This window comes from Conyzicola lurida (genome assembly GCF_014204935.1).
GTDB classification, from domain to species: domain Bacteria; phylum Actinomycetota; class Actinomycetes; order Actinomycetales; family Microbacteriaceae; genus Conyzicola; species Conyzicola lurida.
In genome coordinates, this window is record NZ_JACHMJ010000001.1 from 2,669,319 (window position 1) to 2,779,691 (window position 110,373).

At 68.9% G+C, this 110,373-nt stretch carries 123 protein-coding genes and 1 riboswitch (2 of these 124 running past the window's edge); of the genes, 60 read left to right on the top strand and 63 right to left on the bottom strand.

What is annotated here, in order from left to right; translation table 11 throughout:
• From HD599_RS13015 to HD599_RS13050, 8 genes are all read right to left on the bottom strand, one after another.
• A protein-coding gene (locus HD599_RS13015; RefSeq protein WP_184238241.1) for a thymidine phosphorylase crosses the window boundary here: on the bottom strand, positions 1-337 show its beginning. The gene continues 959 nt to the left of window position 1, outside the view; 337 of the gene's 1,296 nt are visible here — the first part of the coding sequence; the start codon lies at positions 335-337; the stop codon falls past the left edge of the window.
• Between the two features lie 2 nt (positions 338-339).
• Positions 340-744, bottom strand: coding sequence for a cytidine deaminase (locus HD599_RS13020; protein ID WP_184238243.1), 405 nt, complete (start codon positions 742-744; stop codon positions 340-342).
• 10 nt (positions 745-754) lie between these two features.
• Positions 755-2,029 carry an ABC transporter permease gene (locus tag HD599_RS13025; RefSeq protein ID WP_343062061.1) on the bottom strand — a complete coding sequence of 425 codons (1,275 nt, stop codon included), beginning with the start codon at positions 2,027-2,029 and terminating at the stop codon, positions 755-757.
• A complete protein-coding gene (locus tag HD599_RS13030; RefSeq protein ID WP_184238245.1) occupies positions 2,026-3,294 on the bottom strand; it encodes an ABC transporter permease in 1,269 nt (422 codons plus the stop codon). Before HD599_RS13030 ends, HD599_RS13025 begins: the two co-directional genes overlap by 4 nt.
• Entirely contained in the window at positions 3,291-4,790 is a 1,500-nt protein-coding gene (locus tag HD599_RS13035; RefSeq protein WP_184238247.1) for an ABC transporter ATP-binding protein, read from the bottom strand. Before HD599_RS13035 ends, HD599_RS13030 begins: the two co-directional genes overlap by 4 nt.
• A gap of 111 nt (positions 4,791-4,901) precedes the next feature.
• Positions 4,902-5,975 carry a BMP family ABC transporter substrate-binding protein gene (locus HD599_RS13040; RefSeq protein WP_184238249.1) on the bottom strand — a complete coding sequence of 358 codons (1,074 nt, stop codon included), beginning with the start codon at positions 5,973-5,975 and terminating at the stop codon, positions 4,902-4,904.
• Between the two features lie 177 nt (positions 5,976-6,152).
• Positions 6,153-7,121 (bottom strand): nucleoside hydrolase, encoded by a 969-nt coding sequence (locus HD599_RS13045; RefSeq protein ID WP_184238251.1) that lies wholly within the window; start codon positions 7,119-7,121, stop codon positions 6,153-6,155.
• Positions 7,122-7,123: 2 nt separating this feature from the next.
• The gene (locus HD599_RS13050; protein ID WP_184238253.1) at positions 7,124-8,245 is read right to left on the bottom strand and encodes a mannose-1-phosphate guanylyltransferase; all 1,122 of its coding nucleotides are present in this window, start codon (positions 8,243-8,245) and stop codon (positions 7,124-7,126) included.
• A 118-nt stretch (positions 8,246-8,363) separates the two neighbouring features.
• Between HD599_RS13050 and HD599_RS13055 the strand changes: the two genes are divergently transcribed.
• The 12 genes from HD599_RS13055 to HD599_RS13110 all read left to right on the top strand — a co-directional run bounded on the left by HD599_RS13055 (position 8,364) and on the right by HD599_RS13110 (position 21,641).
• A complete protein-coding gene (locus HD599_RS13055) occupies positions 8,364-9,491 on the top strand; it encodes a glycosyltransferase family 4 protein (protein WP_184238255.1) in 1,128 nt (375 codons plus the stop codon).
• Positions 9,492-9,625: 134 nt separating this feature from the next.
• Positions 9,626-10,060 carry a succinate dehydrogenase, cytochrome b556 subunit gene (gene sdhC, locus HD599_RS13060; protein WP_184238257.1) on the top strand — a complete coding sequence of 145 codons (435 nt, stop codon included), beginning with the start codon at positions 9,626-9,628 and terminating at the stop codon, positions 10,058-10,060.
• 2 nt (positions 10,061-10,062) lie between these two features.
• Complete coding sequence (locus HD599_RS13065) at positions 10,063-10,506, top strand: succinate dehydrogenase hydrophobic membrane anchor subunit (protein ID WP_184238259.1); 444 nt, start codon at positions 10,063-10,065, stop codon at positions 10,504-10,506.
• Positions 10,507-10,545: 39 nt separating this feature from the next.
• Complete coding sequence (gene sdhA, locus HD599_RS13070; protein WP_184238261.1) at positions 10,546-12,360, top strand: succinate dehydrogenase flavoprotein subunit; 1,815 nt, start codon at positions 10,546-10,548, stop codon at positions 12,358-12,360.
• Entirely contained in the window at positions 12,360-13,121 is a 762-nt protein-coding gene (locus tag HD599_RS13075) for a succinate dehydrogenase iron-sulfur subunit (protein ID WP_184238263.1), read from the top strand. The genes sdhA and HD599_RS13075 overlap by 1 nt, the downstream gene beginning before the upstream one ends.
• 281 nt (positions 13,122-13,402) lie before the next feature.
• On the top strand, positions 13,403-15,805 hold the full coding sequence (locus HD599_RS13080; protein WP_184238265.1) for an ATP-binding cassette domain-containing protein: 2,403 nt from the start codon (positions 13,403-13,405) through the stop codon (positions 15,803-15,805).
• Between the two features lie 27 nt (positions 15,806-15,832).
• A complete protein-coding gene (locus HD599_RS13085) occupies positions 15,833-16,891 on the top strand; it encodes a YihY/virulence factor BrkB family protein (RefSeq protein WP_184238267.1) in 1,059 nt (352 codons plus the stop codon).
• Positions 16,892-16,900: 9 nt separating this feature from the next.
• Complete coding sequence (locus HD599_RS13090; protein ID WP_184238269.1) at positions 16,901-17,746, top strand: exodeoxyribonuclease III; 846 nt, start codon at positions 16,901-16,903, stop codon at positions 17,744-17,746.
• 106 nt (positions 17,747-17,852) lie between these two features.
• Positions 17,853-18,860, top strand: coding sequence for a tryptophan--tRNA ligase (gene trpS / locus HD599_RS13095; RefSeq protein ID WP_184238271.1), 1,008 nt, complete (start codon positions 17,853-17,855; stop codon positions 18,858-18,860).
• Entirely contained in the window at positions 18,857-19,420 is a 564-nt protein-coding gene (locus HD599_RS13100; RefSeq protein WP_184238273.1) for a GNAT family N-acetyltransferase, read from the top strand. The genes trpS and HD599_RS13100 overlap by 4 nt, the downstream gene beginning before the upstream one ends.
• Complete coding sequence (locus HD599_RS13105; protein ID WP_184238275.1) at positions 19,417-20,157, top strand: HAD-IA family hydrolase; 741 nt, start codon at positions 19,417-19,419, stop codon at positions 20,155-20,157. The genes HD599_RS13100 and HD599_RS13105 overlap by 4 nt, the downstream gene beginning before the upstream one ends.
• A gap of 95 nt (positions 20,158-20,252) precedes the next feature.
• Complete coding sequence (locus HD599_RS13110) at positions 20,253-21,641, top strand: MFS transporter (RefSeq protein ID WP_184238277.1); 1,389 nt, start codon at positions 20,253-20,255, stop codon at positions 21,639-21,641.
• A gap of 158 nt (positions 21,642-21,799) precedes the next feature.
• Here the strand turns inward: HD599_RS13110 and HD599_RS13115 are convergent, their stop codons facing one another.
• The 4 genes from HD599_RS13115 to HD599_RS13130 form a co-directional block, all read right to left on the bottom strand.
• Positions 21,800-22,681, bottom strand: a complete 882-nt coding sequence (locus HD599_RS13115) for an endonuclease domain-containing protein (protein ID WP_184238279.1) — start codon at positions 22,679-22,681, stop codon at positions 21,800-21,802.
• Positions 22,682-22,919: 238 nt separating this feature from the next.
• On the bottom strand, positions 22,920-24,434 hold the full coding sequence (gene glpK / locus HD599_RS13120) for a glycerol kinase GlpK (RefSeq protein WP_184238281.1): 1,515 nt from the start codon (positions 24,432-24,434) through the stop codon (positions 22,920-22,922).
• Between the two features lie 51 nt (positions 24,435-24,485).
• Positions 24,486-25,205, bottom strand: a complete 720-nt coding sequence (locus HD599_RS13125; protein ID WP_425489162.1) for an MIP/aquaporin family protein — start codon at positions 25,203-25,205, stop codon at positions 24,486-24,488.
• Positions 25,206-25,279: 74 nt separating this feature from the next.
• A complete protein-coding gene (locus tag HD599_RS13130; protein WP_425489163.1) occupies positions 25,280-27,016 on the bottom strand; it encodes a glycerol-3-phosphate dehydrogenase/oxidase in 1,737 nt (578 codons plus the stop codon).
• Positions 27,017-27,248: 232 nt separating this feature from the next.
• Here HD599_RS13130 and HD599_RS13135 point away from each other — a divergent pair, with 232 nt between their 5' ends.
• The 5 genes from HD599_RS13135 to ribH all read left to right on the top strand — a co-directional run bounded on the left by HD599_RS13135 (position 27,249) and on the right by ribH (position 31,832).
• A complete protein-coding gene (locus HD599_RS13135; RefSeq protein ID WP_184240615.1) occupies positions 27,249-28,166 on the top strand; it encodes a sugar-binding transcriptional regulator in 918 nt (305 codons plus the stop codon).
• Positions 28,167-28,209: 43 nt separating this feature from the next.
• Positions 28,210-28,364, top strand: a riboswitch (FMN riboswitch).
• A gap of 77 nt (positions 28,365-28,441) precedes the next feature.
• Positions 28,442-29,476, top strand: coding sequence for a bifunctional diaminohydroxyphosphoribosylaminopyrimidine deaminase/5-amino-6-(5-phosphoribosylamino)uracil reductase RibD (ribD, locus tag HD599_RS13140; protein WP_184238285.1), 1,035 nt, complete (start codon positions 28,442-28,444; stop codon positions 29,474-29,476).
• Positions 29,477-30,082 (top strand): riboflavin synthase, encoded by a 606-nt coding sequence (locus tag HD599_RS13145; protein ID WP_184238287.1) that lies wholly within the window; start codon positions 29,477-29,479, stop codon positions 30,080-30,082.
• Entirely contained in the window at positions 30,079-31,365 is a 1,287-nt protein-coding gene (gene ribA, locus HD599_RS13150) for a GTP cyclohydrolase II (protein WP_184238289.1), read from the top strand. Before HD599_RS13145 ends, ribA begins: the two co-directional genes overlap by 4 nt.
• Positions 31,362-31,832 (top strand): 6,7-dimethyl-8-ribityllumazine synthase, encoded by a 471-nt coding sequence (gene ribH, locus HD599_RS13155; protein WP_184238291.1) that lies wholly within the window; start codon positions 31,362-31,364, stop codon positions 31,830-31,832. The genes ribA and ribH overlap by 4 nt, the downstream gene beginning before the upstream one ends.
• A gap of 72 nt (positions 31,833-31,904) precedes the next feature.
• Here ribH and HD599_RS13160 read toward each other — a convergent pair whose 3' ends face one another.
• From HD599_RS13160 to HD599_RS13170, 3 genes are read right to left on the bottom strand one after another with little or no spacing between them, the layout of a single operon-like run.
• On the bottom strand, positions 31,905-32,738 hold the full coding sequence (locus HD599_RS13160) for an ABC transporter permease (protein WP_184238293.1): 834 nt from the start codon (positions 32,736-32,738) through the stop codon (positions 31,905-31,907).
• The gene (locus tag HD599_RS13165; RefSeq protein ID WP_184238295.1) at positions 32,735-33,601 is read right to left on the bottom strand and encodes an ABC transporter permease; all 867 of its coding nucleotides are present in this window, start codon (positions 33,599-33,601) and stop codon (positions 32,735-32,737) included. Before HD599_RS13165 ends, HD599_RS13160 begins: the two co-directional genes overlap by 4 nt.
• Entirely contained in the window at positions 33,598-34,524 is a 927-nt protein-coding gene (locus HD599_RS13170; RefSeq protein WP_184238297.1) for an ATP-binding cassette domain-containing protein, read from the bottom strand. Before HD599_RS13170 ends, HD599_RS13165 begins: the two co-directional genes overlap by 4 nt.
• Before the next feature lie 122 nt (positions 34,525-34,646).
• Between HD599_RS13170 and HD599_RS13175 the strand changes: the two genes are divergently transcribed.
• From HD599_RS13175 to HD599_RS13185, 3 genes are read left to right on the top strand one after another with little or no spacing between them, the layout of a single operon-like run.
• Entirely contained in the window at positions 34,647-35,276 is a 630-nt protein-coding gene (locus HD599_RS13175) for a TetR family transcriptional regulator (protein ID WP_184238299.1), read from the top strand.
• Positions 35,273-36,901, top strand: coding sequence for an MDR family MFS transporter (locus tag HD599_RS13180; RefSeq protein ID WP_184238301.1), 1,629 nt, complete (start codon positions 35,273-35,275; stop codon positions 36,899-36,901). The genes HD599_RS13175 and HD599_RS13180 overlap by 4 nt, the downstream gene beginning before the upstream one ends.
• A gap of 29 nt (positions 36,902-36,930) precedes the next feature.
• Positions 36,931-37,647 (top strand): DUF2071 domain-containing protein, encoded by a 717-nt coding sequence (locus HD599_RS13185; protein ID WP_184238303.1) that lies wholly within the window; start codon positions 36,931-36,933, stop codon positions 37,645-37,647.
• Here the strand turns inward: HD599_RS13185 and HD599_RS13190 are convergent.
• Complete coding sequence (locus tag HD599_RS13190; protein ID WP_184238305.1) at positions 37,644-38,669, bottom strand: NADPH:quinone reductase; 1,026 nt, start codon at positions 38,667-38,669, stop codon at positions 37,644-37,646. The two genes, HD599_RS13185 and HD599_RS13190, sit on opposite strands and share 4 nt — an antisense overlap.
• Positions 38,670-38,757: 88 nt before the next feature.
• Here HD599_RS13190 and HD599_RS13195 point away from each other — a divergent pair, with 88 nt between their 5' ends.
• Both HD599_RS13195 and HD599_RS13200 read left to right on the top strand, forming a co-directional pair.
• Entirely contained in the window at positions 38,758-38,973 is a 216-nt protein-coding gene (locus HD599_RS13195) for a hypothetical protein (protein WP_184238307.1), read from the top strand.
• 23 nt (positions 38,974-38,996) lie between these two features.
• The gene (locus tag HD599_RS13200) at positions 38,997-40,874 is read left to right on the top strand and encodes an ABC transporter ATP-binding protein (RefSeq protein WP_184238311.1); all 1,878 of its coding nucleotides are present in this window, start codon (positions 38,997-38,999) and stop codon (positions 40,872-40,874) included.
• A gap of 164 nt (positions 40,875-41,038) precedes the next feature.
• Here HD599_RS13200 and HD599_RS13205 read toward each other — a convergent pair whose 3' ends face one another.
• Genes HD599_RS13205 through HD599_RS13230 form a run of 6 tightly spaced genes read right to left on the bottom strand, consistent with a single transcriptional unit; the run spans position 41,039 to position 46,430 of the window.
• Positions 41,039-41,836 (bottom strand): TrmH family RNA methyltransferase, encoded by a 798-nt coding sequence (locus HD599_RS13205; protein WP_184238313.1) that lies wholly within the window; start codon positions 41,834-41,836, stop codon positions 41,039-41,041.
• Positions 41,836-42,324, bottom strand: coding sequence for a hypothetical protein (locus HD599_RS18075; RefSeq protein ID WP_184238315.1), 489 nt, complete (start codon positions 42,322-42,324; stop codon positions 41,836-41,838). The genes HD599_RS13205 and HD599_RS18075 overlap by 1 nt, the downstream gene beginning before the upstream one ends.
• Positions 42,325-42,358: 34 nt before the next feature.
• The gene (locus HD599_RS13215) at positions 42,359-42,871 is read right to left on the bottom strand and encodes a hypothetical protein (protein WP_184238317.1); all 513 of its coding nucleotides are present in this window, start codon (positions 42,869-42,871) and stop codon (positions 42,359-42,361) included.
• Between the two features lie 10 nt (positions 42,872-42,881).
• Positions 42,882-44,354, bottom strand: a complete 1,473-nt coding sequence (locus HD599_RS13220) for an NAD-dependent succinate-semialdehyde dehydrogenase (RefSeq protein WP_184238319.1) — start codon at positions 44,352-44,354, stop codon at positions 42,882-42,884.
• A complete protein-coding gene (locus HD599_RS13225; protein ID WP_184238321.1) occupies positions 44,351-44,932 on the bottom strand; it encodes an isochorismatase family protein in 582 nt (193 codons plus the stop codon). The genes HD599_RS13220 and HD599_RS13225 overlap by 4 nt, the downstream gene beginning before the upstream one ends.
• A gap of 37 nt (positions 44,933-44,969) precedes the next feature.
• Positions 44,970-46,430 (bottom strand): D-alanyl-D-alanine carboxypeptidase/D-alanyl-D-alanine-endopeptidase, encoded by a 1,461-nt coding sequence (locus tag HD599_RS13230; protein ID WP_343062063.1) that lies wholly within the window; start codon positions 46,428-46,430, stop codon positions 44,970-44,972.
• A 56-nt stretch (positions 46,431-46,486) separates the two neighbouring features.
• On the opposite strand from HD599_RS13230, the gene HD599_RS13235 reads away from it, so the two are divergent.
• From HD599_RS13235 to HD599_RS13250, 4 genes are all read left to right on the top strand, one after another.
• Positions 46,487-46,873, top strand: a complete 387-nt coding sequence (locus tag HD599_RS13235) for a VOC family protein (RefSeq protein ID WP_184238323.1) — start codon at positions 46,487-46,489, stop codon at positions 46,871-46,873.
• Between the two features lie 192 nt (positions 46,874-47,065).
• Complete coding sequence (locus HD599_RS13240; protein ID WP_184238326.1) at positions 47,066-47,566, top strand: hypothetical protein; 501 nt, start codon at positions 47,066-47,068, stop codon at positions 47,564-47,566.
• Entirely contained in the window at positions 47,563-47,961 is a 399-nt protein-coding gene (locus tag HD599_RS13245; RefSeq protein ID WP_184238328.1) for a RidA family protein, read from the top strand. The genes HD599_RS13240 and HD599_RS13245 overlap by 4 nt, the downstream gene beginning before the upstream one ends.
• The gene (locus tag HD599_RS13250; RefSeq protein ID WP_184238330.1) at positions 47,958-48,227 is read left to right on the top strand and encodes a hypothetical protein; all 270 of its coding nucleotides are present in this window, start codon (positions 47,958-47,960) and stop codon (positions 48,225-48,227) included. Before HD599_RS13245 ends, HD599_RS13250 begins: the two co-directional genes overlap by 4 nt.
• A gap of 122 nt (positions 48,228-48,349) precedes the next feature.
• On the opposite strand, the gene HD599_RS13255 is transcribed toward HD599_RS13250, so the two are convergent.
• The 8 genes from HD599_RS13255 to HD599_RS13290 all read right to left on the bottom strand — a co-directional run bounded on the left by HD599_RS13255 (position 48,350) and on the right by HD599_RS13290 (position 52,314).
• Positions 48,350-48,805, bottom strand: coding sequence for an SRPBCC domain-containing protein (locus tag HD599_RS13255; protein ID WP_184238339.1), 456 nt, complete (start codon positions 48,803-48,805; stop codon positions 48,350-48,352).
• A gap of 31 nt (positions 48,806-48,836) precedes the next feature.
• Entirely contained in the window at positions 48,837-49,820 is a 984-nt protein-coding gene (locus HD599_RS13260) for a Gfo/Idh/MocA family protein (RefSeq protein ID WP_184238341.1), read from the bottom strand.
• A 125-nt stretch (positions 49,821-49,945) separates the two neighbouring features.
• A complete protein-coding gene (locus tag HD599_RS13265; protein ID WP_184238343.1) occupies positions 49,946-50,119 on the bottom strand; it encodes a CsbD family protein in 174 nt (57 codons plus the stop codon).
• A gap of 27 nt (positions 50,120-50,146) precedes the next feature.
• Positions 50,147-50,755 carry a hypothetical protein gene (locus tag HD599_RS13270; protein WP_184238345.1) on the bottom strand — a complete coding sequence of 203 codons (609 nt, stop codon included), beginning with the start codon at positions 50,753-50,755 and terminating at the stop codon, positions 50,147-50,149.
• Positions 50,752-51,333: a DUF6286 domain-containing protein gene (locus HD599_RS13275; protein WP_184238347.1), complete on the bottom strand. Its 582-nt coding sequence runs from the start codon at positions 51,331-51,333 to the stop codon at positions 50,752-50,754. Before HD599_RS13275 ends, HD599_RS13270 begins: the two co-directional genes overlap by 4 nt.
• On the bottom strand, positions 51,330-51,665 hold the full coding sequence (locus HD599_RS13280; RefSeq protein ID WP_184238349.1) for a hypothetical protein: 336 nt from the start codon (positions 51,663-51,665) through the stop codon (positions 51,330-51,332). The genes HD599_RS13275 and HD599_RS13280 overlap by 4 nt, the downstream gene beginning before the upstream one ends.
• A complete protein-coding gene (locus tag HD599_RS13285) occupies positions 51,662-51,853 on the bottom strand; it encodes a DUF2273 domain-containing protein (protein WP_184238351.1) in 192 nt (63 codons plus the stop codon). Before HD599_RS13285 ends, HD599_RS13280 begins: the two co-directional genes overlap by 4 nt.
• Positions 51,850-52,314: an Asp23/Gls24 family envelope stress response protein gene (locus HD599_RS13290; RefSeq protein WP_184238353.1), complete on the bottom strand. Its 465-nt coding sequence runs from the start codon at positions 52,312-52,314 to the stop codon at positions 51,850-51,852. The genes HD599_RS13285 and HD599_RS13290 overlap by 4 nt, the downstream gene beginning before the upstream one ends.
• Before the next feature lie 140 nt (positions 52,315-52,454).
• Between HD599_RS13290 and HD599_RS13295 the strand changes: the two genes are divergently transcribed.
• The 4 genes from HD599_RS13295 to HD599_RS13310 are packed head-to-tail and all read left to right on the top strand — an operon-like array spanning position 52,455 to position 54,506.
• Positions 52,455-53,027, top strand: coding sequence for an RNA polymerase sigma factor (locus HD599_RS13295; RefSeq protein WP_343062066.1), 573 nt, complete (start codon positions 52,455-52,457; stop codon positions 53,025-53,027).
• Positions 53,024-53,623, top strand: coding sequence for an Asp23/Gls24 family envelope stress response protein (locus HD599_RS13300; RefSeq protein ID WP_184238355.1), 600 nt, complete (start codon positions 53,024-53,026; stop codon positions 53,621-53,623). Before HD599_RS13295 ends, HD599_RS13300 begins: the two co-directional genes overlap by 4 nt.
• Positions 53,620-53,916 carry a hypothetical protein gene (locus tag HD599_RS13305; RefSeq protein ID WP_184238357.1) on the top strand — a complete coding sequence of 99 codons (297 nt, stop codon included), beginning with the start codon at positions 53,620-53,622 and terminating at the stop codon, positions 53,914-53,916. Before HD599_RS13300 ends, HD599_RS13305 begins: the two co-directional genes overlap by 4 nt.
• A gap of 11 nt (positions 53,917-53,927) precedes the next feature.
• Complete coding sequence (locus HD599_RS13310; protein WP_184238359.1) at positions 53,928-54,506, top strand: YdeI/OmpD-associated family protein; 579 nt, start codon at positions 53,928-53,930, stop codon at positions 54,504-54,506.
• Here the strand turns inward: HD599_RS13310 and HD599_RS13315 are convergent.
• Entirely contained in the window at positions 54,503-55,060 is a 558-nt protein-coding gene (locus tag HD599_RS13315) for an NAD(P)H-dependent oxidoreductase (RefSeq protein WP_184238361.1), read from the bottom strand. The genes HD599_RS13310 and HD599_RS13315 overlap by 4 nt on opposite strands.
• A gap of 122 nt (positions 55,061-55,182) precedes the next feature.
• Here HD599_RS13315 and HD599_RS13320 point away from each other — a divergent pair, with 122 nt between their 5' ends.
• Positions 55,183-56,352, top strand: a complete 1,170-nt coding sequence (locus tag HD599_RS13320; protein WP_184238363.1) for an acetyl-CoA C-acyltransferase — start codon at positions 55,183-55,185, stop codon at positions 56,350-56,352.
• A 72-nt stretch (positions 56,353-56,424) separates the two neighbouring features.
• On the opposite strand, the gene HD599_RS13325 is transcribed toward HD599_RS13320, so the two are convergent.
• On the bottom strand, positions 56,425-56,850 hold the full coding sequence (locus tag HD599_RS13325; RefSeq protein WP_184238365.1) for an aa3-type cytochrome oxidase subunit IV: 426 nt from the start codon (positions 56,848-56,850) through the stop codon (positions 56,425-56,427).
• 109 nt (positions 56,851-56,959) lie between these two features.
• Here HD599_RS13325 and HD599_RS13330 point away from each other — a divergent pair, with 109 nt between their 5' ends.
• Together HD599_RS13330 and HD599_RS13335 are read left to right on the top strand one after the other, a co-directional pair.
• Complete coding sequence (locus HD599_RS13330; protein ID WP_184238367.1) at positions 56,960-57,358, top strand: PPOX class F420-dependent oxidoreductase; 399 nt, start codon at positions 56,960-56,962, stop codon at positions 57,356-57,358.
• 66 nt (positions 57,359-57,424) lie between these two features.
• Entirely contained in the window at positions 57,425-57,952 is a 528-nt protein-coding gene (locus tag HD599_RS13335) for an SRPBCC family protein (protein WP_184238369.1), read from the top strand.
• On the opposite strand, the gene aztA is transcribed toward HD599_RS13335, so the two are convergent.
• A complete protein-coding gene (gene aztA / locus HD599_RS13340; RefSeq protein WP_343062068.1) occupies positions 57,897-58,553 on the bottom strand; it encodes a zinc ABC transporter ATP-binding protein AztA in 657 nt (218 codons plus the stop codon). The two genes, HD599_RS13335 and aztA, sit on opposite strands and share 56 nt — an antisense overlap.
• 49 nt (positions 58,554-58,602) lie before the next feature.
• Between aztA and aztB the strand changes: the two genes are divergently transcribed.
• The 5 genes from aztB to HD599_RS13365 are packed head-to-tail and all read left to right on the top strand — an operon-like array spanning position 58,603 to position 62,983.
• Entirely contained in the window at positions 58,603-59,448 is an 846-nt protein-coding gene (gene aztB, locus HD599_RS13345; RefSeq protein ID WP_184238371.1) for a zinc ABC transporter permease AztB, read from the top strand.
• Entirely contained in the window at positions 59,432-60,634 is a 1,203-nt protein-coding gene (locus tag HD599_RS13350) for a hypothetical protein (RefSeq protein WP_184238373.1), read from the top strand. The genes aztB and HD599_RS13350 overlap by 17 nt, the downstream gene beginning before the upstream one ends.
• A gap of 1 nt (position 60,635) precedes the next feature.
• Complete coding sequence (gene aztC, locus HD599_RS13355; protein WP_184238376.1) at positions 60,636-61,538, top strand: zinc ABC transporter substrate-binding protein AztC; 903 nt, start codon at positions 60,636-60,638, stop codon at positions 61,536-61,538.
• 29 nt (positions 61,539-61,567) lie between these two features.
• On the top strand, positions 61,568-62,749 hold the full coding sequence (aztD, locus tag HD599_RS13360; protein ID WP_184238378.1) for a zinc metallochaperone AztD: 1,182 nt from the start codon (positions 61,568-61,570) through the stop codon (positions 62,747-62,749).
• A gap of 57 nt (positions 62,750-62,806) precedes the next feature.
• The gene (locus HD599_RS13365) at positions 62,807-62,983 is read left to right on the top strand and encodes a hypothetical protein (protein WP_184238380.1); all 177 of its coding nucleotides are present in this window, start codon (positions 62,807-62,809) and stop codon (positions 62,981-62,983) included.
• A 27-nt stretch (positions 62,984-63,010) separates the two neighbouring features.
• Here HD599_RS13365 and HD599_RS13370 read toward each other — a convergent pair whose 3' ends face one another.
• The 3 genes from HD599_RS13370 to HD599_RS13380 form a co-directional block, all read right to left on the bottom strand.
• On the bottom strand, positions 63,011-63,733 hold the full coding sequence (locus HD599_RS13370) for an SGNH/GDSL hydrolase family protein (protein ID WP_184238382.1): 723 nt from the start codon (positions 63,731-63,733) through the stop codon (positions 63,011-63,013).
• A 56-nt stretch (positions 63,734-63,789) separates the two neighbouring features.
• Entirely contained in the window at positions 63,790-65,139 is a 1,350-nt protein-coding gene (locus HD599_RS13375) for a D-alanyl-D-alanine carboxypeptidase family protein (protein WP_184238384.1), read from the bottom strand.
• A gap of 165 nt (positions 65,140-65,304) precedes the next feature.
• Positions 65,305-65,511: a three-helix bundle dimerization domain-containing protein gene (locus HD599_RS13380; protein WP_184238385.1), complete on the bottom strand. Its 207-nt coding sequence runs from the start codon at positions 65,509-65,511 to the stop codon at positions 65,305-65,307.
• 253 nt (positions 65,512-65,764) lie between these two features.
• Between HD599_RS13380 and HD599_RS13385 the strand changes: the two genes are divergently transcribed.
• Complete coding sequence (locus HD599_RS13385) at positions 65,765-66,040, top strand: hypothetical protein (protein WP_184238387.1); 276 nt, start codon at positions 65,765-65,767, stop codon at positions 66,038-66,040.
• Positions 66,041-66,071: 31 nt separating this feature from the next.
• Here HD599_RS13385 and HD599_RS13390 read toward each other — a convergent pair whose 3' ends face one another.
• Positions 66,072-67,010 carry a LysR family transcriptional regulator gene (locus HD599_RS13390; protein WP_184238389.1) on the bottom strand — a complete coding sequence of 313 codons (939 nt, stop codon included), beginning with the start codon at positions 67,008-67,010 and terminating at the stop codon, positions 66,072-66,074.
• Between the two features lie 81 nt (positions 67,011-67,091).
• Between HD599_RS13390 and HD599_RS13395 the strand changes: the two genes are divergently transcribed.
• Entirely contained in the window at positions 67,092-68,177 is a 1,086-nt protein-coding gene (locus HD599_RS13395; protein WP_184238391.1) for a PLP-dependent cysteine synthase family protein, read from the top strand.
• A gap of 233 nt (positions 68,178-68,410) precedes the next feature.
• Here the strand turns inward: HD599_RS13395 and HD599_RS13400 are convergent, their stop codons facing one another.
• Together HD599_RS13400 and HD599_RS13405 are read right to left on the bottom strand one after the other, a co-directional pair.
• Positions 68,411-68,959 carry a GNAT family N-acetyltransferase gene (locus tag HD599_RS13400; protein WP_184238393.1) on the bottom strand — a complete coding sequence of 183 codons (549 nt, stop codon included), beginning with the start codon at positions 68,957-68,959 and terminating at the stop codon, positions 68,411-68,413.
• A 107-nt stretch (positions 68,960-69,066) separates the two neighbouring features.
• On the bottom strand, positions 69,067-70,542 hold the full coding sequence (locus HD599_RS13405) for an MFS transporter (RefSeq protein WP_184238395.1): 1,476 nt from the start codon (positions 70,540-70,542) through the stop codon (positions 69,067-69,069).
• Positions 70,543-70,671: 129 nt separating this feature from the next.
• Here HD599_RS13405 and HD599_RS13410 point away from each other — a divergent pair, with 129 nt between their 5' ends.
• On the top strand, positions 70,672-71,310 hold the full coding sequence (locus HD599_RS13410) for a TetR/AcrR family transcriptional regulator (RefSeq protein ID WP_184238397.1): 639 nt from the start codon (positions 70,672-70,674) through the stop codon (positions 71,308-71,310).
• An 18-nt stretch (positions 71,311-71,328) separates the two neighbouring features.
• Here the strand turns inward: HD599_RS13410 and HD599_RS13415 are convergent, their stop codons facing one another.
• Genes HD599_RS13415 through HD599_RS13425 form a run of 3 tightly spaced genes read right to left on the bottom strand, consistent with a single transcriptional unit; the run spans position 71,329 to position 72,695 of the window.
• Positions 71,329-71,691, bottom strand: a complete 363-nt coding sequence (locus HD599_RS13415) for a VOC family protein (RefSeq protein ID WP_184238399.1) — start codon at positions 71,689-71,691, stop codon at positions 71,329-71,331.
• A 40-nt stretch (positions 71,692-71,731) separates the two neighbouring features.
• Positions 71,732-72,301: a GIY-YIG nuclease family protein gene (locus tag HD599_RS13420; RefSeq protein ID WP_343062071.1), complete on the bottom strand. Its 570-nt coding sequence runs from the start codon at positions 72,299-72,301 to the stop codon at positions 71,732-71,734.
• Between the two features lie 37 nt (positions 72,302-72,338).
• Entirely contained in the window at positions 72,339-72,695 is a 357-nt protein-coding gene (locus HD599_RS13425; RefSeq protein ID WP_184238401.1) for a PRC-barrel domain-containing protein, read from the bottom strand.
• A 153-nt stretch (positions 72,696-72,848) separates the two neighbouring features.
• On the opposite strand from HD599_RS13425, the gene HD599_RS13430 reads away from it, so the two are divergent.
• Entirely contained in the window at positions 72,849-73,049 is a 201-nt protein-coding gene (locus HD599_RS13430) for a hypothetical protein (RefSeq protein ID WP_184238403.1), read from the top strand.
• 55 nt (positions 73,050-73,104) lie between these two features.
• Here the strand turns inward: HD599_RS13430 and panD are convergent, their stop codons facing one another.
• Both panD and HD599_RS13440 read right to left on the bottom strand, forming a co-directional pair.
• Positions 73,105-73,551, bottom strand: coding sequence for an aspartate 1-decarboxylase (gene panD, locus HD599_RS13435; RefSeq protein ID WP_184238405.1), 447 nt, complete (start codon positions 73,549-73,551; stop codon positions 73,105-73,107).
• A gap of 9 nt (positions 73,552-73,560) precedes the next feature.
• Positions 73,561-74,529: a helix-turn-helix transcriptional regulator gene (locus HD599_RS13440; RefSeq protein WP_184238407.1), complete on the bottom strand. Its 969-nt coding sequence runs from the start codon at positions 74,527-74,529 to the stop codon at positions 73,561-73,563.
• A 101-nt stretch (positions 74,530-74,630) separates the two neighbouring features.
• Here HD599_RS13440 and HD599_RS13445 point away from each other — a divergent pair, with 101 nt between their 5' ends.
• The 4 genes from HD599_RS13445 to HD599_RS13460 all read left to right on the top strand — a co-directional run bounded on the left by HD599_RS13445 (position 74,631) and on the right by HD599_RS13460 (position 77,728).
• Positions 74,631-75,098 carry a VOC family protein gene (locus HD599_RS13445; protein WP_184238409.1) on the top strand — a complete coding sequence of 156 codons (468 nt, stop codon included), beginning with the start codon at positions 74,631-74,633 and terminating at the stop codon, positions 75,096-75,098.
• Positions 75,099-75,315: 217 nt separating this feature from the next.
• Positions 75,316-76,194 carry an EamA family transporter gene (locus HD599_RS13450; RefSeq protein ID WP_184238412.1) on the top strand — a complete coding sequence of 293 codons (879 nt, stop codon included), beginning with the start codon at positions 75,316-75,318 and terminating at the stop codon, positions 76,192-76,194.
• A 67-nt stretch (positions 76,195-76,261) separates the two neighbouring features.
• Positions 76,262-77,125, top strand: a complete 864-nt coding sequence (locus HD599_RS13455) for a hypothetical protein (RefSeq protein ID WP_184238414.1) — start codon at positions 76,262-76,264, stop codon at positions 77,123-77,125.
• A gap of 9 nt (positions 77,126-77,134) precedes the next feature.
• The gene (locus tag HD599_RS13460; RefSeq protein WP_184238416.1) at positions 77,135-77,728 is read left to right on the top strand and encodes a TetR family transcriptional regulator; all 594 of its coding nucleotides are present in this window, start codon (positions 77,135-77,137) and stop codon (positions 77,726-77,728) included.
• Here HD599_RS13460 and HD599_RS13465 read toward each other — a convergent pair.
• The 7 genes from HD599_RS13465 to HD599_RS13495 form a co-directional block, all read right to left on the bottom strand.
• The gene (locus HD599_RS13465; protein ID WP_184238418.1) at positions 77,725-79,245 is read right to left on the bottom strand and encodes a CYTH and CHAD domain-containing protein; all 1,521 of its coding nucleotides are present in this window, start codon (positions 79,243-79,245) and stop codon (positions 77,725-77,727) included. The genes HD599_RS13460 and HD599_RS13465 overlap by 4 nt on opposite strands.
• Before the next feature lie 40 nt (positions 79,246-79,285).
• Entirely contained in the window at positions 79,286-79,501 is a 216-nt protein-coding gene (locus HD599_RS13470) for a hypothetical protein (RefSeq protein WP_184238420.1), read from the bottom strand.
• Between the two features lie 92 nt (positions 79,502-79,593).
• Entirely contained in the window at positions 79,594-81,162 is a 1,569-nt protein-coding gene (locus HD599_RS13475) for an alpha-amylase family glycosyl hydrolase (RefSeq protein WP_184238422.1), read from the bottom strand.
• Positions 81,159-82,043: a carbohydrate ABC transporter permease gene (locus tag HD599_RS13480; RefSeq protein ID WP_221420507.1), complete on the bottom strand. Its 885-nt coding sequence runs from the start codon at positions 82,041-82,043 to the stop codon at positions 81,159-81,161. The genes HD599_RS13475 and HD599_RS13480 overlap by 4 nt, the downstream gene beginning before the upstream one ends.
• On the bottom strand, positions 82,040-83,053 hold the full coding sequence (locus tag HD599_RS13485) for a carbohydrate ABC transporter permease (protein ID WP_246376200.1): 1,014 nt from the start codon (positions 83,051-83,053) through the stop codon (positions 82,040-82,042). The genes HD599_RS13480 and HD599_RS13485 overlap by 4 nt, the downstream gene beginning before the upstream one ends.
• A 64-nt stretch (positions 83,054-83,117) precedes the next feature.
• Positions 83,118-84,431: an ABC transporter substrate-binding protein gene (locus HD599_RS13490; RefSeq protein ID WP_184238423.1), complete on the bottom strand. Its 1,314-nt coding sequence runs from the start codon at positions 84,429-84,431 to the stop codon at positions 83,118-83,120.
• A 29-nt stretch (positions 84,432-84,460) separates the two neighbouring features.
• A complete protein-coding gene (locus tag HD599_RS13495; protein ID WP_184238425.1) occupies positions 84,461-85,447 on the bottom strand; it encodes a LacI family DNA-binding transcriptional regulator in 987 nt (328 codons plus the stop codon).
• 165 nt (positions 85,448-85,612) lie between these two features.
• On the opposite strand from HD599_RS13495, the gene HD599_RS13500 reads away from it, so the two are divergent.
• A complete protein-coding gene (locus HD599_RS13500) occupies positions 85,613-86,365 on the top strand; it encodes an alpha/beta fold hydrolase (protein ID WP_184238427.1) in 753 nt (250 codons plus the stop codon).
• Here the strand turns inward: HD599_RS13500 and HD599_RS13505 are convergent.
• The gene (locus HD599_RS13505; protein WP_184238429.1) at positions 86,352-87,011 is read right to left on the bottom strand and encodes an esterase/lipase family protein; all 660 of its coding nucleotides are present in this window, start codon (positions 87,009-87,011) and stop codon (positions 86,352-86,354) included. The two genes, HD599_RS13500 and HD599_RS13505, sit on opposite strands and share 14 nt — an antisense overlap.
• Positions 87,012-87,246: 235 nt before the next feature.
• On the opposite strand from HD599_RS13505, the gene HD599_RS13510 reads away from it, so the two are divergent.
• A complete protein-coding gene (locus HD599_RS13510; protein ID WP_184238431.1) occupies positions 87,247-88,278 on the top strand; it encodes a manganese catalase family protein in 1,032 nt (343 codons plus the stop codon).
• Positions 88,279-88,462: 184 nt separating this feature from the next.
• Here HD599_RS13510 and HD599_RS13515 read toward each other — a convergent pair whose 3' ends face one another.
• A complete protein-coding gene (locus HD599_RS13515; RefSeq protein ID WP_184238433.1) occupies positions 88,463-88,654 on the bottom strand; it encodes a hypothetical protein in 192 nt (63 codons plus the stop codon).
• Positions 88,655-88,766: 112 nt separating this feature from the next.
• Here HD599_RS13515 and glgX point away from each other — a divergent pair, with 112 nt between their 5' ends.
• Both glgX and cls read left to right on the top strand, forming a co-directional pair.
• Positions 88,767-90,809 (top strand): glycogen debranching protein GlgX, encoded by a 2,043-nt coding sequence (gene glgX / locus HD599_RS13520; RefSeq protein WP_184238435.1) that lies wholly within the window; start codon positions 88,767-88,769, stop codon positions 90,807-90,809.
• A gap of 11 nt (positions 90,810-90,820) precedes the next feature.
• Positions 90,821-92,284, top strand: a complete 1,464-nt coding sequence (gene cls, locus HD599_RS13525) for a cardiolipin synthase (protein WP_184238437.1) — start codon at positions 90,821-90,823, stop codon at positions 92,282-92,284.
• 1 nt (position 92,285) lies between these two features.
• On the opposite strand, the gene HD599_RS13530 is transcribed toward cls, so the two are convergent.
• Positions 92,286-92,789 carry a MarR family winged helix-turn-helix transcriptional regulator gene (locus HD599_RS13530; protein ID WP_184238439.1) on the bottom strand — a complete coding sequence of 168 codons (504 nt, stop codon included), beginning with the start codon at positions 92,787-92,789 and terminating at the stop codon, positions 92,286-92,288.
• Between the two features lie 48 nt (positions 92,790-92,837).
• Positions 92,838-93,356 carry a MarR family winged helix-turn-helix transcriptional regulator gene (locus HD599_RS13535; protein WP_184238441.1) on the bottom strand — a complete coding sequence of 173 codons (519 nt, stop codon included), beginning with the start codon at positions 93,354-93,356 and terminating at the stop codon, positions 92,838-92,840.
• Between the two features lie 173 nt (positions 93,357-93,529).
• Between HD599_RS13535 and HD599_RS13540 the strand changes: the two genes are divergently transcribed.
• Together HD599_RS13540 and HD599_RS13545 are read left to right on the top strand one after the other, a co-directional pair.
• Positions 93,530-93,790: a GlsB/YeaQ/YmgE family stress response membrane protein gene (locus HD599_RS13540; RefSeq protein WP_184238443.1), complete on the top strand. Its 261-nt coding sequence runs from the start codon at positions 93,530-93,532 to the stop codon at positions 93,788-93,790.
• A 90-nt stretch (positions 93,791-93,880) separates the two neighbouring features.
• Positions 93,881-94,933, top strand: a complete 1,053-nt coding sequence (locus tag HD599_RS13545) for an AI-2E family transporter (protein ID WP_184238445.1) — start codon at positions 93,881-93,883, stop codon at positions 94,931-94,933.
• Here HD599_RS13545 and HD599_RS13550 read toward each other — a convergent pair whose 3' ends face one another.
• Together HD599_RS13550 and HD599_RS13555 are read right to left on the bottom strand one after the other, a co-directional pair.
• Complete coding sequence (locus HD599_RS13550; RefSeq protein WP_343062074.1) at positions 94,934-96,010, bottom strand: DNA glycosylase AlkZ-like family protein; 1,077 nt, start codon at positions 96,008-96,010, stop codon at positions 94,934-94,936.
• A gap of 163 nt (positions 96,011-96,173) precedes the next feature.
• Positions 96,174-96,800 carry a CG0192-related protein gene (locus HD599_RS13555; protein ID WP_184238449.1) on the bottom strand — a complete coding sequence of 209 codons (627 nt, stop codon included), beginning with the start codon at positions 96,798-96,800 and terminating at the stop codon, positions 96,174-96,176.
• A gap of 202 nt (positions 96,801-97,002) precedes the next feature.
• Here HD599_RS13555 and HD599_RS13560 point away from each other — a divergent pair, with 202 nt between their 5' ends.
• From HD599_RS13560 to opgC, 5 genes are read left to right on the top strand one after another with little or no spacing between them, the layout of a single operon-like run.
• Positions 97,003-98,205: a PP2C family protein-serine/threonine phosphatase gene (locus tag HD599_RS13560; RefSeq protein ID WP_184238451.1), complete on the top strand. Its 1,203-nt coding sequence runs from the start codon at positions 97,003-97,005 to the stop codon at positions 98,203-98,205.
• Between the two features lie 2 nt (positions 98,206-98,207).
• The gene (locus HD599_RS13565) at positions 98,208-100,196 is read left to right on the top strand and encodes a glycosyltransferase (RefSeq protein WP_184240622.1); all 1,989 of its coding nucleotides are present in this window, start codon (positions 98,208-98,210) and stop codon (positions 100,194-100,196) included.
• The gene (locus tag HD599_RS13570) at positions 100,193-100,525 is read left to right on the top strand and encodes an STAS domain-containing protein (protein WP_184238453.1); all 333 of its coding nucleotides are present in this window, start codon (positions 100,193-100,195) and stop codon (positions 100,523-100,525) included. Before HD599_RS13565 ends, HD599_RS13570 begins: the two co-directional genes overlap by 4 nt.
• Before the next feature lie 10 nt (positions 100,526-100,535).
• Entirely contained in the window at positions 100,536-100,952 is a 417-nt protein-coding gene (locus HD599_RS13575) for an ATP-binding protein (protein WP_184238455.1), read from the top strand.
• Positions 100,940-103,453 (top strand): OpgC domain-containing protein, encoded by a 2,514-nt coding sequence (gene opgC / locus HD599_RS13580; protein WP_343062075.1) that lies wholly within the window; start codon positions 100,940-100,942, stop codon positions 103,451-103,453. The genes HD599_RS13575 and opgC overlap by 13 nt, the downstream gene beginning before the upstream one ends.
• Positions 103,454-103,486: 33 nt before the next feature.
• On the opposite strand, the gene arr is transcribed toward opgC, so the two are convergent.
• Together arr and HD599_RS13590 are read right to left on the bottom strand one after the other, a co-directional pair.
• Complete coding sequence (gene arr / locus HD599_RS13585) at positions 103,487-103,885, bottom strand: NAD(+)--rifampin ADP-ribosyltransferase (protein ID WP_184238457.1); 399 nt, start codon at positions 103,883-103,885, stop codon at positions 103,487-103,489.
• A gap of 10 nt (positions 103,886-103,895) precedes the next feature.
• On the bottom strand, positions 103,896-104,558 hold the full coding sequence (locus HD599_RS13590) for a dihydrofolate reductase family protein (protein ID WP_184238459.1): 663 nt from the start codon (positions 104,556-104,558) through the stop codon (positions 103,896-103,898).
• A gap of 139 nt (positions 104,559-104,697) precedes the next feature.
• Between HD599_RS13590 and HD599_RS13595 the strand changes: the two genes are divergently transcribed.
• Both HD599_RS13595 and HD599_RS13600 read left to right on the top strand, forming a co-directional pair.
• Positions 104,698-105,066, top strand: a complete 369-nt coding sequence (locus HD599_RS13595; protein WP_184238461.1) for a DUF2256 and DUF3253 domain-containing protein — start codon at positions 104,698-104,700, stop codon at positions 105,064-105,066.
• A 97-nt stretch (positions 105,067-105,163) separates the two neighbouring features.
• Positions 105,164-105,556, top strand: a complete 393-nt coding sequence (locus HD599_RS13600; RefSeq protein ID WP_184238463.1) for a PPOX class F420-dependent oxidoreductase — start codon at positions 105,164-105,166, stop codon at positions 105,554-105,556.
• 32 nt (positions 105,557-105,588) lie between these two features.
• Here the strand turns inward: HD599_RS13600 and HD599_RS13605 are convergent, their stop codons facing one another.
• On the bottom strand, positions 105,589-106,494 hold the full coding sequence (locus HD599_RS13605; protein WP_184238465.1) for an SGNH/GDSL hydrolase family protein: 906 nt from the start codon (positions 106,492-106,494) through the stop codon (positions 105,589-105,591).
• A 442-nt stretch (positions 106,495-106,936) separates the two neighbouring features.
• Between HD599_RS13605 and HD599_RS13610 the strand changes: the two genes are divergently transcribed.
• Positions 106,937-107,950, top strand: a complete 1,014-nt coding sequence (locus HD599_RS13610; RefSeq protein WP_184238467.1) for an AraC family transcriptional regulator — start codon at positions 106,937-106,939, stop codon at positions 107,948-107,950.
• Positions 107,951-107,976: 26 nt separating this feature from the next.
• Here the strand turns inward: HD599_RS13610 and HD599_RS13615 are convergent, their stop codons facing one another.
• The 3 genes in view from HD599_RS13615 to trxA are tightly spaced (each overlapping or abutting the next) and all read right to left on the bottom strand, a layout consistent with a single transcriptional unit that may run on beyond the window.
• Entirely contained in the window at positions 107,977-109,638 is a 1,662-nt protein-coding gene (locus HD599_RS13615; protein ID WP_184238469.1) for an FAD-dependent oxidoreductase, read from the bottom strand.
• The gene (locus HD599_RS13620) at positions 109,616-109,894 is read right to left on the bottom strand and encodes a UBP-type zinc finger domain-containing protein (protein WP_184238471.1); all 279 of its coding nucleotides are present in this window, start codon (positions 109,892-109,894) and stop codon (positions 109,616-109,618) included. The genes HD599_RS13615 and HD599_RS13620 overlap by 23 nt, the downstream gene beginning before the upstream one ends.
• Positions 109,891-110,373: the 3' portion of a thioredoxin gene (gene trxA, locus HD599_RS13625; protein WP_184238473.1), read on the bottom strand. The gene runs 18 nt beyond the window's last position; 483 of the gene's 501 nt are visible here — the last part of the coding sequence; its start codon lies off the right edge, out of view — the gene reads right to left on this strand; its stop codon occupies positions 109,891-109,893. The genes HD599_RS13620 and trxA overlap by 4 nt, the downstream gene beginning before the upstream one ends.

A 110,373-nucleotide genomic window follows, 5' to 3' on the forward strand; every position in this document is an offset into this window, starting at 1 on the left:
GGGGCACGGCGACGCCGAACGACGCCACGAGCGGGGCGAGCGGCAGGGTGATCTTGTCGCCCACTCCCCCGGTGGAGTGCTTGTCGGTGGTCCGCTTTCCGAGCCCGTCGAACGACAGGGTCTCGCCGCTCGCGATCATGGCGAGGGTGAGGTCGCGGATCTCGTCGCGGTGCATGCCGTTGAGGAAGATCGCCATGGTCATGGCGGCCATCTGCTCGTCGGCGACGTAGCCGCGCGTGTAGGCGCCGACAAGCCAGTCGATCTGCGCCGTGGTCAGCACACCTCTGTCACGCTTGGTGTGGATGAGGTCGACGACGTCGAAGGGTTCGACCGCCATGATCAGCTCGCCGCGTACTCGGCGAGCTGGCGCGGGCCGAACGCGTCGGGCAGCACCTCGTCCATGGTCTTGATGCCCGACACGGTCTCGAGCAGCATGCCCTCGGCCGAGAACTCGTTGAGCAGCTGGCGGCAGCGGCCGCACGGCATCAGGATGTTGCCGTGGCCGTCGACGCAGGTGAAGGCGACGAGCTCGCCGCCGCCCGACATGTGCAGCGCCGAGACGAGGGCGCACTCGGCGCAGAGGCCGACGCCGTACGACGCGTTCTCCACGTTGCAGCCCGAGATGATGCGGCCGTCGGAGACGAGCGCCGCGGCACCCACCGGGAAGTTCGAGTACGGCGAGTACGACTTCTGCATCGCGTCGTTGGCGGCGGCGCGCAGGGCGTCCCAGTCGATCTCTGGCATGGGTGGGTCCTTACTGCTTGACGTACGGCTTGCCGGCGGCGGCGGGGCCGACGACACGTCCGACGAGGCCGGCGACGGCGACGAGGGTCACGAGGTAGGGCACCATGGCGATGAGGTCCGGCGGGATGTCGGCGCCGGTCTGACCGGCGAAGATACGGAAGTTCTTCGAGAAGCCGAAGAGCAGGGCTGCGAGGGCCGCGAGCCACGGGTTCCAACGGCCGAGGATCACGCAGGCGAGGGCGATGAAGCCCTGGCCGGCCGACATCTCGCGCACGAACGCTCCGACCGAGCCGAGCGTGAGCGCGGCGCCGCCGAGACCGGCGATGGTGCCGGCGATGGAGACGGTCCAGAAGCGGGTGCGGTTGACGTTGATACCGACCGTGTCGGCGGCGAGCGGGTGCTCGCCCACGGCGCGGATGCGCAGACCGATCTTCGTCTTGAACAGGATGAACCAGACGAGCGGCACGAGCACGAACATGATGTACGTCGTGATGCGCTGGTCGAAGAGCACGGCGCCGATGACCGGGATGTCGGAGAGCACGGGGATCGGGAGGAACGGCAGGGTTCCCGGGAAGTTCGTCTCGGTCGAGTTGTCGTTGAGCACCGCGGCGTAGAAGAAGTTCGTGATGCCGATGACGAGCGCGTTGAGCACGACACCCACGATGATCTGGTCGACGAGGTACTTGATCGAGAACGCGGCGAGCACCATCGAGACGAGGGCGCCGCCGACGAGGGCGGCGATCAGGCCGAGGGTGAGGCTGTCGGTGATGCTCGCGACCACCGCGGAGACGAAGGCGCCGGCGAGCAGCTGGCCCTCGATCGCGATGTTCACGACGCCGACGCGTTCGCCGATCACACCGGCGAGGGAACCGAAGATCACGGGGGTCGCGAGGGCGATCGAACCGCTGATCAGGAAGACCACGGGGATCTTGGAGCCGGCACCGGTGAAGGTGACGAGGCTGACCAGGAAGAGGATCGTGAACGCGATGATCAGCCACATCGGCACCGTACGGCGGCCGACGGTGTACCAGAACGAGACCGCCGCGAGGGCGAGCAGCAGGATGCCGACGACGATGCAGAGCACCTTCGAGGTGACGGGGACGTTGGGCAGCACGATCGCGTCGCTGGTCTCCGAGAAGACGATGAGCGCTTCGCGGGCGTCGCCGAGCAGTCCGAAGAGTACGAACGCGACGACCGAGAGCACGCCGAGCACGATCGAGACCTTCCACTTGCGCGGGATCTCGGTGACGGTGTGCACGACGGGGGTGGAGATGACGGCGGTCACTTCACGCCACCCTTCTTTGCCGAGCGGCGTTTGGCGCGGTCTCCGGCGGTTCGGGCCGAGGGGGACGGCAGTCGGAAGATGGCCCGCACGAGCGGCGGCGCGGCGATGAGGAGGACGATGATGCCCTGCACGACGCCGAGAAGCTCCGGCGGTACGTCGGCGATCTGCATCGACGGCCCGCCCGCCTTCATGGCGCCGAAGAGCAGGCCGGCGAGGAACACGCCGCCGGCGCTCGAGCCCCCGAGGAGGGCAACGGTGATGGCGTCGAATCCGATGCCCGCGTCGACCGTCGGGGTGAAGCCCGAGGTGCGGCCCAAGGCCTGGGTGACGCCGGCGATGCCGACGAAGCCCGCGGAGATCGCCATGGCGACCACGTAGATGCGGTTGACGTTGATGCCGGCGGTGAGGGCGGCGTTCGGGTTGAGTCCGACGGCGCGGAACCGGTAGCCGAGCGTCGAACGCTCCATCAGCCACCAGAAGAACACGGTGGCGGCGATCACGAGCACGAAGCCCCAGTTGAGCGCGAAGCTGTCGCCGAAGAGCAGCGGCAGCTGGGCCGAGACGTCGGGAGCCGGCGTCTTGGGCGTGCCGCCCGCGGTCGGGTCCTGCATCACGGGGGTGCGCATCAGGTAGGTGAGGAGGTAGAACGCGATGTAGTTGAGCATGATCGTGACGATCACCTCGTTGGCGCCGGTGCGGGCCTTGAGGAATCCGACGAGCGCGCCGTAGGCCGCCGCTCCGCCGATGCCGGCGATGACCGCGACGAGCAGGTGCAGCGGGAACGGCAGGTGCAGCTGGAAGCTGACGAACCCGGCGAATCCGGCACCGAAGAGCAGCTGGCCCTGGCCGCCGATGTTGAACATGCCGACGCGGAAGCTGAGGCCGATGCCGAGGCCGGCCACGATGAGCGGGGTGGCCAGTCGCAGGGTCTCGGTGAGCGGCCGCACGACCTGCGCGAAGGAGTTGCCCTCGAGGTTGAGGATCGAGCCGCGGAACAGCGCGCCGTAGCCCTCGGAGACCGCGGAGACCGCGGCCGAGATGGCGTCGGAGGGGCGGGAGAAGATGTAGCCCACCGACTCGAGGAAGTCCTCGTTGGTGAGCACGATCAGCACCGCGCCCACGACGAAGGCGAGGACGATGGCGAGGAAGGTGCGCAGCGGGCTGCCGGAGACGATGTCGCGCAGAGCGACGGTCCAGCGCGACGGCGCCTGGTCGTCGGGGTCGAGTGCCGGCTTCACCAGGGTGTCGGGCGTCGGGTCGGTCATGCGTGAATACCTGCCATCATCTCGCCGAGCTGGGCCCGGCTCGCGTCGGCATCCACGATGCCGACGATCTTGCCGCGGTACATGACCGCGATTCGGTCAGCGAGGCCGAGCACCTCGTCGAGTTCGGTCGAGACGATCAACACGGGGATTCCCGCGTCGCGCGTCGCGACGATGCGCTCGTGCACGAACTCGATCGATCCCACGTCGAGCCCGCGGGTGGGCTGCGACGCGATGAGCAGACGTAGTTCGCGCGACAGTTCGCGGGCGAGCACGACCTTCTGCTGGTTTCCGCCGGAGAGCCGGCCGGCGAGCGTGTCGCTGCCCTGCGTGCGGATATCGAATTCCTTGATCGACTTCTGCGCGAACTCCTCGAGGTAGTCGAACCGGATGTTCATGCCCTTGGCGAAGGGTTCCCCCACGCTGCGGTCGAGCATGAGGTTCTCGGCGACCGAGAACTCGGCGACGAGGCCGTCCTTCTTGCGGTCTTCGGGCACGAAGCCGATGCCCGCGTCGAGGCTGTCACGCACCGAGGCGCCGACGAGCTCTTTGCCGTCGAGGGTCACGGAGCCCTTGACCCCGGAACGCAGCCCGAGGATCGCCTCGGTGAGCTCTGTCTGGCCGTTGCCCTGCACACCGGCGATCGCGAGGATCTCGCCCTCGCGGATGGTGAAGGTGACGTCGTCGAGCAGGCGCTGGCCGGTCGAGTCGAGCACGGTGAGTCCGGCGACGACGAACGACTCGGCGCCGAGCGTCGGCGGGTTCTTGTCGACGGTGAGGTCGACGTCGCGGCCCACCATGAGAGAGGCCAGCTCGGTGGTGGACGAGGATGGCGAGGCCGTCGCGACGACCTTTCCCAGCCGCATGACGGTGATGCGGTCGGCGACTTCCTTGACCTCGCGGAGCTTGTGGGTGATGAAGACGATCGAGGTGCCGGCGGTGGCGAGCTGCTTCATGATGATCATGAGCTCGTCGGTCTCCTGCGGCGTGAGCACCGCGGTCGGCTCGTCGAGCACGAGCACCTTGGCGTCGCGGGCGAGGGCCTTGATGATCTCGACGCGCTGCTGGGCGCCGACCGGGAGGTCGCCGACGACGTCGTCGGGGTCGATGTCGAAGCCGAAGCGCTGGGAGATCTCGGCGACCAGTTGGCGCGCGGCGGGGAGGTCGAGCACGACTCCGCCCTTGGTGGGCTCGTGGCCGAGCATCACGTTCTCGGCGACCGTGAACACGGGGATCAGCATGAAGTGCTGGTGCACCATGCCGATGCCGGCGGCGAGCGCGTCGCCGGGACCGTGGAAGCGGACCGGCTCGTCGTCGAGCAGGATCTCGCCCTCGTCGGCCCGGTACAGGCCGTAGAGCACGTTCATCAGGGTGGACTTGCCAGCGCCGTTCTCACCGAGAAGACAGTGGATCTCGCCGGGTTCGACGGTCAGGTCGATGTGGTCGTTGGCCACGAGGGCGCCGAAGCGCTTGGTAATGCCGCGAAGTTCGAGTTTCATCGTGTCAAGATTCTGCCAGTAAATCGGCCGAGAGAGAGTATCGGAGAAGAGAACGCAGAACGCCGGGGCGGCATGGCTGCCACCCCGGCGTTCCGCAGTGCTACGAGCTGCTTAGCTCAGCGGGTCGATGCTTCCGTCGATGATGCCGGCGGTGAGCTCCTCGAGCTTCGCCTTGATCTCGTCGGACACCTTGTCGTCGAAGGTGCCGAAGTCGGCGAGGCCGGTTCCACCGTTCTCGAGCGTTCCCACGTAGGGGGTCGCGTCGAAGGTGGCGCCGCCGACCTGCTCCTCGATGACGTCGTACACGGCGTCGGTCATCTTCTTGAGCACCGAGGTCAGAACCTGGTCGGCGTACTCGGGGCTGGTGACTGCGACGTCCTGGTCGACGCCGAGGAAGACGACGTCCTTTCCGGACTCGTTGATCGCCTCGGAGGTGGCGCTGAACAGGCCGCCGGCGACCGGGTAGATGACGTCAGCGTCGCTGGCGATCTGGCCGGCGCTGATGTTCTTGGCGCCTTCGGAGTCGCCGAAGCCGTCGGTGAACTGTCCGGTCGCTGCCGTCGGGTCCCAGCCGAGAACGGTGACGGGGGTGCCCGTCTCGGTCTCGTAGGCCTTGGCACCGTAGTAGTAGCCGGTCATGAAGTCGGTGACGGCGTCGATCTGGAGTCCGCCGTAGGTGCCGATGACCTTGGTGGTCGAGTACGCGGCGGCCAGATAGCCGGCGAGGTAGCTGGACTCGTTCATCGAGTAGATGATCGGCTTGAGGTTCGTGGTCGACTCGTCGGCGACGTAGCCGTCGATCGTGACGAAGTGGTTGTCGGGGTTGGCAACCGCGGCGGCGTTGACCGCGTCGATGAGGTTGAAGCCGACGGCGAAGATGATGTCGCAGTTCGCGTCGATCATGTTGCTGAGGTTCGGCTCGAAGTCGTCGGCGGACGCGGACTCTGCGTCGGCGATCTCGACACCGAGCTCGTCTTCTGCCTTGGTCAGACCGGCGTAGGCGGCCTCGTTGAACGACTTGTCGTTCCAGCTGCCCTCGTCGGAGACGGCGCAGGCCTTGTAGTCGACGGACTCTGCGCCGGACTCGCCCTCTTCGGGTGCTGCTGCACAGCCGGCCAGGAGCATGGTTGCGGTGCCGACGAGTGCCAGGCCAGCGAGACCACGCTTGCGTGTGATTACGTTCACTAGATTTCCTCCAGATGCATGCCCTGGCGATACCAGAGCGGATGCCACCCAGATTACATATTGTGACAATCGGGTAACGCGAAAAACCGGCCGAGCACGGGAGTCGTTACAAAGCTGGGATGCTCCCGAAATGTCTTGGAAATCCTCAGGTTGAATTCGGCCCGTGCTGAACCGGATTCAGCGCAGTTCGCGGCTCGGCGTGATGTCCGCCGACAGAAGGGCGACGACGTAGTCGGCGAAACTCTCCGCGTCGACGGCCTCGACCACGGTGGCGTTAGGCGTGAGGCCGTGGACTCCCCACGACATCGCCGAGTAGCCGCGCGTGAGTTCGGAGCCGGTCTCGATCGCGACCGCGTACTCGGCGGTGGCCGTGACGAGGTCGGGGCGCACGATGATGGCGGCCGTGAGCGAGTCGGGATGCGTCGACCCGTTGATACCGACGCTCTCGTTGAACCCGAGCGTCGTCTCGACGATGCAGGTGAAAAAGCGCGAGAGCGGGGTGCCGATGGCCTCGATCTCGGCGAGTGTTCGCCGCGAGAACACGGCGTCGCGCCGGATCACCGGGGCCCACGGCACCACGGTGACGGAGGCGAACCCGGCCTCGAACACCGTCCTCGCCGCCTCGGGGTCGACGTAGAAGTTGTATTCGGCCGCGGCGGTGATGTTTCCCCGCGCGTTGTTCGATCCGCCCATGATGACGAGCGCCTTCACGTTGCGCACGAACTCGGGGTCTTTGATGGCCGCCATCGCGATGTTGGTGAGCGGCCCGATGCAGAGGATGGTGATCTCGCCGGGCGCGGCCGCCGTCTGCGCGATGAGGGCGTCGACGCCGTGCTCGGGCTGCGGCGCGAGGCCGTCGAAGTCCATCGTGAGCCCGCCGGCGCCGTCGCCGTGCGCGTATTCCGCCGACACCCACTCGCGAACCAGCGGCCTGCGGCATCCGAGGTAGACGGGCACTTCGCCGAGCCGGCCGGCGACGCTGAGGGTCATCTGGGCGTTGAGCACCTGGCGTTCGAACCCGACGTTGCCGGCGACCATGGTGATGGCGCGCAGATCGGCGGCCGGGTCGAGCAGCCCGACCAGCAGTGCGACGCAGTCGTCCTGCGCCGTGTCGGTGTCGATGATGAGCGGGATGCGGCCGGACATGGCTACAGCACGTCGTTTCGGCCCGAGAGCTTGAGCGCGTCCACCACCGACTTGACCCGCTGGGCGTTCGCGGTGGTCGTGACCAGCAGCGCGTCGGCCGTGTCGACCACGACGATGTCGGTCACGCCGATGAGCGAGATGAGGCGGCCGGTCTGGCTGATGACGACGCCGCTGGACGAGTCGGCGAGAACGCGGGCGTGCTCGCCGAGGATGGCGAGGTCCTTCTTGCGGCCGCCGGAGTGCAGCTTGCCGATCGAGGCGAAGTCGCCCACGTCGTCCCAGTCGAAGTCGCCGGGGATGACGGCGAGGCGGCCGGCCTTCGCTGCGGGCTCGGCGACCGTATAGTCGATCGCGATCTTCTCGAGCACGGGCCAGACCTTGTCGACGACGGCGCCGCGCTCGGGGGTGTCCCAGGCCGCGGCGAGTTCGAGCAGCCCCGCGAGCAGCTCGGGCTTGGCCTTGCCGATCTGCTCGAGCAGCACGTCGGCGCGGCTGATGAACATGCCCGCGTTCCACAGGTAGTCGCCGCTTTTGACGTACTTCTCCGCGGTCTTGAGGTCGGGCTTCTCGACGAATGAGTCGACGAAGAGCGCGTTCGGCGCACCGTCGACCTCGAGCTCGCCGCGGGTGTGGATGTAGCCGAAACCGACGGCCGGCTCGTTGGGCGTGATGCCGATCGTGGCGATGTAGCCCGCTTCGGCGACCGCGACGGCCTCGATGACCGAGCGACGGAAGCCGCGCTTGTCCTTGATCACGTGGTCGGCCGCGAACGAGCCGATCACCACGTCGGGCTCGCGGCGGACGAGGATCGCCGCGGCGAGGCCGATGGCGGCGGTGGAGTCTTTGGGCTCGCTCTCGAGCACGACGTTGGGGTCGGCGAGCTCGGGCAGCTGCTTCTCGACCGCGGCACGGTGGGCGCGACCGGTGACGACCATGATTCGCTGCTCGCCCGACAGCGGCACGAGCCGGTCCCAGGTGTCGCGGAGCAGGGTCTGGCCGCTGCCGGTCAGGTCGTGCAGGAACTTGGGGGCGTCGGCACGCGAGAGCGGCCACAGCCGCGATCCGATGCCGCCGGCGGGGATCACGCTGTAAAAACGCTCGAGGGGTTCAGTGTTGGCGCTCATCCGACCAACCTAGCGCCTGCGCTGCGGCACCCCGGGTCACCACCCTTCACCCGCCATTCATCCCCGCGTCATTCCGAGCATCTAGCGTGGGAGCAGCCAACGGAGCGGGGTATCTCGAATGCGCATTGCCGTCGTCACGGAAAGTTTCCTCCCTACTACTAACGGTGTCACCAACAGCGTCTGCAAGGTGCTCGACCACCTCCGCGCCGAGGGCCACGAGGCCATGGTCATCGCCCCGGCCGCGGGAAGCCCGCGCGAGTACGCCGGATTCCCCGTGCACGAGGTGCCTGCTCTCGCCTACCGTCAGTTCCCCGTGGGCCTGCCGAGCCCGACCGTGCAGCGCCTGCTCGCCGACTTCGCGCCCGACGTCGTGCACGCCGCGTCGCCATTCCTCCTCGGCGCGCAGGCCATCGCCTCGGCGAACCGGCTCGGTATTCCCGCTGTCGCGATTTTCCAGACGGATGTCGCCGGATACGCGCGCCGCAATCGACTGGGAGCGGCCACGGCCGTCGCCTGGCGAATCGTGCGCTGGATCCACGAGGGAGCCGAACTCACGCTCGTGCCGTCGAGCGCGTCGATGCACGACCTCGAGTCGGCCGGAATCCCCCGGCTCGCCCGCTGGGGACGCGGCGTCGACCTCGTGCGCTATCACCCGGCGAACCGCCTCGACCCCCTCACCGCCGACTTGCGCGCGCGGCTCGCCCCGAACGGCGAGGTGGTCGTCGGCTACGTCGGCCGCATCGCGCCCGAGAAACAGGTGGAGCGCTTTGCCGCCCTCCGCGGCATCCCGGGCGTGCGGTTCGCGATCGTCGGCGACGGGCCGTCCACTCCCGCGGCGAAGCGCGCCCTGGCCGGCATGCCGGTCACCTGGCTCGGCCGGCTCGGCGGGCCCGAACTCGCCGCCGCCTACGCGAGCTTCGACGTCTTCGTGCACACCGGTGCCGAGGAGACCTTCGGCCAGACGCTGCAGGAGGCGTTCGCGAGCGGGGTGCCCGTCGTCGCCCCGCGCTCCGGCGGACCGATCGACCTCGTGCAGCACGGGACCAACGGCTTCCTGTTCGAACCGTCCGACGACGAGGCCCTGCGCTCGTGGGTCAACCTGCTCGGCCGGGATGCCGCGCTGCGCGCCCGCATGGGCGAGGCCGGCCGACGCTCCGTGCTGGGCCGGTCGTGGCAGGCGGTCTGCGGCGAGCTCGTCGGGCACTACGAGCGGCTGTCGGCCGCGGCATCCGCCCGCCTGTCGTAGTCGACGGCTAATTAGGGTCACCTCAGAAGCGGGCACGCACCTCGCGGAATAGGATGGTGACGTTCGACGACCGAACATCCACCGGTCCCGCTGGCGTGTAGGCAGTGAGGCCAATCATCCGCAAGGAGGGTTACGTGCCACAGGAATCGGCGGGAACCCTGGCGAAAAAGCGCGCGGTCCCCACCATCAAGTCTCCGAGACGGCCGGCGGGCACTCTGTACCGCGGTCGCGAAGGCATGTGGTCGTGGGTGCTGCACCGCATCACCGGGGTCGCTATCTACTTCTTTCTTCTCGTGCACATTCTCGACACGAGTCTCGTGCGGGTGAGTCCCGAGGCGTACAACGCGGTGATCAACACCTACAAGACGCCCATCATGGGCCTCGGTGAGATCGCCCTCGTCGCCGCGATCGGTCTGCACGCCCTCAACGGGCTGCGCATCATCCTGATCGACTTCTGGGGTTGGGGAACCAAGCACCAGAAGCTGATGTTCTACATCGTAATCGGGCTCTGGGTCGTCCTGCTCATCGGGTTCATCCCCCGCCAGCTCATGCACGTCTTCGGAGGTTGACGATGACGACCATCGACGCGCCCCGCTCGGGTTCCGGCCGCCCGCGCCGCGGCATCAACTGGGAGAAGTACGGCTGGATCTACATGCGCGCCAGCGGCGTCGTGCTGCTCGTGCTGATCTTCGGCCACCTCTTCGTCAACCTCGTCGCCGGCGAGGGCGTCAAGGCCATCGACTTCGCCTTCGTGGCCGGCAAGCTCGCCGACCCGTTCTGGATTATCTGGGACACGCTGCTGCTCTGGCTCGCGTTGATCCACGGCGCGAACGGCATGCGCACGATCGTCAACGACTACGCGAACAACCCCACCGTGCGCCGCGTGCTGCTCGGGGCGATCTTCGCCTCGACCGCCGTGCTGCTCCTGCTGGGCACGCTCGTGATCTATACCTTCGACCCGTGCCCGGCGAACGCCACGGCCGACCTGCTCCCGAGCTTCTGCCCCGTCCCGTAACCGGACCGTCAGCGCAGTAGAAAGACGTATTCCCACAAGATGTCAGACGCAGCCTTCAACAAGTACGCCGACGGTGCCATCGTCGACGGTGTCCACTACCACCAGCACGACATCGTGATCGTGGGTGCCGGCGGTGCCGGCATGCGCGCCGCGATCGAGGCCGGCCCGCACGCGAACACCGCCGTCATCTCGAAGCTCTACCCCACGCGCTCCCACACGGGTGCGGCGCAGGGCGGCATGGCCGCCGCGCTCGCCAACGTGGAGGAGGACAACTGGGAGTGGCACACCTTCGACACCGTCAAGGGCGGCGACTACCTGGTCGACCAGGATGCCGCCGAGATCCTGGCGAAGGAAGCCATCGAGGCGGTCTTCGACCTCGAGAACATGGGACTGCCGTTCAACCGCACGCCCGACGGCAAGATCGACCAGCGCCGATTCGGCGGCCACACCGCCGACCACGGCAAGACCCCCGTGCGCCGCGCCTGCTACGCCGCCGACCGCACCGGCCACATGATCCTCCAGACGCTGTACCAGAACTGCGTGCGTCTCGGCATCAACTTCTTCAACGAGTTCTACGTGCTCGACCTCGTCATGACCAACGTCGACGGCGTCGACCAGCCGTCGGGCGTCGTCGCCTACGAGCTCTCGACCGGCGAGCTGCACGTCTTCCAGGGCAAGGCGATCATCTTCGCCACCGGCGGTTTCGGCAAGATCTACAAGACCACCTCGAACGCCCACACCCTCACGGGCGACGGCGTCGGCATCATCTGGCGCAAGGGCCTGCCGCTCGAGGACATGGAGTTCTTCCAGTTCCACCCGACCGGCCTCGCCGGGCTCGGCATCCTGCTCTCCGAAGCCGCCCGGGGCGAGGGCGCCATTCTGCGTAACAGCGAGGGCGAGCGCTTTATGGAGCGCTACGCCCCCACGATCAAGGACCTCGCGCCGCGCGACATCGTCGCCCGCTGCATGGCGACCGAGATCCGCGAGGGGCGCGGCGGCGGTCCGAACAAGGACTACGTCTACCTCGACATCACCCATCTCTCCAAAGAGGTGATCGACGCGAAGCTGCCCGACATCACCGAGTTCGCCCGCACCTACCTCGGTGTCGAGCCGTACACCGAGCCGGTGCCCGTGCTGCCGACCGCGCACTACGCGATGGGCGGCATCCCGACCAACGTCGCCGCCGAGGTGCTGCGCGACAACACCACGGTCGTTCCGGGTCTCTACGCCGCGGGCGAGTGCGCCTGCGTCTCGGTGCACGGCTCCAACCGCCTCGGGACCAACTCGCTGCTCGACATCAACGTGTTCGGCAAGCGGGCGGGCAACAACGCGGTGGCGTACGCCAAGACGGTCGAGTTCACTCCTCTTCCCGAGGACCCCGCGCGCGACATCCGGGTCATGCTCGAGACCCTGAGCAACTCGAACGGGACCGAGCGTATTGCCGCGATCCGCAAGGAGCTGCAGGACTCGATGGACCGGAACGCGCAGGTGTTCCGCACCGCCGAGACGCTCATCGAAGTCACCCACGTGATCGAGGGACTTCGTGAGCGCTACAAGAACATCGCCGTGCAGGACAAGGGCAAGCGGTTCAACACCGACCTGCTCGAAGCGGTCGAGCTCGGATTCCTGCTCGACCTGGCCGAGGTCGTCGTCTACTCGGCGCTGTCGCGCGAGGAGAGCCGCGGCGGCCACTTCCGCGAGGACTTCCCGACCCGCGACGACGCCAACTGGCTCGTGCACACCATGGCCTACCTGACCGGCGACGCGCACTCCGCGGACGCCGGCGACCACATCAAGCTCGACACCAAGCCCGTCGTCATCACGCGCTACCAGCCGATGGAGAGGAAGTACTAGTGAGTACTGCAGTTCTGGAGAACAAGCCGAACGTTCCGGAGGTCATCCCGACCTTCACGGCGACCCTCATCATCCGTCGGTTCGACCCGGACGTGGACGACGAGCCGCGCTGGCAGGACTTCGACGTCGAGGTGTACGGCACCGACCGTATCCTCGACGCGCTGCACAAGATCAAGTGGGAGCAGGACGGCTCGCTGACCTTCCGTCGCAGCTGCGCCCACGGCATCTGCGGCTCGGACGCCATGCGCATCAACGGCCGCAACCGACTCGCCTGCAAGACGCTGATCAAGGACCTCGACATCTCGAAGCCGATCTACGTCGAGGCGATCAAGGGCCTGCCGCTCGAGAAGGACCTCATCGTCGACATGGAGCCCTTCTTCGAGTCGTACCGCCAGATCAACCCGTTCCTCATGGCCTCCTCGGGCACGAAGGACGGCAAGGAGCGCAAGCAGAGCCCCGTGGAGCGCGCCCGCTTCGACGACACCACCAAGTGCATCCTCTGCGCCGCGTGCACGTCGAGCTGCCCCGTGTTCTGGACCGACGGCCAGTACTTCGGGCCGGCCGCCATCGTCAACGCCCACCGCTTCATCTTCGACTCGCGTGACGAAGGTGCCCAGGTTCGCCTCGACATCCTCAACGACAAGGAAGGCGTCTGGCGCTGCCGCACGACCTTCAACTGCTCCGAGGCGTGCCCCCGCGGCATTCAGGTCACGCAGGCGATCGCCGAGGTCAAGCAGGCGATCATGCGCGGCAAGCCGTAGCGCAGTGGTGGCTTGCCGCGCATGAACGCCCCGCACCGGCAACGCGCCAGCGTTGCTCGCGAGGGAGCGACCAGCAGAACGGCAAGCCGTCACCTCCGCCATCCGTGTGCGGCGCTCAGCGTCGTCTCGCGCGCTGAGGTTTGTCGCGGGTGCGCTGGGGTTTGTGGCGCACGCGGCTGTTCGTGCAGCCGCGAGCGTGACAAACCTCAGCCACGCCTGCCCGTTGTCAATGGCGGGCGCTCGATGCGGCTCATTCGGGCCCGCCGCATAGTGTTAGGCCAATGACGTCGAACCAGCCCTCCGGTTTTGTCCGTGTCCGAGGGGCACGGGAGAACAACCTTCGCGACGTCGACGTGGACGTGCCGCGCGACAGCATCGTCGCCTTCACCGGCGTTTCCGGGTCTGGCAAGTCGTCGCTCGCCTTCGGCACGATCTTCGCCGAGGCGCAGCGCCGGTTCTTCGAGTCGGTCGCGCCGTACGCCCGCCGGCTCATCGCGCAGGGCAACACCCCGCACGTGGACGAGATCACCGGGCTCCCGCCCGCCGTCGCCCTGCAGCAGCGGCGTGGTTCGCCCAGCTCGCGGTCGACCGTCGGCACGCTGACCACGCTGTCGAACTCGACGCGCATGCTCTACTCGCGCGCCGGCAGCTACCCCGCCGACGCCCCGAAGCGGCTCGAGTCCGACTCGTTCTCGCCGAACACCGCGGCGGGCGCCTGCCCACGCTGCCACGGGCTCGGCGTCGCCCACGAGGTGACCGAGAGCTCGGCGGTGCACGATCCGTCGCTGAGCATCCGGGACGGCGCGATCGCCGCCTGGCCCGGCGCTTGGCAGGGCAAGAACCTGCGCGACGTGACTGCCGGGCTCGGCTACGACATCGAGACGCCGTGGCGGGATCTTCCCCAGAAGGACCGCGACTGGATCCTGTTCACCGGCGAGCAGCCCGTCGTCGAGGTCACCCCGCAGCGCGACCGTGTGGCGAAGCCCTACAAGGGCCGTTTCTGGAGCGCGACCAGCTACATCATGCACACGCTCGCCGATTCGAAGAGCGAGAGCCAGCGCAACCGCGCGCTGCAGTTCGTCGAGACCGGCCCGTGCACGCTGTGCGGCGGCAGCGGTCTCACCCGCGCCGCCCTCGCGGTGACCTTCGCCGGGCTCACGATCGCCGAGCTGAACGCCCTGCCGCTCGAAGACCTCGCCGACGTGCTGCGCCCCACCACGCGGCTGACCGCCGCCGGTGCCGCCGTGTCGTCGAAGTCGTCGGGCGAGCGCACCGAGGTCGCTGTCACCATCACCACCGACCTCGTCGCACGCGTCGACGTGCTGGTCGGCCTGGGCCTCGGCTACCTCAGCCTCGGCCGCGCCACCCCCACCCTCTCCCCCGGCGAGATGCAGCGCCTGCGCATCGCGACCCAGCTGCGGTCGGGCCTCTTCGGCGTGATCTACGTGCTCGACGAGCCGTCGGCCGGCCTGCACCCCGCCGACGCCGAGCCGCTGATCGAGGTGCTGCAGCAGCTCAAGGATTCGGGCAACTCGGTCTTCGTGGTCGAGCACAACATGGACGTCGTGCGCCGCGCCGACTGGATCGTCGACGTCGGGCCCGGTGCCGGTACGGGCGGCGGATCGGTGCTCTACAGCGGCCCCGTCGACGGTCTGGCGTCGATCGACGAATCCGTCACCCGGCCCTATCTTTTCCCGGCGACGGATGCGCCAGAGCCCGCGCGGCCGACCCGCGACGCGAGCGGCTGGCTGCGCCTCCGCGACGTCACGAAGCACAACCTGCGGGGTGTCGACGTCGACGTGCCTCTCGGGGTGCTGACCGCCGTCACCGGGGTTTCCGGCTCTGGCAAGTCGACGCTGGTGGGCCACGTGCTCGCCGAGACCGTGAGCGATGCGGTCGACCGCATCGTGCAGGTCGACCAGAAGGCGATCGGCCGCACACCCCGATCGAACCTCGCCACCTACACCGGCCTGTTCGACGCAGTGCGCGCCGCGTTCGCCGCCACGCCCGGTGCCAAGGAGCGCGGCTTCGATGCCGGGCGCTTCTCGTTCAACGTCGCGGGCGGCCGCTGCGAGACCTGCCTCGGCGAAGGCTTCGTCTCGGTCGAGCTGCTCTTTCTGCCGGGCAGCTACGCGCCGTGCCCCGAGTGCGAGGGCACGCGCTACAACGCCGAGACACTCGAGGTGACCTACGACGGCAAGACCGTCGCCGAGGTTCTCGGGCTCACCGTGGACGCCGCCGCCGAGTTCCTCTCCGGCGTGCCCGCCGCCGCGCGCAGCCTCGAGACCCTGCGCCAGGTCGGCCTCGGCTACCTGCGCCTCGGCCAGCCCGCCACCGAGCTCTCGGGCGGCGAGGCCCAGCGCATCAAACTGGCGACCGAGCTGCAGCGCGCCCGCCGCGGACACACCCTCTACCTGCTCGACGAACCCACGACGGGACTGCATCCCGCCGACATCCGGCTGCTCGTCGAACAGCTGAACGGCCTCGTCGACGCGGGCAACACGGTGGTCGTGGTCGAACACGAGATGGACGTCGTCGCGGCGGCCGACTGGGTGATCGACATGGGCCCCGGTGGCGGCGATTCCGGCGGACGCCTCGTCGTCGCGGGCACTCCCGCCGAGGTCGCGGCCCACGCCAGCAGCCGCACCGCGCCGTATCTGTCCACCGCGATCGGCACGCTGTAAACCGTCGCATCACCGTAGGGTTGAACAATGGCCGATAACACGACCCAGCCTCCCGCCGCACCCACCGGCATCGCCGCGATCATCGCGAAGGTGATGAAGCTCAAGCCGGTACGCGTGTTCCAGCACTACTCGTCGTCCGGCGGCCCGCTGATGGCCTCGGGCCTCGCCAACCAAGGCCTGTTCGCGACTTTCGCCGGGCTCTGGGTCGGCTTCTCGATCATCGGGCTGGTGGTCGCGGGCAACCCCGAGCTGCGCGAGTCGCTCGTCGACACCATCGCGAATGCGGTGCCGGGGCTGATCAAATCGGGCGGCACGGACGGCGCCATCGACCCCGACGACCTGCTCTCGGCCGGCATCCTGAATTGGACGGGCGCCATCGCGCTCGTCGGATTGTTCTTCACCGCGGTCGGCTTCCTGGCGTCCGCGCGCGAGGCCGTGCGCCGCATCTTCGCGATCGCGCCGGACTCGACCAACTTCATCCTGCTGAAGCTCAAGGACCTCGGTCTCGCGGTCGGCTTCGGCGTCGCGCTCATCGTGTCGACCGTGCTCTCCACGGTGAGCACCTCGGCGCTCTCCTGGTTCCTCGCGGTCACCGGCATCGGAGCGGAGTCGACGGTCGGCACCATCGGCGGCCGCATCGTCGGTCTGCTCGTCGTGCTGGTAATCGACACCGCCGTGCTCGCGGCGCTCTACCGGGTGCTCGCCGGCATCCCAATCCCGTTCCGTCGGCTCGTGGGCGGCGCGCTCATCGGCGGCGTCGGCCTCGGCGTGCTCAAGCTGCTCGGCGGGCTGCTCCTCGGCGGCGCCAGCAACAACCCGCTCATCGCCTCGTTCGCGATCATCGCCGGACTCCTCATCTTCCTCAACCTGGTCTGCCAGGTGATCCTGGTCGCCGCCGCCTGGATCTCGGTCGGCATGGACGACGCCGGCATCGCCGCCGACCCCGTCGCCGCGGCGAAGGCGCAGGCGGAACGCGAGCGTATCGCCGAGCTCGAACGGGTCGCCGAGAAGGCCCGCGAACCGCACGGCCTCGCACGGCTGTTCCGACGCAAGCGTCGCGCCGACGATGACGGTGGCGACTCGTAAAGTAGAGGAATGGTCTCCCCCCTCCGCGTCGCATCCGTCAACGTCAACGGCATCCGTGCCTCGTACAAGAAGGGCATGGGCGACTGGCTCGCCGACCGCAACGTCGACATCCTGGCGATGCAGGAGGTGCGCGCGACCACCGAGATCCTCGAAGACCTGCTCGGCCCCGAGTGGGACATCCTGCACGACGCCGCGACCGCCAAGGGCCGCGCGGGCGTCGCACTCGCCAGCCGCAACAAAGCGAGCATCCACCGCGTCACCCTCGGCGACGACGAGTTCGACAGCGCCGGCCGCTGGCTCGAAGCCGACTACGAGGTCGACGGCAAGGTCGTCACCGTCGTCAGCACCTACGTGCACTCGGGCGTCGTCGACACCCCGAAGCAGGTCGAGAAGTACAAGTTCCTCGACGCGATGACCGCGCGTATGCCCGAGATCGCCGCGCACAGCGAGCTCGCCCTCATCGTCGGCGACCTCAACGTCGGCCACCGCGAACTCGACATCAAGAACTGGAAGGGCAACCGCAAGAGCGCCGGCTTCCTGCTCGAAGAGCGCGCCTACTTCGACCGCTTCTTCGGCGAGGCCGGCACGACGGTCACCGGCGTCGACGGCTCCACCGGACCGGGCCTCGGCTGGGTCGACGTCGGCCGCCAGTGGGCCGGCGAGGTCGAAGGCCCCTACACCTGGTGGTCCCAGCGCGGTCAGGCCTTCGATACGAACACCGGATGGCGCATCGACTACCACCTCGCGACCCCGGCACTCGCGGCCACGGTAAAGAACTACACGGTCGACCGCGCGTCGGCGTGGGACACCCGCTGGAGCGACCACGCGCCCGTGGTCGTGGATTACGCGATCTAGTGCGGCTCGCGGGTTGAGCCTGTCGAAACCCGTGCCGAGGCGGGTTTCGAGAGGCTCAACCCGCTGAGGGCAGGATCGGCCCGCTTTGTCTGAAAGACTGGACACCATGACCACCAAGCCCCGCCTCTTCTCCGGTATGCAGCCGTCCGCCGACTCCCTCCAGATCGGCAACTACATCGGCGCGCTGCTGCAGTGGAAGCAGATGCAGGTCAGCCACGACGCCATCTTCTGCGTCGTCGACCTGCACGCGATCACGGTGGCGCAGGACCCGGCCGAGCTGCGCGAGGCGACCCGCCGCACCGCCGCCCAGTACATCGCCGCGGGTATCGACCCCGAGCTGTCGACGCTGTTCGTGCAGTCGCACGTGCTCGCCCACCCGCAGCTCGCCTGGGTGCTCAACACGATCACCGGTTTCGGCGAGGCCGCGCGCATGACCCAGTTCAAAGACAAGTCGGCCAAGCAGGGCACCGACGCCACCACGGTCGGCCTGTTCGCCTACCCGATGCTCATGGCCGCCGACATCCTGCTCTACAACGCCGTCGACGTGCCCGTCGGCGAGGACCAGCGTCAACACGTCGAACTCACCCGCGATCTCGCCACCCGGTTCAACTCGCGCTTCGGCGAGACCTTCGTCATTCCCGAGGCGCAGATCCAGAAGGCCACCGCCAAGATCTACGACCTGCAGGAGCCCACCAACAAGATGAGCAAGTCGGCCTCGACCGACAAGGGCGTCATCTGGATGCTGGACGAGCCGAGCAAGAGCGCGAAGAAGATCAAGTCCGCGACCACCGACAGCGACGGCGAGGTGCGCTACGACGTGGCCGGCAAGCCGGGCATCTCGAACCTGCTGACGATCTACTCCGTGCTGGCCGACCGCTCCATCGAGTCCCTCGAGACCGAGTACGCGGGCCGCGGCTACGGCGACTTCAAGAAGGAGCTCGCCGAGGTCGTCGTCGAGACATTCGGACCCATCCGCGCGCGCACCCTCGAGCTGCTCGACGACCCGGCCGAACTCGACCGCATCCTCGCGAAGGGCGCCGACAAGGCCGCGGCGATCGCCGACGCCACTCTCGCCACCGTGTACGACCGAATCGGTCTGCTGCCCCGCGCATGATCCCGGCCGTCATCCGCTCCGAGCGTCTGACGCTCGACGCGCTGCTGCCCTCCGACGCCGACGCCATCTACCGGTACTGCCAGGACGTCGAGATCCAGCGCTGGGTGCACATTCCGTCGCCGTACTCGCGCGCCGACGCCGGCTACTTCGCGACGACCTATGCGGAGGATGCCGCGTCGTCCGACACGCTCACCCTCTGGGCTATCCGCTCGGCCGAGGGTGTTCTGCTCGGAGTGATCGAGCTGCGCTTCGAACCCGTCGGCTCGGCGACCGTCGGCTACTGGCTGGGCAGAGAGCACCGCGGCCAGTCGCTCATGACCGAGGCACTGCAGGCGCTCGTCGAGTACGCGCTCGACCCCCTGGGGCTCGACCTCGTGCGCATCCACTGGAACGCGTTCGTCGGCAACTTCTCGTCCGCGCACGTCGCCCGCGGCAACGGCTTCCACTTCGAGGGAACCCTGCGTCAGTCGATCGTGCACCGCGACCACCGCGTCGACGCCTGGGAAGCCTCCCTGCTGCGCAGCGACGACCGCGAACGACAGGACGGCTGGCCGCTGTGACCGCCCCGTCCGTCGTGCTGTTCGACCTCGACGACACGCTCTTCGCCCACTCGCGGGCCGTAGCGCGCGGGGTCGCCGCCTACCGCGCGGCGCACGGAGGCGCTCTCGCCGCCGCCGACGAGACCGTCGAACTCGAGCGCTGGACCGCGCTCGAGGAGCACCACTACCATCGCTATCTCGCCGGCGAGCTGGACTACCGCGAGCAGCGCCGCCACCGCGCCCGCGGCTTCGTCGAGCCCTACGGCATCGACCTCGCGGCCGACGCTGACGCCGACGAGTGGTTCGGCCGCTACCTCGTCGAGTACGAGCGGGCCTGGGTGCTGTACGACGACACCCTCCCCTGCCTCGACGCGCTCGAGGCAGGCATTCCCGGGGTGAGGTTCGGCGTGATCACGAACGGCGAACTGCCGTTCCAACAGGTGAAGCTGGATGCCACGGGGCTGGCCGCCAGAATCGAGCAGACTTTCGCGAGCGGCCAGCTGGGGTTCGCGAAGCCCGATGCGCGGATCTTCCACCACGCCTGCGCGGCACTGGGCGTCGACCCCGCCGATGCGGTCTACGTCGGGGACCGGTTCGAGACGGACGCGATGGGGGCCGCCTCCGCGGGACTGCGGGGTGTGTGGCTCGACCGGAAGAGCGCGGCGACGGCCGACGAGCTGGCCCGCGCCGCGGCATCCGGTGTTCTGGTTATTCACGATCTGGACACGCTGCCAACAGCACTTTTGATTCAGGCGTAGGGTAGTGGGGCTGCTACAAGCGGCATCCTCTTCTGCGCCACTCGCGCATCCCGTATTTCTCATGCCATTTTTATGCCATTCGGAGCAGTCCCTTCATGTCTCAAGTCGACGCCACTGTCGCGCCATCGGCCCCCGTTAATCCCCGTTCACGTGTCATCCTCGCGAGCCTCATCGGCACCTCGATCGAGTTCTACGACTTCTACGTGTACGCCACGGCGGCCGTGCTCGTCTTCCCGATCCTCTTCTTCCCCAGCGACAACGCGGTAGCGGCCCAGCTCGCCTCGTTCGCGGCCTTCGGTGTCGCGTTCATCGCGCGCCCCATCGGCTCGATCGTCTTCGGCCACTTCGGCGACCGCATCGGACGCAAGGGCACGCTCGTCGCCTCGCTGCTCACGATGGGTATCGCGACGTTCATCATCGGAATCCTGCCGACCGCGCTCACGCCCGGCTGGCAGGTGCTCGCCCCGGCGCTCCTCGTGCTGATGCGCTTCGCGCAGGGCATCGGCCTCGGCGGCGAATGGAGCGGCGCCGCGCTGCTCGCGACAGAGAACGCACCGAAGGGCAAGCGCGCCATCTACGGCACCTTCCCGCAGCTGGGCGCCCCGATCGGCTTCATCATCGCCAACGGTGTCTTCCTCATCCTGTCGCTCAACCTCGACCCCGAGGCGTTCCAGGCCTGGGGATGGCGCGTGCCGTTCATCGCCTCGGCAGTGCTCGTGATCGTCGGCCTGTACGTGCGCCTCAAGCTCGTCGAGACCCCCGCCTTCACCAAGGTCGTCGAGCGCGGAGAGGTCGCCAAGCTGCCCCTCGCCCGCGTGCTGAAGGGCAGCTGGCGCCCGCTGATCCTCGGCACGTTCATCATGCTCGCCACCTACGTGCTCTTCTACCTGATGACCGCGTTCACGCTGAGCTACGGCACCACGGCGAAGTCGGCCTCCGACGCGGCCGCCGCTGCCGAAGCCGCGGGCAAGCCGTTCAACGCGGAAGCATTCGTGCCCGGCCTCGGCTACACGCGTAACGAGTTCCTGATCATGCTGATCATCGGCTGCGTCTTTTTCGGTATCTTCACGCTCGTCTCCGGGCCGCTGGCCGAGAAGTACGGACGCCGCAAGACGCTGCTCCTCACGACCGCGGGCATCATCGTCTTCGGTGCGCTCTTCGTGCCGCTGTTCGGCGCAGGAACGGTCGGCGTCATGGCGCTGCTCATCATCGGCTTCGCGCTCATGGGTCTGACCTTCGGCCCGATGGGTTCCGTACTGCCCGAGCTGTTCCCGACCAACGTGCGCTACACCGGAAGCGCGATCAGCTACAACGTCGCGTCGATTCTCGGTGCGGCCCTCGCCCCGACCATCGCCCTGGCGCTGCTCGCGGCCGCGGACGGCAGCCCCGTGCTCGTCGGCCTCTACCTGAGCGCCGCCGCCGTCATCACCCTCGTCGCGCTGTTCATCAGCAAGGAGACGCGCGACATGGACTACGAGGTCTAGCCTCCGCGTCGGCGCCCGCACCCCTCGAGGGTGCGGGCGCTTCGTCGTTAACGCGCGCGCGTTCGTGATTCAGGCTGGTTCGCGCGGCCCGGCCGGGTGCGCCCGGGTCCGGGTCGGCGGATCGCCGGCCGCGGCATCCGGCCTGAATCATGAACACGTCAGGCAGCCGGTCCACGGCGGTGCGACCTCAATGCGCCCAGGATCGCGGCGATGGCGAGCTCGCGCTCGAACATGACCTGCCGGTAGTTGAGCCGAACGACGATGTAACCGCGCGCCGCGAGTTTGGCGTCCCGGTCGTAGTCCCGTGCGCTGTAGGTCTCGCCGTCGTGGTTGCCCCGCCCGTCGGTCTCGACGACGACGCAGCCCGCGACCACGAAGTCGACCACCCCGATGCCCGGGAATCTGACCTGCGTCTCGAACGGGATGCCGAGGGCGACGAGTTCGAGGCGGATGATCGTCTCGATACCGGACATGCAGCGCGCATCGATGCGCGACTCGAGCGGCGCGAAGTGCTTCGGCAAGCCGGAGAAGACTGAGTGCACCTCCGCCGGCGTCACGAGTTTTCCGTACAGTGCGCTGTCGAGTGCGGCGATGGCGAGTTCGGCGGGTTGACACCGCACCGCATGCGACAGGGCGTTGACGACGCTTGAGGTGTGGACCGACGCGTCGGCGCGCGGAGTGGGCGCCCAGTGGAGCTCGCAGCCGTCGCGATTCAGTCCTGCGAGCGGCAGGAGCCGGTTGCGAGGGCTGCGCATTCGCGACGCCCTGGATTCCATGGAGACGTGGGCGAACAGGTGTGGAATCACCCACACACCGTTCTGCTCCAGAGCTGAAATGCAACCGAGTCTGCCGCCTATGCGCACGGCCTGGAGCAGCTTCTCCTCGGCCACGGGCGACGCGTAGTAGCCCTCGCGGACCCTGACCAGCGAGCGGGACCGGACCGCCGCCGTGAGGTCGCGCGACGTCGCTCCGGCGCGGAGGAGTTGCGTCCGGGTTGCGACCGGCTCCCCCAGCGCGGCGAGAGTGCGAGCGGCATCCATTCGTCGAGTGTGGGCGACTGGGGCACCCACGATGCCAGGTTTCGCGTATCTGTGGAGAAGCCGCGTTCGTCATTCAGGCCCGATGGGTATCGCACGTCGAGGCACCCCGTGATCCCGCGGGGCAGTCGGCGGCGATGCGGCATCCCGCCTGAATCATGAACCTGGGCGGCCGCTCGGGCACACAAAAGGGGCGCCGCCGGACCACACCGGCGACGCCCCTGGCTTTGCGAGGGTAGAGCTACTTCACGTCTTCGTCGACCCAGTCGAAGGTCTTGGTGACGGCCTTCTTCCAGTTGCGCAGCTGGCGCTCGCGCTCGGCGGGCTCCATGTTCGGCTCCCAGCGCTTGTCTTCCTGCCAGTTCTGTCCCACGTCGGCGAGGTCCTTCCAGAACCCGACGGCGAGGCCGGCCGCGTAGGCGGCGCCGAGCGCGGTGGTCTCCGCGACGACGGGACGCACGACGGGCACGCCGAGGATGTCGGCCTGGAACTGCATGAGCGCGTCGTTCGCGACCATGCCGCCGTCGACCTTGAGCTCTTCGAGATCGACACCGGCATCGGCGTTGACCGCGTCGAGAACCTCGCGGGTCTGGAACGCGGTCGCCTCGAGGGCGGCACGGGCGATGTGGCCCTTGTTCACGTAGCGGGTGAGGCCCACCAGCGCCCCGCGGGCGTCCGAGCGCCAGTACGGCGCGAACAGTCCCGAGAAGGCGGGAACGAAGTAAGCTCCACCGTTGTCCTCGACCGTGGCGGCGAGCGTCTCGATCTCGGGCGCCGAGTTGATGATGCCGAGGTTGTCGCGCAGCCACTGCACGAGCGAACCGGTCACGGCGATCGATCCCTCGAGCGCGTAGTGCGGCTTGGCGTCGCCCAGCTTGTAGCCGAGCGTGGTGAGCAGCCCGTTCTTCGAGTGGACGATCTCTTCGCCCGTGTTGAAGATCAGGAAGTTACCGGTGCCGTACGTGTTCTTCGACTCGCCGGCCTCGAAGGCCGCCTGTCCGAACGTGGCCGCCTGCTGGTCGCCGAGGATGCCGGCAACCGGCACCTCGCGGAGCAGCGAGGAGGACTCCACGGTGCCGTAGACCTCGGAGGAGGAGCGGATCTCGGGCATCATCGACAGCGGTACGCCGAAGATGCCGAGGATTTCCTCGTCCCACTGCAGGGTCTCGAGGTCCATGAACAGGGTGCGCGACGCGTTGGTGACGTCGGTCGCGTGCACGCCGCCCTCGGTGCCGCCGGTGAGGTTCCAGAGGACCCAGCTGTCGGTTGTGCCGAACAGCAGGTCGCCGGCCTCGGCCTTCTCGCGGGCGCCTTCGACGTTCTCGAGGATCCAGACGATCTTGGTTCCGGAGAAGTAGGTGGCGAGCGGGAGACCGACGGTGGGCTTGAAGCGCTCGACGCCGCCGTCGGCCGCGAGGCGGTCGACGATGTCCTGGGTGCGCGTGTCCTGCCAGACGATCGCGTTGTAGACGGGCTTGCCCGTGTTCTTGTCCCAGACGACGGCGGTCTCGCGCTGGTTGGTGATGCCGACGGCTTCGACGTCGTGGCGGGTGATGTCTGCCTTCGACAGCGCCTGACCGATGACCTCACGCGTGTTGCGCCAGATCTGCTCGGGGTCGTGCTCGACCCAGCCGGCCTTGGGCAGGATCTGGTCGTGCTCCATCTGGCCGGACGAGACGATGCCGCCCTCGTGGTTGAACACGATGGCCCTCGTGCTGGTCGTGCCCTGGTCGATTGCGACTACATATTTGGTCATGTACTAATTCACTCCTTTGTGGGTGTGCAGAAAATGCGAAGTGCGTATGAGCTAAGCGGAGAGGAGGGGAAGGAGCGGGATCGACAGCAGGCCGGCGAGAACACCGCCGACGATGGGGCCGGCGATCGGCACCCAGCTGTAGGACCAGTCGCTGGTGCCCTTGCCCTTGATCGGGAGGACGGCGTGCGCGAGGCGCGGGCCGAGGTCACGGGCAGGGTTGATGGCGTAGCCCGTGGGGCCGCCGAGCGACGCACCGATGCCGACGACGAGCAGCGCGACGGGGAGTGCGCCGAGGGCTGCGAGGCCGGCGGGGGTGCTGGCGTCGGCGTCTCCGACGCGACCGAAGCCGATGACCACGAACACCAGCACGAAGGTACCGATGACCTCGGTGATGAAGTTCCAGCCGTAGCTACGGATGGCGGGGCCCGTGGCGAAGATACCGAGTTTGATACCGGCATCCGGCTCCTCGTCGAAGTGCTTCTTGTACGCCAGGTAGGCGAGAACGGCACCGAGGAATGCACCGATCAGCTGCGCGACGATGTAGATCACCACGTCGAGCGCCGACAGGTCGGCTCCGCTCGCCAGGAGGCCGAGGGTGACGGCCGGGTTGAGGTGGGCGCCGGAGGAGTACGACGCGGTCACTGCGGCGAAGACCGCGAGGCCCCAACCGAAGTTGATCATGAGCGTGCCGCCGCCGAGGCCCTTGGACTTGGTGAGCAGAACGTTCGCGACGACGCCGCAACCGAGCAGCGTCAGGAGAGCCGTGCCCACTGTTTCCGAGAGGAAGATTAAACCGAGATTGTCCACGTTGACCTTTCTGGTGAGTACCTACGCCGTGACTCCGCTTAGTTCGAGACGCTCACCGCGTGCGCGATGTGCACGTTGTGGGAATCTGCGAGCAGTGCCACCGTCTGACGGATTTCGTCAGCCTGGCGTTCTTGCGTCCAGCCGAGAACGCCGGCGGCGATCTCGACGAGTTCTTCGAGCAACTCCACCGTAATATCACCGGTGAATGCAAGGTTCGTACGACGCAGCAGAAGATCGCTCATGTGTACGACCGATTCCGTCGCGACGATGTGTTCGACCTCGAGGAGGCTGAACTCGGTGGAGTTACGAAGGGGAGCATCCTCCCCTGAATCGATCGCGTCAAGCACCTCGACAGCACGTGTTCCGTAGCGGTCGAACAGCTGGGCGGCGCGCGCCTTGCCGACGAAGCCGGAGTGGGCGGTGATCCAGTTGTCGCGGGCCTCGTCGGTGCGCGGGTAGCCGCGGCCTCCGCCGATCTCGAGGTTCTTGGTGTCGACGGTGCGCTTCGATCCGAGCAGCGCGAGCACGTCGGTGCTGATGTGCTCGGCGAGGGCGCGGAAAGTGGTCCACTTGCCGCCGACGAGGCTGAGCAGGTCGGCACGGCCGAGCTTTCCGGCGACGATGCGGTAGTCGCGCGACACGAAGCCGGGCTGCATGTCGTCGTGGCGGGGCAGCGGGCGCACGCCGGAGAAGCTGTAGACGATCTGGTCGCGGCTCACGGGGATGCTCGGGAAGACGTTCGCGACGAGGTCGAAGAAGTAGTCGATCTCTTCGTCAGTGCAGACGGCGGGCTCGCGGATGTCGGCCTCGAGGTCGGTGGTACCGACCATGACCTTGCCGTTGAGCGGGTAGATGAGCACGATGCGCCCGTCCTTGTGCTCGAAGAACATCTCGCGGCCGGCGCAGGCTTCGAGCAGCGCCGGGTTGTCGAGCACGATGTGCGAGCCCTTGGTGCCGCCCATGTACGCGGTCTCGTCGCCGAGAGCCTCGTTGGTGAGGTCGGTCCACGGCCCGGAGGCGTTGACGACCACGTCGGCGTCGATGGTGAACTCGCGGCCGGTGGTCATGTCGCGCAGCAGCACGCCCTCGGCGGTCGATCCGACCGCCTCGACGTAGTTGCTGCTGCGGGCGTTGTCGCCCGCAGCGAGGCCGTCGCGCAGCACGTCGAGCGCGAGGCGCTCGGGCTCGTGCACGGAGGCGTCGAAGTAGGTGGCCGTGTACTTGACGCCGGGGTTCAGCGACGGCAGCGCCTTCAGCGCCTTCTTACGACCGACGAAGGTGTGACGGGGAACAGAGCCGCCGTCGCGCGAGAAGGAGTCGTACAGCACGAGGCCGACCTTGATCAGCAGCGCACCGCGCTCCTTGGGGGCGCCCGACTTGTGGGTGAGGAACCGGAGAGGGGCAGAGAGGATGCCGCTGAAGGTCGAGTAGATCGGGATGGTGGTCTGCAGCGGCTTCACGTAGTGCGGCGCGATGCGCAGCAGGCCGTTGCGCTCCGTGACCGACTCGCGGACGAGGCGGAACTCGCCGTTCTCGAGGTAGCGCACGCCACCGTGGATCATGTGGGATGACGCGGCCGACGCACCCGAGCAGTAGTCGCTGCGCTCGACGAGCACGACGTCGACGCCCTGCAGGGCGAGGTCGCGGAAGGTCGCGATTCCGTTGATACCGCCGCCGATCACCAGGACCTGGGCCTTCGGTCGCTCGATAAGCGCGGCCACTTCGTGACGGAGATCGCCCGTCGGCATCGACTCTGAAGACTTCACTGGGTGCATCGCTTTCACGTTCTCGAGCGTTCTTAAGGCCGGACCGCGATGAACGTCGCAGTTCGGATCGGGGCACGAATGCGCCCGATGCATCCATACTGGGAGCGGAGCAACGGATCGACAAGGAGCGTGAACAAACGTGCAGGCTGCCGACTGGCAAACAAACGGTGAACCGGCGACGCCGGAGAAGTCCCGCGAAGCCCTGCGCGCTGCCCAGCTGTACTACCTCCAAGACCTCACGATGGATGCCATCGCGAGCGAGCTGCGCACCTCGCGATCCTCGGTATCCCGCCTGTTGAGCTACGCCCGGCAGCACGGGCTGGTGGAGATCCGGGTGGTCTCGCCACTCGACAAACTGTCGGTGCTGCAGCACGACATCGCCGAGCGGTTCCGGGTCAACGCACACGTCGTGCCGGTGCCCGAGGCGACCAGCGACATCGACCGGCTCGAACGCGTAGCGATCAGCGCTGCACGGATTCTCACCCCGTTCTTCGATTCCAACATGATTCTCGGGGTCGCATGGGGCGCCACGATCAACGCGGTCAGCCGCCACCTCCCCCGCAAAGAGACGCACAACTCGCGCATCGTGCAGCTCAACGGCGCCGGCAACACGTCGACGACCGGCATCGACTATGCGAGCGAGATCCTGCGCCGCTTCGGCAAGGCGTTCGACGCCCCCGTGCAGCAGTTCCCTGTGCCCGCGTTCTTCGACGACCCGCGCACCAAAGAAGCGATGTGGCGCGAACGCACCACCAAGCGCGTGCTCGCCATCCAACAGCGCATGGATATCGCCCTCTTCGGCGTGGGTTCCCCCTTCTCCGAGGTGCCCAGCCACGTCTACGCCGGCGGCTACCTCGACGAGGCCGACTACGCGATCCTCGACGCGAGCCACGTCGTCGGCGACATCGCCACCGTCTTCTACCGCATCGACGGAAGCTCGGACGGCATCCCGCTCAACGACCGTTCGACGGGCCCCGACCCCGCCGTGATGCACGCGGTCGCCCGCCGCATCTGCGTCGTTTCCGGTTCGTCGAAGATCACCGCGCTGCGGGGCGCCCTCGCCGCGGGCATGATCACCGACCTCGTCATCGACGAGCCCGCCGCCCGCGCGCTGCTCACCGCCGACACCGCCGAGCGTCTCAGAACGTCACGGGAATAACCCCCTCGGGACCCGAGTTGTACACTCGTAGCAACAAGCAGTAAACGTGCTCCGGGGTCGGTGAAAGTCCGAACCGGCGGTGATAGTCCGCGACCCGCACTCCCGATTCGCTCGGGTGGACGGTTGACCTGGTGGAATTCCGGGACCGACGGTAATGAGATCGAGAGGTCTCTCAGTCCGGATAGGAGGAAGCACGGGCGACGTGGGCAGCCACGCGCCGGTCGACTCGACCCATAACCCGGAGTCCGTCTTCTGACGAAGATTGAGGACACCGGATGACCCAGCCAGGCGAGTACGACGCGTCGATGCGTCACGCGCTCTCCCTCGCCGCCCACGGGCCCGTCACCGGCGGCAATCCCCAGGTGGGCTGTGTGCTGGTGGATGACGCGGGCCGCATCGTCGCGGAGGGCTGGCACCGCGGCGCGGGCACCCCGCACGCCGAGATCGACGCCCTCTCCAAGGTCGAGGATGCCACGGGGCTCACCGCCGTCGTCACCCTCGAGCCCTGCAACCACACGGGCCGGACGGGGCCGTGCTCCGTCGCCCTCCTCGAGGCGGGCGTGGCCCGTGTCGTCTACGCGGTCTCCGACCCCGGCGCACACTCCTCGGGCGGCGCCTCCACGCTCCGCGCCGCGGGCATCCCCGTCGAAGGCGGCGTGCTCGCCGCCGAGGTCGAGGAGTTCATCGAGCCATGGCTCACCGCCGCCCGTCTCGGCCGGCCGTGGGTCACCGTCAAGTGGGCGTCGAGCCTCGACGGCCGCGCGGCCGCGGCCGACGGCACAAGCCAGTGGATCACCGGCACCGCGGCACGTCAGCGCGTGCACGAACAGCGCGCGCAGAGCGACGCGATCCTCGTGGGCACCGGTACCGTGCTCGCCGACGACCCCTCGCTCACGGCGCGCGGCGACGGCGGCGAGCTGCTGGCGCACCAGCCCGTGCCCGTCGTGGTCGGCGAACGGGACGTGCCGGCGGGCGCGAAACTGCGCAGCCACCCGGCGGGTCTGATCGAGACGCACTCCCGGGACCTGTCGCTCGTGCTGGAGGGGCTGTTCGGCCGCGGCATCCGCCGTGTCTTCGTCGAAGGCGGCCCCGCACTGGCGAGCGCGGTCATCGAGGCCGGACTCGTCGACGAATACCTCGTCTACCTGGCGCCGACGCTGCTCGGCGGCGCGCGCACCGCCGTCGGCGACATCGGCGTCGGCACCATCGGCGACCAGCGCCGGCTGCGCATCACCGCCGTCGAGACGCTCGGCGAGGACATCCTCATTACCGCCCGGCCCCGCCGGGTTTCGACCCCCGAAGGGAACTAAGTGTTCACCGGAATCATCGAAGAGCTCGGCGCGGTCACCGCATGGGAGCCCACCGCCGACGCCGCGCGCATTACCGTGCGCGCCCCGCTCGCCGCCTCCGACGCGTCGCACGGCGACTCGATCAGCGTGAGCGGCGTCTGCCTCACCGTCGTCGACCAGGGTGCCGACTGGTTCACCGCCGACGTCATGGCCGAGACCATCGCGATGTCGACCCTCGGCGGCGTGGTCGTCGGCCAGCAGGTCAATCTCGAACGCGCCGCGCAGGTGGGCGACCGCCTCGGCGGCCACATCGTGCAGGGCCACATCGACGGTACGGCCACGGTGCTCTCGATCGAGAACGGCAGCGCCTGGCGCGTCGTGCGCTTTTCCCTGGCGCCGGATGTCGCGGCCCTCGTCGCCCGCAAGGGCTCGATCGCGGTCGACGGCGTCTCGCTCACCGTGAGCGCCGTCGGCGCCGACTGGTTCGAGGTGTCGCTGATCCCAGAGACCCTCACCGCCACCACCCTCGGCGCCCGCACCGTCGGCGAGAGCGTGAACATCGAGACCGACATCGTCGCCCGCCACGTCGAGCGCATGCTGCAGTTCAATGAAAGGACGCTCTCATGAGCCTCGCCGACATCCCCACCGCGCTCGACGCTCTGCGCGCCGGCCGCCCCATCATCGTCGTCGACAACGAGAGCCGCGAGAACGAGGGCGACGTCGTGCTCGCCGCCCAGTTCGCCAGCCAGGAGTGGCTCGCCTGGCTCGTGCGCAACTCGTCGGGGTTCATCTGCGCTCCGATGACCAACGAGATCGCCGACCGCCTCGAGCTGCCAGTGATGGTGCCCGAGAACGAAGACCCGCGCGGCACGAACTACACGGTCTCGGTCGACGCGGCCGACCGCCTCAGCACCGGCATCAGCGCCGCCGACCGCGCCCACACCCTGCGGGTGCTCGCCGACATCGAGTCGGTACCGTCGAGCCTGCACCGGCCGGGCCACATCCTCCCGCTGCGCGCGGTCGAGGGCGGCGTACGCGAGCGCGACGGCCACACCGAGGCGACGATCGACCTGCTCAAGCTCGCCGGGCTCGTACCCGTCGGCGCGATCTCCGAGATCGTGGCCGAGGACGGCGAGATGATGCGCCTGCCCGGCCTGATCGAACTCGGCGAGCGCGAGGGGGTGCCGGTGATCACGATCGAAGCACTCATCGCGTACCTCGACGAGACGCACCACGACGAGCCCGTGCCCGTCGCCGTGGCCATCCCCGAGACGTCGCGCGTGCTGTTCGAGGTGGAGACCACCGTGCCCACGACGCACGGGGCGTTCCGCTTCCGCGCCTACCGCGACCGCATGACCGGCTACGACCACCTCGCGATCATCGCCGGCGAACCGGAGAACGGAGCGCTCGTGCGCGTGCACTCCGAGTGCCTCACCGGCGAGGTCTTCGGCTCGCTCAAGTGCGAGTGCGGCCCACAACTCGACGCGGCGCTCGAGGCGATCCAGGCCAAGGGCGGCATCGTCATCTACATGCGCGGCCACGAGGGACGCGGCATCGGCCTGATCAACAAGCTCAAGGCCTACCGCCTGCAGGAGGACGGCCTCGACACCCTCGAGGCGAACCTCGCGCTCGGCTTCCCGGCCGACGGTCGCGACTACGGCGCTGCCGTGGCGATCCTCGAAGACCTCGGCATTTCCGAGGTGCGGGTCATCACCAACAACCCCGACAAGCTCAAGCAGCTGGGCGAACGCGGTATCACCGTGGTCGAGCAGGTGCCGCTCGTCGTGGGCGTCGGCAGTTACAACGAGGGCTACCTCAACGCAAAGCGTGACCGGATGGGTCACATCCTCCCCAGTACAGCGGTTCTCGACGAGGCAGTCCTCGCGGGCAAGAAAGGCATCACGATATGAGCGGCGACGGCTCCCCCGAGATCAGCACCGACGGAACCGGCCTCAAGGTCACGATCGTCTCCGGCCAGTGGCACACCCAGATCGCCGACGGCCTGCTCGCCGGCGCGCGCCGGGTGCTCGACGCCTCGGGCGCGGAGGTGACCGTGATCCGCGTGCCCGGCAGCTTCGAGCTGCCCGTCGTCACGCGTGCGGCGCTCGACGCGGGCGCCGACGCGGTGGTGGCCCTCGGCGTCATCATCCGTGGCGGTACCCCGCATTTCGAATACGTGTCGGATGCCGCGACCAGCGGCCTCACGCAGGCGTCGCTGTTGACCGGCAAGCCCGTGGGCTTCGGACTCCTCACCCTCGACGACGAGCAGCAGGGCATCGACCGTGCCGGGCTCGAGAACTCGAAGGAAGACAAGGGCGCCGAGGCAGCGGAGGCCGCGCTGGCGACGGCGGCGATCCTGCGCGACATCCGGGCCTGACCGATCGGTGGTCGAGCCTGTCGAAACCGGCCTCGCGAGACGGGTTGCGACGGGCTCAACCCGCCGGGGCGGTCAGTCGAGGAACAGCGCTCGCAGGCGCTTCGTCGTGAAGATCAGGCCGACGGCGATCATCACCACGTAGTACAGCACGTGCCCGAGCATCGCGACGCTGAGCGCCCCGGTCGTCAGACCGCGCACGAGTTCGACCCCGTGCCAGAGCGGCAGCGCCTGCACGACCCACTGCACCGGCTCGGGGTACACCGTGATCGGGTAGAACGTCGCCGAGAACAGGAACATCGGCAGCAGCACGAAGTTCACCCAGTCCATCTGCTGGAACGTCTTCATGTACGAGGTCACGGCCATGCCGAAGCTCGCGAAGCCGAAGGCGATGAGCAGCACGGCCGGCAGGGCGAGCAGCGCGGTCCACGACAGGTTGAGCCCGAGCACCTGCATGACGGCCATAAACCCCACCGCGTAGAGCGCCCCGCGCAGCAGCGCCAGGAAGATCTCGCCGAGCGCCACGTCGAGCGGGCCGAGCGACGTGCTCAGCATGCCCTCGTAGATCTTCGCGTAGTTCATCTTGAAGAAGACGTTCCAGGTCGAGTCGTACACGGCGCCGTTCATCGCCGAGACGGCGAGCAGGGCGGGCGCGATGAACGCCGCGTACGGCACCTCCTGCCCGGTCGTGGTGGAGACGGTGCCGACGAGGGCCCCGAGGCCGAGCCCCATCGACAGCAGGTAGAAGACCGGCTCGAAGAACCCGCTGAGCACCACCCAGTAGTTGGAACTCTTCGTCGCCAGAAAGCCGCGGCTGATGACGGCGCGTGAATTGCCGGCGTAGAGCGCGCGTAGCCGCGAGCCCGTGGCGGGCGCGACGAAGACGGGCGCGCTGGGAGTCGTCGTCATTTGTCGAGCCGCCTCGTGACGATGACCTGGCACACGCGCCATCCCGCCACCGTGATCAGCACGAGATACACGACGTGCACGGCGGTGAGCCAGAGTGGCTCCTCCAGACCGTAGGCCAGCACGCGCCCGAGTTCGGTGCCGTGCCAGAGCGGCGAGATCCAGCCGATCCACTGCAGGTAGAGCGGCAGCTGGGCGAGCGGGAAGAACGTGCCGGAGAACAGGAACATCGGCGTGATGATGAAGCGCATGATGATGGCCATCTGGCCTTTGTCTTCCTGCACGGTCGAGGTGTAGGCCATGATGAGCACCCCGACGGCGACGCCGGTGAGAGTTGCCGTGAGGATGCCGGCGGCCCCGAGTATCGACGGCACGGCCCCGAAGAGCACCATGACGCCGAAGTAGATGACACAGGTCACGACCATGCGGATGACCACGGCGATGATCGTGCCGTTGGCGATCTGCGCCGAGGAGACCGGTGCCGAGCGCATCGACGAGAAGACGGGGTTCCACTTGAACGACGCGAGCACCGGGTAGGTGAACTCCTCGGCCGAGACGGTGACGGCGGCAGTCGCCAGCAGGGCGGGCGCCACGAACGTGAGGTAGCCGACCTGCGCGCCGGCGCCGCTGTCGATGCTGGCGTCGACGAGACTCGCGAGCCCGACACCGAGGGCGAAGAGGTAGACGAGCGGGTTGCCGATGCTGGTGGCGACGATCGTCTGCGCGAAGGCGCGCATGCCGACCAGGCGGTGTTCGGCGACGTACCAGGAGCCGTAGCGTCGGGGGCGGATCGAACTTGTCGAAACCCTGCTGTTCGCACCCGGCGCTGTGGGCCGCGACAGGCTCGACCCGCTGGTGGTACTCATTCGACCAACGTCCGTCCGGTGAGCCGCAGGAAGACGTCTTCGAGACTCGACCGGCGGACGAGGCTGGTGATCGGGTCGAGACCGCGGCGCAGCAGTTCGGCCAGCACGGCCTCGCCGTCGGCACTGTAGACGAGGATGCGGTCGGGCAGCACCTCGACGCGGTCGCCGACCCCGGCGAGCTGCTCGGCCGCTGCCGCGTTGCGGTCGGACCCGAATCGCACCTCGAGCACCTCGCGACTGGAGTGGGCGCGGATCAGGTCGGCGGGCGACCCCTCGGCCATGATCGTTCCCTTGTCGACGACGACGAGGCGGTCGCAGAGCTGCTCGGCCTCGTCCATGTAGTGGGTGGTGAGCACGAGGGTCGTGCCCTGTTCCTTGAGCCGGAACAGCCGGTCCCAGAGGATGTGCCGCGCCTGCGGGTCGAGGCCCGTGGTCGGCTCGTCGAGCAGCAGGATCTTGGGATCGTTGACGAGGGCCCGCGCGATGGTGAGGCGGCGCTTCATGCCGCCGGAGAGATCGTCGACGCGCGCTTTCGCCCTGTCGGCCAACTGCGCGAACTCGAGCAGCTCGTCGGCGCGCTTCGCGACGACCGCGCGCGGAATACCGAAGTAGCGGCCGTAGACGAGCAGGTTCTCGCGCACCTTGAGCTCTTGGTCGAGGTTGTCGGCCTGCGGCACGACGCCGAGCTGGGAACGGATCTCGGGCCCGTACTGGTTCGGGTCGAGGCCGAGGATGCTCAGGTCGCCGCCCGTGCGGGTGGAGACGGCGCCGACCATGCGCATCGTCGTCGACTTGCCGGCGCCGTTCGGTCCGAGGAGCCCGAACGATTCGCCGGGGGCGACCTCGAACGAGATTCCGTCCACGGCGGCGACACCCTTGTACGTCTTGGTCAGGGAGGAGGCTGTGATGACGGGCGCTGGCACGGGGTCGATCTTAGGGGCGGAGCGGGGTGTCGGGGTACGGGTTTCACCGAACCCCGGTCGCAGGCTCCCTCGGCCATTAAATTCACAGTGCGAAACGCTTCACAGTGTGTAATGATTGCGCAATGACGATCGGACAACCCGGAATGCGCGAGCGCAAGAAGCTGCGCACCCGCGTCACGATCGAGGCGGCCGCCGTCGACCTCGTGCTCGAGCACGGCTTCGACGGAGTCACCATCGAGGCCATCGCCGAGCGGGCCGACGTCACGCCGCGCACCTTCTTCAACCACTTTGCCGACAAGGCGGACGCGGTGCTCGGTATCGCCCGCGAGCAGGAGATCGCCCCCGACATCGACGTGTCGACGATCGTGGCACACTCCCCGTTCGGCTTCGCGGCCGCCGTGGTGCGCGCGGGCATCGCCCAGCTCGACGACTCGTCGGTCGACATCGACAACCGTCGCCGCGAGGTGTTCGCGCGCACCCCCGCGCTGCTCGCCCGCGAGATGGAGAAGATCGCCCTCATCGAGGAATCGATCACCCGCCACGTCGACTCCTATCTGGCCGAATCCGGCGTTCCCGCCGGCCCCGACCGGGACGACCAGGCCCTCGCCATCACGGTGACGGTGACCGCCGCCGCGCGGCTCGCGTTCATCCGCTGGAGTCGGCAACCGACATCCGCCCACGATCTCGTCATTTTCTTCGACCACGCGGTCGACTCCATCACCGCCACACTCACTCTCGGAAAGACGGAATGACCACCACAGCGAAAGTCCCGGCAACCACTCCGGGCGCCAGCGCCGACAAGACGCGCATCATCCCGATCTTCATAGCCCTCATGGTGGCGATGCTGCTCTCGTCGCTCGACCAGACGATCCTCGGCACCGCTCTGCCCACCATCGTGGGCGAGCTCGACGGCGTGCAGCACATGCTGTGGGTTGCCACGGCCTACATCCTCGGCGCCACCGTCGTGATGCCGATGTACGGAAAGCTCGGCGACCTCATCGGCCGCAAGACGCTGTTCCTGGTGGCGCTCTCAATCTTCATCGTCGGCTCGATCATCGGCGGTTTCGCCACCAACATGGAGCTGCTCATCGCCGGCCGTGCCATCCAGGGCCTCGGCGGCGGCGGGCTAATGATCCTCAGCCAGGCCATCATCGCCGACGTCGTGCCGCCGCGTGACCGTGGCAAGTACGGCGGGTTCATCGGCGCCGTCTTCGCTTTCTCCGCCGTCGTCGGCCCGCTGCTCGGCGGACTGTTCACCGACTCGCTGACCTGGCGCTGGGCGTTCTGGATCAACATCCCCCTCGGCATCGCCGCGATCGCCACCGCCGCGATCTTCATCCGCCTGCCGAAGCGCGCCAACCGCGCCCGGCCGAAGATCGACTACCTGGGCACCGCCCTCATCGCGATCGCCACCACGAGCCTCGTGCTCGTCACCTCCTGGGGCGGAACCGAGTACGAGTGGGACTCGATCGTCATCATCGCGCTCATCGCGCTGACCGTCGTCGCCGCCGCCCTGTTCGTCTGGGCCGAGACCACGGCCGTCGAGCCGATCATCCCGCTCACGCTGTTCAAGGACCGCAACTTCACCATCACCACCGTCGCGGGTCTACTCACCGGTGTCGCCATGTTCGGCGCGATCGGCTACATGCCCACGTTCCTGCAGATCGCCAACGGCATCAACGCCACCGAGTCGGGCCTGCTCCTGCTGCCCATGCTCGTCGGCCTGCTGATCACCGCGGTCGGCAGCGGAATCCTGATGTCGAAGACCGGCCGGTACAAGTGGATGCCGATCACCGGCGCCGCGCTCATCGGCGTCGCCCTCGTGCTGTTCTCCACCCTCACCGCGACCACCAGCCCGTTCGTCACCGGCGTCTACCTGTTCGTGCTCGGCGCCGGCCTCGGCCTCACCATCCAGGTGCTCGTGCTCATCGTGCAGAACTCGGTGCCCCACAAGGTGCTCGGTACGGCGACCGCCGCCAACGCCTTCTTCCGCGAGATCGGTGCGACCGTCGGTTCCGCCGTCGTCGGCAGCGTCTTCTCGACCCGCCTCGTGGCCGAGCTCGCCGACACGTTCGGTTCGGGCGAGAGCGCCGGCGCCAACTCGCTGACGCCCGCCGCGATCAACGCGCTGCCGACCGAGCTGCACGACCTGATCAGCACGGCCTACGCGAACGCGCTCACGCCGATCTACCTGTTCCTCGTGCCGCTGATGGTCATCGCGGTCGTCATGCTGTTCTTCATCAAGGAGATCCCGCTGGCCAGCACCGTCCCGGTGATGGAGGGCATGGAAGACGACAGCGACGACGAGGCCGTTGCTGTGACCGCGACCCCGACGGCCGCCGGCACGGACGAGGTCGAACCGCCGAGCAAGGCCTGACGCGTCATCCGCCCGGCTAGTGTGGGCCCGTGACCCGCGAACCGATCTCTCCGACCGCTCCGGCGCTCGAGAGCAGGTCGGTGGCCAGCCAGCGCTGGTCGCACCTGGTCTTCCTGCACTGGCGGGCGGATGCCGCCGACGTCGCGCCCCTGCTGCCGGCCGGCCTCACCCCCGACGTCTTCGACGGGTCGGCATGGGTGGGGCTGATCCCGTTCGTGCTCGACCGCGCGACCGTGTTCGGCAGCCCGCCGGTGCCGTACTTCGGCGACTTCGTCGAGGTCAACGTGCGGCTCTACGCGGTCGACGCGCGGGGGCGCCGCGGCGTGGTCTTCGTCTCGCTCGAGGCATCGCGGCTGGCCGCGGTGCTCGCCGCGCGGGCGATCTTCGCCCTGCCCTACGTCTGGTCGCGCACGACGCTCGAGCGCGACGGCGACACCTTCGACTACCGGTCGAGAAGACACGGTGCCCCGGATGCCGCGTCCCGCATCGTCGCGACGGCGGGTGACGTCCCCGTGCTGGACGACCCGCTCGCCGACTTCCTCACCGCACGCTGGGCGTTGTTCACCCGGGTGCGCGGCCGCACGCTCTACCTGCGAAACCACCACGCGCCGTGGCCGCTGTTCGAGGCACGGCTCGACTCGCTCGACGACACCCTGCTCGCCAAAGCGGGGTTCCCGTCGCTCGCCGGCCGCGCGCCCGACTCGGTGCTCTACTCCCCCGGGGTCACGACGCGCTTCGGGCGTTAGACGCTCGCGACGTCGACCAGCACCTTGCCGACGGCCCCGTTCTCGACCGCGTCGTGCGCGGCGCCCGTCTCTTCCAGCGCGAACCGGGTGATCGGCAGTCCGTGTTCCTCGCCCACGGGCAGCGCACCGTCGGCGACGGCCGCGGAGACCGCCGCGACCGCGTCGCGCTTCTGCGCGTCGGTGACCGTGTAGGTCAGCACGAACTGGAAGCGCACGTTCTTGCGCATGCTCGGGCCGATCGGCACGGGAAGCGGCTCCGTGGAGTCGAAGTCAGAGGCGTAGATCGCGATGGTGCCGCCGAACGCGACCACGTCGAGGTCGGTCGCCAGGTTCGCGAGCACGTTGACGTCGACGATCGTGTCGACGCCGCGCTCGGAGACGGCGCGCACGGCGGCCGCGACATCCGTGGTTCTGTAGTTCACCACGTGGTGCGCCCCGGCACGGCGGGCGAGTTCGGCCTTCTCGTCGCCGCTGACGGTGGTGATCACGGTGGCGCCGGCCCAGCGCGCGAGCTGGATCGCCGCGTGGCCGACCGCGCCCGCGCCGCCGGTCACGAGCACGACCGTGCCGTCGAGAGCACCCGGCGCGAGGCGCGACGGCCCGTTCTCGTTCGCGGTGAGCGCGCGGTGAGCGGTGAGTGCGGGGATGCCGAGCGAGGCGCCGAGATCGAACGACGCGTCGTCGGGCAGCGGCACGACCTGCGCGGCCGGCACGATCGCGAACTCCTGCGCCGTGCCCTGGTCGCGCTCGAAGGCGGCGTCCCACACCCAGACGCGGTCGCCCACGCTCAGGCCCGTCACGTCGTCGCCGACGGCATCGACCAGGCCCGCGCCATCCTGATTCGGGGTCTTAGGCTTCTCGAAACGCTGCGGGGCCGCGGCCCGCGCCTTCCAGTCGGTGGGGTTCACGCCGGAGACGGCGATGCGCACGCGCACCTCGCCGGCAGCCGGTGCGACCACCGGCACGTCGCGCAGGGTGAGCACCGAGGATGCTCCGGTCTCGTCGTAGGCGATAGCTCTCATGCAGTGGTGCAACCGGGCAGGGGGCCGCCGGTATTCCACTGTCAACGTGAGTTGACACCCGTCGATGCGTCAACTACGGTTGACAACCATGGACCACGTCACCATTCACACCCTCGCCGCCGGCGCGGGCTCGGATGACCCGATCGAGGCCCTGAACGCGATAGCCCAACTGCGCAAAGAGCTCGACCGCGTCGAAGCCGTCACCGCCCGCCGCGCCCGTAACACCGGCGCGTCCTGGCAGCTCATCGCACTGGCCCTCGGCATCTCCCGCCAAGCCGTCCACAAGAAGTACGGGCGCTCGTAGCGCCACCCACGAGAAAAGACACCATGAGTTCCACTACCTCAGCGCGCCCCGGGCGCGGCAGCCGCGGCGGCCGCGCCGCGAAAGACGACGGCCCCCGCGCCAAGTTCAGCCAGCTGCTGCCCTACCTGCTCGAGCACAAGAAGGTGCTCGGCGTCGTCATCGTGCTCAGCCTGCTCGCGGCCGGCGCGTCCCTCGCGCAGCCGCTGCTGGTGCAGGAGGTCGTCAAGAAGGTGCAGGAGGGCGACGCGCTCGGCAACCTCGTCTGGGTTCTCGTCGCGCTCGTCGTGCTGTCGGCGCTGCTCAACGGTTTCCAGCACTACCTGCTGCAGCGCACGGGCACCAGCGTCGTGCTCTCCGCCCGCCGCCAGCTCGTGCAGCGCATCCTCCGTCTGCCGATCAGCGAGTTCGACACGCGCCGCACCGGCGACCTCGTCTCCCGTGTCGGCAGCGACACCACGCTGCTCTACGCCGTGATCACGCAGGGCCTCGTGGACGCGCTCGGCGGAGCGGTGCTGTTCGTCGGAGCGTTGATCGCCATGCTGATCATCGACCCCGTGCTCCTCGGCCTCACCGTCGCCGTCATCGCCGTGTCGATCGTCACGGTCGTGCTGCTCTCCGGCCGCATCCGCGTGGTCAGCCGCAAGCAGCAGGAGAAGGTCGGCGACCTCGCCGCCTCCGTCGAACGTGCCATCAGCGCCATCCGCACCGTCCGTGCCTCCAACGCCACCGAGCGGGAGATCGTCAAGATCGAAGAGGACGCGAAGGGTGCGTGGGCGATGGGGATCCAGGTCGCCAAGATCTCCGCCCTCGTGGTGCCGATCGCGGGCATCGCGCTGCAGGTCTCGCTGCTCGTCGTGCTCGGCGTCGGCGGTTTCCGGGTGGCGAGCGGGGCGATCGAGATCGCGAGCCTCGTCGCCTTCATCCTCTTCTTGTTCATGATGATCATGCCGCTCGGCCAGGCCTTCGGCGCCCTGAACTCGGTCAACCAGGCGCTCGGCGCCCTCGGCCGCATCCAGGAGATCATCGCCCTGCCGAACGAGAACACGTTCGACCCGACGCTGGCGGATGCCGCGGCGCCCGACATCGCGACCGACGCCGCCATCACGTTCGAGAACGTGGAATTCTCCTACCCCGAGGGCGCGAAGAAGGACGAGATCGCCAAGGCCGTCGCGGAGGTCGTCTCGACGTCGCCCGTCGCGTTGCCCGCCGAGCCGCACGACCTCACCGTGCTGCACGGCGTCTCGTTCTCGGCGGAACGCGGCAAGCGCACGGCGCTCGTGGGCCCGTCGGGTGCGGGAAAGAGCACGATCCTCGCCCTGATCGAGCGCTTCTACGACCCGTCGGCCGGGGCCGTGCGCCTCGGCGGCATCGACGTGCGCGCCATCGACCGCGAGACGCTGCGGTCGCAGATCGGATACGTGGAACAGGACGCCCCGGTGCTCGCCGGAACGATCCGCGAGAACCTGCTGCTCGGCGCTCCCGAGGCCACCGACGAGCAGTGCATCGAGGTGCTGCGCTCGGTCAACCTCATGGAGGTGCTGGAGCGCAACGAACTCGGGCTCGGCGCCGCGGTCGGCGAAGACGGCGTGATGCTCTCGGGCGGCGAACGCCAGCGCCTGGCGATCGCGCGCACGCTTCTCGCCGCTCCCCCGATCCTGCTGCTCGACGAGTCGACGTCGTCGCTCGACGGGCTCAACGAGCAGATGCTGCGCGAGGCGATCGACGCGGTCGCCGAGAACCGCACGCTCATCGTGATCGCGCACCGCCTGTCGACCGTGGTCGACTCCGACCAGATCGTGGTGCTCGACCACGGACGCGTCGTCGGAGTGGGCACGCACTCCGAACTCGTCGTCTCGACGCCGCTCTACAAGGAGCTCGCGAAGCACCAGTTGCTGGTGTGAGACGCGGTCGCTGAGCCTGTCGAAGCGTCGTCCGACAGGACGGATTGCGCCCGTCGCACGTTCGGCAGGACGAACTGGCCGAACCGCGGCCGCGCGTCCTGTCGGGCAGCTGGTGGCGTGTCGGGAATGGCCATTGAAGCGTCCCTTCGACAGACTCAGGGACCCTACAGCGCCAGCGCGTACATCGCCACCGCGGCCGTCGCGGCCACGTTGAGGCTGTCGATGCCGTGCGCCATCGGGATCTGCACGACCGTGTCGGCGGCGGCGATCGCCTCGTCCGTCAGCCCCTCGCCCTCGGTGCCGAGCACGAGCGCGACCCGTTCGGGGGCGTCCGCGGCGAACGACCGCAGCGAGACGGCGTCGTCGGTCAGCGCGAGCGCCGCGATGTGGAAGCCCGCCGCGGTCAGCAGCGACCGGGTCGACGCCCAGTCCCCCACGCGCGTCCACGGCACCTGCAGCACGGTGCCCATCGAGACGCGGATCGCCCGCCGGTAGAACGGGTCGGAGCAGCGCGGGGTGACCAGCACGGCGTCCGCGCCGATCGCCGCGACCGAGCGGAAGATCGCGCCGACGTTGGTCGGGTCGACCACGTTCTCGAGGATCACGATGCGGCGCGCGTCGGCGATCAGGTCGGACACGGGAGGCAGCGCCGGCCGGTGCATCGACGCGATGAGCCCGCGGTGCAGGATGTAGCCGGTCAGCTCGGCGAGCAGCTCGCCGGGGCCGGAGAACACGTCGACGTCGTCGCCGACGAGCGCCACCGCCTCGTCGACGGTGCCGCCGAGGGCGAGCACCGCCCGCGGCGAGTGCCCGGCCCGGAGCGCGCGTTCGAGCACGAGCGCCGACTCGGCGATGTACAGCCCGTGCTCGGTGCGGCTGCCGTTCTTGAGGGCGACGTCGGTGCGGTGGGCGAAGTCGGCGAGACGCGGGTCGTCGAGGTCCGTGACCCGGATGACCGGCACTATCTGACCGTGTACGGGGTGGTGCGCACGTCGATGTACAGCACGGTGGTGCCGCCGTCGTCGACGACGGCGACGCTGCCGACGCGGTCCTCGTTCTCGCCCGCGTAGAACTCGTCCGAGGCGGCGGAGCCCAGTTCGTCTTCCAGTTCGACGCTCGGCTCGTCGACCGGCGAGTAGCCCGCGCCGGCGAAGTCCGGGAGCTCGCCCGACGGCAGCTCGACCCGGGCGGTGAATACCTCGATGGTGCGGGTGTTCTCGAGGACGACCGCGTCCTCGGGCAGGTCGATGCCCGAGCTGTGCTCCACCTCGCCGACGGTCAACCGGGGCGTGTTGTCGGTGCCGACCTGCACGACGTGCGTGGTCATCCAGATCACGAACACGACGACCACGACGGCCAGCACGACAACGGCGATCAGCAGGCCGACGACGAGGCCGCGGGGCCGACGGGCAGCGACGCCCGTGGTGCCGGGCGTGGGTTCTGCGCTCATAGAGTCATCGTAATGGGGCCGGAAGCGGACGTTTTTACCCGACGGCGCGCACGTCGACGAACAGCACCGCCCGGCCGTCACGCTCCACGATCGCCGCGCTCGCCTCGAGCGTGGAGCTCGCGGCGGCCAGGTATTCGACCACGGTCTCGCCGGCGAGCGCCGGGGTCAGTTCCTCGCTCGCCGACTCGGCGGTGGCGTAGCCCGCGAGCGGGAAGTCGGGCAGCGTGTCGTCGGGCAGCAGCAGCTCGGCGCTGAACGCCCCGTCGGAGCGTTCTGCGGCCAGCACCTCGGTGTCGTCGGGCAGGTCGATGCCGATGTTCTGCTCCACCTCGCTCAGCCCCGGGACCGGCGACCCCTCGCTGCCGACCCGCAGCACGTGTGTCAGGGTGCCGACGGCGAAGACCACGACGAGCGTCGCGACGAGCGCGCCGACCACCAGCCAGGCGAGCACGATCGTGGTGCGCGGGCGGGAGGCGGTGACGTCGGTTTCGGGGAACACCGGTGCTTGAGCCTGTCGAAGGGTGTCGTCGGTCATGAGAGTCGGCACTTCGACAGGCTCAGTGACCGAAGGGGTCGGGGGTCAGCACGTACTTGGTCTCGAGGTACTCGTGGATCCCCTCGGACCCGCCCTCGCGCCCGATGCCCGACTGCTTGACGCCGCCGAACGGTGCGGCCGCGTTCGACACGACGCCGACGTTGAGGCCCATCATGCCGGTCTGCAGGCTCTCGACCAGCCGCTGTCCGCGGGCGAGGTCGCGCGTGAACACGTAGCCGACGAGACCGTACTCCGTCGCGTTGGCGAGGGCTACGGCATCCTCTTCGTCTGTGAAGGGAACGACCGTGACGACGGGCCCGAAGATTTCTTCACGCAGGATGTCGCTGCCGGCGACCACGCCCGAGAGCACCGTCGGGCGGTAGAAGCTGCCCTCGCGGTCGACGCGCGACCCGCCGGTGACGAGGGTCGCCCCGCGGGCGATCGCGTCCTGCACGAGCGCGTCGGCCTTGTCGACCGCGCCGTCGTTGATCAGCGGACCGATCGCGACGCCGTCCTCGGTGCCGCGCCCGATGACGAGCTCGTTCACGCGGGCGGTGATGCGCTTGGTGAACTCCTCGGCGACCGACTCGTGCACGATGAAGCGGTTCGCCGCCGTGCAGGCCTGCCCGATGTTGCGGAACTTGGCGAGCATCGCGCCGTCGACCGCTTTGTCGAGGTCCGCGTCGTCGAAGACCACGAACGGGGCGTTGCCGCCGAGTTCCATCGAGGTGCGCAGCACGTTGTCGGCGGCCTGCTTGAGCAGGGTGCGGCCGACCGGGGTCGAGCCGGTGAAGCTCAGTTTGCGCAGGCGCGGGTCGGCGATGATCGGCGCGGAGACCTCCCCCGAGGCCGAGGTGGTGAGCACGTTGAGCACGCCGGCCGGCAGCCCCACCTCCTGCAGCAGGCGCGCGAAGAAGAGCGTGGTGAGGGGGGTCAGCTCGGCGGGCTTCACGATGACCGTGCAGCCGGCGGCGAGGGCGGGCGCGATCTTGCGCGTCGCCATCGCCAGCGGGAAGTTCCACGGCGTGATCAGGTACGACGGCCCCACGGGAAGGTGCGTGACGATCATGCGCCCGGTGCCCTCGGGGTTCGAGCCGTAGCGGCCCGAGATACGCACCGCTTCCTCGCTGAACCAGCGCAGGAACTCGCCGCCGTAGGTCACTTCGCCGCGCGCCTCGGCGAGCGGCTTTCCCATCTCGAGCGTCATGAGCAGCGCGAACTCGTCCGCGCGCTCCTGCAGCAGGTCGAACGCGCTTCGCAGAATCTCGCCGCGGACCCGCGGAGCGGTGGCAGCCCACGATGCCTGGGCGTCGGCCGCGGCATCCATCGCCGCAGCGGCGTCGGCGACCGACGCGTCGGCGATCGACTTGAGCACGAGGCCCGTCGACGGGTCGAGCACGTCGAGGCTGCGGCCCGAGGTCGATTCGACCCAGTGGCCGCCGATGAACAGGCGGTCGGGCACCTTGGCGAGCAGGTCGCTCTCGGAGATGGTCATACTTCGTCCGCCTCGCTGATCGTGACGCCGGCGGCCTCGAGCTCGACGAGCGCCGCGGCGCTCGAGTCGGCCGCGACCCCCGCGGCGAGGTCGGCGAGCAGCGTGACGTTCCTGCCGGCCGCGAGCGCGTCGAGCGCGCTGGCCCGCACGCAGTAGTCGGTGGCGATTCCCGCGACGTCGATGTCGGTCACGCCCAACTCGTCCAGAGCCGCGGCGACGGTCGCGCCATCCGCCGTCACTCCTTCAAAAATCGAGTAGGCGGGCTTGCCCTGTCCCTTTTTGACGTGGATGTCGACCGCCGACGTATCGAGGGCCGGGTTGTACTCCGCTCCCGGCGTTCCGGCGACGCAGTGCGGCGGCCAGGTATCGACGTAGTCGGGGTGGTCGGAGATGTGCCCGCCGTTGTCGTTGTCGGCATCGTGCCAGTCGCGCGAGGCGAAGACGTGGTCGTAACGGCCGGGGTGCTCGGCGAGCAGGCGGGTGATTCCGGCCGCGACCGCGTTGCCGCCGTCGACGCCGAGCGAACCGCCCTCCGTGAAGTCGTTCTGCACATCGATGATGAAGAGGGCCCTGCTCATGGCGCTACCGTTCGCTCGTTGTCGTGTCGTGTCGTCGTCAGATGTTGGAGAGGTTGTCACCGCAGTTGTACACGCTCGCGGCGAGGGTGTCGATGGCCCCCTTGGCGTTGTCGCCGATGCCGTCGCCGATCGCGTAGAACGCGAAGGTCAGCGGGGTGCCGTCGGCCGCCTTGATGACGCCGCCGAGGGTGTACGCCGTGTCGATCCAGCCGGTCTTGGCGATGACGCTGCCGCGGGCGACCGCGTTCGCGCCGGTGAACCGGCTCGCGAGGCTGCCCGACTTGCCCGCCACGGGCAACGAGTTGTAGACGACGTTGAGGTTCTGGCCGCCGGCGAGGATCTTCACCATGAGCTTCGCGACGTACTCGGGCGGAACGCCGCTCGCCTCGCTCAGACCCGAGCCGTCCTTGATCGTCAGCTTGTCGACCGGCACCCCGTACCCGGCGAGCGCCGCGGGGATCGCCTGCTGCAGGGAGGCGGCGGACCCGCCGAAGCCCGACTTGACCGACACGACGCGGGCGAGGTTCTCCGCCAGGGTGTTGTCGCTGGTCAGCAGCATGAAGTTGATCAGCGAGCTGACCGGCTGCGACTGCACGCTCGCGAGCACGTTCGTCGTGCTCGCCGTGCCGATGCTGGTGGTCGCTCCCCCGCCGAGCGCGGAGACGAAGGCGGCGCCGGCACGGGCGATCGGGTCGGTGCTGCGCGGGCTGGTGTTGCGGGTCGGGTCGGCGCGGTCGCCGTCGACCATCAGCGCGGTGACCTCGGAGTGGTAGCCGATCGTCTGCTCGCTGCGCTCCCAGATCGGGTCCCACTTGTCGGCGGGGTTCCAGTAGCTGGCGTCGAGCACCACCTCGGTGATCGGCACGCCCGGGTACTTGGCGGCGTACGCGGCCTTGGCCTGCGAGGCGAGGTCGGCGATCTTGGGTGCGCCCGCGTAGACGCTCGAGCCGGCGGCGCTCAGCGTCGGGTCTCCCCCGCCGACGAGCACGATCTGCCCGGCCTTCGCGCCCTCGACCACGGTGGTGGTGAGTCGGTAGTCGGGGCCGAGCACGGCGAGTGCGGCCGAAGCAGTGAGCACCTTGAGCACGCTGCCCGTGCGGTTGGGCACGTCGCCCTCGCGCGAGAACAGCACCTCGCCCGTGCTGGCGTTCATCACATACCCCTTGAAAGCCATCAGGCGGGGGTCGGATGCCGCGGTCGCGACGGTGCACGTGCGCAGACGGGTCGCGGCGGGCAGCGAGTCGGGCAGCGAACGCTCCGGGTCGACCGTCGCCTCGGGGGTGGGCGTCTCGTCGACCACGACGGGCGCCGCAGTCGGGTCGTCGCTAGCCCGGCCGACCGCGGCGCCCGCGAACACCGCGCCGGTGCCGAGCAGCAGGAAGACGATACCGAGAGCCGACCCCAGCCACACGGCGGGATGCTTCTTGACGAGACCGGCTATCCCGGTGCGTCGGGGCGCAGCGGCATCCGGGGTCCCGGGGTTTTTCGGCTCAGTCACCCACTCAGGATAAAGGACGATGCTGCGAGCCCCTCCGGAGGTGCCAAGCTGGGTCGGTGAAACTACGACGGGTACACCACATCGCCATCATCGGCACCGACTACGAGGTGTCGAAGGATTTCTACACCCGGATCCTCGGCTTCGAGCTCATCGACGAGGTGTACCGCGAGGAGCGGGACTCGTGGATGGGCAACCTCGCGCTCGACGGGTCGTACATCGTGGAGCTGTTCTCGTTCCCGACCCCGGCGGTGCGCCCGACCTGGCCCGAGGCGACCGGTCTGCGCCACCTCGCGTTCGAGGTCGACGATGTCGAAGCGACCCTGGCCGAGCTCGACGACCTCGGTGTACGGCACGAACTCCTGCGGGTCGACCCGTACACGGGCAAGCGCATGGCTTTCTTCTTCGACCCCGACGGGCTGCCGCTGGAGTTGTACGAGGCGTAGGTGTCTTCGCGGCCGAGGTCGCGGCCGTGGTCGCCGTCGTTGTCGCGGTCGGTGTCGCCTTCGCCTTCGCCGTCATCGGCGGCAAACTGCTCTTCCCGCGGGTCGGGAAGAGCGTTTTGCCGCCGATGAGAGAGGGCGAAGTCATCCCGGCGGCCGACTCGGGGCGCTCACCCGGGTCGATAGCGTTCGGGGATGACAGCACTCGCGCGCATCGGTGGGCCGCTCGCGGTCGCCGGCTACGCCGTGACGATGGTGCTGCTCGTCGCGGTCTGGGATCCGAGCGCGGCGGTGCCGTGGCTGTCGTACGGCGAGATCCTCGCGGGGCTGAGGGACATGGGCATCGACCCGGTTGCCGCGTTCGTCGGGGTGGCACTGTGGGGCCTGCTGGGCGTGGCACTTTCCGTCGCCGTGAGCCTTCTCGACATGAGGGGCAGAGTGGATGCCGCGGCCGGCGCCGCACTCCAGCTGGGACTGGTCGCGGCGGGCGCTCCCGCCTACTTCGCGGGACGCTTCTCGTTCGGCGTGGACATCGCGGACACGTTCGCCGTCGGGGGCGGTGACCACACACCGGTCGGCGGGGTGCTGTATCTCGTGAGCGCGGCAGCCCTCGCGGCACTGGTAGCGCTCGCGCTCCTGCGGCGCCGGTGGGATGATCGGGGAAGTTCGCGAGTGTTCGAGAGGGAGGCTCCATGACCACCATTCCCACACCGGTCGACCCGCCCGGCCTGCACGGCAGCCCGGCCTTCGCCCAGGGCATGATCGCACCGGCCGGACCGACGCTGTACGTCGGCGGGCAGAACGGCACCGACTCGGAGGGCACGCTGCTCGACGGTCTGGGCCCGCAGACGGAGCAGGCGCTGCGGAACGTCTTGGCGGTGCTCGACGAGGCCGGCACCGACGCCGACCACGTCGCGAAGCTCACCATCTACCTCGACCCGTCGGTCGATCCGAACGAGGCCTACGCCGCGACCGGCGCGGTCTGGGGCGGCCGCCGCACGGCGGTCACCGTGATCGCCGTCGCACCCGCGCGCCCCGGCGCCCTGGTCGAGGTCGAAGCGGTCGCGACGCTCGCCGAGCAGCCCGAGTGACGCCGATCCAGCAGCGCATCGCGATCGACCGCGCGCGCACTCTCGCGCTGTGGATGCTGGGAGTGGGCGGAATAGCGACTGTTCTTACCGCGCTTCAAGCGGCGCTGTCGCCGCCCGACCCGCTGCGCTGGGCGATGTGCGCGCTCTGGGTGGTCCTCGGTGTGCTGGGTGTGATTCGGCTGCTCGCCGCGCGCCGACGTCGGGTCGCGTTCGAGGCCGAGCACGGGCGTGATGCGGGCCGGCAAGAGCCGATACGCCGGGCATAGCGAAGGGGTTCGCGTATTCGCGATGCCACGTCAGCGTGGCATACCGAAAACGAACATACGCGGGTTGAGTCTGTCGAAACCACACAGGGATTTCGACAGGCTCAATCCGCCGTCAGCGGGGGCTAGCCCTCAAGGTAGATCGCCAGCTCGTCGAGCTCGACGTCCCAGCCCTCGCGGTTCTGCTCGAGACGGTCGCGGCGGTAGCGGGTGCCGCCCGGGATGGTCTCGAAGCCGGTCTCGACGACCGTGACGTCCGTGGCATCCTCGCCGGCGTCGGCCAAGGTGAACCGCACGTGGGTCGAGTACTCGTCCAGCTGGTCGGCGGGGATGCCGGACCAGCGGAAGCCGAGCGCCTCGAGCGGCGTGATCTCGGTGAACTCGATCGGAAAGCTCCCGTAGTCGTCCCAGTCGATGCTTCCGGTGCCGCCGACCTCGAGGGCGGTAAAGCCCGCGCCGTCGCCGAACCACTCCGTGAGCTGGTCGGGGTCGGTGAGCGCCTCCCAGACGCGGGCGCGCGGGACCGCGATGCGGACGGTGCGGGCGATCTGGTGGCCGGTGATGCGGGCGCGGTCTGACAAGGTGTTCCTTCCGAAGGGGTGCTGCAACAGGTTACTCGCCCGGGTAGACGAGCCCGATCTGCCGGCGGACCTCGTCGAGCGTGCCCATGATGCCGACGGTCTCGGTCGGCGACAGCACGTCGCCAGCGATGACCCCCGCGCGGATGAGGCGCTCGGCCTCCCACGCCTGGAACTGCATGCCGCGCTCGGGCACGCTGCCGTCGAACTCCTCGACCACCTCGTGTGCCGAGTTGTAGACGGTGAAACTCGTGGGGGCGTAGAAGGTCTGCTTGATCGCGACCCAGCCCTCGGTACCGATCACCGAGGCGGTGTTCGGGCCGGCCGTGTCGAGGGCGGTGTGCAGAACGGCCTGCTGTCCGCCGGCGTAGCCGAGGAGGATCGCGGTCTGCCGGTCGACGCCGGTGACAGTCGGCGTGGAGATCGCGGTGACAGAGGTCGGTTCGCCGAGCACGTCCCACGCGAACGACACCGGGTAGATGCCGAGGTCGAGCAGAGCGCCGCCGCCGAGCGCCGGGTTGTTGAGACGGTGCTCGGGGTCGCTCGGCAGTTTCTGATTGTGGTCGGCGATGACGGTGCGCACGTCGCCGAGCGTGCCGGCGGCGATGATCTCGCGCAGGCGCACCATGTGCGGGAGCCAGCGAGCCCACATAGCCTCGAGAACGACGAGGTTCTTGGATGCCGCGAGCTCGACGAGCCGCTGCGCCTCGGGCTGGTTCAGCGTGAATGGCTTCTCGACCAGCACGTGCTTGCCGGCGTTCAGCGCCAGCTCCGTATTCGCGGCGTGCATCGGATGCGGGGTCGCGACATAGATGACGTCGACCTCCGGGTCGGCGGCGAGCGCCTCGTAGCTCGGGTGGGCGGTGGCGATGCCGTGCTTGGCGGCGAACGCGTCGGCGGATTCCTGGCTGCGCGAGCCGACGGCGGTCACGGTGAACCCCGTGGCCAGTAGGTCGGAGACGAACGCGTCGGCGATGTACCCGGAGCCGAGAATGCCCCAGCGAATTGTGTCAGTCATGCGATTCCCCGTCGTTGGAGGTGCTGGAAGGTGTCCCTCGATCCTCGCACGCCCGGAGCACCCCGCACCAATGACAGAACCCGGCCCCGCGCGCATGCGGGGCCGGGCTCTGGATCTGGTCGCGACTACTTCTTGAAGACGTCCTTGACGTCTTCGCCGACCTTCTTCGCGGAGGCCTTCGTCTGGTCGGCCTTGCCCTCGGCGACGAGTTCGTCGTTGTTGGTGACTCCGCCGACGGCTTCTTTCGCCTTGCCGACGAGGTTCTCAGCCGCGTTCGTGATCTTGTCTGATGCGCTCATGGTGAGCTCCTTTTCTATTGGGGTGGGTCAGGCGGTTTCGGTGAGGGCCGTCGTCGCGGCGAACCGCGCCGACAGCCCCGAGTTGATCGTGATGAGCACCGGCGTCTCCTGGCCGAGCAGGGAATCCCACTCGGTCACGAGACGGTCGATGTAGTCCCGGATGTCGGTGGGAGACGCTCCGCGCCGCACCGACACCGCGATCTTGAGTGCCGGCGTCGAGCGCACCCGGTAGGCGGAGACCGACGACGAGACGATGCCGGGGTTCGCGGCGAGACCGGTCTCGAGCACAGACTTCGCGACGTCCGCGTCGACGGTGACGACGCCGTTGTCGCGGCGCTCGGCGAGCAGCCGCGTGTGGCCACGGCCCTGCCGCACGACGAACACGACGAGCAGCACGGCGACGACGAGCGCGAGAGCGCCACCCGCGACGAGCAGCCAGCTGTGTCCGTCCGGCGTGATCGGGGTGGACGCCACGGCGTCGGCCAGCGCGTCGCCCGCGGTGGTCGAGGTGCTCGCCCACACCGACAGCACGGACGGCACGGCGGCCGCGACGGCCACGGCGGTGCCGAGCAGCAGGAGGAGGAGGCCGACCGCGATGATCAGCGTGCGGTTGAGGGCACGGTTGGTGTCGTTCATGCGCCGACCACTCCCCTTTTCTCGATGATGACGCGCGGGCGCAGTGCGGGCACCACGTCGAGCCGCGCGAGTTCGTCGGCGACCGCGGATTCGACGGCCGCGGCATCCACGGTCCAGCCCGAGCTGGGACGTACAGCGACCTCGGCGAGCTTGTGGCTCACGGTCACGACGACCTGGTCGGGGTCGACGTCGGCCGCGCGGGCGGCACGACGGGCTAGTGCCGAAGCGATGGCACGGTTGTCGATGACGAGCGCGGTGCGGCCGGTGGGGCCGACGTGGTTGGCCCGACGACCGGGCAGCACGCCCGCGATCAGCAGCAGCAGGCCGACGACGGCGACGATCGCACCGGCGGCGATCAGCAGCGGGCTCTCGACCGAGGTGGGCAGTGCGATGGCGGCATCGACCGCATCCCCCGGCACCACGAGCAGGGCCCGCTGGCCGAGCATAGCGAGCACGACCTCGGTCGCGAGCCAGGCGCCGACGATCACGATGAGCACGGCGAGCACGATTGCGAGCGCGGAGCGCGGCGAGTGCGTCTCCCGGCGCGAGATGCGGCGGTAGGCGGTGTCGTGGCTCATCGGGTTCTCCCTTCGGTGCTGGTTCTCGCGGCGGTGAGCCGCACGCTGACCGATCCCACCGACGAACCGGTGAGGTCGAGCATGCGGTCACGGATGACGTTCTGGGTGTCGGCGGCCCGGTCGAGCACCGACCGCTGGTCGCGGCCGAGCGGCCGGACGCGGATCGGAGTCGACGCCTTGACGCCGAGCAGGCCGTTGTCGTCGGCGAGGTCGACGGCCACGTCCTTGGCGGCGACGCCGAGGGAATCCGCCGTGATGGCGGAGACCACGCGGCTCAGGGCCTTGGCGCTCACCCGGTTGCGTCCGTGGAAGGACTCGGGCTCGGTGTTCACGAGGACGAGCGCTTGCCCCGGACGGCGTCGGCGACCGACCGGAGGTCGAGCTTGCCGTCGAGCACGCGCGCGACGAGTGCGCCCACCGCCATGGCGGCGGCGACGAACACGAACGCCCAGAAGCCGAATACGATCCAGGTCAGCGCGAGGACGGCGCCGATGAAGATTCCTGCGACGGTGTGGTTCACAGGACTCGTGCTCCGGCTGCGTCATCCGTCACGACCACGGCGTTGTCGTCGTCGGAGGGGATGTGCACGTCGTTGACGGTCACGTTGACCTCGGTGACCTGCATGCCGACGAGGTTCTCGATGGCGTTGTAGATGGCGGCGCGCACGTTGTCGGCGACGGTCTGCAGCGGCTCGGGGTAGAGCGCGACGATGGAGATGTCGACGGCGACCTGGGTCTCGCCGACCTCGACCGAGATGCCCTGCGTGAGGTCGGTGTTGTTGAGGGCGTCGCGGATAGCGCCGATGGCACGGGCGGCGCCGCCGCCGAGAGCGAAGACACCCGGCACCTCGCGGGCTGCGATGCCGGCGACCTTGGCGATGACGCTGTCGACGATCACCGTGGTGCCCGTGCTGGAGGCATCGACGGCGACGGCGGGAACGGTGGGGTCGGCGGGGACGGACTTGGTGGTGGCGGTGGCCATGGTGTTCTCCTTTGATGTCGAATCTTCGATGTCGAATCCGGTTCGTAGCCGAATCGGGATCGGATCGTTCGCTGTTATGCGATAGTCATGGGTAAGACGAGTCGACTTCGCAATTCGTCACGCGAAATGGAAAAGTTTTTGTGAACGCCGCCCCACCCGGCCCGCGGATCGCCCTCGCGGATGCCTCCGACAGCACCCTGACCGCCCGAATCGTCGACGGAGACGTGGCGGCCTTCGAGGTGCTGGCCCGGCGGCACGGCGGTCTGATGCGGGCCTACGCCCAGCGGCTGCTCGGGTCCAACGCCGAGTCGGACGACGTCGTGCAGGACGCCTTCGTACTGGCCTGGCAGAAGATCGGCGACCTCGCCGACGGCGCATCGGTGCGGTCGTGGCTGATGCGGATCGTGACCACCAAGTCGATCGACCGTATCCGGGCGCGCAAGCAGCACGCCGACATCGACGACTGGGACGCGCCGACCCCGTCGAACCAGTCGCCCGAACACCGGGTCGAGGTCTCTCTGCAAATGGATGCGCTATCGTCGGCGCTTGCCCGGTTGCCAGAAAACCAGCGCCGGTGTTGGATCATGAAAGAGGTCGGCGGGTCGTCGTACGACGAGATCGCCGCAGATCTGGACGTTCCGGTATCCACCGTCCGCGGCCAGCTGGCGCGGGCGAGACAGACTCTGATGAGCGAGATGGAGGCGTGGCGATGACCGATCTTCCCCCCTCCGAACCCCGCGAGGATCTCGACGGACACACGATCGACGAGCTCGGCGAATACCTCGACCGCGGCCGCCAGCCGCGTGACGAGAGCATCGAGTCGTCGCCCGGGTGCCTCATCGCCCTCGATTCGCTCGAACGCCTGCGCGGTGCCGCCTGGGCGATGCTCGAGGTGGAGGCCGCATCCGAGCCGGAACGCGATTCCGCGTGGCTCGGCCGTGTGCTGGGCAACATCTCCAGAGAGGCGCGCGCCGGACGCGACATCCCGATCAGCCATCCCGACCCCGCCGTGGCCTTGACCGTGACCGAGGGGTCGGTCCGCGGCCTCATCCGGGCGGCCGGCGACGCCGACGGCAGGGCCCTGATCGGCGCCTGCACGCTCGACGGAGACGTGACCGTGCCGGGCGAACCGATCACGGTCGACGTCACCGCGTCCGTGGCGTGGGGCCGCAATCTCGCCGACGTGGCCGACGGCCTGCGCGCGGCGATCGGCGACGCGCTCGCCCGCCACACCGAGCTGACCATCGCGGCGATCAACGTGACGATCAGCGACGTCGTGTCGTCGCACCCCCGGGAGGGCCGCCGATGAGCGACGACGAACTCGCCCACGAACTGACCGGCCTGGTCGAGGGTACCCCCGGGGTGGTCGAGGTCTACCCGGCCGGTCCCGTGCTCGCCGGGCTGCTCGGCGACCGCCCGCGCGTGGCGGTCACGCGCTCGGGCGAGGGGCTGCGGGTCGAGGCGCTCATCTGCGTCGCCGGCGAGTTCGCCGTGCCCGCGACGCTGCGGGCCGTCGGAGACGTGATCACCGCCCGTCTCGCGGCATCCGGCACGGCCCCGGCCGACGCCAGCGTCGCGGTCAGAGCCAGCCGGATCCACTAGGAGCGGCCACCATGGCAGACCCGACCGACCTCGCGATCGTGCGATTCGAGGGATACGACGACTTCCACGCCTGGCTCGACGAGCACGAGGACGATTCGCCGGGACTCTGGCTGCTGATGTCGAAGAAGGGGGCGGCAGTCACCTCGGTCAGTTACGCCGACGCGGTCGAGGTGGCACTGCGCCACGGCTGGATCGACGGCCAGCGCCGCGGCCGCGACGAGCACAGTTTCCTGCAGCGGTTCACACCGCGCCGGGCGCAGAGCATCTGGTCGACGAGGAACGTGCGGGCCGTCGAGACACTGATAGCCGAGGGCCGGATGTCGCGCCGCGGGCTCGCGGAAGTGGAGCGGGCTCGGCTCGACGGCCGCTGGGAGCGGGCGTACGACGGTCCGAAGGACGCCCAGCCGCTGCCCGAGTTTCTCGCCGCGCTCGAGGCCAACCCGGCCGCCGCCGAGTTCTATACGACCCTCTCCAGCCAGAACCGGTTCGCGATCTATTTCCGCATCCACTCCGCGAAGCGCGAGGAGACGAAGGCCAAGCGCATCGCCGACTTCGTGGCGATGCTCGAGCGCGGCGAGAAGTTCTACTAGGCCGCCTGGGCGGCCGCGGTGACGCCGGAGATGACGGCGCCGAGCTTCGTCATGATCTCCTCGTCGTCGCGCGGGTGCTGCGGGGTGAAGCGGCCCGCGGAGTCGGCGATCGAGAGGGTGAGGTCGCCGAGCACGCTCGCGCCGGCGATGCCGAGGGCCTTGCGGGCCTCGTCCTGCGCCCAGATTCCGCCGAACTGTCCGTAGGCGCCGCCGATGACGGCGACGGGCTTGGCGACGATCGAGCCGACGCCGAACGGGCGCGACGACCAGTCGATGGCGTTCTTCAACACGGCGGGGATCGTGCCGTTGTGCTCGGGCGTGATCAGCAGCACCGCGTCGGCGGCGGCGATCGCGTCGCGCAGCTTGACGGCGGCCGCGGGAACGTGACCCTCGATGTCGATGTCCTCGTTATAGAACGGGATCTCGGCGAGGCCCTCGAACACCGTGACGGTGACGTCGGATGCCGCTGCGTCGACGGCCGCTTCGGCGAGGAGACGGTTCGAGGAGGCCGCGCGCAGGCTGCCGAGGAGAACGAGGATGGAGGTGTCAGACATGGATTCCGCTTTCTTCAGGTTCGAGGGCCGCACAGGCGACACTCGTTGTTAAACCGGCGCGCTGGTGAAAACTTCCCGCTGTCGGAAAATCCCCAGCCAGGGGCGCCCGCTAGCATCGGCTGATGAGCACCTTGATCGTCGGATACGCCCGCACCCCCTTCTCCAAGTTCACCGGGGCGTTCGCGTCGATACCGGCGACGACACTCGGCGCACACGCGATCACCGCGGCGCTCGCCCGTGCCGGCGTCGCCCCTGACGAGGTACAGCAGGTACTCGGCGGGCACGTGCTGCAGGCCGGAACCGGTCAGAATCCGGCACGCCAGGCCGCCGTCGAAGCCGGGATCCCGTTCAGCACCCCCGGCATGACGCTCAACGCCGTCTGCCCGTCGAGCATGGAGGCGGTCGCCTGGGGCTCGCGTCTCATCGACGCCGGCGAGGCCGACATCGTCGTCGCGTTCGGGCAGGAGTCGATGTCGCTCGCCCCGCACGCCTATCTCGGATCCCGCGCGGGCACGAAGTACGGCGCCATCGAGATGATCGACACGATGCAGGTCGACGGCCTGACCGACGCCGCCGAGAAGCGCTCGATGGGTGCGTCCACCGACGCCCGCAACGACGCGCTCGGCATCGACCGTGAGTCGCAGGACGCCTGGGCCGCCGGTTCGCACGCGCGTCTCGCCGCGTCGCGCGAATTCCTCGCCGGCGAGATCGAGCCCCTCGCGATCACCGACCGCAAGGGTGTGCGCATCGTCGCCGACGACGACGGTTTGCGCGCCGACACGACCGTCGAGTCGCTCGCCGGCCTGCGTCCGGCATTCGGGGACGGCACGATCACCGCGGGCAATTCTTCCCAGCTGACGGATGGCGCGGCCGCGGTCGTGCTGATGAGCGAGCGTCTCGCCGCCGAACGGGGTGTGCGCGGCATCGCGCGCGTCGTCTCCCACGCGTTCGTCGCCGGGCCCGACGTGTCGTTGCACGCGCAGCCCTCCGACGCGATCGCCGCCGCCCTCGCGAAGGCGGGCCGCGCGACCGCCGAGCTCGGCGCGGTCGAGATCAACGAGGCGTTCGCCGCGGTCGCCGTGCACTCGGTGCGCCAGCTCGGGGTGACCGGAGACATCGTGAACGCGCACGGCGGGGCGATCGCCCTCGGCCACCCGCTCGGCGCGTCGGGAGCACGCATCGTCGGGCACCTCGCCCGCCGCCTCGAGGCCCTCGGCTCCGGATCACTGGGCGCGGCCGGCATCTGCGGCGGTGGCGGCCAGGGCGCGGCGATCCTGCTCGAGGCCGTCTGATCCCGTCGGGTTGAGCCTGTCGAAACCCCGTCTTTCGCGCGTGTACCTGGATTTCGACAGGCTCAATCCGCCCTAGCGGCTGAAGTTGCCGCGGTAGTACTCGTAGACCCAGCCGACCAGCGCGATCAGCAGGATCGGCCCGCCCACGAGCGACAGCCACGGGCCCACCGCGACTCCGAGGAAGATGATCGCGAGTCCGGCCGCGAGCGTCACCGGCCACCAGCTCCACGGCGAATAGAACCCCTGCTCGGGGTCGCCGTCGTCGATGTTCGCGTCGGTGAGATCCTGCGGCAGCTCGCCGCCCTGCGCCTTGTGGGTGCGGCCGATGTAGAACGCGATCAGCCCCGACGCCGCGGCGGCGAGTAGCAGCCCCACCGACCCCGCCGGTTCGATGCCGGTCCCTTGCGGGTTGTAGAAGATCGCCCAGACCGAGTACACGACCGTCAGCAGCGCGAAGTACGCGGTGAGAATCCAGAACAGTTTCGAATTAGCGCCCACAGAAACGCCCCTAGTCGACAGTGAAAAGGCCCTCGTTCGTCGAGGTTGAGGCCATTCAAGACCCGCCCGTGCGCCACCGCAAGGGCAACGCGCGGATAGATTGGCACCCATGACCGACCACACCGCCTTCGCCGCGCTCGGCGACGAGTCCTTCGTCTCCCTCACCACGTTCCGCAAGAGCGGCGTCGCCGTCTCCACTCCGGTGTGGGTCGCGCGCGACGGTGATGCGCTCGTCGTCACCACTCCGCAGGAGAGCGGCAAGGTGAAGCGGCTGCGGAACAGCGGCCGGGTCGAGCTGCGGCCGTGCAGCCGGATGGGCAAGGTCGCCGACGGCGCGGTGCCCGTGGCCGGGGTCGCCACCATCCACGCGGACGCTGCCACACGCGATCGTCTGACCGGCGTCATCCGCAGAAAATACGGACTGGAATACCGAGTCATGACCTTCGTGGAATCGGTCGTGGCGAAGCGCACCAAAGAGCGGGTCATCCTGCGGATCACCGCCGCCTGACCGGCACCAATCCCGGCGACGCGGCGCTCCGAATACCTGCTGACACGAGAGGCAGGAACACGGCGCATGGAGGCACACTCAGCGGGGTCGTCGGTCTACGGACTGGCGCGCGCGCACACCGGCATCAGCTGGGACGTCGCGTTGCAGACGCCGCCGCCCGCGTTCTACCCGTCGTTCGGGCCGCTGCCCGCCGTCGTCGGCGTGCAGAACCAGCCGAACACCTGGGACCGGGTGGGTTACTCCCGCACGCTGCTGCTCTCTGACGGCAGCAGCGTCGTCGAGACGATCACCGACTCCGAGCGCGGGGCGAGCTTCGGCTACGACCTCACTGACTTCACCAAACTCTTCGGCAACCTCGTCTCGGGTGCCCGCGCCGAGTGGACCTTCGTCTCCGAGCGGTCGGCGACGCTGATCACCTGGTCGTACGTGTTCCACGCCCGGCCCGGCCGCGGCTGGCTGGTGCGCGCCATCGTCGCGCTGTTCTGGGCCCGGTACATGCGCCGCGTCCTGCCGCGCATCATCGCCGAGATCGAGGCGGTCAACGCACGATCCGCCCACGATCCAGCCGAACGACACGATCCGCTCGCGTCATAACCTCGGGGTCGTGGGTGGCGTGTACGACACCGGCGCCGCGTCGCGCCTCGGCGTCGATCGCGCGGGCGATGAGCTCGTGCGCCTCGTCGTCGAGTCCGGCCGTCGGTTCGTCGAGCAACACGACGTCGGCGCGTTGGGCGAGCCCCTGCGCCACCAGGACCCGCTGCCTCTGACCGCCGGATAGCGCGTGGAACGGCCGGCGCTCGAGGCCCTCGAGGCCCAGCGCCGCGATGCTCTCGCGCACGATTTCGCGGTCGGCGCGACCGAGCGGGCGCCACAGCGGCCGGCCCGCCCAGCGCCCCATCGTCACCGCGTCCAGCACCGTGAGCGGCAGACCGTCGGGTGCGCTGCTGCGCTGCACGACGTAGGCCACCCGCGTCGCCGCGGCCCGCGCGACCGAGCCCGCGCTCGTGCGGTGGGTGCCGGCGAGCGCGCCGAGCAGGGTCGATTTGCCCGAGCCGTTCGCCCCGGCGAGCGCCACGATCTCGCCGCGGACCACCGCGAGCGAGACGTCGCACAGCGCCGTCGTCCCGTCGTGTTCGGCGGAGATCCCGTGGGCGTCGAGCAGCGGCAGGGCGGGGGTGGTCAGAGTCGTCGGCACACGATAACCGTACCTTAATGATTACGATTCTCATGTAGAGTCACCTGCCATGACCTGGCTCACCGATCCGTTCTCGACGGAATTCATGCTGCGCGCACTCGGCGGCGGCACCCTCGTCGCCGCGATCTGCGCGGTCGTCGGAACCTGGGTCGTCATCCGCGGCATGGCGTTCCTCGGCGAGGCCATGGCCCACGGGATGCTCCCCGGCGTCGCCGCCGCGAGCCTGCTGGGCCTGCCCGCGATCGTCGGCGCAACCGTGAGCGCCGCCGTGATGAGCGTCGGCGTCAGCCTGGTGACCCGCCGCGGGCGCCTCTCGAACGACACCGGCATCGGGCTGCTCTTCGTCGGCATGCTCGCCCTCGGCGTGATCATCGTGTCGCACTCGGACAGCTTCGCCGTCGACCTCACCGCCATCCTCTTCGGCGACATCCTCGCCATCGCCGGAGCCGACATCGCACTGCTCGCCGTGGCGCTCGGCGTCACGCTGCTGGTCGCCGCGCTCTTCCACCGTTCGTTCGTCGCGCTCGCCTTCGACTCCCGCGTCGCGGCGACCATGGGGCTCCGGCCCCGGCTCGCCGCGGCCCTGCTCACCGCCCTCGTCACCCTCGCGGTCGTGGCGTCGTACGGCGCGGTCGGCTCGCTGCTCGTCGTCGGCCTGCTTCTCGCCCCGGCCGTCGCCGCCCGGCACTGGGCCGCACGTATCCCCGGCATCATGCTCCTCGCCGCGGCGATCGGCAGCCTCGCGGTGGTGACCGGCCTGCTCGTCTCCTGGCACGCGGGAACCGCAGCCGGGGCGTCCATCGCCGCCGTCTCCATCGCCCTCGCGGGCCTCTCCGCCCTCGCCCGCCGTCTCCCCGTCCCGTTCCAGAAAGCCCCCCGTGCCACCACGCAGTAGACCCCTCGCCACCGCCGCCCTCGCCCTCGTGGGCCTGACCGCCTGCGCGGCAATTCCCGAACCCGTGGATGCCGCGGCCGACGCCCACGGCTACGTCGAGGGCGCGACCGAGGCCACCGAACCGCAGCTCACGCTCGCGACCATCGACGCCGCGGGCACGCTCGCGCTGCTCGACCTCCTCGACGAGACCACGACCCCCGTCGCCGTCATCGAGGGCGCGACGGCGGTCTCCACCGACGGCCGCTTCGTCTTCGCCTCCTCGGCCTCCGCCGCCGGCTCGGGCGACCTCACGATCGTCGACACCGGCGTCTGGACGGTCGACCACCAGGACCACTCCCACTACTACCGCGCCGAGCCGCGGGTGGTCGGCGCGCTCGAGGGGGCGGGTGCGGCCGTCGTGACCGGCGGCGGTTCGACCGTCGCCGTCACCTCCCCCGACGGCGGCGCGGTGCTGCTCGACCACGCGGCCCTGGGCACCGGCGAGATCGAGCGGGTCGGCGAGATCGCCGGCGCGACGGTCGCGGCCCCGGTCGGGTCGGCGGTGCTCGCGGGGATCGGCGACACCGCTGTGGTCGCGACGCCGACGGGCGAGACCACGGCCGAGGCGGCCTGCCCCGACCCGGCCGGCTCGATCGGCACCCGCGTCGGCACGGTGATCGGCTGCGCCGACGGCGCGGTGCTCGCGACGTCCGACGCCGACGGCACCGTCACGCTCGAACACACCCCCTACCCGCGGGCGGTCGCGACAGGTGACCGGGCGGTCGAGTTCCGCGGCCGCGCGGGGCGCCCGACCGTCGCCGCCGTCGCCGGCAGCACCGGCGCGTGGCTGCTCGACACCCGCGAGCGCAGCTGGACGCTGCTGCCCACCGAGGTGCCGCTGCTGCTCGTCGCGGCCGCGGACGACAGCGACGGCAGAATCGTGGCGCTGGCCGCCGACGGGCGCGTGCTCGTGCTCGACCCGACGACCGGCGCGACCGTCGCCGCCACCGCGCCCCTGCTCGCGGCGACGGTGGCCGACCCCGCACTGCTCGCCGGCGTCGAGCTCTCCGTCGACGCGAACCGCGCCTACGTCAACGCTCCGGCCGAGGGTGTCGTCTACGAGCTCGACTACGCCGACTCCGCGCGGGTCGCCCGAACCTTCCCGGTGCCCGGCTCCCCCGTGTTCGTCGCCGAAACGGGACGCTGACGTGAAGAGGATCGCCGCCGTCGCCCTCGCCGCCCTCCTGCTCGCCGGGTGCGCGCCCACCCAGCCCGCCCGACCCCTGGTCGTCGTGACCACGAACATCCTCGGCGACGTCGTCGGCGAGATCGTCGGCGACGAGGCCGAGGTCATGGTGCTGATGAAGCCGAACGCCGACCCGCACTCGTTCGAGATCTCCGCACGGCAGGCCGCCCGCATCCTCGACGCCGACCTCGTCGTCTCCAACGGGCTCGGGCTGGAAGAAGGGCTGCAGCAGCACCTCGACGCGGCCGCAACCGCGGGCGTGCCGTCGCTCGTCGCCGGCGACGTCATCGACACGCTCGCGTACACGGCGGGCGACGCCGAGGGCGCGGTCGACTCCCACTTCTGGACCGATCCGGGCCGGGTGATGGATGTCGCGGCCGCCGTTTCCCGGGCCGTCGACGAGAACGTGGCCGACGCGGATTCCGCCAGAATCGCCGCGAACACCGACGCCTACCTCGCCGAGCTGCGCGACCTGGACGCCGAGATGACCGCCGCGTTCGCCGTCATCCCGGCCGCGCAGCGCAACCTCGTGACGAACCACCACGTGTTCGGCTATCTCGCCGACCGCTACGGGTTCACCGTGGTCGGCGCGGTGATCCCGGGCGGCAGCACCCTCGCCGCCCCGAGCGCCTCCGATCTGCGCGACCTCGTCGACGCGATCACCGACGCTGGGGTCCCCACGATCTTCGCCGAGTCGTCGCAACCCGACCGGCTCGTGCGAGTGCTCGCCGACGAGGCGGGAATCGACGTGTCGGTCGTCGAACTGTTCACCGAGTCCCTCACCGAACCGGGCGAGGGCGCCGACACCTACCTGACCATGATGCGCACGAATACGGAGCGCATCGCCACCGGCCTCTCGCCCTGACCGGCGACGCCACCACACAGAGAGAAACAATGAACACCACGCACTACCGACGGATTTCCGTCGTGGCCCTAGCCGCGGCATCCGCCATCGCTCTCAGCTCCTGCGCCACGACGACGGCCACCGAGACCGTGGCCGAGTCGCCCGCGGCGTCATCGTCCCGGGTCGCGGTCACCTACGACGGCGGCATCCTCGTGCTCGACGGCACCAGCCTCGAAGTCGAGGGCGACCTGCCGCTCGACGGCTACAACCGGGTCAACCCCGGCGGCGACGGCAGCAGCGTCTACGTCTCGACCGAGGGCGGGTTCCGCGTGCTCGACACCGCGGCCGCCGAGCTGACCGACCTGGTCTTCCCGGCGCTGACCCCGGGCCACGCCGTCTTGCACGGCGACCAAACCATCCTGTTCGACGACGGCACCGGCGACATCACGGTGTTCGAGAGCGCGGCGCTGCTCGACGCGGGCGACGAACTGCCCGAGGTCGAGACGGTCGAGTCGGAGGCCGCCCACCACGGCGTCGCCATCGAACTCGAGGACGGCAGGCTGCTCTCGACCCTGGGCGATGCGGAAGGCCGCACCGGCGTGCGTGTGCTCGACGCGGCGCGCGAGGAGACCGACCGGGCGGAGGACTGCCCCGGCGTGCACGGCGAGGGCACCACGAAGAACGAGGTGGCCGTCTTCGGCTGCAACGACGGCGTTCTCGTCTACGACGGCGAATTCACCAAGGTGGCCTCGCCCGACGCCTACGGCCGCATCGGCAACCAGTTCACGACCGAGACCTCGACGGTCGCGCTCGGCGACTACAACTCGGATCCCGACGCCGAGGGCTACCTGCTCTCCGCCGTGTCGTTGATCGACACCGTGGCGAAGACCATCCAGGTGGTCGACCTGCCCGTGGGCGTCGAGTACACGTTCCGAGACCTCGCGCGCGGCCCCGGCGACGAGGGCGTGATCCTCGGCACCGACGGGTCGCTGCACGTCATCGACGTGGAGACCGGCGAGATCACCACGTCGTACCCGGTGATCGGCGCGTGGGAGGGACCGGCCGAGTGGCAGGACTCGCACCCCGCGCTCAAGGTGCTCGGCGACGTCGCGTACGTGACCGAGCCCGCGACCGATTCGGTCTTCGCCGTCGACCTGGGCTCGGGCGACGTGCTCGCCTCCGCGGAGCTGCCCGCGACGCCGAACGAACTGGCCGTCGTCGCGTCCGAGTAGCACGGTGACCGGGGGCGCGGCGTGGCCGTGCCCCCGGTTGCAGGCTAGCGTTGCAGCATGACCGCGAGCGCAAAGACCCCGGACGAGCGCCGCGAGCGCGCCGAAGAAGCGGTCAAGGCCGTCAACGCCGGTGCCAACCCGGGCGAGGAAGCGCTGACCCTCGCCAACGAGTACTCCGACGAGCTGACCGACCGTGCGAAAGCTTTTATCGGCCGGTTGCTGCGGCGGCGCTAGCCCCGGTCGGCAACTGATCCGCCGGCGCTATCCCAGGTCCGCGCGCAGGTCCTCGATCTCGGCCCGCACGGCGGCGCCCATCAGCTTCTGCCCGACCGGAGTGGGGTGCACGCCGTCCTTCGTCAGGCCGGCGATGAACGAGCCGCCGTCACGGAGCCCGGCAGCGGCGTCGAACCAGGTCCAGCCGTGGCGCTCGGCCAAGGCCTTGGCGTCGACGTTGAACTGGGTGGCGCGTTCGGGCGCGGCGTTGATCGGCGGGATGGCGAGCACGAGCACGTTCTCGGCACCGACGGTGTCCGCGATGGCGACCATGTTCTCGAGGGAACCCTGACGGTCCTCCTCGCGCAGCACGTCGTTGGTCCCGGCGAGCATCACGAGCAGGTCGGCGGAGACCGGAGCGACGCCGTTGCGCATGTCGAGGGTGCGCGCACCCGCCACCGCCCAGCCGCCCGCGAACACGATGTCGTCGTCGACCGTCGACGCGAGCCAGGAGTCCGCCGAATAGGTGCCCGTGGTGAAGCCCTCGTTGAAACCGGTCACCACCGCGGTGATCGAGTCGCCGACGACGGCGATGCTCACGGGGTCGTCGTCGGAGGCCGTGGCCGACGGTGCGGGCGACGCCGTGGCGGTCGGGGTCGGGGTCGCCGTCGAGCCGTCGCCGAGGATGCCCGCGCTGACCGAGCCGGCCGAACATCCGCCGAGGGTGAGCGCGGTGACACCCGCGAGAAGGAGACCACCGAGAAAACGCATTGGATCACCCTAAATGATCGAGATGACCGGGTCTCCCAGAATCGGAGGAACGCTCGTCACTTACCCAGCAAATCGAGCGGATGGGTCACCCGCCACCAGCCGCCCGGGCCCTCGATCGGCTCCTTCACCACGAGCGGCACCGTCGCCGTGCGGGCGCCCGCCACGTAGCTGATGGTGCCGGCCGCGGCATCCTCGTCACCGAGTTCGACCGGGGTGGTCGTCATCTCCATGGTGATGGGGGTGTCGGACCAGGTGAGCAGCGCGGCGGTGCCGGTCGCCTCGACGTAGCCGGCGGAATCCCACGGCGTTGCGAGGAGCCCGAGTTTGTCGCCCTCTTCGACCAGCGGAACGGTGTGGAAACCGGACTTGATGCTGGTGATCCAGTCGACGGCGCCCTCGCCCAAGCTGAAGCGGTCACGGCCGCCGAGAATGACGCCGACGATCGACAGCGGGTTCTCGAGCCCGGGGACCTCGACCGTCGCCGAGAAGAGCAGCGTCGCGCCGGACTCCTCGAGGTTGCCGGTCTTGAGGCCGGTGATGCCGCTGCGGCCGAGCACGGTGTTGGTGTTCGGCTCGGGGTTCATGCCGGGGACGACGAAGCTGCCCATCGCGACGATCTCCGCGATCACGGGGGTGGCGATGGCGAGCTTGCCGATCGCGACCAGGTCGGCGGCGGTGCTGGCGTTGCGGGGGTCGATGCCGGTGGGTTCCACGAACGTCGTGTCGGTCAGGCCGTTGGCGGCCAGCCAGGCGCGCGTCGCCGAGAGGAAGCGTGCCTGCGACCCGTACGCCCAGGTGGAGAGCAGCTCGGCGTAGTTGCTGGCGGACGCCACGAGCATCAGTTCGATGGCGTCGTGCTGGGTGAGGGACTGTCCGACTTTCATCCCCTGGACCGTCGCGCCGAGCAGGAAGTACTTGTCGTAGAGGTCCTCGTCGGTCGCGCTGAGGGTGAGGATCGGCCCGTCTTCGCCGGCGCCCAGCGGCTTCGCCTGCAGCACCACCAACGTCGTGATGATCTTGCTGATGCTCGCCATCGGCAGTTCGCCGAGGTCGCCGTTGACGGCGAGCAGGCCGTCGGTGCCGAGCGTGGCCGGGAACTCCTCGGCGCCGGTGACGCTGATCGCGCTCGCGAGACCCGGGGGAACGGAGAGGTCGACCGGGCCGGGCTGCTCGAACGCCGGCTCGCGCACCGCGCCGGTCGGACCGTCGACCGGGGCGAGGAGCACGAGTGGGAGGTAGGTCGAGATGGATGCCGCGACCACTACGAGCGCGATGACGCCGGCGACGATGCGCCGACGTCGCCGGCGGCGCCTCTCGGCGACGGCGTCGGGGTGCGACGGATCGCGTGGCGGTTCCTGTGCCCGCACGAGCATCTCGCGCAGATCGCTGAATTCGTCGGAGCTCATCGGGTGCGACGCGCGGTGCGACGCGGCGTGCTCAGTGAGGTGCGACGCGACGCGGGGCGCCCGCTCACGCGGCGCAGTTGAGCGATAGTCGAGAATTCCGGCATGTGCCCATGCTAGGCACGTGGCGTCCGCGCGTCCAGCATCAACCGGGGAGCGGCTGCCGCGTCATCCGGCCGAGCCCTTCTTGATGCGCTTTTTGACCGCCCGCTCGGTCAGCACCGAGAGGTAGTCGTGCACGGGGCGGCCGGCCAGACCGGCGAACTCCTCGCGCACGAGAGCCTCGATCTCAGGCTGGGCGACGGTCGGATTCTTCTCGACCAGGCGCCCGGTGACCTGTTGGATGATGTCTTCGTCGCTCACATCGGTCGTCATACCCCGAGCATGGCTCCGGTTCTGCTCGCGGTCAACGTCGGCCTGCGATTCACAGCCACTGTTAACCGGCCTGCTCGAAAACAAACATGATGAATCTTTTTCTGGTCTAGCGACTTGTCAACATGTAGCTTGGCCCCAGACGCGTCGAACTCACCCGACGATCGGCGCGCGAATGACGGAACAGTACGAACGACATCGGGACCCGAGATCCACCCACCCGACCAGTTCACCACCCTTGCTGACTGGATGTGCAATGACGACTACCGCGTACCTGGCGACCCTGGAAGAAACCACGGTCTGGGACACTCTCGACGACACCCTAGTGTTGTTCCTCACGCGCGGGATGATCCCGCCCGCCTGCCTGACGGACCCCGAGGTCATCGGCCTCGCGCCCGCATCGGGCAGCTGGTGCCTGACGCTCTGGGACGAGGCCGCCCAACGGGCGTTCTACAGCCGCTCCACCTCGAGCTCGTCGATCATGTGCGAGTCCGACGCGGCGCGGTATCTCGAGGACGGGTTCCCCTTCTAGACCCGCCGCACCGGGCTTGCGGCACCGGGCCTCACGCTTGCGGCACCAGCGCCGAGACCTCGGCGGCCGCCGCCTGGAGCGCGTCGATCGTCTGGCGCACCCCCGGCACGGCGAGCAGCGACCCGGTCGACACCGCCGAGACCACGCGGTGCGACCGCGGCGCGAGGTCTTTCAGGAACAGCCCGGGATCGGGCCGCGCCGCCGTGAGCATCAGGTCGGTGACGAGCGCCACCCCGAGCCCCGCCGAGGCGAGGCCCTGCAGCGCGATGTAGTCGTCGGTCTCGAACGCCACGTCGGGCCGGAAGCCCGAGCGCTCGCACGCGTCGAGCAGGTTGCCGCGGCACTCGGGGCAGCCCGCGATCCAGCGGGATTCGCGCAGGTTCTCGAGCGTCACCCATGGCTCGCCGGCCGCGGGGTGGTCGGCGGGCATCGCCACGCGCACGCGCTCGTCGAGCAGTCCCGTCACGACCTCGTCGGGCTGCAGGGGGAAACGGGGCCCGTCGACGGTGCCGTCGGTGGCGTACTCGAAGATCACGGCGATGTCGCTCTCGCCACTACGCAACAACTCGAGCGCCTTGGGCGGCTCGGCCTCGATCAGCGTGAAGGACACCCCGGGGTGTGCCCGGCCGACGCTGCCGAGAGCGCGCGGAAGGATCGTCGCCGCCGCGCTCGGGAAGCAGGAGATGCGCACGCGCCCCGACCGCAGCCCGGCGACGGCGTCGACCTCGGCCTCGGCGAGCGCGACCGACGCGAGTACGCTCGCCCCGTGCCGCACCAGCACTTCGCCCGCGGCCGTGAGACGCACGCCGGAGCGGGTGCGCACGAGCAGCGGGGTCTCGAGCTGCCGCTCGAGCAACTGGATCTGCTGCGTGACCGCGGACTGTGAGTAACCGAGCTCGCGCGCCGCCGCCGACATGGAGCCGTGCACGTTGAGGGCCTGCAGCAGGCGGAGGTGCTTGATCTCGATCATCCTCGAACTATAAGCCCAGCTTCTATCTCACTTCTACATTTGGCCATTGTGTGATCACCTCGCCGCTGGGAGCGTTGACGCATGCCCGCTGCCATCGCCACCCCGTCGCCCGCCTGGCGTCGTCTCGCGCTGCGGACCCTGGCGGACGACGAACACGCGACGCCGGAGTCGCCGCTCGTGCGGTTCCCGCTGCCGTCGGCGTGGGGCATCGACCTCTATCTCAAGGACGAGTCCGCCCTGCCGAGCGGGTCGCTCAAACACCGGCTCGCCCGGTCCTTGCTGGTCCACGGCCTCGTCAACGGGCAGATCACCGGGCACACGACTCTCGTCGACGCCTCGAGCGGCTCCACCGCCGTTTCCGAAGCGTGGTTCGCCCGCCTGCTCGGCCTGCCGTTCGTCGCCGTCGTGCCCGCGGGCGTCTCGGTCGAGAAGGTGCGGCTGATCGAGTCGTTCGGCGGCACCGTGCGTTTCGCCGCCGACCCGTGCGCCGTCTCGGCACTGGCCGCAGAGCTCGGCGCTCAGCGCGGCTGGTACTTCCTCGACCAGTTCTCCCTCGCCTCGACCGCGACCGACTGGCGCCGCGGCAACGTCGCGGAGGCCCTCTTTACGCAGCTCGCCGGCGAGCGCCACCCCGAACCGCGCTGGATCGTCGTCGGCGCGGGCACCGGCGGCACGAGCGCGACCGTCGGACGCTACTGCCGCTACACCGCGCGCGAGACCCGGCTGGCCGTGGTCGACCCCGAGAATTCCGCCTACTTCGAGGCGTGGCGTACAGGGCGGGCGGATGTCGCGGCCGGCGGATCCCGCATCGAGGGCATCGGGCGGCCGACGGTGGAGAAGTCGTTCGTCGCCGACACCATCGACGAGATGATCCCCGTGGATGACGCGCACTCCGTCGCGGCGATGCAACTGCTCGCCGCGACCACCGGTATCGCCGCCGGGCCGTCGACCGGCACGAACCTGGCCGGGGCGCTGCTGGTCATCGAGCGGATGCTCCGCGCCGGCGAGACCGGCAGCGTGGTGACGCTGATCTGCGACTCGGGCGACCGCTACGCCGGAACGTTCTACAGCGAGCCCTGGCTGCGGGAGGCCCGCATCGATCCGGGCGAGGCCGGCCGCGGCATCCGGAGTTTTCTCGCCGGCAGCGCGCTGCACCACGTCGCCTGAGCGACCGGCGGCTTGAGCCTGCCGCCGCCCACAGATCCCCGTTTTCGGTGCCACGCTGAGGCGGCATACCGAAATCGCACCTATCGCCGGGGTGGGTGTGCGGCGCTCAGCGTCGTCGCGCACGCGGAGGTTTGTCGCGGGTCCGCGGAGGTTTGTCGCGCACGCGGGTGTTCGTACCCGCGCGTGCGCCACACAGCACCGCGCGATGCGAGCGCGATGGGATTTCGACCCGCTCAGGCCACGTCGATGACGAAGGTCAGCAGCGTCAGCTCGCGTCCGCCGCTCACGAAGGTCGTCTCGCGCTCGGTCGCGCGGCTGAAGCCGAGCTTGTAGTACAGGGCGTGCGCGCCGAGCATGTCGGGGCCGCTGTTCATCACCACGCGCGCCAGGCCGCGCTGCCGGGCGAGGTCGATGACGAAGGTCGTGAGCGCGGCGCCGATGCCGCGCCCCCTGGCCGTCGGGGCCGTGGCGAGCAGGCGGAAGTACAGCTCCTCCCCCGGCCCGATCCGGCCCTCCTGGTCGAAGCCGTCGCGCAGCACCGCGACGGTGCCGACGAAGTCGCCCGCGGCGTCGACGGCCACGTAGACCTCGAATTCGCCGATCAGGTGCTCGGGATGCCGCAGCTGTGCCGCGTAGTCCGGGGGCAGATCGTCGTAGTCGTGCGAATACGCGGCGTAGGTGAGTTCGCCGACGCGCGCCAACTCGTCGGGCGACGCGAGACGGATCTGCAGAGCGGGTGTCGCGGAGGCGGCATCCGGAGTCTCATCGATACCCACGCTCATGATGCTGCCGCTCCGATTCCCGGCCACCGACCGGGTGCCGAATCCGAGGTTATCGCGGAAGGCGTCGCCCGCGCATGACCGCGCAGCGACGCCTTCCGGTGCGACCGCTACGCCTTCTCGTCCGGCAGGTCGTCGATGCCGAGCGCAACCGCGTTGGCACGCAGCTGGCGCATCGACGGCGCGATGATCGCGGCCAGGATCGCGAGCACGGCGACGCCGGCGCAGTCCCAGAATCCGATGGTGAAGGCGTCGTCCGTCGGCAGGCCCTGCGGGGTGCTGTGGGAGGTGATCAGGGCCGCGATCACGGCGGTTCCGATGCTGCTGCCGATGGTGCGGGCGATGGTGTTGACGCTGATCGCCTCACCGGTCTGCGTGATCGGCACGCTCTCGATGATGGCGTTCGAGGTGGCCGCGAGGGCGAGTCCGATGCCGGCACCGGTGAGCACACCCGAGAGCAGTACCTGCCAGATCTCGCCGTGGCCGATGGCCGGCAGCACGAACGCCGCCGTGACGAAGGCACCGCCGAGCAGCATCGGCAGCTTCGGGCCGAACTTGCGCACGAGCATGCCCGACAGCGGTCCGAAGACGACCATCATCACGACGGTCGGCAGCAGGAACAGGCCGGCCTCCGAGACGGACTTGCCGAAGCCGTAGCCGGTCGCAGCGGGGAGCTGCAGCAGGGTCGGAACGAGCACGAACGTGCCGAACATCGCGAAACCGAAGACGAGGGCGACGACGTGCGCGGTCCACACGCCGCGGAGCTTCATCAGACGCATGTCGATCAGCGGCGAGGCGACGCGCAGCTCGACGAGAACGAAGACCACGAGCGTGACGGCGCCGAGTGCCAGCAGTCCGATGGTCTCGACCGAGCCCCAGCCCCAGTTCTCGCCCTCGCTGATGGCGAGGAGGATCGAGACGAGCGAGACGGCGAGGATGACGGCACCGAGAACGTCGAGGCGTCCGGGGGTCTTCACCGACGACTCCGGCATGCCGAAGATCACGCCGACGAGGGCCACGACCACGAGCACCGCGGGCAGCCAGAACAGCCAGTGCCACGACAGGTTCTCGACGATCGGGCCGGCCGCGACGATACCGACGCCGGCGCCGACACCGAAGATGGCGGAGAGCAGGCCGATGGTCACGCCGACCTTCTCGCGCGGAAGCTCGTCACGCACGACGCCGATCGACAGCGGCATGATCGCGCCGGCCGCACCCTGCAGGGCGCGGGCGATGATCAGCACGCCGAGGTTCGGGGCGAGGGCGGCGAGCACGGTGCCGACGAGCAGCAGCGAGAGCACCACGATGAGCATGCGGCGCTTGCCGACCATGTCGCCGAGGCGTCCGAGCACGGGAGTGAGCACCGCGGCGGACAGCAGGTACGCGGTCAGCACCCAGGAGGCGTCGCTGGTCGAGACGCCGAGGTCCTGGCCGATGGTCGCGAGCGCGGGGGCGACGAGCGACTGGAGTACGGCGAACGACAGTCCGCCCAGCGACAGGTAGAGCACGATGAGCGTGCTGTTGGGACGACGGCCGTCGGCCGTGTGGATGGAACCCGTCTGGGGTTCCACGATCGTTCGTGACATGACTCTCCGCTGGCTTGTAAACATCTGTTGACTTATGAATAGTAGCCATTGGTTGCCATAAGTCAATGATTGTTTACATAGCGGATGACGCGGGGTACCGTGACGGGAGGACAAACACGAAGGATGCCAATGACGACACCCGTTCCCACGGCTGCGCAGTCGGCCGGTTCCCCCGCCGCACCGGCCGGCCCGCCCAAGTCCCGCGACGCCGACAACACCCGCCGCCTCCTGCTCGCCGCCGCGCGCCGTCGGTTCGCCCACGACGGGTACACCGCCACGACGGTGCGCACCATCGCGACGGACGCGGGAGTGAACACGGCGCTGATCAACCGCTACTTCGACTCGAAGGAGGGACTGTTCGAGGCCTGCATCCGCAACGTCGGCGAGCAGCTCGAGCGGCCGGCGGGCGGGCGCACCGTCGAGCAGACCGTGGCCAGGATGATCGAACAGCTGACCGGCCCCGACACCGGCGAGCGCTCGCTACAGCTGATGCTCCTCATGCGGTCGTCGGGCGACGAGCACGCCGACCTGATCCGGCAGAACATCCTCCGCTCGTTCGCGGAGGGCATCGCGCGCATCGCCGGCTGGAGCCCCGACCGCCCCGACGACGGCCAGCTGCTGCTGCGCGCCCAGCTCGCGGTGGCGACCGCGCTCGGCATCACGATGCTGCGCAACTCGTCGGGGTTCGAGCCGCTCGCGGGCGCGACCACCGAAGACCTCGCGGCCGCGCTGGCCCCGAGCCTGACGACGCTGATCGGTGGCGAATAGGAGAGGAACCCCGAGAACTCAGTCGACCGGGCTCACCAGGCAGAACGGGTGCCCCGCGGGGTCGAGGTAGACGCGGAACGTCTCCTTCTCCGAACCGGTGCGCGTGGCACCCAGCGAGAGAACGCCGGCTTCTGCGGCATCCAGATCATCGACCTTGATGTCGAGGTGCAGCTGCTGGGGCACGAGCTGCCCCGGCCACTGCGGCGGGGTGTAGTTCTCGACGCCCTGGAACGCGAGCAGCGGGCGGCCGCCGGGTCCGATGATCTCGACCCAGCCCGGGTCGTCGGAGGCGATGCGCATGCCCAGCACTTCGCCGTAGAACTCGGCGAGGGCGCGGGGATCGGGGCAGTCGAGGACGATGGATTCGAGGGTTCCGATCATCGCTGCAGTGTACGGCCGGACCGCCCGACGGCGACAGGGGTCAGGACGCCCCGAGCGCCAACCGCTGGCTGCGCCAGAGCGCGTAGAGCGACCACGGGTCGTCGACACCCGACCGCAGGACCTCGATGTGGGCGAGCAGCGCGTCGTGGCTGCCGAACCACTCGGACCGCGGAGACAGCCGGTGCGCCGCGAACTGCGCGTGCCGCCGCTGCTCGAGCGTGCGGTCGCCGCGCTCGAAGGCGAGCACCTCGTCGTAGCGCAGAGCCGCGAACCGCTGCCGCGGGTTGCTGGACGTACCGATCTTGATGCGGTCGCCGAAGCGCAGGTAGTAGACGACGTCGACCCGGGCCGCGAGGGCGTCGTCGGGGTCGGGAACTTCGCCGACCTTCCACTCGCAGACCGCGCACAGCCAGCCGGAGGGGTAGTGCAGCCCGAGCCGGGAACCGCAGGCGAGACAGGGCGAGGGCAGGATGTCGGTGACCCCCACGTCGCCGGCGACCCAGTCGTGGGCCTCCAAGAGGTGGGCGGCGCAGAGGTCGAGCGGAGCACCGGGAGCCACGCTGGCGGCGCAGCACTGCCCGGCGTCGTCGACGATCAGACACCTGTTCACGGCGGTCAGGCTACGCCCGACCGCCGACAGCGGGTGGTTAGCGGCGGCCCAGACGGCGTTCGCCGTTGGCGCCCGTGGCGTACGGCAGCTCGAAGTGCGTGTACAGCTCGGGCTCGAGGCCGGCCTCGAGTTCGCCGTCGGTGCCGATGAACGGCGACTCCTTGACCTGCTTCTTGGAGTACAGCACCTTGAGGTGCTTGGGAGCGACGACGGCGCCCTTCAGCGGCGCGAAGACGAGCTTCTGCCCGCCGAGCATTCCGATGTGCACGGCCGCGAAGGCGGCCTCGTCGGTCGCGGTGTCGAAGTAGATACTCTCGAGCGTGCCGATCTTGACCCCCGAGAAGTCCACGACGGGCAGACCGATCCAGTCGCGCACGTTTTCCGCTTCGAACATGAGATGCCTTCCTCGGCCGGAAGTCTTCCGTCCCCTATGGGGGCAACGTTAGCGGGTGGATGCCGCGGCAACCTGAGCACGGACGACCAGGGCCGCACGGAACGACGCCGCCGTCAAGGCCGAGTGCAGAAATAGTTTTCAGGTTGGTCGTGGATGATCATGGGTGCCGGGCGCGACTCAGCGCTCAACCCGACGAAAGCGACAGACCCGATGTTCCGCCTGCTCAAGTACGCCCCCGCCGCCATTGCCCTCGTGTCGAAGTTCGTCAAGAGCCCGAGCGGCCAGCGCGCGATCGCCAAGGTGCGCGCGCAGGTCGCTGCCCGCCGCGGCCGCGGCACCACCCCCGCGAACTGACCCCGGCGCTCACCCGCGAGCTGACCCGAACCCGGTTGCCGCAAATCGACCGGTTTCAGGCGTCGATGGGTCGATTCGCGGCATCCCGCGACGCGTGCAGCGCGAACGGCGGCGCCTCCGCGCCCTCGACCGGCGCGGCCGGGTCCTGACCGATGTCGACGATGCGGTTGCCCGCGTCGACGTGCACGACGACCGGCGAGAACTCCAGCGCCTCATCCCGCGTCATCTGCGCGTAGGTGATGAGGATCACGGTGTCGCCGATCAGCGCCTTGTGAGCGGCCGCCCCGTTCACGCCGATCACCCCCGATCCCCGTTCGCCGGCGATCAGGTAGGTCTCGAACCGCTCCCCGTTGTCGACGTCGACGACGCTCACCTGTTGCCCGGGCAGCATCTCCGCGGCGTCGAGCAGGTCGAGGTCGACGGTGAGCGATCCGACGTAGTGCAGGTCGGAGTGGGTCACGGTGGCACGGTGGATCTTCGAGGCGAACATTGTCAGGAGCACCCGTCCACGTTAGCCGCGAGTGGCGGTCGCCGTGTTGCGTGCGGCGAGCCGCGCGAACGCCGCGGCAAGCTCCGGCGGGCCGACGACCTCGATGTCGGTGTCGAACCGGTTCAGCGACGCGGCGAGCGCCACCCACGACCACGACCCGGCGGTGTACCGGGTGCGGTCGGCGCCGTCAGCCTCGACCGAGCCGTCTCCGGCGAACGGCAGGACGGCGTCGACGGGGAGGTCGAGCACGACGGTGCCGCTGCACGGCCAGGCGTCGGCCGTCGCGGAACCCTTGAACCGCGCCGAGACGAAGTCGCGCGCGTCGCCTCCAGGGATCTCGCGGGGGACGAACCGGGGGCCGGTCGGCGCACGCGGGGCGATGCGGTCGGCGCGGAAGATGCGCCAGTCGTCGCGGTCGAGGTCCCACGCGACGAGGTACCAGCGCCCCTGCGAAGTGACGAGGTGGTGGGGTTCGACCCGCCGCGGCGGCGCCTCCTCGGACCCGCCCGCGTAGTCGAACCGCAGCACCTCGCTCGCCCGCACGGCGGCGGAGAGCGCGAGCAGCAGGTCGGGCGCCACCGCCGACACGGGGCCGTCGCCGGGACGAGGAACGGAATGGAACTCGACCGCGTCCAACCGGTGTCGCAGGCGCGAGGGTAGTACCTGCCGCACGGTGGTGAGCGCGCGGAGCGCCGCTTCCCCGATGCCCGCGCCGGTGGCCGTCGCCGCCTGCAGTGCCACGGTCAGCGCGACAACCTGGTCGTCGTCGAAGAGCAGCGGGGGCAGCTCGCTTCCGGCGTCCAGTCGGTATCCGCCATCCGGCCCCATCGTGGCCCCGATGCTGTAGCCCATCTCGCGGAGGCGGTCGACGTCGCGGCGCACCGTGCGGTGGCTTACCCCCAACCGCTCGGCGAGTACGGTACCCGGCCAGTCGCGCCGGGCCTGCAGCAGCGAGAGCAGGTTGAGCAGCCGGGAGGTGGTCGTCGTCATGCCGAAACAATAATCGGAATGTAGGACGATACCTGACCTACACGGTTGCGAGAGTGGATGTCGTCGGGAGAAGCCCGGCACCGTTGCCACTAGGAGCAGACATGAGCATCGCAACCACACCCCACCTCAACTTCCGCGGCGACGCCCACGCCGCCCTCGAGTTCTACCAGTCGGTCTTCGGCGGCGCGGTCACCGTCGCGACCTACGGCGACTTCGGTATGCCCGCGGGTGTGCCCGGTGCCGACAAGGTCGTCTTCGGCCAGGTCGAGACCACCGAGGGCTTCCGGGTCATGGCGTACGACATCCCCGGCCAGTCGGGCGGATCGGCGGCCTCGGCCGGTTCGACCCGGCGCGAGAACGGCACCACCGTCACCGACCAGCCGTTCTTCGTCGCCGTGCGCGGCGAGACGCTCGCCGAGGTCGAGGCCTACTGGTCCGCGCTCTCCGTGGGTGCGACAATCGTCGAGCCGCTCGCGGCATCCGCGTGGAGCCCCGGCTTCGGCATGCTCACCGACGCGTTCGGCGTGACCTGGGTGCTCGACGTCGCCGCGGCGTACAGCGCGGAGTAGGCGGCGCGTGGCCGACGGCGAACCCGCCGTCGGCCACGACACCCTCCGTTAACCCGCGCCCGTTACCCTCGCACCGATAGCGCCTAGGGTTCCGGGATTCACGTCCGGCTGGTTCGAGCGGCGCCACGGTCGACCGCAATCGGGCGGCCGTCATCTCAAGGGATAGAAGCCTGGAGGACTCCTGCGTCGCGCCCTCGCGCGGCCGGAAGGGTCCGTCGTGTCGCTGTTCGCCCTGTTCCTCGTTCTGTCCGCCGCCGTCTGCCACGCCGCCTGGAACGTGGTCGCCCACGGCGTCAGCCGCAGCGGCGTGCCGTTCCTGTGGTGGGCCGCGCTCGTCAGCACCGTGCTCTGGGCGCCGCTGATCCCGCTGGCCGGCGGTCTCGGTGAGAGCGGCGCGGGCCTGTTCCTCGGGTTCGCGATCGGCGCCGGCGTCTCCGCGGTGCTGCACTTCGGCTACATGCTCGTGCTGCAGCAGGGGTACGCGCGCGGGCGGCTCTCGACGGTCTACGCCACCGCGCGCGGCACCGGACCGGCGCTCAGCGCCTTCCTCGCCGTCATCCTGCTCGGCGAACACATCGCGCCGCTCGCCATGCTCGGCATCGCGGTGATCGTCACGGGCGTGGTCGCCACCGGGCTCATCGACCGCACCCCGAGCGTGCCGGGCATCCGCCGCCGCATCGACCCGAGCATCCTCTTCGGCGTGCTGACGGGCATCGCGATCGCGGCGTACACGATCTGGGACGCGCACGCCCTGCGCACCTGGGGCCTCTCGCCCGTGGCGTTTATGGTCGGCTGCACCGCCGTCGAGGTGCTGCTCTATGCGCCGTGGGCGCACCGCCGCCGCGGCGAACTGCTCGGCGTCGTGCGGGCACACTGGCCGCGCATCCTCGCGTTCGGCGTGCTCTCCCCGCTCTCCTACATCCTCGTGCTCACCGCGGTGACGATGGCGCCGGTCGCCCTGGTCGCCCCCGTGCGCGAGGTGAGCGTCGTGCTGGTGTCCCTGTTCGGCGCGGTCGTCCTGCGCGAGGGCTCGGCCGCGAAACGCATCACCGCCTCGGTCCTCGTGGTCGGCGGCGTGCTGATGCTGACACTCTGACCGGGCCCACGTCGACCGGAGGACAACCGCCGGCCCGGCCTTGACGCGGCAGTCCGCACTCTCCACTATGAGCAGCGTGAGCACCTCGTTGCAGCGCACCTACCGCAACCTCCGCATCGGCATCGCGGGAACCGTGGTGTTGATCGTCGTGTCGGTGGGTGTGACGGCGGCGAGCACCGGCCTTCTCCCCTCCATCAGCGCCTACTACTACACACCCGCGCGCAACGTCTTCGTCGGGGCGCTGATCGCGGCGGCGGTCGCGATCCTCGCCATTTCGGGCCGCGGCGTGCAGCGCGCGCTGCTCGATGCCGCGGGGTTGTTCGCACCGCTGATCGCCCTCGTTCCGGCACCGGTGCGGGAGGGCACGATCCCCGGCTACGACCTCGCGTGCGACGCGGGCGAGAGCTGTGTGCCACCCTCCGTCATCCCGGACATCGACGTCGGAGTGGCGACCTATCTGATCGCGGGGGCGGCGGCCGTCGTGGTCAGCATCGCGCTGTTCGCACGCGACGGGTCGCTGCCGCGGAGGATCCTGTCGATCGCGGTCGCCGTCGTCGTGTTCGCGGCGGTGCTGGTCGCCTGGCTGGGCGCCCGCGAGGCCTTCATCGGCAGTGCGCACTTCGTCGCGGCCGCACTGTTCTTCGGCCTCGTCGCCGCCGCCGCGGTCGCGAACGTCGTCGCCCCGGTGCAGCTCGAGCGCCCGCCGCTCTGGCACCGCGTGCTCTACTCGGTCGTCGCGGTCGGGATGGTCGTGGACATCGTGGTGATCGCGGTCGCCATCCGCGCCGGAGACACGGGCAGGGGCCCGTTGCCGCCGGTGCTCGTCGGCGAGTTCGTCGCGCTCGCGCTCTTCGTGGTGTTCTGGGTGTTGCAGTCGGCGGAGAAGTGGGCGGATGAGGACCCGGCGGTCGCCGCGCAGCGGGCACTGTAGATTCTCGGTGTGGCCGAATCCCCTGCACGCGCGACCGACTCGCGCACCCTGCGTACCGTGCAGGCGATCGAGGACGCCGTGCGCGACGCCCTGCGGGAGGTGCCGCTCGACCACCTCACCGTCGCCGAGGTCTGCCGCCGCGCCGGTGTCGGCCGCCCCAGCTTCTACACCCACTTCGACTCGATCCCCCGGCTCGTCGCGCAGCTGCTGACCGCCGACGTCGACAACGCGCTACCGATCCCCGACGTCGAGCGGGTGCCGACGGAGCTGCTCGAGCCCGCGATCACCGAGAACCTCGCCGACTCCCTCGCGACGGTGGCGCGTCACCGCGAGCTGTACCGGTCGGTCTTCACGTCGGCATCGTCGGGCGTGCTGCGCAGCGAACTCGACCGCGCCATCGGCAACCGCGTGCGCAACATCGTCGCGATCTGGCAGGACCGCGGCATCGTCGGCGAGATCGACCTCGTCGTCGCGGTGCCGTTCGCGACCGGCGGCATCACCCGCGCGCTGGAGGCGTGGGCGTTCGACGACTCGACGGATTCCGCGGGTCGCGCCCGCGCCATCCGCGACCAGATGCCCCGCTGGTGGCCGTTCCCCGACTAGCTACGCAGCGCCTTCAGCTCGGCGAGCGCGGCGGGATAGTCGGCGAGGCAGAGGGCGGCGCCGTGACGCTCCACCTCGTGCAGCACGCCGTAGTCGAAAGCGTGCGCGCCCGACCCGGCCGTCTGGCGCAGGTGGTTCTGCATCAGCACGCTGTCGCGGTGTTCGCCGAGCAGGTCGTGCACAGCCTCGGCGGCCGCGGCGAGCTTGCGGGTGCGCTTGCCGAACACCGCCGCGTCGCCCTGGCTCACCGCTTCGGCCGCGTAGCGCAGCCGCTTCGCCGCCTTGCGCACCTCGTGCAGCAGCGCGAGCTCGTCGGCGCCGTCCCCGGCAGCCGCCGCCTTCGCCCGCTTCAGCACCCGGTCGAGGTCGGCGCGCAGGGCGGGCGGTACCACCTCGGACGCGGGCTGGTCGGCCTGCGCCGCGAGGGCGGGCGCGGCCACGAACGCGTCGAGGTCGTCGAGCAGCGAGAACCACTCGTCTCCCGAGAGCCCGGCCACCGCGCCGTCATGGGCCGAGGCATAGACCCGGTCCCACCAGCCGTGCAGCCGCTCGTCGACCTCGTCGGACTGCGGCCAGTAGCCGTCGAGCAGCGTGCGCGCACGCTCGCCCATCACCTCGGCGTCGCGCGCGTCTCCGAGCACGGTGCCGACCGCCTGCAGCCGGTCGCGTAGCGGGCCGGTCACCGCCGGGTCGAACACGGTGCGGTAGCTCGCGAACAGGCTGCGCAGCCGGCGGATGCGGGTGCGCAGCTGGTGCACCGCATCGGGTTCGTCGGCGCGCACGAGCGGGTCGATCCGCGCGAGGTCGTCGACGAGGGCGGCGATAGAGACGAGAAGAACGGATGACGCGGGGCTCGACTTCGTGAGCGCGACGGTGTCATCGGGCCGGGCGCCGGCCGCGGCATCCAGCTCGGTTCGCCCCAACGCCGTCGCGAGCTTGGAGCGGCTTGCCGACGGCACCGCCCCGGCGGCGGTCAGACGCTCGCCGACCCGGTCGAGCAACGCAGTGCGCTCGCTCTCGGTGTCGGGCGCGCCGTCGAGCAGCTCGACCTCCCACTCGCGCCAGAGGCGCAAGATGCCGGTGCTGACGTCGGTGGCCGACACGGTGTCGTCGGCGACCTCGACGAGCGCTGCGCCCGCCTCGTCGACGAGGTGGGCGAGCACCCGGTGCGTGCGCAGCCGGGCGATCACGGCGAGCTCGCGGCCACGCACCCGGGAGCGCACGCGGTCGACGATCTCGGCGGGCGGGGCGTCGTCGTCGGTGAGCGGCCAGTGCAACTCGGTACGGCCCTCCGCGGCGGGCAATTTGATGTGCCAGCCCTCGTCGGCACCTCCCCGACGCCGGCGGAGCACGATGCGGTGGGCGGCGAGGTCGCCGCGCTCGGTGTCGAAGTACTCCGCCTCGAGGTCGGCTTCCCCCGCCGGCTCGACCCGGGCGATGCTGCCGAGGTCGGGCAGCACCGCCGTCTCGTCGACGTCGTACTTGCGTTCGATCTCGCTCTGGGTCGTCATCGTCATGCCCCCAGTCTGACCTCTCCGGGACGGCGCGACGAGTGCGTCAACCCTCGGGGTGGTAGTCGGCGGGGTCGAGCTCGATGTCTCCCCCGTCGTCGGGTCCGCCGGTGCCGGGCGTCACGGAGATCGACTTCTCGTCGATCTCGGTGTCCTGCTTCACGCCCTCGGAATCGCTCACCGTCTCGGTCTGCTTGATCTCGACATCGCGTTCGTTGCCGTCGTGGTACTCGTCGGCCGCGGTGTGTTCTCTGTCGGTCATGGCTGCTCCCAGCGTCTCGTCGTCTTATCCACGCTACGGGGGCGGGGCAATCGAGGTCGGATGCCGCCGTGCCATTGACAACGCGGGTGCGATCAGGCCGCGATCCACGCGGCGGCATCGGGCGGGAGCATCCCGTCGACCACGGGTTCCGACGCCAACAGCACGGTTCCCTCGGGAAGCCGTACGGCCGTGTCGCCCATCGCGAGCACGACACGCAGTCCGCCGGACCGCTCGGCGACGAGTCGTCCGTCGGCCTCGAGGCTCCACGCGATTCCCTCCGCGTCGCCGCCCGCCGTCGTGCCGAGCAGCCGCCCGCGGAGGGCGGCTGCTTCACGGAAGAGGGACAGGGCAGACGCGGCATCCTGCTCTTGGCTGTCGACGGAGAACTGTCCCCAGTACTCCGGCGCGGGAAGCCACGGCTTCGCCCCGGCCGCGACCGAGAAACCGTGCGTGCCGCCGGTCGCCGCTGTCCACGGCATGGGGATGCGGGCCCCGTCGCGGCTGACTCCGCCGTGGAACCACATCGGGTCGACCCGCTCGCCGACCGGCACGTCGACCTCCGGCAACCCGAGTTCTTGACCCTGGTAGACGTAGACGGCGCCCGGCAGTCCGAGAAGAGCGAGCATGGCTGCCCGTGCGCGACGACGTCCGCGGTCGCCCCCGCCGAAGCGGGTGACGGTGCGTACGATGTCGTGGTTTTCGAGCGCCCAGCTGGGCGCGGTGCCGAGTTCACGACGCACTTCGTCGAGCTGCGTACCGACGGCCAGCCAGCCCGCGGCATCCCAGCCGAGCTTGGCGAATGCGAAGGCGAAGGTCTGATGCAGCTCGTCGGGCCGGGTGTAGCGCGACGACCGCTCGGGCTCCAGATTCACCTCGCCCACGAGCAACCGTCCGGGCGAATACTCGTCGGCGATCCGACGCCAGTGCCGGTAGACGTCGTGCACCGGTTCCTGGTCCATGGCGAGCGGGTTCGAACGCAGACCGTCGATGACGGTGGGTACGGTCGGCGAGTCAGGCAGTCCCTCGGCTTTGAACAGACCGTGGGCGACGTCGACACGGATACCGTCCACGCTCCGGTCGAGCCAGAAACGGATGACGCGCTCGAAGTACGCGCCGACGGCCGGGTTCTCCCAGTTCCAGTCCGGTTGCGCCGGCGAAAAGAGGTGCAGGTACCAGTCGGTGTCGACGGACGAGGTCGGCGCCGCCCGATGCCATGCCGGTCCGCCGAAGACGCTGATCCAGTTGTTCGGCGGCTCCTCGGCGGAACGGCCCTTGCGGAAGAGGAACATCTCGCGTTCGACCGATCCGGGGCCGGCGGCCAGAGCGGCCTGAAACAGCTCGTTGTCGACCGACGTGTGGTTGGGCACGATGTCGACGAGCACCCGCAAGCCGACACCGTGGGCAGCCGCGAGCAGTTCGTCGAAGTCGGCGAGCGTACCGAAAAGCGGGTCGACGTCGCAGTAGTCGCTGATGTCGTACCCCTGGTCGACCTGCGGGGAGCGCTGGAAGGGTGTGAGCCACAGCCCGTCGACGCCGAGCGAGGCCAGATACGGCATCCGGTCGATGATGCCGCGCAGGTCGCCGATGCCGTCGGCGTCGGCGTCCGCGAACGACCGCGGGTAGACCTCGTAGATGACGGCGTTATCCCACCAGCCGCTCACTTGGTCGCCCCCGACGTCAGGCCCTCGACGATGCGGCGCTGGAACACGAGCACCACGATCATCAGCGGGATGGTGACCACGACACCGGCCGCCATCTGCGCGCCGAACGGCGCTTGGAAGTCGCTCGCCCCGGTGAACTTGGAAATAGCGACGGTCGCGGTCTGGATGGCCGGGTCGTTCGCCATCGACAGCGCGATGATGAACTCGTTCCAGCTGTGGATGAAGGTCAGGATGGCGGTCGTGAAGACGCCCGGCGCTGCCAACGGCAGCAGGATCTTCGTGAATGCCTGCCACTTGGTGCAGCCGTCGATCATCGCGGCCTGCTCGAGGTCGTGCGGCAGTTGCTTCATGAACGTGGTGAGGTTCCACACGGCCAGCGGGATCGCGAACGACAGGCTGGGCACGATCATCGCCTGATAGGTGTTGATCCACCCGATGTCCGTGAACAGGCGCAGCAACGGCACAACGACGGCGATGCCCGGGAACATCGATGTGGCGATGATCACGGCGAGGATCGCCGACTTGAATCGGAAGTTCAGACGGGCGATCGCATAGGCGGCGAAGATGCCGAGCACCAGGGCGAGAACCGTCGTGATTCCAGCGACGATCAGGCTGTTCAGCAGAGAGCGGCCGAAATCGTTCGACGAGTCGAAGACCTGCGCGTAACTCTCCAACGACCACGTCGTCGGCAACAGCGAGGTGTCGAAGATGTCGTTCGTCGTGCGGAAGCTCGAGACGACCATCCAGTAGAACGGCGCGAGGCAGTACACGGCGACGATGGCGATGCCGACCCAGCGGGTCACGGCTCCACCGATGCCACGCGGACGCTTGCGGGCGGCACCAGTACTCACGATCGGTGCCCGGTCGGTGATAGCGGTCATCGTCCCGCCTCCTTTGCGAATTTGGCGGCCTGTTTCTTGGCCTGCTTGGCGGCCTGCTTGTCGGCGTCGCCGACCACGTCCGCACCGAGGATGCGAATGAACACGAAGGCGATCACCGCGACGTAGACGAGCAGGATGATCGCGAACGCCGAAGCCGACCCGTACTGCAGTTGGTTCGACTGGTCCCAGGCGAGGATCGACAGCGTCTCGACGGAACTCTTGCGCGGCCCGATCAGCACGAATGGCAGGTCGAACATCCGGAGCGAGTCGAGCAGACGGAATAGCACGGCGACGAGAAGCGCGGGGCGGACCAGCGGGAGTGTGATCGACAGGAACTGCTTCCAGGCGTTGGCGCCGTCGAGCTTGGCTGCCTCGTACACCTCTTCGGGGATCAGCTGCATGCCGGCGAGCACGAGCAAGCCGATGAACGGCGCGGTCTTCCACACCTCGGCGACGATGACGGCGACCTGCGCGGCGAACCCTTCCGCGGTCCAGAGGATCTGCGTATTGAGCAGGTCGTTGGCGATGCCGTTGGACTGGAAGATCCAGCGCCAGAGCAGACCCGACACCGCGGTGGGAATGGCCCAGGGGATCAGGATGGCGGCGCGCAAGAAGGCGCGCCCTTTGAATGCCCGGTTCATCGCGACGGCGAACGAGACACCGATCACGGTTTCGAGCGCGACCGTCACGAACGTGAAGAACGTGGTGTTCCAGAGCGCGTTGTAGAACCGGCCGGATTCGCCGCCGGCGAAGATCTCGAGGTAGTTGCCGATGCCGACGAACGACTCGCCCTCGACGACGAAGCCATTGGCGTCGAGCCCCGACTCAGCGCTGAACAGCGACTGGTACAGCGCCGACAACAGCGGGTACATGATCACGAGCACGAGCACGATGAAGGTGGGCGAGAGCAGCAGCGCGGCCATGCCTCCCTCGCGGGGCGCGCGGTCCTCCTTGCGGCGGCGTGGCGGCTGCGGCTTCGCAGCCGGCGGCGCGGTGGTCGATGAGGTCATGTCTGAGCTTTCTCTGAGGAGTCGGAGGGGTGGCCGCCGCGGACGACGGCCACCCGGAGAGCGGTCAGCCCGCGGTGATCTCGGCGAGCTTGTCCTGGAGGTCCGCAAGCGCCGACTCCGGGTCCTTGTCGCCGGTGAGTGCCGCGTAGATCTCGTCCTGGATCGCCGCGGTGGTGGCGCCGTACTGCACGACCTTCGGTCGCGGCTGGGCGTTGTCAAGCGAGGTCAGCAGCGTCGGCAGGTAGGGGTAGTTCGCGGTCACTGCCTCGTCTTCGAAGAATTCGGAGAAGACCGGGGCGCGCGAGCTCAGCGCCAGGCGAGCCTCCTCCTGCTCGCGGCTCGTGAAGAACGCGATGAAGTCGAGCGCGGTCGCCTTGTTCTCGGCGAAGCTCGAGATGGCGATGTTGCGGCCGCCGAGGGTCGAGACGCCGGGGCCGTCTTCGCCGGGGATCGCGCTCACGCCGAACTTCCCCTGCACGCTCGACGATCCGTCAGTCGCCGACAGGGACTTGTAGATGTACGGCCAGTTGCGCAGGAAGACGAGCTTGCCCTCCTGGAAGGCCTGGCGTCCCTGCTCCTCCTGGTAGGTGATGGCCTCGCGCGGGATCATTCCCGACTCGAAGCCGTCGACCAGGAACTCGAGAGCGGTCAGCGCCTCCGGGGTGTCGACCGTGGGCTCGCCGTCGGCGTCGAAGAGCGACCCGCCGGCCGAGTTCACCGCCTCGCTGAAGTTCACGGTGAGGCCCTCGTTCTTGTCGAACTGTCCCGCGTAGCAGGAGACGCCGGCCGCTTCGGGCAGAGCGAGCACGGCGTCGCATGCCTCCTGCATCTCCGCCCAGGTCTCGGGCGCCTCGGTCACTCCGGCCGCGCTGAGCAGGTCGGTACGCGAGTAGAGCAGCGCTCCGTCGGTGTAGTACGGGGCGCCGTAGACGGTGTCCCGGTAGCTCGCGGCTTCGACCGTGGCGGGGATCTCCTCGTCGAGGGGAAGCGCGTCCTCGGGCAGCGGCGTGATCCAGCGGTTGGCGGCGAACTCGCTCGTCCACACGACGTCGAGGTTGAGCACCGAGTAGCTCGATCCCTCGACCTGGGCGTTCTGCACCATCTGCTGGCGCTGCTGGTCGGCGTCGAGCGGGAGCTCCACCCAGGTCACCTGCTCGTCCGGGTTGTCGGCGTTCCAGGCGTCGATGGTCTCCTGGGCCGCACCGGACGCGTCGGGGCTGCTGACGTACTGGATCGGCCCGCGGCCTTCCAGTTCGGCCTCGCTGGCGGGTGCACTCTCCGTGGTGCTCGGTGCCGAGCAGCCGGTGAGGGCGATGGCCGCGGTCGCGGCGAACGCAAGGCCGACGAGGATTCGTCGATCACGGCGTCGTTGCATCATGATTTCTCCTTCTTGGTGGGATTGTTCGATCAGGTGGTCAGGGAGGTCGTGGAGCCGCGCTCGATCAGGCGGTGGGGCAGGATGCGCGGGACGGGTCCGACGGAGTCCTCGGTCGCGAGGAGCCGTTCGACCGCGAGTTCGCCCATGCGCTCGAGCGGCTGGGCGATCGTGCTCAGAGCGGGGAACACGTGCTGCGAGGTACGCGTGTTGTCGAAACCGAGCACGGAGATGTCGTCGGGCACGCGACGCCCCATCCGCTGGAGCTCGTTGACCACGGCCGCTCCCATCTCGTCGCTCAGCGCGAAGACCGCTGTCAGTCCGGCATCCTGGGCCAGCAGCCTGGCCAGTGCCGGCGGCGCGGAGTCGTAGAGCGAGTTGCCGTCTTCGAGCACGGGCGAGAGCCGGGCTTCGGCCATGGCGCGCAGGTACCCGCGCTTGCGCACGGTATTCACCAGCACCGACGCCGGGTCGCCGGCCAGCAGGCCGATGCGCCGGTGGCCGAGGCCGATGAGGTAGCGGGTGCCGTCGTAGGCGGCGACCTCGTCGTCGATGGCGAGACTCGGGAAACGCTGGCCGTCCCGGATCGCGACGGACATCAGCGGGATGCCGGAGCCGAGCGCGCGCCGCATGTCGGGCGTCACCGCGGCGGAGATGAGGATGACACCCGCGGCCCGGTAGGTACGGAGGGTACGCAGGTAGCTGGCGGCGAAGGTCGAGTTCGGTCCGGTACGCCCGAGCATGACCGAATACCCGCGCAGGCGGGCGGCCGATTCGACACCGCTCATGATCTCCGAGGCCAGCGCGTCCGAGACGAGCGGAGCGAGCACCCCGATCACGGCGGTCTGCTTCGTCTTGAGGCCGCGAGCCAACGAGTCGGGTTCGTATCCGAGCGATTCCACGGCCTCTTCGACCCGGCGCTGGGTCTCCGCCGAGTAGCCGACGAGTCCGTTTACGACCCGCGAGACAGTCGCCGGCGAGACTCCCGCGACACGTGCGACGTCTCTGATCGTCGTCATGGTGCCCTCCTTTGGGTACGCTGCGTCTCGCCACGCAATCGTTTGCGTTCGTGGCCGATGACGAGGTTAGGCAATCCGTCTGAGGCTACGCAAACGTTTACTAAACGTCGCGGTCACCTACCATTACGCAATGAGCACATCTCGAAACACCGCCACAATCGAAGCGTGAGCCATCGACGGGCGGGCACCACAGCCGCACCTGCGATCCGTACGCTCTCCGTCCCCTCGGCCGCCGTCCACCCCGGCCCGACCTATGTGCTGCTGCACGGCGTCGGGCTGTCGCACCGCTCGTTCACCCGGTTGGCGAGAATTCTGTCGCTTTCGGGTCGCGTGGTCTCGTTCGACCTGCCCGGCTTCGGCCCGACTCCGAAACCCGACCGGCCGTGGTCGGTCGAGGACTACGCCGCGGTGGTCCGCGCCGAGCTCGCCCGCCTGCAGACCGGGCCGGCGGTGGTCGTCGGCCACTCGATGGGCGCCCAGTTCGCGATCGAGCTCGCGCGCCACGACCCCGACGCGGTGAGCCACCTCGTGCTGGTCGGCCCCGTGGTCAACGCCGCGAAACGTACCCTGCGCGAGCAGACGGTCGGCCTGCTGCGCGATTCCGCGCTCGAGCCGCCGGACACCCAGGCCATGGTCGCAATCGACTACCTGCGCTGCGGCATGCCGTGGTTCCTCACCGAGGCGGCTGCCATGCGCGACTACCCGACCGAGAGCGCTATCGCCGGCGTGCGGCATCCCGTTCTCGTCGTCCGGGGCGAGAACGACCCCATCGCCGACGCGGACTGGTGCGCGTCGCTCGCCCGGCGAGCGCCGGACGGTCGGGTCGCGACGATACCGGGCTCCCGGCACAACGTGGTGCATTCGAATGCGGCGGCGGTGGCCGACGCCATCCGCGCGTTCGTGGTCACTCCGCGCTGAGCACGACCTCGGCGATCACCCGCGGGTTCGCCAACACCCGGAAGTGGCCGCCCGTCTCGAGCCGGACGTTCTTGGCCCCCGCGAGCTCGCTGCCGCCGGGAATGTGCGGGTCGAACCGGCCGAACACCGAGACGATGCGGTCGTTGAGTGCGAGCTCTCTGGTGAGCCCCAGGATCACGGCGTTCTTCGGCGAGAAGACCCGCAGGCTGGGCAGCACCAGGAACGGCGCGTAGGCCGAGCCGGCGAACGGCGCCGCCACCGCGACCATCCCCCGGATCCGCATGGCCGAGGAACCGTTGACCATGACGTACTTGCCGATCAGCCCGCCCTTGCTGTGCGTCACGAGCAGAACGTCGTCGAGTCCGGCCTCGTCGATGTACGCGTCGACGTGAGCCGCGGCATCCGCCACCGGTCTGCCGTTGAAGCGCAGCAGCGGCACGACGTGGACCGGGTGGCCGCGCTCGTGCATGCTGGTAATCAGCGGCTGCATGAACGTCCACGATTCCCAGATGCCCGGGATCACGACGATGGGCGTGCGATCGCCCGAATGAAAAGTGGCCGGGTCTGTCGTGTTCAGGATGCCGCGGGCCTGCCACACCGCGGCGTAGACGTAGTCCGCGACCCACCAGCCGAGTTCGCGCAACATCGGTCCCCGCAATCCTCCGGCGACACGGTGCCCCCGGCTCACAGCGTAGGCGGGAACGCTGACAACGGCCGGGGCTGGACACGCAGCCGGACCGCCGTGTAGCCCCCTACGGGCCCCTCCGTAGAGCACCGACCGGACATGTGCAAGGGGACGGCGACAATACGCTGCACACCGATCGAAGGCGCACAGTGGGGCAGGACGGCAGATTACCGCCAGGAAATTCACGGAGGCAACGATGTACTTCCACGTACAGAACCTGATCCACGACATCGCGCAGGACGAGCCGGACCCGGCTGCGGCGAACGCCCTGCAGGAGGGCCTCGGCGGCCAGTTCGGCGAGATGCGCACGATGATGCAGTACCTGTTCCAGAGCATGAACTTCCGCGGACCGGCCGCGAAGCCGTACCGCGACCTCATTCAGGGAATCGGCACCGAGGAGATCAGCCACGTCGAGCTGATCGGCACCACGATCTCGCGCCTTCTCGACGGGTCGCCGCGCTACAACGGCAAGCCCACCGACCCGCTGGACACCCCGGGCGCCGGCGGAGCGACGCCGCTCAACATCGCGCTCGACACGAGCAACATCCACCACTACCTGGTCGGAGCGCAGGGCGCGCTACCGGTGGACGCGGTGGGAAACCCGTGGAGCGGCAGCTACGTGTACAACTCGGGCAACCTCGTGCTCGACCTGCTCTACAACCTCATGCTCGAGTCGACCGGCCGCCTACAGAAGTGCCGCATCTACGAGATGACCGACAACAAGACGGCCCGCAGCACTCTTTCGTACCTGATCGTCCGCGACCAGGCCCACGAGAACGCCTACGCCAAGGCTCTCGAGACCCTCGGCGTCGACTGGAACAAGCTCCTGCCGATCCCGAAGACCAACGCGGAGAAGTTCCCCGAGGTCAAGAAGCTCGTCGACCTCGGCCTGCAGAGCAAGCAGTACACGTTCGACCTCACCGGCCTCTCCGAGGCGGGCAAGATCTTCCGCGGGATGTCGCCGTCGAAGGACGGCACGACGCTCGACGCGTCGGAGCAGGCGCCGGAAGGCGTGCCGATCGTCATCGCCGAGGAGCGCTTCGAGGAGTTCGCTCCCGGCCTCGACCCGGAGCTGCTCAAGCTGATCCAGGCCACCGCCGACATCGAGCTGAACGAGATCGACAACATGTTCGGTCCGGTCGCCGACACGAAGCCGTCGGCCGCCGAGAAGCCCGCCGACACCAAGAAGCCCGCGGCGCCCAAGAAGGCCGCGGCCTCGAAGAAGTAGCACCCCACCGCCGAGGGTCCGGCCACCATCGGACCCCTCGGCACAACCGATCACCCACGAAGGAGCACCAGATGACCGACGCAGACAAGCCCACCGACTCGACGACCAAGCCCGAAGAGGTCGACGTGGAGTCTGGCACCGACCCCGAGGGCAAGCCGGTCGAGAACCCCTCCGGCTGAAACCGCTAGGCCGCGAGAACCAGCGCGCCGACCGCGTCGTCGAAGTCGAGGGCCTGCCCCACCTCGACGGCGCGGTCGTAGCGGCCGCCCGCCAGTGCCACGAATACGGTGTCGGCGATCTCGACGTACCCGACGATCTCACCGCCTGCCACGACCTCGATCAGGTGCGGAGCGATGCGGGTGACAGCTGGTGACAAGTGAAACTTCCCTCGATATAGACCGGGTGGCTAACTACTAGACAGACTAATGATAAGTTTTGTGAACGGTCAAGTGGCCGCAGAAGTTCCGCGCAAGCCCGGAGGACCACCCATGAGCCCCACGACCATCAGCCGCCCCTACCCGCTCGGAGTCACCGTGGGCGAGAGCGCGACCAACGTCGCGATCTACTCGGAAACCGCCGACTCCATCGAGGTCTGCGTGTTCGTCGACGGCGAGGAGCACCGCACCACGCTCGACCAGCGCACCGGACACGTCTTCCACGGACACGTGCCCGGACTCACGATCGGATCCCGCTACGCGCTCCGCGTGCACGGCGAGTGGGCCCCCGAGCGCGGTCTGCGTCACAACCCGCACAAGCTGCTGCTCGACCCTCACGCCACCGCCATCGAGGGCGGCTACACCTGGGGCCAGGCCGTATTCGGCCACGACATGAACGACCCCGAGACGATGGACGAGACGGATGGCGCGGGCTCCACTCCCCTCTGCGTCGTGACCGACCCCGCCTACGACTGGGCCGACGACGAGGCGCCCCGCACGCCGATGGACTGCACCGTGATCTACGAAACCCACGTGAAGGGTTTCACCCAGTTGCACCCCGACGTGCCCGAGGAGATCCGCGGCACCTACGCGGGCCTCGCGCACCCCGCGGCCATCAAGCACCTCACCGACCTCGGCGTGACCGCGGTCGAGTTGATCCCGGTGCAGCAGTTCGTCCAGGACAGCCACCTCGAGGAAAAGGGGCTGCGCAACTACTGGGGCTACAACACCATCGGCTTCTTCGCCCCGCACGGCGACTACAGCTCGGTCGGCGACGGCGGCGACCAGGTCGTCGAGTTCAAGAACATGGTGAAGGCCATGCACGCGGCCGGCCTCGAGGTCATCCTCGACGTCGTCTACAACCACACCGCCGAGGGCAACCACATGGGCCCGACCCTGTCGTTCAAGGGCATCGACAACGAGTCGTACTACCGCCTGGTCGAGGGCGAAGAGGCCTCCTACTTCGACACCACCGGCACGGGCAACAGCGTCAACGTCGGCCACCCGGCGGCGCTCGGCCTCATCATGGACAGCCTCCGCTACTGGGTCACCGAGATGCACGTCGACGGCTTCCGCTTCGACCTCGCCACCACGCTGACCCGCCAGGACGGCTCGGCCGAGATCCACAGCGCCTTCCTCACCCTCATCGCGCAGGACCCGACCCTCGCCCCGGTCAAGATGATCGCGGAGCCGTGGGACACCGCGGGCTACCAGGTCGGCGGCTTCCCGGCCGACTGGTCGGAGTGGAACGGCAAGTTCCGCGACGACGTACGCGACTTCTGGAACGGCACCGACGCCGTGCTCGGCACCCTGTCGCAGCGCGTGCTCGGCAGCCCCGACATCTACGAGAGCGACCGCCGCTCGCCGCTCGCCAGCATCAACTTCGTCACGGCGCACGACGGGTTCCCGCTGCACGACCTCACCTCGTACAACTCCAAGCACAACGCCGCCAACGGCGAGGACAACAACGACGGCGAGAGCGACAACAAGTCGTCGAACAACGGCGCAGAGGGTCCGACCGACAACGAGGCCGTCAACGAGCGCCGCGAGCGCCAGCGCCGTAACCTGCTCGCCACGCTGCTGCTCTCGGCCGGCGTGCCGATGCTGCTCGGCGGCGACGAGATCGGCCGCACGCAGGGCGGCAACAACAACGCCTACGCGCAGGACAACGAGATCTCCTGGTACGACTGGGCGAACGTCGACGCCGACCTGCTGGCGTTCACCACCTCGCTGATCGAGCTGCGCGCGGAGCACCCGGCGCTGCGGCCGGTCTGGTTCCGTCAGGCGCCCGAGCAGGAGGACGAGACCGACACGGTCGAGGTCGCCCGCTCCGACGCCGAGGAGTTCGACGACCACGACTGGACGAACCCCGATGCCCGGTCGATCATGTTCGTGCTCGCGCACGAAGGAGCGGACACCTTCGCGCTGCTCTTCAACGCGGCGGAGAACGGGGTCGAGTTCGCTGTTCCCGAGGCGCCCGGCGCCGAGTGGGAGCTCGCGGCATCCAGCGACCCCGGTCAGCAGGTCGTCGCCCCGGTCACGACGCTGATCGTGCGCGACTGCTCGTTCACGCTGCTGCGCTCCCGCGCGGTCTGACGGCGCGCGGCATGAACTGGCGCGCCGTCCTCAAGACCCTGCCCACCGTCCTCGCGGTCGTCAACATCATCATCCGGGTGGCAGCGCTCGTCACGATTCCGCGCGACCGCCGTCCCACCTCGGCGATGGCCTGGCTGGTGACGGTGTTCGCGCTGCCGATCCCGGGCGCGCTCGCGTTCCTGCTCTTCGGCAGCACCAAGCTCCCCCAGGAGCGCCGCGACAAGCAGAGCGAGATCAACAGCTTCATCGTCGACACGACCGACGGACTCGACCTCGTGCGCAAGGACGAGTCCTGGCCGAAGTGGTTCGAGTCGGTCGTCGAGCTGAACAAGACCCTGGGTGCGATGCCGCTGGTCGGCGGCAACGCGGCCGAGCTGCTGCCCGACTACGCCCCCTCGATCGCCGCCATGACGCGTGCGGTCGAGAAGGCGGAGCGGTACGTGCACGTCGAGTTCTACATCTTCACGCGGGACGATACGACGCGCGCGTTCTTCGACGCCTTGAAAGCAGCGCACGACCGCGGCGTGACCGTGCGGGTGCTATACGACCACTGGGCGACCATCCTCAATCCGCAGGGCCGCCCCACACGCGCGTGGCTCCGCGAGAGCGGCATCCCGTTCAAAGAAATGCTGCCGTTCAAGCCGTTCCGCAGCGCCTGGCGCCGGCCCGACCTGCGCAACCACCGCAAGGTGCTCGTGATCGACGGCACCGTCGGCTTTATGGGTTCCCAGAACATGATCGACCCGAGCTACAACAAGAGGGGCAACATCAAGCGCGGACTGCAGTGGAAAGACCTCATGGTGCGGCTGCAGGGCCCGATCGTCGCCGGCGTCAACGCCATCTTCATCACCGACTGGTACGCCGAGACCGGCGAACTGCTCACTCGCGAGACCGACCCGATCCACGAGCTCCCCGTCGACAGCGCGCTCGACTGCCAGGTCGTGCCGAGCGGCCCCGGGTTCGACAAAGAGAACAACCTGCGCCTGTTCAACGCGTTGGTCTACAGCGCCCAGCGCCGGCTCGTCGTCGTGAGCCCGTACTTCGTGCCGGACGACTCGATGCTCTACGCGATCACGACCGCCGCCGAACGCGGCGTCGAGGTCCAGCTGTTCGCCTGCGAAGTCGCCGACCAGGTCATGGTCTACCACGCGCAGCGCTCGTACTACGAGACGCTGCTCGACGCGGGCGTACGCATCTTCCTCTACGAGCGGCCGGTCGTGCTGCACGCGAAGCACTTCACCGTCGACGAGGAAGTCGCCGTCGTCGGCTCGAGCAACATGGACATGCGCTCGTTCAGCCTCAATTTCGAGGTGTCGCTGATGGTGCGCGGCCGTGCGTTCGTCGACAGGCTGCGCGCGGTGGAGGACGACTACCGGTCGCACTCGCGCGAGCTCACCCTTGAGGAATGGCGCGCCCGCCCGGTGCAGTCGCAAGTGCTGGACAACGCAGCGCGCCTCACGGCGACCGTGCAGTGACCTAGGCGGCCGCCGGGTCGCGGTCGACCGCGTCGACGGCGGCGGTCATCGACGTGAGGAAGGACGCGACCAGGGCGGCATCTTCGGGCTTCAGGGAGCGGGTCACCTCGATCATCCGCGCGTGCATCGCGCCGAGGGTCTGACGCACCTCGTCGTCGGATCCGGCCGTCGCCGTCACCAGGTTGCTCCGGCGGTTGGCCGGGTCGGGAGTCCGAGCGACGTGTCCGCTCGCGGTGAGCCGGTCGAGCAAGCTGGTGACGGAGGCCGAGGTCATGCCGAGGTAGTCGCCCAGCTCGCGGCCGGAGACGCTGATCCCCTGCCCCTGGCGCTTGAGCAGGAAGCGGATCGCCTGCAGGTCGGTCGCGCCCATGTGCATGGAATCGCCGGTACGACGACGCATCGCTTCTTCCGCGGAGCGGTAGGCGACCAGCTCGAGGAGCACGTCGGCTCCGAGCGGAGAATTCGTGCCGCCCGAGCCGTCAGGGTCCGGATGGCGGTTGGTCATCTACTGACCGTAGCCTGTCCCGCTCCCGCGGGGGTCCGTCGCGGGAAGTTACTTGGTATCCGACTCGTGGGTGTCGATCTCGTCGACCGCGGCCTGCATCTTGCGCAGAAACTCGATGACGACCCGGGCCTCGTCGGAATCGAGGGTGTTCGCGACCTCGACCATGCGCTCGGGAACGTCGCCCAACGCCGCCTGGATTTCGTCCGCGGTGGTCGCCGTCGGAACGAGGATGAGCGCGCGGCGGTCGAACGGGCTGTTCTCACGACGCATCTCGCCGCTGCGCTCGAGGCGGTCGAGCAGCACCGTCGTCGAGGCGCTGGAGATGCCGAGGTAGTGGGTGAGTTCCTTCGGGCCGATGGTCCGGCCTCCCTCGCGCGCGGTAATCACGTAGCGCAGAGCGAGGAGATCGTTTTCCCCCATGCCCATCGCGATCTGGGTCCGGCGCTGCATCGCGGACTCTGCCGCACGGTATGTGCGCATCGCTTCGAGAACGGCGACGCTACGTTCCCGGGCGGCATCGTCGGAGAACCAATAGTCCGTTGCCGTCTCCTGCTCCGAGGGTTCCATGCCGTAAGACTAGTTCACCTAACAAGTGGTATGTGTTCTTAACCAGATTCGCTCAGGGAGGTCGGAGGCCCGGATTTGTGCGGAAGGCAATAGTTCACGTAAGGTACTACTAGATAAGCGAACTAAATGTTCGGCTAGCAAACGTAGTGCACCACCACAGAAAGTAGACACTCATGGGCTTCTTCGGTTTCCTTCTTCTCGGCCTCATCGCCGGCGCCATCGCCAAGCTGATCCTCCCCGGCCGTAACGGCGGCGGATGGCTCATCACGCTCGTCCTCGGCGTCGTCGGCGCCCTCCTCGGAGGCTTCATCGGCAGCGCCGTCTTCGGCGTCGGCCTCGAGAACTTCTTCGACCTCTCCACCTGGGCGCTCGCCATCGGCGGCTCGATCATCGTCCTCGTCATCTACGGCGCGCTCACCGGACGCAAGCGCTAACAACAAGCTCCACCAGCCAAGAGGCATCACCCGACGGGTGGTGCCTCTTCGCATCCCACCACCACCCGCGAGTCAGAACGGCACACCACGATGAAGATCCAGAACCCCTTCCGCCTCGGCCTGCTCGCGGGCCTCGGCGTGCTCGTCGCGATCCTCATCGGCAGCGCCGTCGCCGATCTCGCGACGATCCTCACCTACATCGGTGCCGCGGTCTTCCTCGCGCTGGGCCTCGACCCGCTCGTGACCTGGCTCGAGAAGCACCACGTCAAGCGTCCGATCGCCATCATGATCACCCTCGTCGGCGTGCTCGGCATCTTCGCCGGACTCGTGTTCGCCCTCATCCCGGTCATCGCCGAGCAGGTCGCCAACCTGACCGCCCTCGTCACCAAGTCGCTCATCCCGAGCATCCAGGACAACTCCCTCGTCAACGACCTCTCCGAGGCGCTGCCCTGGTTGCAGGTCGACACCCTGCTGAAGCAGGCCGGCGACTTCCTGGGCGACCCGACCAACATCGGCTCCATCGGCGGCGGCGTCCTCGCCGCCGGAATCAGCGTCGCGACCGGGCTCTTCGGCGGCATCATCATCCTGATCCTGATGGTCTACTTCATCGCGTCGCTCGGCGGCCTCAAGCGTGCCCTGTACCAGCTGGTCCCCGCGTCGAAGCGCCACGGATTCATCTCGCTCGCCGAACAGATCAGCCAGTCCGTCGGCCGCTACGTCATGGGCCAGGTCACCCTGGCGCTGGTGAACGGCGTGCTCTCGTTTATCCTGCTCTCCATCCTCGGCGTGAAGTACAGCGCACTGCTCGCCTTCGTCGCCTTCCTCGGCTCCCTCATCCCGCTCGTCGGGACGATCTCCGCGTCCGTCGTGATCACGCTCGGCGTGCTCCTGTTCAACGGGCCCGGCTGGGAGGTCATCGTCGCGGGCGTCTACTACGTCGTCTACATGCAGGTCGAGGCGTACGTGCTCAGCCCCCGCATCATGGCGCGCGCGGTCAAGGTGCCGGGCGTCGTCGTGGTCATCGCGGCCCTCACCGGCGGAACCCTGTTGGGTATCCTCGGCGCGCTCATCGCGATCCCGGTGGCCGCCGCCATCCAGCTCATCCTCAAAGAGGTCATCGTGCCTCGGCAGAACGCGCTGTAGTCACCACTCCCGCAACCCGACGCCGAGCCATTCGGCGAGGTCGGCGACCTCCGCCCGCACCATCTCGTCCTCTTCGGGGTCGAACGGCAGCAGCTCGTGCACGGCGTTCACCACGAGTTCCTCGCGTTCCCGGTCGACCTCGGCGTCGAGCATGCCCACGAAGCGGTCGCCCATGAGGACCGGGTGGGCGAAGAACCCGTACCGGCGCTGCGGCTTCGGCTTGAACTGCTCGAGCACGTACTCGAACTCGAACAGGTCGCGCAGCCGCGGGCGGTCGAACAGCATCGGGTCGTAGGGGTTGAGAAACGCGACGCGGCCGCCGTCGTCCTCCTCCAGCGCCGCGACCTCCTCGGGGTCGACGCGCCACTTCAGCCGCGAACCCTCGACCACGGCCGGCTCTCCCGCCTCCCCCACGGGCGTCCACGGCGAACGTTGCTTCGCGATGCCCGCGGCCTGCAGCCGGCGCTCGTCCAGCAGCCGCGCGGCCTCGTCGTACCCGTACTCCGGCAGGTCGGCCGGGTACACCCGCTCGGCGAGGTCCCAGCGGCGGTGCCGTCCCTCGCGCCCGGCGACCGCGACCTCGCCCTGCTGCTGCAACACGTCGAGCATGTGGACCACCTGGTTCGGCCCGTACCAGCCGTCCGACCTGCGGGCGACCGCGGCGGAATCGGGGATCTCGCTCGCGAGCAGCGGCCCCTCCCCGCGCAACCGGGCGAGCACCTCGCTGCGGAACCCGTCGTTGGCCTCGACCCACTCGCGCGTCCGTGGGTGGGTCGGGTAGCGCCGCATGCCCGGGAGCATCAGCGGCAGCAGGCTGATCGGCCGGAAAGCCCCGTCGAACTCGAACAGCAGCCGGTCGTGCTCGACCGCCTTCGACAGTTGCGCCCGGTCATAGCCCGCCCCGATGCGCGACCAGAGGATGGTGTGTTCGGCGGGGGCGATGGTCGCCGTCGGGTCGATCTTGATGGCGCCGAGCTCCTCGGCGATACCGACCACGTCGCTCGGCCTGTCGGCGTCGAGCCGTTGCGCGCGCACGGCGATGCGCCGGGCCTGGTCGCGCGTGAGCTGGTGCGTCACGCCTCGACGATACAACGCGGGCCGCGGGCGGCGCGATGGTGGCGGCCGCGGCATCCGCCCCGCCCCTCTGGGCATCGAGTTGCCGGCAACTGGGCTATCCCGCGGAGTGCCCCGGTTAGTGACAACGGGAACGGTTCACGCGGCGGAGTGCGGGTGAACTGGGCTACTTGCCGAGGCGGACCAGGACGGTTTCGGCCTGCCCGGCCCAGCGGCCCGTCAACACGTCGCCGTCGGTGGACTCCCCGCTGCCCGGGTACCGCAGCACCGTCACGCGTAGCCCGTCTGCCATCGCCACCGTCGCGCCACCCTCGTGCACGGTCGTGACGTCGGTCGGTGGCTGCACGGGCTCGCCCGCGGGAGAACCGCTGCCCTTCACGACCGCGGTCGGCTCGCGCGTCACCATCTCGCCGTCGATCTCGATCAGCAGGTCGGCCTGGCGTCCGCCGGTGCGCACCGCCGTCGCCACCGCGGCCAGGTACGCAGGGTCGCCGAGCCCGTCGTAGACCCAGCGGGCGCCGAGCACCGAGTGCTCCATCGTGCCGATGAGCCACGGCTCACCGCCCTCGAGGGGCGCACCGCGGTAGGTCACCGGTACCTGCAGGACGGCGCCGTCCGAGGCCGCCGTCAGGATCGTCTCGATGCCCACCTCGCCCTCGGGGTCGTCGAACCGGTAGGCGGCGACGGGGCTGAGGTCGGCGGCGGGGCCGCGGTACCAGGGCTGCGTCGGCAGCCAGTCACGCACGAGTTCGAGCTTCGAGGGGGTCACGGTTGCCTGATGCAGAAGAGCCATCCGCCCACTGTAGGCCGGTACGGTGATGCCCGCACGCGGGGTGAGGCACACCTTAATGATGCGCTTTCACAATCAACAAGTAGAGTCGATACCGAGCACGTCCTGCGGTTGGGGACAGGGGGCGTCGTGGCTTGCCACGTCGTTCCAGCTCGGTCCGAGGGGAGGATTCCATGCTTCGATTCGCCAGTACGGGGGTGCACTCATGACGACGTCAGCGCCCGGACTCCCGATCGACGCCCGCGAGGCGCGCGAGGGCCGGAGGCAGCGGGCGGTCGAAAGCCTCGGTCTCACCGAGGCACGGCGCTACGAGCAACTCGACCGCGTCGCACGAATCGCGAAGGCCACCTTCGGCGTCGAATTCTCGTCGATCACCGTCTTCGACAACGACCGGGCGCTCTTCGTGGGCGGCGGCGGATTCGAGGATGTCGAGGCACCGCGGTCCGCGAGCCCGTGCCAACTCGTCGTCGAGTCCGGCGACATCGTTACGACGGACGACGCGCGCACCGACGCGCGTTTCGACGACATCGCCAATATCCGCGTGCCGAACTCCGCCTTCTACGTCGGGCACCCGCTGAAAGACATCAACGGCAACGTCGTCGGATCGCTCTGCCTCGTCGACCAACAGCCCCGCCTGCTCACCGACCGCGAGATGGACGTCTTCCGCGACCTCGCCGGCTGGGCGCAGGACGAGCTGCTCGCCGACGCCGACTCGCTCCGGGCCCGCGATACCCAGCGTTCGCTGCTGCCGGCCGCGCCTCTCGACAGCGACGGTATCCACGTGGTCGGCGTCTGCGTACCGGCGCTCAGCGTCGGCGGCGACTATTACGACTACGGCATGGCCGGTCCGCTGGCGCACATCGCGATCGGCGACGTCATGGGCAAGGGCACCGCCGCCGCCATCATCGGCGCCTCGACGCGCGCTGCCTGCCGCGCGGTCGTCCCGACGATCGCGGACGGAGCCGGCCTCGGCCGCGGCGTCGAGCGAATCGAACGCGCGATCATCCGGGATCTCGAACGCACCGGCACCTTCGTCACCTACTTCCACGCCGTGATCGACCCGGTCGCCGCGACGCTCCACTACGTCGACGCGGGCGCCGGGCTCTCCCTGCTCGTGCGCGCCGACGGCTCGACCGAGCAGCTCACCGGCTCGGGTATGCCGCTCGGTATCCAGACCCAGGAGCACATCGCGCACTCGCGCCCTCTGCAATCAGGCGACCGGCTCATCCTCGTGAGCGACGGACTGCTCGACGTCGTCGAAGACCAGACGAACTGGATCGAAGAGCTGGACACACTCGTGCGCGCTTCGTCCGACGGCACCGACGTGCTGCGCCGCGTCGCCGCACTCAGCCTGGCGCGCATCCCCATCGACGACGTGACCGTGGTCGTGGTGGAGTACCGCCCATGACGATGGAGGTGACCAGGCGCGACCTGCGCCAGCTCGCCCACTCCACGTCGTTGCGTCGGGTCGCGGCCATCCGCATCGTGGTGGTGCTCGCCGCGGCATCCGGTCTCAACTACGTCATCTGGCGCTGGTTGGCGTCTGTCAACTGGGAGTCGTGGTGGATCGCCGTGCCGCTCGTGCTGGCCGAGACCTACAGCCTCATCGACTCGCTGCTGTTCGGTATCGGTGCGTGGCGGATCCGGGAGCGCGGGGAGCCGCCGGCACCGCCCGACACCGGCTTCACCGTCGACGTCTTCATCACGACCTACAACGAAGAGGTCGATCTGGTGATGCGCACTGCGCGCGCCGCCGTCGCCATCGAATACCCGCACACGACGTGGATCCTCGACGACGGCAACCGCGCCGAGATCCGCGCCGCGGCCGAGGCGCTCGGCATCGGCGTGATCACGCGGTCGGCGGACTGGGTCGACCGGCCCCGCCACGCGAAGGCCGGCAACCTCAACAACGCGCTGCTCGAGACCGCGGGCGAATTCATCCTGATCCTCGATGCCGACCAGGTGCCCGACCCCCGCATCCTCGACCGCACGCTCGGGTACTTCAAAGACCCCATGGTCGCCCTGGTGCAGACCCCGCAGTGGTTCGAGAACGTGCCGAAGGCCGACGTGCTCGGCAGCCAGGCGCCGCTCTTCTACGGCCCCATCCAGCAGTCGAAGGACGGCTGGAACGCCGCCTTCTTCTGCGGCTCGAACGCGATCCTCCGCCGCGAGTCGCTCATGCAGCTCGGCATCTCGCGCTACGTCACCGAGGTCGAGCGCTCGGTACACCGCGCCATCCGCACCTCGAAGAAGCTCCTCACCTCCGCCCGAGCGGAGGCGCAGGGCGACCGCCGGGTGAAGCTCGCCCTGCGGCAAGCCGCCGAGATCGTCGAGCAGGCACGGATCGAACTCGAACGCGGCGACGGCATCTCCGACGTCACCTACCGCTTCCAGCGGGGCATCGACGCGATCGCGGTCGACCGCGCCGACTCGGACATCGCTCTCATGCGGGACGACCTCCGAGAACTCGCTGCGCTCTCCAACGAGACCGACACGTTCGCCGAGATCGACGACGCCGCCCTCGCACTGCTCACCGGCCGCGAGACCTCGCCGGTCGCGGCCATCGAAGCCATCTCGATCCTCGCCCGCGCGCTCAACGTCGACCGGGGCGACGAGGCACAGGCGATCATGCCGATGGCCACCATCTCGGTCACCGAGGACATGGCGACGTCGATGCGCCTGCACGGCCTCGGATGGCGCTCGGTCTACCACGGCGAGATCCTCGCGGCGGGCCTTGCCCCCGAAGACCTCGAGACCATGCTCGGCCAGCGGCTGCGCTGGGCGCAGGGCACGATGCAGGTCTTCTTCCGCGAGAACCCGCTACTGCAGCGCCGCATGAACGTCGGCCAGCGGCTGATGTACTTCGGCACCATGTGGAGCTACCTCTCCGGGTTCCCGGCGCTCGTCTACGTCACGGCTCCGATCCTCTGCCTCTCCTTCGGCGTGATCCCGGTCACCGCCTACAGCGTCGACTTCTTCGCCCGCTTCATCCCGTTCCTGATTCTGAACCAGCTGCTCTTCTGGGTCGTCGCCGCCGGCCGCCCGACCTGGCGCGGCGCGCAGTACTCGCTCGCCCTCTTCCCCGTGTGGATCGAGGCCGTGACGTCGGCGTTCAAGAACGTGTTCCTCGGGCAGCCGCTCGGATTCCTCGTGACGTCCAAGACCCGGGTCGAAAACGGGCGCCCGCGCTGGGATCTGATCCGACCCCAGCTCTTCGTCGTGGGCGGCCTGATCGCCGCCCTCATCATCGTCACCATCCGCATCCTCGCCGGACAGGCCGAGGGCATCGCGCCCTACGTCAACATCATCTGGGTCTTCTACGACCTGGCTGTGTTCAGCATCATCATCCGCGCCGCGCTCTACCGGGGCCCGGCCGCCACAACAAAGGAGACCCTATGACGTCGATCGACGTACGCGCAGAAGGCGGAGGGGTGGTGCTCGTTCCGAGCGGCCGCCTCACCGTCGTGACCGCGCCACAATTGCGCGAAACGGTCGCCAACCAGCTCGTCTCGGGCCAGCAGCTCATCGTCGTCGACCTGTCGAGCACCGAGTTCGTCGACTCGTCCGGCCTCGGCGCTCTCGTCTCGTGCCTCAAGTCGGCACGTCAGGCCGGTGGCGACCTCCGGATCGTGGCACCCACCGAGCAGGTCTCGATGGTGCTGCGCATGACCAACCTCGACCGCATCCTCCAGCCGCGCGCGTCCGTCGACGACGCACTGCGCGGATAGAGCCACCGGGATGAGCGCATTCGCACACCGTGAGGTGGATGTACCCGCAACCCTCTACAGCATCGAGACTGTACAGATCGAGTTCGACACCTGGTGGAACGAGCTCGGCGAGCAGAAGCCCGAGACGCGATTCGCGTTCGAGCTCGCCGTCGTCGAGATCGCAACCAACATCGTCGAGCACACCCACCGCGCCGAGGGGACCTCCGGCCGCCGCTTCCACCTTGAGCTCGACGCGGACGAGACCTCGATCACCGCGCAGTTCGCCGACAACGGCCTGCCCTCCAACATCGACCTGAGCACCGTCACGATGTCCGACGTCGAGGCCGAGGGCGGACGCGGCCTCGCGCTCGCGATCGCCGCTCTGCACAGCCTCGAGTACCGATTCGAGGACGGACGCAATATCTGGACCCTCGTGTGCCTGCGCTGATCCGCCGAGCCCTGGCGGTTCTCGCGCTCGTCGCGGCCGGGGTCGTGCTCGGCCCGGCCGCGGTGGCGCCGGCGTTCGCGGCGACCCCCGCCGACGCGCCCCAGCCCGACGAGGTCTGGTTCGGCCCCGACCTCGACTGGACGAACGACGCCCCCGACGGCTACGCGGGCCGCCTCGGCGAGACCCCGTCGATGTACGAACTCACGCTGCCGTATCCGATCAGCGAGGATGCCGCGGCGCAATGGCGCACGACGGCCCGGGCGGTCGCCACCCAGGGCGCGGTCCTCGTGCTGAGCTTTCTCCCCTCCGAGGCCCTCGGAGACCTCACCGCCTCCGACGCCGAAGCCGCCGAGTCCCTGCTCGCCGAGATGCACGACCAGTACGGCACGCAACAGCTGCTGCGTTTCGCGCCCGAGATGAACGGCACCTGGATCTCGTGGGGCCAGCAGCCCAACGCGTACGTGGACGCCTTCACGCTCGTCGCCGACACGGTCCACGCCGGCGACTCCGGAGCCCTCATGGTCTGGGCCCCGTCCTACGGGTCGGGCTACCCGTTCGGTCTCGCCGAGGGCCGGCTCGACTCACTCTCCGCGACCGACCTGGCCAGGCTCGACACCGACGGCGACGGCGACATCACCGAGTCCGACGACCCGTACGCTCCATACTTCCCCGGCGACGACGCCGTCGACTGGGTGGGACAGACGATGTTCTACTTCGGCAAGGGCGAGGCGACGGCGTCGGCCGGCGTCGAGGTGCCCCTGACCGAGAACCAGGCGGCCGTCGACACCGAGGTCGAGCAGCGCTTCACCGAGACCTGGGGCTACACCGTCGCGCAGGACGACAACTTCTACGACCGGTTCGCCGTCGAATACGACCTCCCCCTGCTGCTCGACACCGGGGCCCTCTACGACGACGAGCTCGACGGCGCGACCGAGACGGACGTCAAACGCGGGTGGTGGCGGCAGGTGCTCACCGCGGCATCCGACCGCCCTCTCATCAAGGGCATCACCTGGCTCGAGGCCGAGCGCGAGGAGGCGGAGGCCGGCGGCGACGAGGTCGACTGGCGGGCCACCGACGACCCGCAGATCGCGGCGGCACTGCTCGACGACCTGCGGGCCCACGGCGGCATCGAGTTCGGGCCGGTCACCGAGGTGGTCTCGAAAGAGCAGGGCAACGCGGCGACCGTGCAGGTGCGCGAAGACGGCACCAGCACCGGCGGCGACCAGATGTCGTTCATCGTCTGGTGTGCGGCAGGACTCGCGATCGCCTTCCTGCTCTCGGGGCTGATCGGCAAGTTCGCGCCGAGCTGGCGCTACGTCGACGACGGTTCGTCCAGCCGCGACCTGCGCATCGACCTGTTCCGCGGCTTCATCATCCTCGCGGTGGTGGTCACGCACATCGAGGTCGCGGGCGCCCTGTCGTACGTCACACTGCAGTTCATCGGCGCGATCACCGGCGCCGAGATGTTCGTGTTCCTCTCGGGACTCGTGCTCGGCATGGTCTACCCGCTGGGCGTGCGCAAGTTCGGCGAGCTGAAATCGGCGACCGGGGCACTGAGGCGAGCGGGCAAGCAGTACACCGTCACCATCGTCGTGATCCTCGTGGTGTTCGCGCTGAGCTTCGTGCCCTTCCTCGGCGCCGCGGCGATCACGACGTTCACCGACCGCGGCACTGGTCTGGACGGACTCGGCGCCGAGGGCACAACCTACGACCTCTACCCGAACGCCGACCGCCTGCTCGACTACCCGCCGCCCTGGTACGCGGTGCGCCAGTTGCTGCTGCTCGAGATGGGGCCGTGGCCGTTCAACATCATGGGCCTGTTCGTGGTGCTCAGCGTCACCATCCCGGCCGCGATGTGGTTGTTGAAGCGCAAGCTGTGGTGGGTGCTGCTGGCCGTGAGCTGGGGCCTGTACCTGTGGCGCACGTTCGTGCCCGACGCGCCCGCGCTGCCGTCGCAGTTCGAGGCGGTCTTCCCGCTCTTCCTCTGGCAGGTCCTGTTCGCGCACGGCCTCGTCGTGGGCTACTACCGCAAGCAGATCACACGCGCGCTGACCAGCCTTCCCGGCCGCATCATCACCGCGGTCGTCGTCGTGGGCTACGCGGGCTTTCTCGTCTACCTCTGGGCGGGCTACACCTACGGTTTCGAACCGACGCCGTTCCCGGTGGGCTTCTACGACTCGCTCTACGGCACTGCCTACCAGCGGGTCGACATGCAGTGGGGCCGTCTCGCCGACGTGGTGCTGATGGTCGTCTGCACCTACGCGATCCTCACCGCGTTCTGGAAGCCGATCAACGCTGCGATCGGCTGGCTCTGGATCCCCCTCGGCCAGGCCAGCCTCTACGTGTTCGTCTGGCAGGTGTTCTTCGCGCTGGCCGTGGCCTCGATCCCCGGCCTCGACCGCTCCAACGTCTGGCTCGGCACCGGGATCCACATCGGTCTCATCCTGCTCGTCTGGTTCATGGTCAAGAAGAAGTTCATGTTCAAAATCATCCCGCGATGATTCAGGGGCGAGGATGCCGCGGCAGCACGCGGTTCAATTGATGATCTCTCCGCGCTCGTCGGAACGGATCGCTGCCAGCCGTCGCCTCCACGCCTGGAGCGCCTCGGGGGTGAGCCGCGTCCAGTCGGCGACCTCGCCGATCACCCTGATGGGCGCGCTGCTGCGGTACGAGCGCGTGGGGTTCCCGGGGAACTTCTTGTCGGTCACGTTCGGATCGTCCTCGAACTCGCCGGTCGGCTCGACGGCGTAGACGCGCGGTTCGCCGTCGCCCGCGGCGAGTTCGGCGGCCAGGCCGGCGCCGTCCGGCAGCGCGGTGAAGTAGATGTGGTTCATCACGATCTCGGGACGGTAGTTCGACCGGAAACCCGGCGTGAGCAGGTCGCCGACGCGCAGGTCGGCTTTTGTTCCGTGGAAGAACGGCCCCTCGTCCACTGCTCGGCTCCTATCTCGAGGTGCGCGTGAAGACGTAGTGCACGACGCCGCTCGGCGATGCGGTCGCCTCGACGTCGAACCGTTCTTCGAGGTGTTCCAGCCCGTCCCACAGGCGCACTCCCCGGCCGAGCACGATCGGCACGACCACGACGTGCAGGTAGTCGACCAGGTCGGCCTCGAGGAACTCGCGCACGACCGTGGGCCCGCCGCCCAGGCGCACGTCGAGGCCGCCGGCGAGCTCGGTCGCGAGGGCGAGGGCGTCGACGGGTGCGAGCTCGCGGAAGAGGAACGTCGTCTCGCCGACCGCGAGGTCGGGGCGGGTATGGTGCGTGAGCACGATGACGGGCGAATGGAACGGGGGTTCCTCTCCCCACCAGCCGCGCCACGACTCGTCCTCCCACGGGCCGAGCTGCGGGCCGAACTTGCGGCGCCCCATGATCTCGACCCCGATGCCCCGGTTGGTCGCGGCCGCGAACGCGTCGTCGACGCCCCGGGAGCCGCCGCCGACCGCCTCGTCCTCATGGCCGGTCATGCTCACGAAACTGTGGGTGGGGAAGAACCAGCCCATCAGCCGCTGACCGGCATGCCCGAACGGGGTCTCGAACGACTGGCCCTCGCCGGTCGCGTAGCCGTCGATCGATACGGCGAGGTTGTGTACGCGGAGTTGGGTCATGTCGTCTACGTCCCTCCAGAGCGGTTGCTGCTGACGCGTCATCCCAGATCTTCGGATCAGTATGGCAGCGACGGTGCCGCGCTGCCGGGGCGGGATGACCGCCCAGCCGCTTTTGTCGTTCGCGGCGCAGAATGGGGTTATGACTCCGGAGCCCAAGACCTGTCGATCCTGCGGCCGGGAGATCACCTGGCGCAAGAAGTGGGAACGCAACTGGGACGAGATCGCCTACTGCAGCGACGCCTGCCGCAGCCACAAGATCTCGGCGACCGACCGAAAGCTCGAGCAGGCGATCCGAGACCTCCTCGCCGCCCGGGCACTGACGTCGACGATTTGTCCGTCGGATGCCGCACGCGCCGTCTCCCCGGACGATTGGCGTGACCTCATGGAACCCGCCCGCCGCGCCGCCCGCCGTCTGGTCGCCGCGGGCGAGGTCGACATCACGCAGGGCGGTTCGGTGGTCGACCCGTCGCGGGCGAAGGGGCCGATCCGTATCCGGCGGCGCGCGTAGGCTCTGCCTTCTTCATGGGTCCCCCGCTTCCCCACCCCGGCATAGAGGAGAATGGTCGGACAGCAGAGGCACGCTCTGTGTGCCTTGAGGAGCTTCGATGACCCTGCCCGAATCTCTGCTGGAACTGCTGCGCAAGCCGAGCCCGTGTTTCCTCTCCACGATCATGGCCGACGGATCCCCTCAGGTGACGGAGACGTGGGTCGACACCGACGGCGAGCACGTCATCATCAACACGGTGGTCGGATTCGTGAAGGTTCGCAACGTCGAGCGGGATCCCCGCGTGGCAGTTGCAATTCAGGACCCCGAGAACCCGTTCCGCTACATCCAGGTGCGGGGCGAAGTGATCGGCATGACGACGGATGGCGGTGCGGAAAGCATCGAGGCGCTGTCGCAGAAGTACACCGGCCAGCCCTACCCCTGGTACGGCGGACGTGACCAGCAGCGCGTCATCCTGACCATCAAGGCCAACAGCGTCAGCGGTCAGGGCTGATCGCTTGTGATGATGCCCCCTCGCGGGCAGGTTCACGCTCGTATCTGCCCATAAGGAACAGGCATCGGGCTCGGCGGGCGCAGAGAATCTGCGACCTGCGCGCCGATGCGTTCGCCCCATCTCGAATAGGTGCGGGACGTGAGATCCCTGGCGGCATCCAATGTGATCATCGGCGTACCCGTCTGTTCGCAGATCCGGCCCGTCACGATATCGAGTGTTCGCGCATGGTTGCCGGTGATGCGACGTGCGAACGGGCTGAGATAGCTGGCTAAATGCAGGCTTGCGGTGCTCGTCACGAACACTGATGTGGCGTCGGCGGACTTGAGAGCCTTCACCAACGCCGACATGTCACGCCGCCAGCCGCGGCGGGTAGTGAGACAAAAGGCATCGGTCGTGGCCATCATGAGGATTATGGAGTCGTATCCGTCGAGAGACAGTTCGCCGAGAGCACTGAGTGTCGAGCGGGCCGACGCGGCCGGTTGTGCCACCAACGTCACGACCACACCGCGCTCAAGTCTTTCGGCTGTCTGTCGGGCCAGATTCCCCGCAATGCCCAACTCGTGGCTCCTCACTCCGAACCCCGCCGCGGGTCCGTCACCGATGAGGAGAATGCGGGCGGGGTCGTTTCCGGCGACGCTGATCTCGGAGGATCCGCTCGGGTATAGCCACTCGCTCTCATCCTGAGTTCGTGCGCGGAACCATCCCCAAAAGAATGCTCGCAGGAGCACGTGCCAGTACGCCTGAGCCCAATGCGACGGTGGTAATTTTTTCGCATCACTCGGAGGCGGGGACTCGCTACGGGGCACCGCGCCATGTGAGGCGGGCCCGCCAAATTCGTGATCGACCTTTTTGTCACAGTCGCACCGGACGTGGATCTTGTGCCCGGAGGCAGCCTGCACGAAGATCTCGGCGTGCTGGGTTTCTCGGTCGATCGCCATCGCCACCATCGTCAGAACCCGGCCGACAAGTACTCGGCCGCTTGCGCTTCTGACATGTCGAATCGTCTCCCGCCGATGAGGTGGTTCGCGACGATGCCCGGAAGCTGGCGGCGTACTGTGTGGCTTGATCGACCTTCCAGGCTCAGCCGCACTGGCCGCTCTTCCCCTGCCCCCAGCAGGGGCATCCCGGGGACTGAAGCGTGCGGGGTTTCTCCGCGGAGGGCCATCGCCGACACCTTTCAGATAGTCGTCACTACGGTCGTGCTGGCACGCGCGGAAGCGCGCTCGACTCGATCAGGATCGCTCGGCCGGGGTACCGCGACCCCGACTGTGCCAACGTATGCGCCGCAAACCAGTCCCCGATATCCGCCCAGCGCGGAAGAACGTCCGATCTGCGTGCAGGGACCGGACGGACGTCCAGTCGCGGCAATAGAATCACTGCATGGGAGCGGACACCGGCGAAATGTTCGCGAGCCACCGTGTCGCGTCGTGCCACGACATCGACCATGCCCGGCAGGCCCTCAGCAACGTTTTCCTGCCAGTCGACTTCCCCTCGGCGCGGACTTCCGCGATCGTCGATTTGAAGCTCAACGCCCTGCGAGTCGGTCGGCTTACCTGCGGGTACATGAGTTTTCACGATGCGGTGAGCATCGAGACCGCGGAGGCGGAAAACTATCACGTCGATATTCCGACGGGTGGCAGAGCGATGATGCGGGCGGGCCTCGGCTCGCCGGTGTACGGGTCGGACATGACGGCCGGGATCTTTATGCCCGGGCGGCCGGTGGATATCGACTGCGGGGAAGGGTTCGCGCAACTCTCGCTGATGATCCCTCGCGACCTGTTGCAGCTCGAAATCGAGAACCTGCTCGGCGACGAGCTCGCCAGCCCGCTCGAGTTCCAGGAAGAGCTCGATCTCACGACACCTGGTGCTCGGTCGATGATGCAGGCCCTCAGAATGATCGACGACGCGTCCGGACAGAATGGCGGAGCGCTAACGCACCCGTTGGCGGTCCAGAGGTTGGAGCAAGTGCTCGTTCACAGTCTGCTATTCGCGCAGCGGCACAATCACTCGCTCGCCCTCAGTGGACCGTCGCCTGCCCCGGGCGTCCGTCCGGTATCGCGCGCGATCGAGCTCATGCGCAGCGATCCTGCGCATCCGTGGACAGTGGCGGAGCTGGCGGCCGCGGTTTCGCTCAGCGTGCGCAGCCTGCAAGAGGGCTTCCGCCGCTCTCTGGACACGACGCCGACCGTGTATTTGCGGCACCTCAGACTCGAGAAGGCACACGACGAACTGACGTTGGCGGCGCCGGGCACGGTGAGTGTGACGGAGGTGGCCGCACGATGGGGGTTCGTCCACCTCGGAAGGTTTGCAGCGTCGTACCGCCGAGCATTTTCCGAGCACCCTTCTGACACGCTGCGGTCCGCGGGAGTGCGCGAACTGCCGACCGCGAAATAGCGAGCGCGCCGGCTTGTCGGCCGTCCTCACCGTCGGCCTGTCTTGACGAGGTAGTCGTAGACGAAGCGCGCGGCGACTGCGCCCTCGCCGACGGCGGACGCCACACGTTTCACCGAACCGCTGCGCACGTCTCCGGCCGCGAAGACTCCCGTGCTCGACGTTTGGAACGTCGTCGCGTCTCCGGCACCGGTCAGTACGAAACCACGCCTGTCGAGGGCGATCTCGTCGGAGAGCCATGCGGTGTACGGCTCGGACCCGATCAAGACGAAAAGAGCTGCTGTGCTGAGGTGTCGGCGCTCGTCGGTCTTCCCGTCCTGGACGGTGACCTCTTCGAGACGGGAGCCGCCTCGTAACTCGCATACTTCGCACGTGCTCCAAACGCGAACCCGGGGATTGTCGGCAATCCGTCCCGCGAGGTATCGGGACATGTCCCGGTTCAGATCGTCGTGGCGGATCACCAGGTTGACGATGGTCGCGCTCCTCGCCAGGAACAGTGCGGCTTGGCCTGCAGAATTGCCGCCGCCCACGACAGTGACCGGGTCTCCGCGGCAGAGTCGTGCCTCGAACTCGGTGGCAGCGTAGAAGACGCTGGACCCCTCGAGCCGGCGCATGCCTGGAATCTCGAGGCGGCGGTAGCGGACACCGGTCGCGAGCACGACCGCATGGGCTTCTACGCGGTCCCCGCCGGTCAGTCCTACGATGAAATGGCCGTCGGCACGCTCGAGCGATTCCGCCTCGCCGGGTACCTTGAAGGCGGCTCCGAACTTGCGGGCCTGGACCACCCCCCGGTCGGCGAGCTCGGCACCTGAAATACCTGCAGGGAACCCGAGGTAGTTCTCGATCTGGGACGATGTCCCTGCCTGCCCTCCTGTCGCGATCCCGTCGAGGACGATGGTGGAGAGCCCCTCGGAAGCAGCCGTCACCGCGGCCGCAAGACCGGCCGGTCCAGCACCCACGATGAGAATGTCGTGCGTGAAGCGAGGCGGCGCGTTCTCCCGCAGCCCGAGGACCTCGGCGAGCTCGGCGTTTCCGGGGTTGCGCAGGACGGTGCGGCCCTTCCAGATCATTACGGGTGTCTGGTCCGGCGGTATGCCGAGCGACCGCAGGGTTCGCTCGGCGTTGGGATCGTCGTCCAGATCTTCCCAGCGGTACGGGACGCGATTCCGACTCGCGAAATCTCTCAACCGGCGGGCGTCGGCTGAGTATCGGGAACCGATGATCCGCAGGCCGACACCGGCATCGACGTGTATGTTGCGCCGGAGGATGAACGCGCGCAAAATGAGGTCCCCCAGCGCCGGGCTGTCGGCGACCGCGTCTCTGAGGCGGTCAAAGGGCGTTTCCACGACCTCGACGTCTGTCTGAGCGACGGCGGTGACGTAGACGGCCTGACCCGTCAACATCGACAGGTCGCCCACGAAGCGTCCCCGTCCGTGGACGGCGATCACCCGCGACGCTTCATGCGGATCTTCCTCGTGGACGACTCGGACGCTGCCGTCGAGCACGACGAAAAGTCCACGGTCGAGGTCTCCCTCGCGGAACAGGACCGAACCTCGCGCCAACTGCTTCCGTTCGCCGTACGGAGTTAGCAGCGCGATCTGTTCGTCGGTGAGCCGAGGATAGGCGCCGGTGATGTCTGGCGTTTCGGGCAGGTGTGGGAGATCGAGTTCAGACGAACTGCTCGTCGGCATAACACCACCTCCAGCTCTCTCCAGGCTCGATCGAACGCACGATCGCATGGCCGGTCGCAGCCGCGTGGGTACGGGCGTGTCGCATCGGAGAGGAGTCACAGCAGCCGACCTCTCCACAGGTGAGGCACTGCCTCAGGTGCACCCAAGGAGTGCCCAGGCGGCGGCATTCCCCACAGACCGGCGCCTTGGGCGGAGGTACGTTCCGCACGAGCGGCAGATGCGCGTCTCGGCTTACCCGTCCGGAGAGCCTGGTCATGGCCGGCCGCCCTCGCCCGAGAGGTGATCCGCTCGCGAAGTCTTCCCCTTATCCGCGGGAAGGCGCGACGCGAGCCACGACCGCAGCGCCCGTGCCGGTGCCGCGCCGACCTGCGTGTCGATCACCCGACCGTGGTGCATGAGGATCAGTGTCGGGATCGCCTGCACTCCGAAGCGGCTGCTCACCTCCGGCGCCACGTCCGCGTTGACTTTGACGAGCTTCAAGTTGCCCGCGAGTTCTGTCGCCAGCTGCTCCAGCGCCGGGCTGACCATACGGCAGGGCCCGCACCACGGTGCCCAGACGTCCACGAGCACCGGGACGGTCGCCCCGTCCGCGACAGTTCCGAAGTCCGCGTCGGACGCGTCGACGATCCACACGAGCGGATTGCTGCAAGCCCCGCAGCGGGGAGCTCCCTCGGCGGCGGCGAGTACTCGGTTCTTCGAGCCGCAATTCGGACACTCAACGATCCGGGCCCGGTC

Bases quoted from the DNA above. Each gene is read 5' to 3' on its own strand.
- HD599_RS13160 (WP_184238293.1), bottom strand. From the start codon at position 32,738: ATGACGACGACTCCCAGCGCGCCCGTCTTCGTCGCGCCCGCCACGGGC.
- HD599_RS13100 (WP_184238273.1), top strand. From the start codon at position 18,857: ATGATCCCGGCCGTCATCCGCTCCGAGCGTCTGACGCTCGACGCGCTG.
- HD599_RS13555 (WP_184238449.1), bottom strand. From the start codon at position 96,800: ATGGCTCTTCTGCATCAGGCAACCGTGACCCCCTCGAAGCTCGAACTC.
- HD599_RS13065 (WP_184238259.1), top strand. From the start codon at position 10,063: ATGACGACCATCGACGCGCCCCGCTCGGGTTCCGGCCGCCCGCGCCGC.
- HD599_RS13365 (WP_184238380.1), top strand. From the start codon at position 62,807: ATGACCGCGAGCGCAAAGACCCCGGACGAGCGCCGCGAGCGCGCCGAA.
- HD599_RS13115 (WP_184238279.1), bottom strand. From the start codon at position 22,681: ATGGATGCCGCTCGCACTCTCGCCGCGCTGGGGGAGCCGGTCGCAACC.
- HD599_RS13135 (WP_184240615.1), top strand. From the start codon at position 27,249: ATGGATGCCATCGCGAGCGAGCTGCGCACCTCGCGATCCTCGGTATCC.
- HD599_RS13480 (WP_221420507.1), bottom strand. From the start codon at position 82,043: ATGACCGCTATCACCGACCGGGCACCGATCGTGAGTACTGGTGCCGCC.
- HD599_RS13510 (WP_184238431.1), top strand. From the start codon at position 87,247: ATGTACTTCCACGTACAGAACCTGATCCACGACATCGCGCAGGACGAG.
- HD599_RS13315 (WP_184238361.1), bottom strand. From the start codon at position 55,060: ATGTCTGACACCTCCATCCTCGTTCTCCTCGGCAGCCTGCGCGCGGCC.
- HD599_RS13615 (WP_184238469.1), bottom strand. From the start codon at position 109,638: ATGCCGACGAGCAGTTCGTCTGAACTCGATCTCCCACACCTGCCCGAA.
- HD599_RS13080 (WP_184238265.1), top strand. From the start codon at position 13,403: ATGACGTCGAACCAGCCCTCCGGTTTTGTCCGTGTCCGAGGGGCACGG.
- HD599_RS13405 (WP_184238395.1), bottom strand. From the start codon at position 70,542: ATGTCACGAACGATCGTGGAACCCCAGACGGGTTCCATCCACACGGCC.
- HD599_RS13225 (WP_184238321.1), bottom strand. From the start codon at position 44,932: ATGAGCAGGGCCCTCTTCATCATCGATGTGCAGAACGACTTCACGGAG.
- HD599_RS13265 (WP_184238343.1), bottom strand. From the start codon at position 50,119: ATGAGCGCATCAGACAAGATCACGAACGCGGCTGAGAACCTCGTCGGC.
- HD599_RS13045 (WP_184238251.1), bottom strand. From the start codon at position 7,121: ATGTCCGGCCGCATCCCGCTCATCATCGACACCGACACGGCGCAGGAC.
- HD599_RS13490 (WP_184238423.1), bottom strand. From the start codon at position 84,431: ATGATGCAACGACGCCGTGATCGACGAATCCTCGTCGGCCTTGCGTTC.
- HD599_RS13395 (WP_184238391.1), top strand. From the start codon at position 67,092: ATGCCCGCTGCCATCGCCACCCCGTCGCCCGCCTGGCGTCGTCTCGCG.
- HD599_RS13195 (WP_184238307.1), top strand. From the start codon at position 38,758: ATGGACCACGTCACCATTCACACCCTCGCCGCCGGCGCGGGCTCGGAT.
- HD599_RS13385 (WP_184238387.1), top strand. From the start codon at position 65,765: ATGACGACTACCGCGTACCTGGCGACCCTGGAAGAAACCACGGTCTGG.
- HD599_RS13570 (WP_184238453.1), top strand. From the start codon at position 100,193: ATGACGTCGATCGACGTACGCGCAGAAGGCGGAGGGGTGGTGCTCGTT.
- HD599_RS13470 (WP_184238420.1), bottom strand. From the start codon at position 79,501: ATGACCGACAGAGAACACACCGCGGCCGACGAGTACCACGACGGCAAC.
- HD599_RS13455 (WP_184238414.1), top strand. From the start codon at position 76,262: ATGAGCAGCGTGAGCACCTCGTTGCAGCGCACCTACCGCAACCTCCGC.
- HD599_RS13575 (WP_184238455.1), top strand. From the start codon at position 100,536: ATGAGCGCATTCGCACACCGTGAGGTGGATGTACCCGCAACCCTCTAC.
- HD599_RS18075 (WP_184238315.1), bottom strand. From the start codon at position 42,324: ATGAGCGCAGAACCCACGCCCGGCACCACGGGCGTCGCTGCCCGTCGG.
- HD599_RS13560 (WP_184238451.1), top strand. From the start codon at position 97,003: ATGACGACGTCAGCGCCCGGACTCCCGATCGACGCCCGCGAGGCGCGC.
- HD599_RS13605 (WP_184238465.1), bottom strand. From the start codon at position 106,494: ATGGCGATCGACCGAGAAACCCAGCACGCCGAGATCTTCGTGCAGGCT.
- HD599_RS13260 (WP_184238341.1), bottom strand. From the start codon at position 49,820: ATGACTGACACAATTCGCTGGGGCATTCTCGGCTCCGGGTACATCGCC.
- HD599_RS13620 (WP_184238471.1), bottom strand. From the start codon at position 109,894: ATGACCAGGCTCTCCGGACGGGTAAGCCGAGACGCGCATCTGCCGCTC.
- HD599_RS13485 (WP_246376200.1), bottom strand. From the start codon at position 83,053: ATGACCTCATCGACCACCGCGCCGCCGGCTGCGAAGCCGCAGCCGCCA.
- HD599_RS13110 (WP_184238277.1), top strand. From the start codon at position 20,253: ATGTCTCAAGTCGACGCCACTGTCGCGCCATCGGCCCCCGTTAATCCC.
- HD599_RS13130 (WP_425489163.1), bottom strand. From the start codon at position 27,016: ATGCACCCAGTGAAGTCTTCAGAGTCGATGCCGACGGGCGATCTCCGT.
- HD599_RS13595 (WP_184238461.1), top strand. From the start codon at position 104,698: ATGACTCCGGAGCCCAAGACCTGTCGATCCTGCGGCCGGGAGATCACC.
- HD599_RS13050 (WP_184238253.1), bottom strand. From the start codon at position 8,245: ATGAGCGCCAACACTGAACCCCTCGAGCGTTTTTACAGCGTGATCCCC.
- aztB (WP_184238371.1), top strand. From the start codon at position 58,603: ATGACCTGGCTCACCGATCCGTTCTCGACGGAATTCATGCTGCGCGCA.
- HD599_RS13495 (WP_184238425.1), bottom strand. From the start codon at position 85,447: ATGACGACGATCAGAGACGTCGCACGTGTCGCGGGAGTCTCGCCGGCG.
- HD599_RS13055 (WP_184238255.1), top strand. From the start codon at position 8,364: ATGCGCATTGCCGTCGTCACGGAAAGTTTCCTCCCTACTACTAACGGT.
- HD599_RS13370 (WP_184238382.1), bottom strand. From the start codon at position 63,733: ATGCGTTTTCTCGGTGGTCTCCTTCTCGCGGGTGTCACCGCGCTCACC.
- HD599_RS13305 (WP_184238357.1), top strand. From the start codon at position 53,620: ATGAGCGACGACGAACTCGCCCACGAACTGACCGGCCTGGTCGAGGGT.
- HD599_RS13425 (WP_184238401.1), bottom strand. From the start codon at position 72,695: ATGTTCGAAGCGGAAAACGTGCGCGACTGGATCGGTCTGCCCGTCGTG.
- HD599_RS13190 (WP_184238305.1), bottom strand. From the start codon at position 38,669: ATGAGAGCTATCGCCTACGACGAGACCGGAGCATCCTCGGTGCTCACC.
- HD599_RS13200 (WP_184238311.1), top strand. From the start codon at position 38,997: ATGAGTTCCACTACCTCAGCGCGCCCCGGGCGCGGCAGCCGCGGCGGC.
- HD599_RS13590 (WP_184238459.1), bottom strand. From the start codon at position 104,558: ATGACCCAACTCCGCGTACACAACCTCGCCGTATCGATCGACGGCTAC.
- HD599_RS13245 (WP_184238328.1), top strand. From the start codon at position 47,563: ATGACCACCATTCCCACACCGGTCGACCCGCCCGGCCTGCACGGCAGC.
- aztD (WP_184238378.1), top strand. From the start codon at position 61,568: ATGAACACCACGCACTACCGACGGATTTCCGTCGTGGCCCTAGCCGCG.
- HD599_RS13400 (WP_184238393.1), bottom strand. From the start codon at position 68,959: ATGAGCGTGGGTATCGATGAGACTCCGGATGCCGCCTCCGCGACACCC.
- HD599_RS13310 (WP_184238359.1), top strand. From the start codon at position 53,928: ATGGCAGACCCGACCGACCTCGCGATCGTGCGATTCGAGGGATACGAC.
- HD599_RS13085 (WP_184238267.1), top strand. From the start codon at position 15,833: ATGGCCGATAACACGACCCAGCCTCCCGCCGCACCCACCGGCATCGCC.
- HD599_RS13565 (WP_184240622.1), top strand. From the start codon at position 98,208: ATGGAGGTGACCAGGCGCGACCTGCGCCAGCTCGCCCACTCCACGTCG.
- HD599_RS13375 (WP_184238384.1), bottom strand. From the start codon at position 65,139: ATGAGCTCCGACGAATTCAGCGATCTGCGCGAGATGCTCGTGCGGGCA.
- HD599_RS13220 (WP_184238319.1), bottom strand. From the start codon at position 44,354: ATGACCATCTCCGAGAGCGACCTGCTCGCCAAGGTGCCCGACCGCCTG.
- HD599_RS13175 (WP_184238299.1), top strand. From the start codon at position 34,647: ATGACGATCGGACAACCCGGAATGCGCGAGCGCAAGAAGCTGCGCACC.
- HD599_RS13530 (WP_184238439.1), bottom strand. From the start codon at position 92,789: ATGACCAACCGCCATCCGGACCCTGACGGCTCGGGCGGCACGAATTCT.
- HD599_RS13270 (WP_184238345.1), bottom strand. From the start codon at position 50,755: ATGAACGACACCAACCGTGCCCTCAACCGCACGCTGATCATCGCGGTC.
- HD599_RS13440 (WP_184238407.1), bottom strand. From the start codon at position 74,529: ATGACGACGACCACCTCCCGGCTGCTCAACCTGCTCTCGCTGCTGCAG.
- glpK (WP_184238281.1), bottom strand. From the start codon at position 24,434: ATGACCAAATATGTAGTCGCAATCGACCAGGGCACGACCAGCACGAGG.
- HD599_RS13275 (WP_184238347.1), bottom strand. From the start codon at position 51,333: ATGAGCCACGACACCGCCTACCGCCGCATCTCGCGCCGGGAGACGCAC.
- glgX (WP_184238435.1), top strand. From the start codon at position 88,767: ATGAGCCCCACGACCATCAGCCGCCCCTACCCGCTCGGAGTCACCGTG.
- HD599_RS13030 (WP_184238245.1), bottom strand. From the start codon at position 3,294: ATGACCGACCCGACGCCCGACACCCTGGTGAAGCCGGCACTCGACCCC.
- HD599_RS13465 (WP_184238418.1), bottom strand. From the start codon at position 79,245: ATGACGATGACGACCCAGAGCGAGATCGAACGCAAGTACGACGTCGAC.
- HD599_RS13610 (WP_184238467.1), top strand. From the start codon at position 106,937: ATGGGAGCGGACACCGGCGAAATGTTCGCGAGCCACCGTGTCGCGTCG.
- HD599_RS13180 (WP_184238301.1), top strand. From the start codon at position 35,273: ATGACCACCACAGCGAAAGTCCCGGCAACCACTCCGGGCGCCAGCGCC.
- HD599_RS13415 (WP_184238399.1), bottom strand. From the start codon at position 71,691: ATGATCGGAACCCTCGAATCCATCGTCCTCGACTGCCCCGATCCCCGC.
- HD599_RS13445 (WP_184238409.1), top strand. From the start codon at position 74,631: ATGAGCATCGCAACCACACCCCACCTCAACTTCCGCGGCGACGCCCAC.
- HD599_RS13090 (WP_184238269.1), top strand. From the start codon at position 16,901: ATGGTCTCCCCCCTCCGCGTCGCATCCGTCAACGTCAACGGCATCCGT.
- ribD (WP_184238285.1), top strand. From the start codon at position 28,442: ATGACCCAGCCAGGCGAGTACGACGCGTCGATGCGTCACGCGCTCTCC.
- HD599_RS13540 (WP_184238443.1), top strand. From the start codon at position 93,530: ATGGGCTTCTTCGGTTTCCTTCTTCTCGGCCTCATCGCCGGCGCCATC.
- HD599_RS13410 (WP_184238397.1), top strand. From the start codon at position 70,672: ATGACGACACCCGTTCCCACGGCTGCGCAGTCGGCCGGTTCCCCCGCC.
- HD599_RS13290 (WP_184238353.1), bottom strand. From the start codon at position 52,314: ATGGCCACCGCCACCACCAAGTCCGTCCCCGCCGACCCCACCGTTCCC.
- HD599_RS13330 (WP_184238367.1), top strand. From the start codon at position 56,960: ATGACCGACCACACCGCCTTCGCCGCGCTCGGCGACGAGTCCTTCGTC.
- ribA (WP_184238289.1), top strand. From the start codon at position 30,079: ATGAGCCTCGCCGACATCCCCACCGCGCTCGACGCTCTGCGCGCCGGC.
- HD599_RS13505 (WP_184238429.1), bottom strand. From the start codon at position 87,011: ATGTTGCGCGAACTCGGCTGGTGGGTCGCGGACTACGTCTACGCCGCG.
- HD599_RS13320 (WP_184238363.1), top strand. From the start codon at position 55,183: ATGAGCACCTTGATCGTCGGATACGCCCGCACCCCCTTCTCCAAGTTC.
- HD599_RS13335 (WP_184238369.1), top strand. From the start codon at position 57,425: ATGGAGGCACACTCAGCGGGGTCGTCGGTCTACGGACTGGCGCGCGCG.
- HD599_RS13545 (WP_184238445.1), top strand. From the start codon at position 93,881: ATGAAGATCCAGAACCCCTTCCGCCTCGGCCTGCTCGCGGGCCTCGGC.
- HD599_RS13300 (WP_184238355.1), top strand. From the start codon at position 53,024: ATGACCGATCTTCCCCCCTCCGAACCCCGCGAGGATCTCGACGGACAC.
- trpS (WP_184238271.1), top strand. From the start codon at position 17,853: ATGACCACCAAGCCCCGCCTCTTCTCCGGTATGCAGCCGTCCGCCGAC.
- HD599_RS13240 (WP_184238326.1), top strand. From the start codon at position 47,066: ATGACAGCACTCGCGCGCATCGGTGGGCCGCTCGCGGTCGCCGGCTAC.
- HD599_RS13020 (WP_184238243.1), bottom strand. From the start codon at position 744: ATGCCAGAGATCGACTGGGACGCCCTGCGCGCCGCCGCCAACGACGCG.
- cls (WP_184238437.1), top strand. From the start codon at position 90,821: ATGAACTGGCGCGCCGTCCTCAAGACCCTGCCCACCGTCCTCGCGGTC.
- sdhA (WP_184238261.1), top strand. From the start codon at position 10,546: ATGTCAGACGCAGCCTTCAACAAGTACGCCGACGGTGCCATCGTCGAC.
- HD599_RS13165 (WP_184238295.1), bottom strand. From the start codon at position 33,601: ATGAGTACCACCAGCGGGTCGAGCCTGTCGCGGCCCACAGCGCCGGGT.
- HD599_RS13390 (WP_184238389.1), bottom strand. From the start codon at position 67,010: ATGATCGAGATCAAGCACCTCCGCCTGCTGCAGGCCCTCAACGTGCAC.
- HD599_RS13380 (WP_184238385.1), bottom strand. From the start codon at position 65,511: ATGACGACCGATGTGAGCGACGAAGACATCATCCAACAGGTCACCGGG.
- ribH (WP_184238291.1), top strand. From the start codon at position 31,362: ATGAGCGGCGACGGCTCCCCCGAGATCAGCACCGACGGAACCGGCCTC.
- HD599_RS13600 (WP_184238463.1), top strand. From the start codon at position 105,164: ATGACCCTGCCCGAATCTCTGCTGGAACTGCTGCGCAAGCCGAGCCCG.
- HD599_RS13035 (WP_184238247.1), bottom strand. From the start codon at position 4,790: ATGAAACTCGAACTTCGCGGCATTACCAAGCGCTTCGGCGCCCTCGTG.
- HD599_RS13430 (WP_184238403.1), top strand. From the start codon at position 72,849: ATGATCATGGGTGCCGGGCGCGACTCAGCGCTCAACCCGACGAAAGCG.
- HD599_RS13535 (WP_184238441.1), bottom strand. From the start codon at position 93,356: ATGGAACCCTCGGAGCAGGAGACGGCAACGGACTATTGGTTCTCCGAC.